This is a genomic window from Bacillus sp. HMA207 (assembly GCF_003402455.1).
Taxonomy (GTDB): domain Bacteria; phylum Bacillota; class Bacilli; order Bacillales; family Bacillaceae_G; genus Bacillus_A; species Bacillus_A cereus.
The window spans coordinates 1,111,967-1,227,309 of record NZ_BEZT01000001.1; the positions used below are offsets into that span (position 1 = coordinate 1,111,967).

Below are 115,343 nucleotides of genomic sequence, written 5' to 3' on the forward strand. Positions count from 1 at the left end.
ACCAGTAGCGCCCGTGTTACCTCGAGGCCCAGTGGCGCCGGTAGCACCAGTAGCACCCGTGTTACCTTGAGGTCCAGTAGCGCCGGTAGCGCCCGTGTTACCTCGAGGCCCAGTGGCGCCGGTAGCACCAGTAGCACCTGTGTTACCTTGAGGTCCAGTAGCGCCGGTAGCGCCCGTGTTACCTCGAGGTCCAGTGGCACCGGTAGCACCAGTAGCACCCGTGTTACCTTGAGGTCCAGTAGCGCCGGTAGCGCCCGTGTTACCTCGAGGTCCAGTGGCACCGGTAGCACCAGTAGCGCCTGCTGGTCCAGTAGGTCCGGTAGGTCCTTGAATAAACGAAGCGGAATTAACTAGAGCAGTTTGTAATGCTGCTATTAATTTAAGGAGCTCTTGAAGTGTGCAAGGGTCAATTCGGAATAATTTTGTAATGTATAGTAAATAGTTAATGAGATTTTGAAGCTCAATAAATACAGCGCTTGCTACAAAGGTTGGATTTCTTAATATAGTTATTAAGTTTTTAATGATAGCTAACCCTTGTGCTTTCAGGGAGGAAGTAGCGTCTAGTGAACAAATAAATTTACTCAGTAGGTTCAATGTATCGATTAGATCTTCAATATTTTGGGGAGATGGATTTGCGAAAAGTGTTGGGATTATTTTTGTTAAATCAATAATAATCGCACGAAATGTTCTAAGTTGAGCTTTAGTAATTGGGATTGATGGAGTATTTGGGATTCGTCCGGCGCTACTTGGAAAGCATGGTTTGGAGAATTTGTTTTGATTGTCGTTATAACGAGACATTAAATCTCTCCTTTCTCACGAAAATGTGAACGAAACTCATCATAGTAGATGCAGAAATTAGTTAAATGGTCATAGTAAAATCGTTTGTTTAAAGAAAAAATAGAAAAAACGCCTTACAATAAGGCGTTTTTTCTATTTTCTGCGTATTGATAATATCGCTTTAATGAAATTTTTGATTTGAATCCAGCGAGTTTTATAATTTCTGATTCAGGAGTTTCTTTTTTTATTAAGTTTAAAATATAGGTGTTACGAAAATGTTGTCCTGAAATTCCTTTACGTAAATTGGCTCTAGCCACTTCGAGGCGAATCATTTTTTGTATAGCAATTTCCGTTAATGCCTTTGGTGCATCATTTTCATATACCCACCTGTATGTTCCACGGTTAAAATCGAATGCGACAAATAATGGATCATCACTATGGTATTTAGGACGAACTGGTTCCGGGATGCTTTTGTAATAATTATATAGTTGTTTTTTGTCTTCTTTTGCTAATGTAATTGTTCTTTCTACACCTGCGGTTGCTGGGATTGATAATGTGTTAGTTTCAAAGTGAACGTGATGCATTGTTAATGCTGTAAGTTCCTGTAAGGATAAACCGTAGTCAATCAATAGATTTAAAATAGCAATATTGCGATCCATTAATAAGGGGCGCACAGGAAGTTGTTTTTCTGAAAGTCCTTCTAATGAAGTGACTATATACTTTAACCTTTTTTCTTCATCAGGTGAAATGAAATCTTCGTTACGAAGTGTACGGTCTGGTTGAATAGATATCTCCATATTTTTCAATGGATTAGGAATGTTTAGAAAATGATGCATTCTATTTAGTACAATAAATACACGATGCATCGTTTTTTCTGAGTAATGTCGATTCGTTTTTAAATCGGAAAAGTAATCTTCGTAGTCTTTTGTACAAAGTGTAGCCCATATATTACTGGAAGGGAGCTTTTTGTTTTTTTCTAACCAATGTCCGAAGTCTTCAACGTCATAAACATAACGTTTAATAGTTGAGGGTTTTCGGCCTTTATTCAATAAAAAAATAGAAAAGGCTTGTATTGTATCATGGAATTCCGTTGTCTCCATAGTCCCACCACCTTAATTATTTCTTATATTATAGCAAACTTTTCTGAAAATAGGCATTTACAAGGGGGACAGGAATAATAATATTTGGTGAGTGGATAAAATGAGGTGATTGTATGGAACAATCGATGCGAAAGAAAAACAACAATCAAATTAATATTGTGTTAAACCATCGAAAGAAAATTTCTTTGCCAGCCGCAGAAAATAAAACGGTAATTTCAAATGAAACTGCAATTAAACATGAAATGCTGCAGAGAATTGAAGAAGAGATGGGGAAGCTTGTTGGGATGGATGATATAAAAAAGATAATAAAAGAAATATATGCTTGGATTTATGTGAATAAAAAAAGACAAGAGAAGGGATTGAAGTCAGAGAAGCAAGTACTTCATATGCTGTTTAAAGGGAATCCAGGTACAGGGAAGACAACTGTTGCTAGAATGATAGGGAAATTGCTGTTTGAGATGAATATTCTATCGAAAGGCCACTTGGTTGAAGCTGAACGTGCTGATCTTGTAGGAGAGTACATCGGCCATACAGCTCAAAAAACAAGAGACTTAATAAAAAAAGCAATGGGAGGTATTTTGTTTATTGATGAGGCGTATTCTTTAGCTCGAGGAGGAGAGAAGGACTTTGGAAAAGAAGCAATTGATACGCTTGTAAAACATATGGAAGATAAACAACATGGTTTTGTATTGATTTTAGCTGGATATTCAAGAGAGATGAATCACTTTCTTTCATTAAATCCAGGGCTGCAATCTCGTTTTCCATTTATTATTGAATTTGCGGATTACTCGGTAAATCAGTTGTTGGAAATTGGGAAAAGAATGTATGAAGATCGTGAATATCAGTTATCGAAAGAGGCTGAATGGAAATTTAGGGATCATTTACATGCTGTAAAGTATTCGTCGCAAATTACATCGTTTAGTAATGGGCGGTATGTACGGAATATTGTTGAAAAATCAATTCGTACACAGGCGATGCGGTTGTTGCAAGAAGATGCCTATGATAAAAATGATTTAATTGGAATATCGAGTATGGATTTGATGCTCGAAGAGGAGACGCACAGTACATAAACTGTGCGTCGATTTTTGTGTATAAGTTCGTTTACTCTTTTTTTTCTTTTTCTTGGTGTACTTTATGGAAGTGTTCCATTTTAGCGCTCTTTTCGTGTGCTGAATTAGGATCGTGTCCAAATTGATTTACTGAGCTTTTTTGAGCTCCTTTATTAACGTGGTTTGTCATTTGTATTCACCTCACTTTAAAAATTAGTATAAACATTATATAAAGAAAAAATCGTTAGAAAAGAAAAACCTCTTTACGATATGTAAAGAGGTTAGATTGCTATTTATGGATTGAACGTTCTTTCGTTTCGATACGTCTGTGTGGTAAATGCCATTTGTAATGAATAGAAACCATGCGGAAGCAAACAATTAAAATGAATAAAATGTAAAGAGCCCAATCGCTAACAATAATTTGAGCGCCAATTAAAAAACCTGCTAAAATTGTCCAAAAGGCATATACTTCAGCTCGAAGAACGAGAGGTTTCCTGCGGGCTAAAAGATCGCGAATGATACCGCCGCCAATACCAGTTAAAACAGCTGCTACAATTGTGGCGCTAATTGGTAAATTTAATTTTTGGGCATATAATGCTCCTTGTACAGCAAATGCTGATAAGCCGATAGCGTCAGTGATATTTTCCCACTTTTTCCAATGTCTAATTAACTTATTTGGAAAAAGAAAAATAATAGTCATTGATAAAAGTGCGATTTGGAATAACATGTCTTGTTGCCAAAACGCGACAATCGGATAACCGATTAATAAATTACGAATGGCACCTCCCCCAAATGCGGTTGCCATTCCTAAAATATACACCCCGAAAATATCATAATCCTCTTCCATTGCAACAATGGCTCCGCTTAGTGCGAAAGCGATTGTGCCTATGATGCTAAAAATCTCCCATGCCATGAATTTTCTCCCCCGCTAACTAGATGAAATGTGCTTCCTCTGCTATTATATTAGAAGGTTTAAATTTCGAAAAGGATGAGTGAACATATTTGATGGAAGAAAAAGAAAAAGTCATATTAGTAGGCTGTCAATTGCCACAAGATGATGATGAAAAATTTATGCATTCCATGAAAGAGCTTGCATCACTAGCGAAGACTGCACGAGCAGAATTGTTAGTGTCAACAACGCAAAAACGACCAAAGTTTCATCCGGCAACTTACATAGGTAAAGGGAAATTAGAAGAGCTTACAATGTTAACTGAAGAATTAGAGCCGGATGTTATTGTATTTAATAATGAATTAACGCCGAGTCAAATTCGGAATTTATCCTCAGTATTAAATGCGAGAGTAATTGATCGAACGCAACTAATACTGGATATTTTTGCGCAACGTGCGAAGTCGAGGGAAGGTAAGCTTCAAGTAGAATTAGCTCAGTTGCAATATACAATGCCGCGTCTTATGGGGCAAGGATTGTCCTTATCGCGTCTTGGTGGTGGTATTGGAACGAGAGGACCAGGTGAGACGAAATTAGAGACGGATCGTCGTCATATTCGATCCCGTATTGATGAAATAAAGAAACAACTTGCAGTTGTTGTGGAACATCGAAAAAGATATCGTGAGAGAAGAAAAGATAATAAAGTATTTCAAGTTTCGTTAATAGGGTATACAAATGCAGGGAAATCGACACTGTTTAATAGATTAACGGAAGCTGATACGTTTGAAGAAAACCTTCTGTTTGCAACATTAGACCCCACGACGAGGAAGATGCCGTTACCTTCTGGTTATACAGTATTACTAACTGATACTGTTGGTTTTATACAAGATTTACCCACTTCATTAATCGCTGCTTTTCGTTCGACACTGGAAGAAGCGGGGGAAGCAGATGTCATTTTACATGTAGTTGATTCCGCGGATCCTAACTACATAGGGCATGAAAAAACAGTAAAACGATTATTATCAGAACTTGAAATTAACCATATTCCTATTATTACGTTATATAATAAAAAAGATGAATTACACCAAAACTTTATTCCGTTTCCGAAAAGTGATTTCTTAATGACTAGTGCTTTTGAAGAAAGTGATTTATTGCGTATAAAAGAAGCGATAGAAACGAAGATGAAGAAAGAAATGGATTGTTATCGAGTGGAAATCCCTCCGAGTGAAGGTAAGTTGTTAACGCTTTTAAAGACGGAAACTCTATTAGCAAAGATGGAGTTTCTAGAAGATAAATTTGTATATGATTGTGCAGGGTATATTTTTACTCATTCATCGCTTAATGTGCAATTAAAGAGATTTTTAGTGGAAGAAGGAGAAAATAAAAATGTTTGATCGTTTGAAAAATGGAGAAAAAATTGCTCCAATTGTAAAAGAAGTAGAGAGTCAGATTACAGAAGTACATAAACGTGCGGATGAAGTGATTGAAAGCAATCAGTTTCGTGTATTAGAAAGTTTTCGGAAACATAAAATTAGTGACTCGCATTTTATCCCGACAACAGGTTATGGTTATGATGATATTGGCCGTGATACGTTAGAAAAAGTGTATGCTGATGTATTTGGGGCGGAAGCTGGACTTGTTCGTCCGCAAATTATTTCAGGTACTCACGCTATCTCTACAGCGTTATTTGGTATTTTACGCCCGGGAGATGAGTTATTGTATATCACTGGGAAACCGTATGATACGTTAGAGGAAATTGTTGGTGTACGTGGGAAAGGTGTAGGTTCATTTAAAGAATATAATATCGGTTACAATGCAGTTCCGCTAACTAGTGCTGGGCTTGTTGATTTTGAGGCTGTTGCAGCGGCGATTCATAATAATACGAAAATGATCGGTATTCAGCGTTCGAAAGGTTATGCTACTCGTCCATCGTTTACTATTTCTCAAATTAAAGAGATGATCGCGTTTGTTAAAGAAATTAAACCTGATGTTGTTGTGTTTGTAGATAACTGTTATGGCGAGTTTATTGAAGAGCAAGAGCCATGTCATGTTGGTGCAGATTTAATGGCGGGTTCGCTTATTAAAAACCCGGGCGGCGGAATTGTTAAAACTGGTGGTTATATTGTCGGGAAAGAACAGTATGTTGAAGCGTGTGCATATCGTTTAACGTCTCCGGGAATTGGTGCGGAAGCTGGAGCGTCTTTATACAGTCTGCAAGAAATGTATCAAGGGTTCTTCTTAGCGCCACATGTTGCAGGACAAGCGCTGAAAGGTGCAATTTTTACAGCTGCGTTTTTAGAAAAGTTAGGAATGAACACGTCACCAGCGTGGAATGCGCCAAGAACAGACTTAATTCAATCGGTTCAATTTGATGATAAAGACCGTATGATTGCCTTCTGCCAAGCGATTCAATATGCATCTCCAATTAATTCGCATTTTACTCCGTATGCAAACTATATGCCAGGTTATGAAGATGATGTAATCATGGCGGCGGGAACGTTTATTCAAGGTGCAAGTATTGAATTGTCTGCTGATGGTCCAATTAGACCACCGTATGTTGCGTATGTGCAAGGTGGCTTAACGTATTCGCATGTTAAAATTGCGATTTGTTCTGCGATTGACGAATTGATTGAAAAGAATTTATTAATAATTTCTTAATGGAAAGCTGTCGATTTTGGCAGCTTTTTTCGTATAAAAGTAATGATTTATGCGATTAGAAAAAAGAATGAAAAAATTCATAAAAAAATTATAAAAAATCATGTAAGAAAAGCTAACATCTATTGACACTAAACATAACATGGTATAAAATGAGAAGCAGTTAAGGCGAAGGAGGAACTGAAAAATGAAAGAAGATAGACGTTCTGCCCCGCTGTTTCCTATTGGTATTGTTATGGATTTAACACAATTGTCTGCACGTCAAATTCGCTACTATGAAGAGCATAATCTTGTTTCTCCAACCCGTACAAAGGGGAATCGTAGATTATTTTCATTTAACGATGTAGATAAGTTGTTAGAAATTAAAGATTTGTTAGATCAAGGCCTGAATATGGCTGGTATTAAACAAGTGTTACTAATGAAAGAAAATCAAACAGAAGCAGTGAAAGTAAAAGAAGAAACGAAAGAAATTTCAAAAACTGAGCTTCGCAAAATACTTCGAGATGAACTACAACATACAGGTAGATTCAATCGAACTTCATTGCGACAAGGTGACATTTCAAGATTTTTTCACTAAAGATAACTGATTCTGAAGGCGATTAGAGGGACTAAGGAGGAATTTATAATGTCTAGATACACAAAAGAAGATATTTTCCGTTTGGCGAAAGAAGAGAATGTAAAGTATATCCGTTTACAATTTACGGACCTTTTAGGGGTAATTAAAAACGTAGAGATTCCAGTGAGACAATTAACGAAAGCTCTTGATAACAAAATGATGTTTGATGGATCTTCGATTGAAGGTTTCGTACGTATTGAAGAGTCTGATATGTATTTATATCCTGATTTAGACACTTGGGTAATTTTCCCTTGGACAGCTGAAAAAGGTAAAGTAGCTCGACTAATCTGTGATATTTACAATGCAGATGGCACTCCATTTGATGGAGACCCACGTAACAACTTAAAACGTGTGTTAAAAGAAATGGAAGCTTTAGGATTTTCAGACTTCAATCTTGGACCAGAGCCAGAATTCTTCCTATTTAAGGTTGATGAAAAAGGAAATCCAACATTAGAACTAAACGATAACGGTGGATACTTCGACCTTGCGCCGATGGATCTAGGGGAAAACTGTCGTCGTGATATCGTTCTTGAACTTGAAGAAATGGGATTTGAAATTGAAGCATCTCACCATGAGGTTGCTCCAGGACAGCACGAAATTGACTTTAAATATGCAAATGCAATTCGCTCATGTGATGACATTCAAACATTCAAACTTGTTGTAAAAACAATTGCTCGTAAACATGGTTTACACGCAACGTTTATGCCAAAACCACTATACGGTGTGAACGGTTCAGGTATGCACTGTAACTTATCATTATTTAAAAATGGTGAGAACGTATTCTTTGATGCAAACGGTGACTTACAATTAAGTGATGATGCTCGTCACTTCATCGCAGGTATTTTAAAACATGCACCAGCATTTACAGCGATAGCAAACCCAACTGTAAACTCATATAAACGTCTAGTACCTGGATATGAAGCGCCTTGTTACGTAGCATGGTCTGCACAAAACCGTAGTCCGTTAGTACGTATCCCTGCATCTCGTGGTATTAGTACACGCGTAGAAGTGCGTAGTGTTGACCCAGCTGCAAACCCATATTTAGTAATGGCTACATTATTAGCTGCAGGTCTTGATGGAATTAAAAACAAATTAACTCCACCGGCAGCAGTAGATCGTAACATCTATGTAATGACAAAAGAAGAGCGCGAAGAAGCAGGTATCGTTGACTTACCAGCAACATTAGCGCAAGCATTAGTTACATTACAATCTAATGAAGTAGTATGCGGTGCACTAGGAGAACACTTACTTGAGCACTTCATCGAAGCGAAAGAGATTGAGTGGGATATCTTTAGAACACAAGTTCACCAATGGGAACGCGATCAATATATGTCTCTATACTAAGAGGCTTGAACCCTTGATACAACTCGTATCAAGGGTTTTTTAATTCCCTATTATTACAATTTTATGTGGTTGCAAAATGAAAAATAGCCACATAAAAGCCAATAATTAATAACAAGTAGTGATATCATAGAAAAACATTATCAGATAAACGTAAGTTTTATATAATTTATGAACTAAAAAAGCCTTGATACTACGGTATCAGGGCTTTTTTAGTGAAGTTATTGGATATATTAACTACTAGATAATGGATTGTTTTTGGTTATTTTAAATCATGTTACTAAGAAAATCTTTTCAAAAGAATTGATTTTATCTTTTTTAAATCACTTGTGCTATAACTTAATAATTCTTTACTGCCTGTACAACGCGACCAATTATTTTTACATCTTCAGCTGAAAGGTCGTAAGTTTTTGGTTCGTGGATAGGGTCATTACTCAATGGTATTAAAGTAATGATGCTTCCGGATTTTGAAATCTTTTTCACGGTAGCATCATAACCATTGACTTTTACAACAGCAATTTGTCCGTTTTCAACATAAGGAGTTTCCTCTACTAAAACATAAGAACCATCAGGGAATTCGAGATTCATGCTAGTGCCTTTTACAGTAAGATAAAAATACTTTTTACGTTTGTTTAAAAATGTACTCAGCATGGGTAAATAGCCTTCGATATTTTCTTCAGCGAATATTGGTGTACCAGCTGCTACAGAACCAATGATAGGAATATGAAGAATGTTTGATTGATCGTTTTGGATGGTTTCATAAATAGAAACTTCTTCTTTAACAGTATTGTCCTCTTGAGTTGCGAGTCTTTCTAAATCATCAGTAGTAATTCCTAATCCCTTACAAACTTTTATGACATTATCAACAGACGCTTTACCAATCCCTCTTGATAACATGGATTGCAGTGTTGTGGGGGGGAGACCTATTTTTTCGGCGAAGGCTCTTTTGCTATAGCCAGCTTCTTTTATTAAGCGTGTTACAACCTCTGCTTTTTTCATTACTTTCACCATCTTTCTTATTAAAATGTATACGATATTGCGTATTTCTGTATATATCATAACCTAACTAAAATTGTTAGTAAATAGAAAAATATACGAAATTGAGTATTTAAATGCGTTTTTTTGTTGACTAAATACGAAACTGAGTTTATATTTAAATGGAAATGAACGCAATATCGTACAAAAAACAGGTGGTGAGTCAATGTATCCGAATTTGCGTGCAGAGATGGCGAGAAAAAGAATTATGATTACACAAATTTCTTCGCATCTGAAACTTCGCCACGCAACAGTGAGCGACAAAATAAATGGTAAATTTCGTTTTTATTATGATGAAGCTTTTGAAATTAAGAAAACTTTTTTTCCAGAAGATAGTTTGGAATATCTTTTTGAATTTGAAGAAAATGAAGCGAATTGAAATCGGAGGAAATTTACTTAAAATGTAACCCTATAATCGAATTATTGAATGATGATTTAATAAGAGGGTTCATATCAAAGTATTTAATTTAAATTCCGATAACTAGTTAATTTGTAAAAAGAAAGTAAAGAATTATGCGTAGTGCGAAATTATCTCAATGCAATAAAGATAGTCCAAAATTAGTAGTGAGGAGGAGATGAGGATGGGGCAATTAATTGACTCATCAGTACATAGTTCATTAGTATTTGAAGTTAATGGCAAAGTAGTAACGGATAGTTTGATAATTGCGAAGATATTCAAAAAAAATCACTTCGACGTTTTGAAGGAAGTTCGAAAACAAATTGTATATGTAGGTGAAGAGTTTGGAGGAGAAAATTTTCACGAGTCCACTTATTTTAATTCAAAGAATAGGCGAATCCCTAAATATGATTTAACAGAAGAAGCATTCACGTTACTTGTTATGGGATATACCAGTAGAGAAACGGTTGGAATGAAAATCAAATTTATGAAAGAGTTCAAACGAATGAAGCAATATATACAAAATCAACAAAATGTGCCAAAGGATCCAATGGGGGTTTTAAAGTTAACATTTGCTGCGTTAGAAGGACATACTCAGGAGATACAAGAGATAAAGTCTGAGGTGAAGGGTTTGCGAGAAAATACGCCGCTTTATGCTATCGAGTGTGAAGAGATAACAAGGGCTGTAAAAAGGTTAGGTGTTATGTTATTGGGAGGTAAAAATTCAAATTCTTATCAGGATATCGGTCTTAGAAGGAAGTTATATAGAGATATTTATAGTCAGTTACATCGGGAATTTGGTGTGAATAGTTATAAAGCTATTAAACGTTATCATTTGGATAGAGCAATACAAATGATTAATGAAGAATATTCAATTCCAACTGTTTTAAATGAAGAAATTACAGTTAAAAACTCACAAATAAATATGGCAGACATTCAGTAGGAGGAAAGAACATGCAAAGAAAGATTTTAGTAATTACTAGCAGTTTAGCAGGGTTACCAACTGTCAGTGAATTTAAAACAAAAGAAGATGCAAAAGAGCAGGTTAGAAAGCTTATTCAAAAAGGAATGAGTCAAAATGTGATTCGTATAACACAAGAAATTCCAATGAATATCGAAATCCAGGTGGATGTTGAACTTGAGGAATAAGAGAGGTTTAGAAGAAAATAGATATGGATAGCATGATTGTTTTGAATGAATGCATAAGAAAAGAATCCGTTGCAGCGGATTCTATAAGAAAAAATATCTCTAGATAAGTATAACATTGAATACCGTTTTTGAGAATTGATGAGGTGGCTAGTATGGGGATTATTCGAGTGAAAAAAGATAGTAATTATTCCGTTATAAATAATACTGGTTTAAAAGATGAAAGGTTGTCATGGAAAGCGAAAGGAATCTTAGCCTATGCGCTTACATTACCAGACGATTGGACTTTTCATATTAGCGAATTAGCTCGACATGCTAAGGATGGAGAAGATTCGCTCCGTACAGGTTTTAAGGAATTAAAAGAATTAGGTTATGTAAAACGTTATCCTGTTCGTGATGGGAATACGAAAAAAATTACAAGGTGGGATACGGAAATTTACGAAACGCCACAAAGGAACATGCCACAAATGGAAAACCAAGATGTGGTAAAGCCATATGAGGAAAATCAGAAACTACTAAATACTAATAGACTAAATACTAATAAACGAAATAATAATGATGATATGGATAAATTAGAATCTCGTGTATTCATCAATGAGAGGGTTAAAGTAAGTTGTAACTTTATTAAGGGGATGGGCATTCCGTTAAGTGAAATTGCAATTGCAGAGTTGGGGAGTTTTTGTAATTTGTTTAGTGGGGAGTTAATTCAGCATGCAATTAATAAAGCCGTTGATGAGAATGCGCCAAGATGGAACTACATTAAGGCTATATTGAGGAATTGGAAGGAGCAAGAAGTTAAAACATTAGTTGATGTGGCCATACTAGATAGACGTTTCGAAATGAGCAAGAAAAAGAAATATAACGGGACAGGTAGGAAGTATTCAAATAGAAAAGAGATTGTACCCGATTGGTTATATAAAGATGATGAATCAACAAATCTAGAAGAGGAAAGAAAAACCGTGCAGTCTACTGATGAAGAGCGTGAGAGATTACAAGAGGTGTTAAATAAATATAGGTCATAAGAAAAAATGCTAGATGATTTACAAGTAATAAAGATTGAAAAGGCTAATAAGCATATTCATGCTATTAAATTAGTATTAAGAGACTTTGTAAAAAGAACGGAAGTGGGTGAATCAGTAAGTGTTCGAATGGCTCAAAGATTATAAGAAGTTAGAAGAAGAAATTGCTTATTTAGAATACAACTTAGATAAATCAAAAGCCGAATTGAAGCGTTGGATTAGCGGTGATTTGCAAAATGTAAGATTAACCGCTGAATCGGAAGGGGCTAAGGTAGAAGGGCGGATTGAAGCAATTGAATATGAATTAGCTCATAAAATGAATGAAGAGTATGATTTAAAGCTTTTGATTAATAAGTTTACAGGACTGGATCATCAAATACTTAAAATGAAATATGTTGATGGAATGACTTTAGAGCAAATTGCGTTTGAATTACATTATAGTACAGGCTATATACGCCGAAAACATGCTGAAATAAGGAAGATTGTCAAGTTTTTAGATGGATTTTAGTGTTACCTTTTTGTAGGATACATGTAGTGTACAGAAAGTATTGAAAAAGTGATTTATAGTAGTAATATAAGATTTCGACGAAAGAGCAACTATTTTTATGGTTGCTCTTTTTGTTGTGAAAGAAGGTGAGTAATATGAAGTGATTTGATGGATTAATAAGTCTTTAGCTTCTAGTTATATTTAGTAAAGTAGTAGTTTTACAGGCGAAAATAATAGAAAAATAAGGAGATGTTTAATGATGAGTTTATTAGCTGCTTCAGTCAAAACAAAGAATTTGCCACAACAGGTATTACGTTGGCAATCAATGGTAGAAAGCGAATGTTCTGCACAAGGTGTACCTGAGTTAGTTCCTTACGTGCTTGGAATTATTATGGTGGAAAGTGGAGGGAATTCTGAAACGACACCTGATATTATGCAGTCTAGTGAATCACAAGGATGGGCAATGAATACAATTAAAAACCCGAAAGATTCAATTTATTACGGAGTGAAGCATTTAAAGGGTGCTTTTGATGATGCGAAGAAAAATGGCATTACAGATTTAAGTGCCATTGTTCAATCGTATAATTTTGGACGAGCTTACCTTCGCTGGTTAGCTTCTAACAATAAACAGCATTCATTACCGGTGGCAGATCTGTATTCTAAAACGGTTGTTGCGCCATCACTTGGAAATACGACCGGTGCTATGGTGAAATATAGTAACCCTATCGCTGTTGCCTACAATGGTGGTTATCGATATAAAAACGGGGGGAATTTCTTCTACTCTGAAATTGTTAAACAATATGTAGATTTTGATGGAGGAACTGGTGGCGGTGACAATAAGCCGTTACAACCAAAAGGACTGGGAATTGCAACGTCTAAATACCCAGAAGGATGGGGCATCAATTTATATAGTGGTCCTGGAAAAGATGCTTGGTTTACAGGTCATGTCATTAATACAAAAATGCCATATTTAATTATAGATGCTGCTTGGTATGGCGGGAATGAAAATATGCTTTGCTTAGGTTGGGAAGCCTGGGCAAAAGAAGAACACTTTGAAGTGCAGTGGTTCCACGCTTACTCAAAATATCCAGCAGGTTATGGTATTAACACATATGATGGTCCAAATGGAAATTATAAAGGAAATGTGGATGGATCTTATCCATATGGTGTTTTTGCGAGAAAAGATGGTTACATTGATATTGGACAAAACACATGGGTAAAAGAAGAACATTTTAATGTAAGGTAATAACAAAGTTTTTTATTATTTGATTTTAAATTATAAATTTTAATATATAGAAAAAATATAAAAGGGTGCTTTTTTAAGTGCCTTTTTATATTACGTATGAATAGAAAGGAAGATTATTATGGCAAAATTTATTTATCCAACAGATACAACGAGAGTAACAAGTGGATTTCGGGGGAGCAGACCAGATCATCATGGGATAGATCTTGCTGAATCGGGCTATCATCCAATTTATGCAGCAGCTAGCGGACGAGTTAGTCGTTCTTATATTTCATCCAGTTATGGTGAATGTATTATGATTGTGCACACTATTGATGGGGTTACATGGGAAACAGTATATGCCCATATGCTTAGCGGTTCTCGAACAGTAAAAGAAGGTGATTATGTTACACAAGGACAAACTATTGGGGTTATGGGGAACACAGGGGATTCTAGTGGTCAACACTTGCATTTTGAATTGCATAAAGGGTCTTGGAACATCAATAAGAGTAATGCTGTGAATCCATTAGACTACTTAGGAAAAGGAGACGGTGGTGGTACAACTGAACCTTCTGATAAACCGCTACAACCAAAAGGGCTGGGAATTGCAACGTCTAAATACCCAGAAGGATGGGGCATCAATTTATATAGTGGTCCTGGAAAAGATGCTTGGTTTACAGGTCATGTCATTAATACAAAAATGCCATATTTAATTATAGATGCTGCTTGGTATGGCGGGAATGAAAATATGTTATGTCTAGGTTGGGAAGCCTGGGCAAAAGAAGAACACTTTGAAGTGCAGTGGTTCCATGCTTACTCAAAATATCCAGCAGGTTATGGTATTAACACATATGATGGTCCAAATGGAAATTATAAAGGAAATGTGGATGGATCTTATCCATATGGTGTTTTTGCGAGAAAAGATGGTTACATTGATATTGGACAAAACACATGGGTAAAAGAAGAGCATTTTAATGTAAGATAATATCTTTAAATCAGCATGTATTAAGTAGGATGAAAAAACTTGTTATCATACCTCTTGAGATGAGAGTAATATCTGTAAAATGCTGGGCGGAATATAGAGTGCGATTTTTGAAAGAGCAACTGATGTAAAAAGTTGCTCTTTTTCTTTTTTTGAATGTGAGGACCATAACCCATTATATAGAATATGGCCTGTCTGAGGATTTAGTTTCTAGATGTACTTAATAATTCAGTGGAATTTTAAATGATAAAAAATAAAAAAGGAGATAATCAGTAATGGAAATTAGAAAAAAATTAGTGGATCCAAGTAAATATGGTATAAAGTGTCCCAATACAATGACACCAGAATTCATCACAGTACATAATACGTACAATGATGCATCAGCAGAAAATGAGATATCGTATATGATTGGGAATAATAATTCAGTGTCGTTTCATGTTGCAGTAGATGACAAAGAAGCAGTACAAGGTATTCTGTTTGATCGTAATGCTTGGCATGCAGGTGATGGTAACGGAAATGGTAATCGTAAATCTATCGGAGTGGAAATTTGCTATTCTCTAAGCGGTGGGGATAGATATTACAAGGCGGAGGATAATGCAGCAATTGTTATTGCTCAGTTAATGAAACAATTCAATATACCGATTAGTAATGTACGTACACATAAATCGTGGAGTGGAAAGCATTGCCCACATCGAATGCTCGATGAAGGAAGAGTGGATCAATTCATTGAGAAGATAAACAAAGCATTTAATGAAGATAACAATAAACCACTACAACCAAAAGGGCTGGGAATTGCAACGTCTAAATACCCAGAAGGATGGGGCATCAATTTATATAGTGGTCCTGGAAAAGATGCTTGGTTCACAGGTCATGTCATTAATACAAAAATGCCATATTTAATTATAGATGCTGCTTGGTATGGTGGGAATGAAAATATGTTATGTCTAGGTTGGGAAGCGTGGGCGAAAGAAGAACACTTTGAAGTAGAGTGGTTCCATGCTTACTCAAAATATCCAGCAGGTTATGGCATTAACACATATGATGGTCCAAATGGAAATTATAAAGGAAATGTGGATGGATCTTATCCATATGGGATTTTTGCAAGAAAAGATGGTTATATCGATATTGGACAAAACACATGGGTAAAAGAAGAACATTTTAATGTGAGATAAGGATATGAGAGTAGGATCACTCGTATGATTCTCTTTAATTTTTGAAAAGGAGATGAGAACGATGGAAGAACAAATCTTCAATTCAATGATTCAACAAGGAGCATTCGCAGCTTTATTTGTATGGATGCTGTTTACTACGCAAAAAAAGAATGAACAGCGCGAAGAACAATATCAAAAAGTTATTGAAAAAAATCAACAGGTCATTGAAGAACAAGCAAAAGCATTTAGTTCGTTGTCGAAGGATTTATCAGATGTTAAGCGAAAAATCTTGGGGAACGATGATGAGAAATAAAATATGGTATTAAAGTATTTGTCGCATATGCAGGTTCTCAAATAGGAATTCGATTCATATATAGCTAATGAGAAAAAGCCCTAATATCGATAAGTATTGGGGCTTTTTCTCATTAGCTATAGTGAATAAGGTTGTGGTGGATTTTTCAAGAGGAAAGAGTGAATGAAGTCTAATATTAATGTAAATGAAATGAAACTTTGAATGCTGCTTAGTTATAACATAGTTTTATTCAGAATTTTGTTAGTTCATTTTCTAAATTTAGGGAATAAATATAGTTTAGTACCTTGCAATAAACAATACTAAGTGGTATATTATGGATAAAACAGGTACCGTGTATTGAACAGTACTAAGATAGGAAAGGAGGATGGCACTTGAACGTTCAATTTAAAAAAGGTGTGCTTGAACTTTGTGTATTAGCACTTGTAAAACGTAAAGATAGTTACGGTTATGAACTTGTTCAGCAAATTTCTAATAAATTTTTAATATCGGAAGGATCAGTATACCCTTTATTACGTCGTTTGACGAAAGAAGGGTATTTTCAAACGTATTTAAAGGAATCTACGGAAGGGCCACCTCGTAAATATTATCAATTAACAGAGCAAGGGGAGACGCAATTTCATTTGTTAGTAACAGAATGGCGTGATTTTGCGAAAGGGGTACAAGAAATTATTGAAGGGGTGGAATGGGATGAGTAAAGAAGGGTTTCTTAAAGAATTATCAAGTTATCTTAGAAAGTTACCAGAGGAAGAGAGGCAAGATATTTTATTGGATTATGAAGAGCACTTTCAGTTTGGACTAGAAGAGGGGAAAACTGAATCGGAAATAATACAGGGCCTTGGTTCTCCGAAAGTAATCGCGAAAGAATTACTTGCGATGTATCGCTTCGATGAAATGAAAAAAAATCCATCGACTTCAAATGTGACAAGAGCTGTTATGGCAGCGATTGGACTTAGTTTGTTTAATTTTATTATTGTGTTAGGCCCGTTAGTCGCAATTATTGCTTTTATATTTTCTTTTTGGATCGGTGGTATTGCTAGTGTAGTAACACCACTTTTCGTTATTGGAAAAGTATTTATGGGTACTTTTATATGGTTGGATCTTTTCGTTAGTATAACGTTTGTTGGAGTAGGTTTATTGTTATGTATTATCGCTTTTTATAGTACAAAGTGGTTTAAGAGATTGTGTGTACGATATGTAATATGGAACTTCAAAATGATAAAAGGAGAGTAAATGATGAAAAAACTATTTTTAATCGCTATCGCTTGTATCGTTATTGGAGTAATAGGAATTTCCCAAACATATGAAAAAGCAGTACAAACTGCTGAAAAAGGCGATAAAGAAAATGTAATTAAAAACAAAACATTAAAAAATATAGAAGTTAAGTTAGATGCCGGGGATATTATTGTTCAAAAATCTCCTGACTCTTCTTTTTATGTAAAGCAATCGGGAGATGTACGTAAACAAGAGATTCGTATCGCAGAAGATGGTGACACATTAAAAATTATTGGGGAAAGAGAAAAAGGTGCTTCATTTGATTTTTCTTTTTACGATTTTAGGTTTCAAACGTCTAAATTGACTCTACTTGTGCCCGAACGCTCTTACCAAGATGTAAAAGTAAATTCATCTGCTGGACAAATCGAAATGAGTGATGTGAAAAGTGATAGCGTAAGTGTTAGAACACTTGCTGGAGAAGTAGAGTTGAAACAAGTAACGGCTAAGAATGTGGAGGGATCGACAAAAGCTGGTGAGGTGAACTTTAAGAAGGTATTAGGGAAAGTGACCGCAAAAACAACAAGTGGGGAAATAAATATTCAAGATCATGATTCTAAATATAATCTAGAAGCAAGTTCAACTGCGGGAGATATAGATATTACTTTATCGGAAAAACCACAAGATGCGGTAATTACTGGGCAAAGTGCTGCGGGAGATGTAACGATTTTTAATGAAGAAAATAAAAATGTAACAATTGGAAATGGTAGTAAAAAGATTAGCGGTAAAACGGCTGCGGGAGATGTGACGATTGAAACTCGTTAATAAGAAATAGAATGCATGGAAATCTATCAAAATACAAAAAGAAGATAATTACCGTATATAAATAAGGTAATTATCTTCTTTTTGTTATTTTTAATGTAAATCACGATATACGCCAATTACTTTCCCGATAACTGACACTTGTTTTAAAATGATAGGTTCTAATGAAGAGTTTTCTGGTTGTAGACGGAAATGGTCTTTTTCTTTATAGAAACGTTTAACTGTTGCTTCGTTATCCTCTGTTAAAGCGACTACAATTTCACCATTATATGCAGACTGCTGTTGGCGAACAACAACTAAATCTCCATCGAAAATACCAGCTTCAATCATACTATCTCCAGAAATACGTAACATGAACACTTGGTCTGCTCCAGCAACAATACTAGCTGGAAGTGGGAAATGTTCTTCTACGCTTTCGACCGCTGTAATTGGTAAACCAGCAGTGACTTTTCCGACAATTGGAACTTGAATAACAGATTGTGTTTCCGTATCCATTCGGTCTTCACCTAAAATTTCAATGGCACGTGGTTTTGTTGGATCGCGTCGAATGTATCCTTTTTCTTCTAATCGTGATAAATGTCCGTGCACTGTAGAACTAGAAGCGAGGCCGACTGCTTGACCAATTTCACGTACGGAAGGTGGATATCCTTTTTCTTGTACTTTTAGCTTAATAAAGTCGAGAATGTCTTGCTGGCGTTTCGTTAACTTTTCCATGTTTTCTAACACCTCGTTTTCTTTCATTTTTCTTATTAATAAGTATAACATGTGAAAAAACATTCTACAAACATAAGTTCGAACAAATGGCGGATTTATGTTACACTATAGGGAAATAATAGGGAGAAAGAGGGGTTCAAAATGAATGCAATTATTTATGCACGTGTGAGTACAACGAAAGAAGCGCAAGAAACATCATTATTACGTCAAAAAGATGAATTATTGCATTTAGCTGAGCGCTATCAAATGAATGTTACTAAGGTGATTGAAGAGCAGGCTAGTGGATATACAATTGAACGTGACGGTATATTAGAGGTGTTGGATACAATTCGAGACGAACAAATTGATGTGTTACTTATACAAGATGAAACGCGTCTTGGTAGAGGAAATGCGAAGATCGCGTTAATGCATTGTTTACATAAAGAAGGCATAAAAGTATATACGCATACACATAATGGTGAATTACAATTGTCGGATTCTGATTCAATGGTATTAGATATTATTGGTATTGTTGAAGAATATCAAAGAAAGATTCATAATTTGAAAATTAAACGAGGTATGCAACGTGCAGTAGAAAAAGGTTATCGTCCAGAAAAAAATTTAAAAAATCGTCATTTAAGTGTAGGAAGAGAGAAAAAAGAAGTGCCAATTGAGGAAATTGTACGTTTGCGAAAAAGTGAACTCACGTTTGAAGAAATTGCAGCAACATTACGTGGATTTGGTCATAATGTTTCAAAGGCGACTGTACATCGTAGATATGTAGAGTATACGAAGCAATTGCTTGATAAAGAAGAGTAACTATTGTATGATAATAATCAGTTTTGATTAGAAGGGGGATTCGAGATGATTAATCACGAACTCGTTGAACGCATTAACTTCTTAGCGAAAAAAGCAAAAGCTGAAGGTTTAACTGAAGAAGAGCAACGTGAGCGTCAATCGCTACGTGAACAATATTTAAAAGGATTTCGTCAAAATATGTTAAACGAACTTAAAGGTATTAAAGTTGTTAACGAAGAAGGTACAGATGTTACACCGACGAAATTAAAAGCTTTAAAAAAGCAAGATAATGCAAGATTAAATTAAAAGATGGGCGAAGCCCATCTTTTTTATATGTAAAAATCGTTATTTAATAACTTTCCAGTTGTTATTAACTGTTGCTTCTATCGTTTTATGTTCCAATATATAATTAGCGATAAGTTCAGACATATCTGTGGGGATATCTTTTACTACCGGTTTGTTTTGAAACATAAAGAAATTTCCCCCGCCACTTGCACGATAATTATTCATTACAACGTCATATTCTTCATTCATATTAAGAGGAGCACTGTTATGCTGTAAAGATTCTACTCTTTCACCAATTGGTTTTGAAATGTTTAATACGTATGAAATCCCTTCCCACATATCATAATTATAATGTTGTGGCTTTGGTTCTATGTAGGTAGGACTTACGGTGATGGATCCATCTGTTTTTAATGTGAAATAAGAAGCAGAGAGTTCAAGAGCATTTTTTATGTCCGCTCCAGTTAGTCTAATTACTTTTAATGTGTTCGGATAAATATAATTAGAAACGATGTCACGCATTGTTACATGTTCCGGGAAACCTGGAGATGTATTATGGAACAAACTTGTACAAGAAATTGATACATTAGCTATATCCATCTGTATTTTATTTATGAATTCGATAAAAGGATGATCATGCAAACGAGTTTGCATAGCATCTGAAATTTGCATATCCCCCTGAATGATTCCAATAGGTTGATCAAGCCACTTTTGTGTTTTCTCTTCGTAATCGGCTACCAATGAAAGTACATCTTGGTCAGCCTCAACTCCTTGTACAGATAATAATTCAGAAGAACTCTCTTTTTTAACCCATTTATGTTTTGTTTTTTCGAATGTTATTTTTACTTTTCCAACTGAGTTTCCATTACATCCGGTCTGTAAAATTGTTACACCGTTAGCCATTGTGTGAGCAATTTCCCGGTGCTGGTGGCCTGTTAATAAAATATCTATGTCTTCAATTTCATGGCACATTGCATATCCTTGGTTTTCTCCTGTTAAAACTTCAGTCGGTACCCCGGTTTGTAAATCTCGTTCAACTCCCCCGTGATACGCTACGACTAGTAAATCTGGTTTCTCATGTTTGCGAATGTAAGAAACCCACTTTTTCGTTGTTTCTAATGCATCTTCAAATTGTAAGTCTTTAATGTGATGGGGTTGTTCCCAATTGGTAATGTAGTGCGTTGTCACCCCTAAAATAGCGATTTTTATATTGGATTCAATCTGTTTGATTATATAAGGTTTTCCGAAATAAGGCTTCTTTATGTTTTTATCTAAAATGTTTGCTGATAGGTACGGGAAGTTCGCAGTAGTCACAGCGTTATTTAATATATCCATCCCGTAATTAAACTCATGATTGCCGATAATTGCAGCGTCATACTGTAAGTAATTCGCTAATAAGGACATTGGGTTTTTTTTGTTTTTTTCGTATGTAACATAATGATAAGTAAATGGTGTTCCTTGAATAAAGTCGCCATTATCAATTAAAAGAACGTTTGTATTTTGGGAACGTTCTTTTTTTATAAGAGTAGAAATTTTAGCTAAACCAAGTTCTGCTGGGGAGTTATCTTGGTAGTGAATAGGATAAACAGTGCCATGTATATCGCTTGTTAATAAGATGTTTAAAGTTACAGTTTGATTTTGTTCCAATATGACTCACCTTTTCTATTGTTATCTTCCAATTCATCATATCAAATATGTGAAGAGAATTTTAATGTGAGTGTATAGAATGTGTAAAGATTCTGTAAATAATCAATTATTTGTAAAAATATGTGATATATTTCTTCATGTTTATGAAAGGTTATTTTATAACAATGAAAAATGGAGGCATTAATATGTTGAAAAAAGTTTTTGCAATGAGCACAACAGTTGTACTAGCAGCGGGATTATTAAGTGGCTGTGGAACGAAGGAATCAAGTGCAAGTAAAAATGAAGATACGAAAAAAGGGTATGTACCGAAGACTTTAAATGTTCAATTTGTTCCTTCTCAAAATGCAGATACGTTAGAGGCGAAGGCAAAACCGCTTGAGAAGCTATTAAGTGATAAGTTAAATATTCCAGTAAAAGTTAGTATTTCAACGAACTACAATACAATTGTAGAAGCGATGGCATCTAAACAAGTAGATGTAGGATTTTTACCGCCAACAGCGTACGTATTAGCACATGAAAAGAAGGCTGCAAATGTAATTTTACAAGCACAACGTTTTGGAGTAGAGGATGAAACAGGAGCTCCTACAAAAGATTTAGTAGATTATTATAAATCTGAGTTTGTTGTTAAAAAAGACTCTAATATAAATAGTGTAAAAGATTTAAAAGGTAAAAAGATTGGTTATCAAGATGTAACATCATCAGCAGGGTATGTATGGCCTGCAGCTGTTCTATTAAAAGAGGGAATTGATCCGTTAAAAGATGTGAAACCTGTTACATTAAAAGGTCACGATCAGTCGCTTATTGCTCTTTTAAATGGTGACGTAGATGCAGCTGTTGTATTCCAAGATGCTCGTAATATTGTAAAAAAAGATTATCCGAATATATTCGAGCAAACGAAAATAGTGAAATTTACGGAGAAAATTCCAAACGATACGATTTCGGTACGTTCTGATTTAGATGAAGAGTGGAGCAAGAAATTACAGGATGCTTTCATTGAAATTGGAAAAAATGAGGAAGGTCACAAAATCATTAAAGAAGTATATTCACATGAAGGATATGTTAAATCTGATGATAGTAAATTTGACATCGTTCGTGAATATGGGAAGAAAGTAAAAACGCAATAATACATATGGAAATGGCAGCTAGCTGAAAGGGAATGTTTTCAGTTAGTTTGCCGTTTTGAATACATAGAAGGTAGGTAAGATGTGTGATAGAATTTCGAAATGTCTCCAAAGTGTATCCAAATGGTACAAAAGGATTGAATAATATAAACTTGAAAATTCAAAAAGGTGAGTTTGTTGTAATGGTAGGGCTGTCCGGAGCTGGAAAGTCTACACTTCTAAAATCGGTAAATCGTCTTCATGAGATTACAGAAGGCGAAATCATGATTGAATGTGAGTCTATTACTGCTGCAAAAGGAAAAGATTTACGACGTATGCGCCGGGATATTGGTATGATTTTTCAAAGTTTTAACCTTGTAAAGCGATCAACAGTATTGAAGAATGTATTAGCTGGCCGTGTTGGATATCATTCGACATTGCGTACAACGTTAGGTTTGTTTCCGAAAGAGGATGTGGAGCTCGCATTTCAAGCGTTAAAAAGAGTGAATATTTTAGAAAAAGCATATGCACGTGCTGATGAATTATCAGGAGGACAACAACAACGTGTATCGATAGCTAGAGCATTGGCGCAAGAAGCAAAAATCATATTGGCAGATGAACCTGTTGCGTCGTTAGATCCGCTAACAACAAAGCAAGTATTAGATGATTTAAAGAAAATTAATGAAGATTTTGGAATTACAACAATTGTAAACTTACATTCTATTGCTTTAGCTAGGCAATATGCGACGCGTATTATTGGATTACATGCAGGCGAAATTGTTTTTGATGGTTTAGTAGAAGCAGCAACGGATGAAAAGTTTGCTGAAATTTATGGTGACGTAGCACAGAAAAGTGAATTGTTAGAGGTGGCAGTTAAATGAATGATGTGACGATATATTCGAAGTCGATACCGAAGCCGCCGAGTAAGTTAAAACATATGTTAACGTTTATTCTATTCATTTTACTGTTGTGGGGAAGTAGTATACAGGTCGACGCATCATTTTCAAAGCTAGTAGTTGGTTTTCCTAATATAATGGATTTGTTAAAAGAAATGGTGCCGCCAGATTGGAGTTATTTTCAAGTTATTACAACAGCAATGTTAGATACAATACGTATGGCGATTATTGGGACGACTTTAGGAGCGATTTTAGCTATTCCACTTGCACTGTTTGCGGCAAGTAATGTGTTTACTAGTACATTTTTATACAGTCCAGCTCGATTGATTTTAAATTTTATTCGAACGATACCAGATTTATTATTAGCGGCAATTTTCGTAGCTATTTTTGGAATAGGACCACTTCCGGGTATTTTAGCTCTTACTTTTTTCTCAATTGGGCTCGTGGCGAAATTGTTGTATGAATCAATTGAATCAATTGACCCTGGCCCACTAGAAGCGATGACAGCTGTAGGGGCTAATAAGGTGCAATGGATTGTTTATGGAGTCATTCCACAAGTAAAAGCACACTTTGTTTCCTATGTACTATATACATTTGAGGTGAATGTACGGGCAGCGGCTGTCCTAGGTTTAGTAGGAGCAGGTGGTATTGGACTATATTATGATCGTACACTTGGATTTTTACAATATCAACAAACTGCATCTATTATCATCTATACTCTTGTTGTTGTATTGGTAATTGATTATGTAAGTACATTGTTGCGGGAGAAATTATAATGAGTAAAACGACGATAATCGTACCAAAACCGAAGAAACCGAGTGTGTATCGCTCGTTTATTTTTATAGCACTTACATTTGTTTATATATGGGCTTTTTCAGGAGTACCGCTAGAGGGAATAAAGGAAACGGCGGGAGAAATTACAAAAGCAATTATGACAGGGATATTGAGTCCAGACTGGTCGTATGTATCTTTGCCAGATGGTGAAGATTTATTACATGGATTAATTGATACGTTGGCAATTGCGATATTAGGTACATTTATTTCTGCATTTTTATCTGTTCCGTTTGCCTTTTGGGCGGCAACGAATATGAGTAGTGGAAAATTAACTTCAGGATCTGGGAAAATTGTACTTAGTTTTGTTCGTACGTTTCCTGAATTAGTTATGGCTCTTTTATTTATAAAAGCTGTTGGTCCAGGCTCTTTTGCAGGAGTATTAGCCTTAGGATTGCATTCTATTGGAATGTTAGGAAAACTATATTCAGAAGGAATTGAAAACATAGATAAAGGACCGACGGAAGCGTTACTAGCAACAGGAGCAAATCGTTTTCAAATACTTTGGTATGCGGTGTTACCGCAAGTGTTACCAGATTTTCTATCGTATACGTTATACAGATTTGAAATTAATGTACGATCCGCTGCAATTTTAGGGGTTATTGGAGCAGGAGGGATTGGTACACCTTTAATTTTTGCGCTGAGTTCACGGAATTGGTCTCGTGTTGGTATTATTTTATTAGGTATTATTTTAATGGTAATTATAATTGATTTGATTTCAAGCTCGATTCGGAAACGGATTGTTTAACTTATTTGAAAAGCATCGAAGTTAGATGCTTTTTTATGTTTTTAAAAACTTATTTAAAAAAGTAAGTATAGAAGGAATTTGTATAAATATACAGATAATTCCCTTTCTTTTTAAAATAAAAATAATGAAAAAGTATGTCATATTGAATGCCCATACATTCCCGGAAACATTGATTTTTTTATAAAAAATCAAAAAAATATCAACATATTTGTCGATACATGTTGTATAATCTTGCGTGGGAAGCTATCATATAAATGTATAAAACGTTTACTAATATAAGCGAAGGGAAGAATAGCATGTCACATTCAATCGAACAACTTTCTATCAACACGATTCGCACATTATCCATCGATGCGATTGAAAAAGCAAACTCTGGTCACCCAGGAATGCCAATGGGTGCAGCACCAATGGCTTATACATTATGGACTCAATTTATGAAACACAATCCAAATAACCCAACGTGGTTTAACCGTGATCGTTTCGTATTATCTGCAGGTCATGGTTCAATGTTATTATACAGTCTACTTCACCTATCTGGTTATGATGTAACAATGGATGACTTAAAGAACTTCCGTCAATGGGGAAGCAAAACTCCAGGACATCCTGAGTACGGTCATACAGCTGGTGTAGATGCAACGACTGGTCCACTTGGACAAGGTATTGCAACTGCTGTAGGTATGGCAATGGCTGAAAGACATTTAGCTGCTAAATATAACCGTGATGCGTATAATGTAGTAGATCATTATACATACGCTATTTGTGGTGATGGAGATTTAATGGAGGGCGTTTCTGCTGAAGCATCTTCATTAGCTGCTCATTTACAATTAGGTCGTCTTGTTGTGCTTTACGATTCAAACGATATTTCATTAGATGGCGATTTAAATCGTTCATTCTCTGAAAGTGTAGAAGATCGTTACAAAGCATACGGATGGCAAGTAATCCGTGTTGAGGATGGAAACGATATTGAAGCAATCGCGAAAGCAATTGAAGAAGCGAAAGCTGACGAAAAACGCCCAACGCTAATTGAAGTAAGAACGACAATTGGTTTCGGTTCTCCAAACAAATCAGGAAAATCAGCTTCACATGGTTCTCCACTTGGTGTAGAAGAAACAAAATTAACGAAAGAAGCATATGCTTGGACTGCTGAGCAAGACTTCCACGTAGCAGAAGAAGTATATGACAACTTCCGTAAAACAGTACAAGATGTTGGTGAAACTGCGCAAGCTGAGTGGAACACGATGCTAGGTGAATATGCACAAGCATACCCAGAATTAGCAAACGAATTCCAAGCAGCAATGAACGGTCAACTTCCAGAAGGTTGGGAGCAAAACTTACCGACTTATGAATTAGGATCAAAAGCAGCAACTCGTAATTCTTCTGGTGCTGTAATTAATGCAATTGCAGAGTCTGTACCATCATTCTTCGGTGGATCTGCTGACCTTGCTGGTTCTAACAAAACATACATGAATAACGAAAAAGACTTTACAAGAGATGATTACAGCGGTAAAAACATTTGGTACGGTGTACGTGAGTTCGCAATGGGTGCAGCAATGAACGGTATTGCACTACATGGTGGTTTAAAAACTTACGGTGGTACGTTCTTCGTATTCTCTGATTACTTACGTCCAGCAATTCGCCTTGCAGCATTAATGCAATTGCCAGTAACGTATGTATTCACACATGACAGTATCGCTGTTGGTGAAGATGGTCCAACACATGAACCAATCGAGCAATTAGCAGCGCTTCGTGCAATGCCAAACGTTTCTGTTATTCGTCCTGCTGATGGTAACGAATCTGTTGCAGCTTGGAGACTAGCTTTAGAATCTACAAACAAACCAACTGCTTTAGTATTAACTCGTCAAGACCTTCCAACATTAGAAGGTGCAAAAGATGATACGTATGAAAAAGTAGCAAAAGGTGCATATGTAGTTTCTGCAAGCAAGAAAGAAACGGCTGATGTAATCTTACTTGCAACTGGATCTGAAGTAAGCCTAGCTGTTGAAGCTCAAAAAGCATTAGCAGTAGACGGCGTTGACGCAGCTGTTGTCAGCATGCCATCTATGGATCGCTTCGAAGCTCAAACTGCAGAGTACAAAGAATCTGTATTACCAAAAGCAGTAACAAAACGTTTCGCAATCGAAATGGGTGCTACATTCGGATGGCACCGTTACGTAGGTCTTGAAGGAGATGTGTTAGGTATCGATACATTCGGTGCTTCTGCTCCTGGTGAGAAGATTATGGAAGAGTATGGATTTACTGTAGAGAACGTTGTTCGTAAAGTAAAAGAAATGCTTTAATGATTTCAGAAAAATCTCTCCGGCATGGAGAGGTTTTTCTATGTAAATGAGTTTTTTCGACAGAAAAAGTTTTTTATCTCTCCGCAGTCAGACAATCATTGCAAATTTTCTTATATATAATGAAGAGAAAAGGTTGTCCAGATTGGGAGTGGAAAAATGAAAACGTATGAATTGTATTTAATTCAAGAGGATATTGCGAAAGCTTATTTTGGTCGTGAATATTTGTTTTTTGATTTATTTGCTCGATTTTCAGAATCTGGGTCCCTTTCGGAGAAAAAAGTGTTATATAAGCAAATGATGTATATAACGATGCCATTGCAAGTAATGAAAATTCATCATAAATTAGAACAAGCTTTGCGCGTTCTTGGTAAATATGATAGAACACATCATACACATACACTTTATACGGGAGCGGAGTACGGCGAAATAATGGTGAAACCGCACTATATTCGTATGAATACCTCTGGAAATGTCTCTATGGAAACGACGTTCTTTGAGGTGTTAAGAAAGTGTGAATTAACATTTTTAGCTATGGATTATGAAAATACAAAGTACGGATGGCTGAATCCTCTAAAACAAGTACGAACATATGTGTAAAAAATGTCGAATTGTATCTTGTCTTATTGAAAAGGTTTTAGTACACTGTAAGGTAGACAACATGAAGGAGGAAAATATATGCCAATTTGGTTAGGTATTCTAGTGGGCGTAGTAGCACTAGTAGCAGGCGTGGCGTTAGGATTTTTCATTGCCCGCAAATACATGATGAATTACTTACAAAAAAATCCACCAATTAATGAACAAATGTTAAAAATGATGATGATGCAAATGGGACAAAAACCTTCCCAAAAGAAAATCAATCAAATGATGAGCGCAATGAACAAGCAACAAATGAAATAAGCGCTAAAAGACACTCGCTAAGAGTGTCTTTCTTTTTGTTAGTTATAGTTTTTAAAACTTTTAAAAATTCTGTATTTTTGGTAAACTGAAAACATCGCTCATTTTAAGGGAGGAGGAAAAAAATGAAAGTGTTTATGAATTTAGCATGGTTTTTTAAACAAGAAAAACGAGCGTACATAACTGGAATTATTTTATTGTTTGGCGTTGCACTTTTAGAACTTGTAGCACCAAAAGTAATTGGAATCGTTGTAGATGAAATTAATGATGGAACATTGACGACCGATAAGTTACTAAAATGGGTTGTACTATTAGTAATTGTAGGTATTACGATGTACATATTACGTTACATATGGCGTATTATGATTTTCGGGTCTTCATTAAAATTAGCTCGCCAATTACGAAAAAATTTGTATGAACATTTTACAAAGATGAGTCCATCTTTCTATCAGTCAAATCGAACAGGTGATTTAATGGCACATGCGACCAATGATATTCAAGCGATCCAGCAAACTGCTGGAGCAGGTGTTTTGACGCTTGTTGACTCATTAGCTGTCGGAGGATGTGTACTCGTAGCGATGGGTTTTACAATTAGTTGGAAGTTAACATTATTAAGTTTAATTCCAATGCCGATTGTAGCTATTTCGACAAATTATTATGGAACTTTATTACATAAAAGGTTTCATAAAGCACAGCAATCGTTTTCGGAAATCAATGATAAAGTGCAAGAGAGTATGAGTGGAATGAAAGTGATTCGCTCGCTTGGACAAGAGAAAGAAGATTTACAGGCGTTTCGAAGAAAATCAGAAGATGTTGTACATAAAAATGTGTTAGTTGCACGTATTGATTCGTTATTTGATCCGACAATCTCTCTTATCGTTGGATTTTCTTTTTTAATCGCAGTATGTTACGGATCAGTATTAGTTGTAAGAGGTGAATTAACAGTAGGTGATCTCGTTACATTTACGACATATTTAGGTACCCTCGTTTGGCCAATGTTAGCGTTTGGATGGTTATTCAATATTATGGAGCGTGGGCGTGCTTCATATGACCGTGTAGAAAAAATTCTTTCACAAAAATCAGATGTAGTAAATAGCGAAAATGCTGTACATACAATAGCGAGCGGTAATGTTTCGTTTGCCGTTGATTCATTTTCGTATAAGAAAAATGAATTGTTACATTTAAACGATATTCACTTTGATTTGAAGAAGGGCGAAACGCTAGGAGTTGTAGGACGTACAGGCGCAGGGAAAACGACTTTATTAAAATGTTTAATCCGTGAGTATGATCATTTTAATGGTGAATTAAAAATTGGGGAGCGAGATATTCGAGATATAACACTTCATGGTGTCCGTTCTGCCATTTCATACGTGCCGCAAGATCATTTTTTATTTTCAGCAAGTATTGGTGAGAATATTGCCTTTGGAAAGGCGGATGCTACATATAATGAAATTACCAAAGCTGCAGAGATTGCTTGTATTCATAATGACATCCTCCAATTTTCAGAAGGATATGAAACAGTAGTAGGGGAAAGAGGTGTTTCGTTATCTGGTGGTCAAAAACAGCGAATCTCTATTGCTCGTGCTTTATTAACAAATGCTGAAATTTTAATTTTGGATGATTGTTTATCAGCGGTAGATGCAAAAACAGAAGAGACGATTTTAAGTGCCTTAAAGAGGGAGAGAGCAGGGAAAACGACGATTATTACTGCACACCGATTAAGTGCAATTCAGCATGCCAATCTTATTCTTGTTGTTGATGAAGGTAGAATTGTACAAAGAGGTACACATGAGGAATTAATGAAGGAAAACGGCTGGTATAAGGAAATGTATGAAAGCCAGCAATTAGAAGCTTTAGTCGAGAAAGGAGGCGTATGATGGTAGAGAAGAAGCGAAGTGATTTAAGTAGATTGCTTTCCTATATGAAGCCATATAAAGGGTTACTATCTTTAGCATTTATCTTTTTAGTTGGTACGACAGTAACGGAAATGATGGGTCCTTTTTTAATTAAACAATTCCTCGATGAACACCTAGTACCGCGGGATTTTGAACGATCAGCGCTCGTTACTTTATTTGTAATTTACATAGTTGCTCATTTATTAAAAGTACTATTTACGTATTTAAATCTATTGTACTTTCAGAACATTGCTTTTAAGATTGTTCAAGATATGCGAGTTGAAGTATATGAACATGTTCAAAAGCTGTCATTAAGTTTCTTTGATCGTACGCCGATTGGTACACTTGTATCGCGTATAACAAATGATACGGAAGCGATTAAAGATTTTTATGTCAGTGTATTATCAACATTTGTAAAAAATGTAGTCTTTTTAGTAGGTATTTTAGTAGCGATGTTTTTATTAGATGTAAAATTAGCGCTATTTTCTCTCGTATTAATTCCGATAATGTTTGCGATTATGGTATTATATCGCCGGAAAAGTGCAGCTTTTTATTTAGAAGTACGTAATCAACTAAGCGTGTTAAATGCAAAGTTGAACGAGTCCATACAAGGAATGAATATTGTTCAAGTGTTCAGACAAGAAAAACGTATGAGAAAAGAGTTTGAAGAAGTGAATAATAAACATTATAGTGCAGGGCGACGTACTTTGAAGTTAGACGCATTACTTTTACGACCAGCTACGGATTTAGTACATATTGTAGCTATTGCGTTAGTACTAGGTTTATTTGGGATTGATGCTTTAAAGAGTCCTGTTGAAGTAGGAGTTTTATATGCTTTTGTTAACTATATACATCGTTTCTTCCAACCTGTAAATGAGATGATGATGAAATTGTCCTTCTTCCAACAGGCACTTGTTTCGTCATCACGTGTATTTCATTTAATGGACGAGAAAGATTTAGCACCGGTTCAAAAAGGCAATGAGAATCCTCAAATCGTGGATGGAGATATTGAATTTAAAAATGTTACTTTTTCATATGATGGAAAGCGTGACGTTTTAAAAAATGTATCATTTCACGTGAAACAAGGGCAAACGGTTGCTTTTGTTGGGCATACTGGTAGCGGAAAAAGTACGATTATGAATTTGTTAATGCGATTTTATAATATTAAGTCAGGAAATATTGTAATAGACGGTGTAGATTTAGAAAAATTTGAAGAACGAGAAATTAGAAAGAAAATAGGACTCGTATTGCAAGATGCATTTTTATTTGCTGGAAATGTAAAGCAAAATATTCGTATGTATAATGAAGAAATTACGGATGAAGAAGTAAAAGAAGCTGCTCGATTTGTGCAAGCGAATACGTTTATTGAAAAGTTACCAAAACAGTATGAAACAGAAGTAGTAGAAAGAGGTGCAGCATTTTCAAGCGGTCAACGACAATTAATTGCTTTTGCTAGAACGATAGCAACGAATCCGAAAGTATTAGTATTAGATGAAGCAACAGCTAATATCGATACAGAAACAGAAGAGGCTATTCAAACAGCGTTGCAACAAATGCGAAAAGGTAGAACGACGATAGCCATTGCGCATAGGTTATCTACAATTCAAGATGCGGATCAAATTTTTGTGATGCATGATGGAGAGATAATAGAGAGAGGGACACATCAAGAATTATTAAGTGAGCAAGGTTTGTATTATAATATGTATTTGCTACAAAATAAAGTGAGTTTGCAAAAGGCCTTGTAATACAAGGTCTTTTTTATTTTGTATACAAAATATGTTTACTCTTTGTTTCTATAGCATAAATGTCGTGTCCTCTTATGAAACTTGTACATATTGTATGTATACGAAGTAAAAAAATGATAGGAGATTTTATATGCAAAACAGATCAAGTTCAAATGTTACGTTTATTGATGTGTCTCATTGGGAAGGGAATATTGATTGGAATGCAGTGAAGGCATCTGGAATTCCAGCAGCGTATGCAAAAGCGACAGAAGGTGTAAACTACATTGATCCTACTTTTACTAAGAATGTACAAGCAGCACGAAATGCGAATGTATTAATTGGTGCATACCATTTTGCACGCCCAGAACAAAATGATGCAATTTCAGAGGCAAAATATTTTGTGAGTATATTACAAAATAACCAGACAGACTTAATGCCAGTTCTGGATTTAGAATCACCAACAGATCCGAGTAACAGTAATTTAACTGGTAACGCTATATCGAATTGGGCAAGAAGCTTCATAAATTATGTGAAACAGGCTACTGGAAAAGATGTAATGTTATATACAGGAGTTTGGTATATTAATGAGTTCGGAATTAGCGGATTAAGTGATATACCGCTTTGGATTGCTAAATACTCGAGTACACCGCCTGCTGATGCTGGTGGATGGACAGCGTGGACAGCGTGGCAGTACACAGATTCTGGACAAATTTCAGGCGTAGGAAATTGTGATGTATCAGCTGCAGTTTCATTAGAAGCTTTAAAAGGGAATGGAGCAAGTGGTGGAGGTAATGTTTCCCCGCCTAATAATGCAACTCCAGTGTACGGGGTTGCTATAATTAATGGAGATCATGTGAATTTGAGAAGTGGACCATCTTTGCAGTCTAGTGTAATTCGCCAATTGAATCGTGGCGAAACATATGAAGTTTGGGGAGAACAAGATGGATGGCTTTGTTTAGGGACAAATCAGTGGGTATATAATGATCCGAGTTATATTCAGTATAAACATTATGTGGCGACTATTACTGGTGATAATGTAAATTTGCGTGATGCTCCATCATTAAATGGAAATGTTATAAGACAGTTACATCATGGTGAATCGTATCGAGTATGGAGCAAGCAAGATGGATGGCTTTGCTTAGGGACAAATCAATGGATATACTACGATCCAAGTTATATTCAGTATGGTGTACAATAGAGTGAAAATAAAAGGTGCCCCGTCAGAGGTGCCTTTTATTAAAAATATACAACTTTTACAAAGTCTATATCGAAACCATAGTATACTATAATAGATATATTTATAAAAAAATAATCGAAAATGAAATAAAGGGGTAAAAATATGAATTATGTGCTAATAGGTGCGGTTTTAATATTATTAGCTGTAGTATTTGTGCTGTTTTATAAAAATAAACAGTTAGAATCAGAGAGTCAGCAAGTAGAATTTGAAAAGAAACAAGCGATTGAAACGTATAAAAATGAAATTGCAGCTACGGTGATAGAGCATAAAGAACAACAAAATAATTTAAAAAATATGGAACAGAAAAAATACAATGATTTACAAGTAAGTGCAAATAGAGAAATTGAAAATATGCGTATGATGAAAAATCAATTAGCTGTGCAGCATAGTAAAGAACGTAGTGAAATGCAAAATAAACATAATAACGAAATACATATGTTTCAAAAACTAATTGCAAATCTACGAGAATATACTAAAAACGGCGCTGAAATGAATACGTACGAAACATTACATTATATGAAACGAGGATTCATAGAGCAAGGCACCATATTAGATGCTGAAATTCAAATCATGCCGAATGTTTTTATTAAAAATAATAGTGAAATAAACGATAATCGAATCCATCATCTCATCTTGTGCAAAACTGGTATTTATCTACTTGAGACGAAAGAATGGGAAGAGAAATTAATTCATGGTTTAACGAAAGAAAATGCGGGTATATATTCATTTATGATTGATGAAATGGGTAAGTATCAACAAGAAGTTGAAAAAGAAGAGACATTTGAATATATAGTAGGTAAAGATTCGTCAACTATACAAGTGAAAAATGAAGGGAATCCAGTATATAGGGCGAAGAAACTATCTCAAATTTTATACAGTGGTTTGAAAGAAATGCAGGCTAATAGTATAAAAGAAAAAGTAAAACCAGTTGTATATTTTTATAATAAAAATGGAAAAGAAATAGTAGACCTTTCTAGTGAGGAAACACCTAGATTAAAAGATCGGGAGCAAATTGTAACGTTCTTTAGAAATGAAATATTAGCAGGGGAAGTAGTATATACAGTGCAAGAATTAGAACAGATTCAAGAAATGATTAGCCGGATGAATTATATAGTGAGTTAAAAGGGGAGATCTTTCTGAACGCTATGCTACGTGGCATTTTGTATGTCTCTTTTTGTTTATATATAGTAATGTACATTGTATTTATATTCGTCATTGATATGGTCCATATACCCTTAAGTGTAAGGAGCATTTTTGTAGTATTCATACCATTTGTTTTATTAGTCATGATTCAAAGGGCTATTTTATATGTTTCTAAAAATCGTAATGAAGAAAAGAAGCAAATGTTGGGGGGGGTAATAGTAGCACTCATACCATTAATAGTGTGCACTGTACAACTAAGTGTAAATGAATATACATCAAAGTTTAATCAAAATAGATGGTTAAATCATGCAGATAAGCGGGTACATATGGTAGATGATCTATTACAAAAATATAAATTAATAGGGAAATCAAATGAAGAAATTACACAATTGTTAGGAGCCCCAACGGAAACGAGAAGTGGGGAAGAAGGAGTTATCACTTTGTATTATCTTGGGACTGAACGTGGCTTTATTCCAATAGATAGCGAACAGCTTATTTTACAATTTGATAGAGATGGTAAAGTCATGGAATATACGGTGCATAAAGATTAAAGAAACGTGGAGGGAAGCTATATGTTATAGCTTCTTTTTTATTTTTCAATATGTCAAGGAAGGGGGAGAAGGTTTTTGAGTGGAATAAGGAATGAAAGCGGAGGTGATGCATATATATAGATGCATTGGGCGATTATTCGCCCGATTGGTGAGGGTTAATAATCAATAAGTACGGACAAAAACCCCACTGATGAAAGTTTCACTTTATCATATTGTATAAATGAAAAGGAGGTAAGACGGTGAAAGCAATCCCGACTGATGTCCTGAGTAAAGAATTGATGGAAAGAGAAGGAGTTATATCTATTACAGTAAAGGAATTTGAAAAAATAGAAGTAGCTGGAGTAGTAGTAGCTGGTCCAGCGGTTATTTTGATTAATCAAGATTAAGTACATATCATTGAAATAAAAAGCATCCATCTAGGATGCTTTTTATTTGTATGTAAGGATAAATATGATGGATAATTGTGTTACTGGAGGGAAAGTCTGTGGCAATTATTATAACAATGTTAGTAATGGGTATTTTATTAGGATTTGTTGGAGCTGGAGGAGCTGGGTTTATTATCGCGATACTCACTTTAGTATTTCATATTCCTATTCATGTTGCTCTTGCAACATCTTTAACTGCAATGGCGTTTACGACATTATCAGGTGTTGTCAGTCATTACCGTGAAGGTAATGTAGCACTTATTATAGGCGGGATTGTTGGGGGATTTGGCGCAATTGGCTCTTATATTGGTTCTAAATTTGGTTCACTTATACCAGCACATCTTCTTCATTGGTTTACAGCTGGGATGTTATTTTTATCGGCGATTTTTATGTTTATTAAATTAATTATGTTCCAAAACAAAGAACAGTCATCTTTATATAAGCATAAAGAGTTTTCCATGAACTACTTGTTGAAATGTATATGCCTTGGATTAGTTACTGGAATGATGGCTGGTTCATTTGGGATTGGTTCTGCACCGTTTATTCAGCTTGGATTAATGGTTCTATTGGGATTAACGATTCAGCAATCTGTAGGGACAACAATGCTTGTTATATTACCGATTGCAATTGGAGGCGGTCTAGGATATAGTTCGGAAGGATATTTAGATTATGTATTGTTATTGCAAGTATTAATTGGGACCATGTTAGGGGCATATATTGGCGCGAAGTTTACAAATTATGCACCGCGAATGCTTTTGAGGTTTTCGATGATTATGACACCGGTTTTAGCTGGATGTATGCTATTGATGGAATAAGGTGAAATTATAATAAGTAGGGGGTTACTGCTTACAAATAGCGGGATAAAATTAATATAGCAAACTATTAATATATTTTACGAATGAATTATGTAGGTAATTCATATTTCCCATATAAAAGGATTTGTTTTAATATTATGAGTGTAAAGTTCGAGTATTTGAAGTACTACTTGAATTATATCCCTATCCCTTTTCTAAAAATGCGAACAAGTTTTGCCCTATTCTATTCAATAGTTAATTGCATAGAAATATATTGTTCGATGACCATTATGGAACGTACATAATGGGAAAATCCCGATCCTTAAAGAGGATGCCCCTAATCTTCATGTGAAAATATGATCGGATAAGAAAGCTGACCAATTTAGGGTCGGCTTTCTTTTTGTTCAAAAACAATTTTTTCTTTAATTTCTGTTTGTAATAATACAGTTTTTCCGAAGCGACGTTTGCATTCCGCACGCACTTTTTCAATGGCTAGTAGCTGAGTAGTCGCGGGAACTGTGACAATAGTTTGGCAAGCCTTTCGATTTTCTTCACAAAAGACACATTCCACAACATAATTAGAAATCATATTTTCATCCTTCCAGTTTTAATTTCTAAAAAAGGATTGTCTATGAAGTTGATGTAATTTTTCGTCATTGTTTTATTATTTTCCTCTTTTTTTCAAGGGGAAAATAAAAAAGAGGGCGAATTTTAGTAGGGGAGGGATGTTTATGGAGAGATGGATAGGTAGTGCAGCGGTATGTGTAAATGAAAGAAATGAAGTTTTAATGGTACTGCAGGGCAAAGAGGGAGAAGAAAAAAGATGGTCTGTCCCAAGTGGAGGACTTGAAAAGGGAGAGACACTAGAAGAATGTTGTATCAGGGAAGTTTGGGAAGAAACAGGTTATAATGTGGAAGTGGTAAATAAAATATATGAAAAAGAGGGTATTACATACGGTGTTCCAGTGTATGTCCATTATTATTTTGTTAAACAAATAGGCGGTAATATGAAAATCCAAGATCCTGATGAGTTAATACATGAAATTGCTTGGAAAGGGATACATGAAGTTGAACAATTGTGTTTAGCTTTTCCAGAGGATTATGAATTGCTGTGCCAATATATAGATAAAGAAGCAAGTATGTAAATACTTGCTTCTTTAATGTATCCAAGACAAGAAAAGCGGAACGATAACTAAACTAGCGCCTGCTGTTAAAAGCATGGATAAACTTGCAATTGTTCCTTCCACAGGACCGATTTCGAATGCTTTTGATGTACCGGTTCCATTTGCGCTCGTTCCTAACATAATACCTTTTGCGATTGCTGTTTTAATACGGCAAATACGTATGAGAGAAGGACCGAGCAATGCTCCTGTTAAGGCAGTTAAAACGACAAATACAGCAGTTAATTGTGACATACCACCAATCATTTCTGAAATAGCCATTGCGATTGGTGTTGTTACGATATGTGGCGCTAAACTATGTTCTAGTGATGAATCAATTTGAAAATAATTTGCTAGTAGTGCTGAAGTAATGACTGATAAAAACGAACCGACAATGACATTAAGTAAGATAGCCATTCCATGTTTCTTTAATAAATCAAAATATTTATAGATTGGCCATGCAAAAGCAACTGTTGCGGGCTTTAATAATTCAGTTAACCAGTGACCACCAGATTCATATGTTTCATAAGGTGTATCTAATCCGAGCAATAAAGCAATTAAAATAATGGGACAGACGAGAAGAGGAGAAAGTAGACTCCAATTCCAACGTTGATACATTTTTTTTGATATCCAATATGTGAATAGTGTTAATAGTAAACAAAGAAATCCGATCATTGCGTTGATCCTTTCCGCTTTAGTAGCAATTCTGTTAAAAGTCCTGTAACTAAGGTAACGCAAAGAGTGCTAATCATAATAATTAAAATGAGATCGATTCCATATTGTGTTAGTGTATCTCTGTAACGTATGACAGCGACTGCAGAAGGGATGAAAAATAAAATAAGTTCTTTTAATAAAAAATCTGCTCCGTCCTGTATCCATTCTTTTTTAACTAGGTTAAATTTTAATGAAATTAATAATAAAAAAATACCGATTATACTTCCTGGAACTGGGAGGTGTGCCTGTTTTGCAATCCATTCACCTGTCCAAGCGAAACAAAATAGTAATAAAATTTGTCCGCTTAACTTCCACCATTTCATACAGTAACCACCTCTTTCTTTTTTTACATAAAAATTGTAAAAAAGAATTAACAATTTCTACTATACGTTCATTCAAAATATTTGTCTAATATATAAATTATATGTTATTAATATATTAGACATATTAATCGAAAGTGAAAAGGGTGTCCAAAAATGGAATTACGGCATTTGCAATATTTTGTTGTTGTGGCAGAAGAGTTACACTTTGGACGGGCAGCTGCTCGTTTACAAATGACACAACCACCACTTAGTCAACAAATACAGCAATTAGAAAAAGAAATGGGAGTTACATTATTTTCAAGAACGAAAAGAAAGGTTGAACTAACAGAAGCAGGAGAAATGTTTTTAAAAGAAGTAAAAAAAGCGTTTGAACAAATTGAAAAAGCAGTAGAAGTTGCACAAAGTGCGCAAAGGGGAGAAGTAGGATCACTTTCAATTGGTTTTGTAGGTGCGGCGATATATGATATTTTACCATCAATTGTTAGGGAATATAGAAAGAAATTTCCGAGAGTGTCTGTTGCATTACATGAATTGTCAACACCAGATCAAGTTCATGCACTTCATGATAACCGTATTGATATTGGCTTTTTACGTCCACCAATTCCAACACAATTATTAGAATTAGAGCCAATTCAAAGGTTATCTTGCACCTTATGTTTACCAAAGGCACATCCACTTGCAGAGAAAGATGAAATACATATAGAAGATTTACGAGATGAGCCGTTTGTATTTATTACGAGACCAGTATGGCCAGCTTTGTATGATACAATTTTATCTCTTTGCAGAGAAGTTGGATTTAGTCCACGTATTGTACAAGAAGCAACAGAGTATCAAACAGTTATGGGGCTTGTAGCAGCAGGGATTGGAATTACAGTAATACCCGTATCGGCAAATAAGTTATATAAAACAGAAGTTGTATATAAAGAATTATATGATTCTAATTTTGTGGCAGAAATGTCAGTAGCTTACAAAAAAATGAATAGTAATCCAGAGCTACTAGAGTTTTTAAAAATTGCAAGAGAGAAGAAAAGAATAGAAGTGGAAGATGAGTAATAGAGTAACAGAAAATGAAGTTAATTCAGATTTATAAAAGTACACCTTGTTAAACAATAAAGCGGAAATGCAACTTAAGTTGCATTTCCGCTTTATTGTTCTTTTTTTAGCTCGATACTAAATAGATAAACGTGTTCATTTTCTTTTAAGAGTAAATCAATACCTTTGTCTTCGTCAATTGTAGGGACGCTTACAGTTTCTTTACTTGTTTGGATTACAGCAGCTAAAATTGTTTTTTGATTGTATTTTAAATTTTTTATAGATTGGATTGTAGTAGTTGCGGAGCTATTTACGCTTGGTGGTGCTTCTTCATGAACAAGCGTTGAATCCCCTTCAATATTCATATACCACTGCCTTTTTTCTTGTATATCTTTATCGAATTGGAAATGTGGTGGTAAAAAAGAAAGCTTTACTTTCTTTTTTGAAAAATGTGAGGTAGCTATATTAGCAATTTCTTTTGTTTTTTTACCATTGTTATAATAATCAATTGTAGCATTTATTTCATCTTTATCATGTTTAAGCGTAACGTTATAAAACATGCTATTTCCTTCTTGAAAAGGAGTCATTTGTAAAATAGAAGCTTGCTCTTTTGTTAATTTGTATGGCTCAACAATGGCAACTTCATTGTTTTTTATTTGGCTACAACTTGGGAGTAATAATAAACACAAGATTGATAGTAATTTTATACGCATACAATCTCCTCCTTTTTACAATTATATTCTAAATGTGATTTTTTATCATTTCGTTTTCTAGGACTAAAGACTTAGAAGAAATTCCGATTGTAGTGCGATGTTTAAAATGTCATATTTTTATACACTAGTAGTATAGAATGCGTATGTAATAAGGTAGGGGAAGAATTTTATGTCTTTATGTCGGTTAGCGAGAAAAAATATTAGAACATTTGCTACCAAAAGGATAAAACAATTTATGTGGATTGCTATGAGTACTATGATTTTGTTTTTTATGATATCGCTACAATTTAATGAAGTAGTTGCTGGGGAATTAGGGACTACGCTTTTATTTCAAATGTGTTTTTACACGTTGTTTATCGTAGTCATTTTCATATGTACGTTTATTACATATAAAATGACTTATTCTCTTCTGCAAGTGAGGAAAGAAGAAGTTAAATCTTATGTAGCAGAGAATAGGAAGAGAAATGATGTACTATGTTTATTATGTCAGGAGCAATTATTCCTTTATGGAGCAGCGTTTGTTTTTGGATTAGTTAATGGGATGTTATTTTTAAAATTATTTACGATTATCTTTATAAGAATAGCAGGAATACAAGGGATAAATAGTGCACCGATTACAATATATGCAATAGTAGTAGTGAGTATAATTATGATTGTTATCCTTCTATTATCGATGGTGCAATGTTTTCGATTTGTTCAAAGTTTACAAGATAAAAATTCGTTGCATTTCAAGAAAAAGGCATGAGAAATCATGCCTTTTTCCATTTTACACATAAAAATAATCATGTTACAGTGAAAAGACCTGACAAAGAATGGGAAGGAAAGGTTGTATAGAATGACAAATGAACAATCAATTGTAAAAGTCGATCGGTTAACGAAGCGAATCGGATCAAAGACACTTGTACAAAATATTAGTTTTGAAGTGAAAAAAGGCGAGGTTGTCGGTTTACTCGGACCAAACGGTGCTGGAAAAACGACTTTAATGAGAATGATGGTTGGTATGATTCGTATGACAGAAGGTGAAGTATGGATTGATGGTCAATCTGTGAAACAGCAATTCGAAAAAACAGCTGCGAAAATTGGAGCGGTAATTGAGACACCTGAATTTTATCCTTTTTTGAGCGGCTATGAAAATTTAACATATTTCGGACGAATGAATGGTAATGTGACCGAAGAACGTATCGATGAAGTAGTGAAATTGTTAGGGATGGGACAAGTAATTGATCGCAAAGTAAAAGCGTATTCCCTCGGCATGAGACAACGTTTAGGAATCGCTCAGGCACTTATTCACGATCCAGACGTGTTGATACTAGATGAACCGACAAATGGATTAGACCCTAGTGGAATACATGAAATGAGAATGTACATAAAAAAAATTGCACATGAACAAGGAAAAGCTGTACTTGTATCAAGTCACTTACTTTCAGAAGTTGAATTAATGTGTGACAGAGTTATCATTATTCAGCACGGGGAATATGTGGCTACGCAAAATATTCAGCATAGCCAAAGCGAAGAGATGGAGACGATCCGTATACGTGTAGATGATGCGAATAAAGCAGCAGAAATATTAGGGCATGATGTTTTAGTAAAAGATAATGAATTACTTATTAATGTAAAAGATGAAGAAATCCCAAATGTTATTCGTACATTGCTTGAGAAAAATATTCAAGTGTATCGTGTATATGAAGAAAGAAAAACGTTAGAAGAGCAATTTTTAGAATTAACAGGGGGAAAAGATATTGTTTAATTTAGTATATAACGAACTGTATAAAATATTTAAGCGGAAGCGAACGATTATTCCATTTGCAGTTATTGCAGTATTAATAATCGGATTAGGATGGGTTACGGTAAAGTATTTTGAACCGGAAACAAAAGGATGGAAAGTAGATTATACAGAACGAACTGTAGAAATTGAGAAAAAGCTTGGCATGAAAAAAGAAGCTATTTTAGCAGAAAAATCAGGGGATGAGCTTGTAAAAGAATACCAGCTTAAGATGAAGCATTTAGATACGGATACAGCACCGGCAAGCAGTTCTCCACTTTCTTTCATGAGAGATACAGGTTTTATCGTATTTCCAATTTTGCTCCCATTTATCCTCGTGTATGCAAGTACAATTTTTGCGAATGAATATAGCTGGGGAACATATAAATTTTTAACGATACGACCAGCGAGTCGCTTTAAAATTTTAACAGCAAAATTTTTAGCAATCGTTATATTTGCAGCTTTATTATTTATATTTAATATGATCTTCTCCGCTTTATGTGGACTTGTTATTTATAAATTCCAACAGCCTGCATGGAGTGAGTTTATTTTCCAAGATGGAAATATAATAAAACAAAACATTTTTGTAGAAGCAAGTAAATATTATGTTTTATCGTGGTTACCAACGGTTGTGTACGCATCGTTTGCATTTATGATTTCTGTGTTAACGAGATCTAGTGGAGGTGCAATTGGTATTTCACTATTCCTTGCTTTATCAGGCAATATTGCGTTATTAGCAGCCACTAGATATAACTGGGCGAAATATTTATTGCCAGCAAACACAGATTTATATAGTATTTCAAAGAACGGAAGTTTTATTGATGGAGTAACATTCCCGTTTGCATCATGTATGTTGCTACTTTATTTGTTCGTATTTTTATGTATTTCATATACTGTGTTTTTAAAACGTGATTTAACTTAATAAGAAAAGCCGTTCAGGGTGCTGAGATGCACTTTGAACGGCTTTTTTTATGAGAATTGTTTAAGTGCTCTTTCGGCTAGTAAAGCAAAGTATTCTGCACTTATAGGCAGTGCCTCTTCATTAATTGTAAAAGCAGGATGATGCCATTCATGTGTACCGCTCGTTCCCATAAAGACGAATGAACCTGGTATTTCCTGTTGGTAAAATGAGAAATCTTCTCCAGCCATTGATAGACTAGGCGAGATGATATTAAGATTCATCTTTGTGGCAACTTGAGTAGATAAGTCTGTAAGAGCTTTATCGTTGTGAACAGCAGGAGGACCTGAATAAAAACGGAATTTCGTTTTTACACCTAATGCATCAGATACACCTTTAATAATACGCTCCATGAGTGCTGGAATCTTTTCACGTGTTTCAGCTTGGAACGTGCGAATCGTTCCTTCTAACGTAGCTTTTTCAGGAATCACGTTCCACGTATTTCCTGCGTGAATATTTGTAACACTAACAACCGCATTATGAGATGAACTTATATTTCGGCTTACAATTGTTTGCAGTGCCATCACAATTTGAGAGGATGCGACAATAGGATCTACGCCAGCATCTGGTACAGCCGCGTGTGTACCAACTCCGTGAATTTCAATTTCAAATCGATCAACTCCAGCCATCAGTGGACCATCTTTAATGCCAATTGTACCTACTGGTAAATCAGGTTTATTATGCATGCCGAAAATCGCTTGCACATTACGTAAATGTCCAGCATCAATAACTTTGCAAGCGCCATTACTACTTTCTTCAGCTGGTTGGAATATGAAGCGAACCGTTCCATTTAGGGAAGATTCTCTTTCTTTTAATAAGAAAGCAGTACCTAAAATGGCAGCTGTATGAAAATCGTGTCCACAAGCATGCATTTTCCCTCGTACTTTAGATGCATAGGACAAATGTGTTTCTTCTTGAATAGGAAGGGCATCAATATCAGCACGAACTGCTACAATTGGTCCGTTTTTATTACCAGACACTTCAGCGATAATTCCTGTTTCTAAATTGGAGTCAATGATAGTAATGTTTTTTTCTTCTAACCAATTTTTTATTGCTTTTGTTGTTTCGAACTCTTCATATGATAGTTCTGGATACTCATGTAAATGTCGACGGATGGAAATAAGTTTTTCTTTTAGTTGATTTGAAATAGATACCATGTAGTATGCCTTCTTTCTTCAGCAAAATATTTATCATAAGTATACAACAATAAAAGAGAGGATTCTCAAATGAAAATCCTCTCTCGTTTATCCCGTATTAATGGGCAGTCCGATTGGTTCAACTAATTAAAGTTTCACTTTATGCTGCGACTTTTTTATGCGTATGATGTTTACGATAACGTCCACGCATTGCGTATGCAATTTGCGGGATTGCAATCCCGATTAAAATAAGTGATACACCGAACCATTGTGAAGATAGTACAGCCTCTTTTAAAACGAATACTGACATAATTGTTGTAACTGGTAGTTCCGCTGCACCAAGAATAGTTGCTAAGCCAGAACCGATTTTTGGAATACCGATTGTAAAGGCAATAGATGGAATTACGATACTAAATGTTCCTAATCCTAAACCGTATTTCCAAAGACCTTGAGAAATGGCACCATTAAAAATAAATGTTGGTGGGAATACAATCATGACTAAAGTTAAAGCACCGGTCATTAAGAGAACACCGCGCGGTAATGAAGGTACTTCAACAGCAACTTTTCCGCTCACGAAAATGTATGTTGCGAATGTAACTGCAGATAATAAACCTAAAATGATCCCAGTCGTATCGAAAGCACCTGCTGATTGTTCAAGTAAACCACTTGATAAAAATGTCCCTACAAGTAAGAAAATAACAGAAATAACTTTTTCTCTTGAAGGTAATGTTTTTGTTGCGACTGCTTCAATGATAATTCCGACCCAAACGAATTGGAATAAAAGAATAATTGCAATAGAAGCTGGTACAGTTTTTAATGAAGCATAATAAAAAATCCCGGTAAAACTTGCAGATGTTCCTGCAACGAATAAAAGTAATGCTTGCTTTAAAGGAACGCGATGTCTAGAAAATAGAAGTGTAATAGCAAGCAAAATAATCCAACCGAACAAATATTGGCTGCCAATTACCTCTCCAAGTGAAAATCCTTCTGCATATGCAAGCTTAACAAAAATAGCTAAAATTCCATAACTACACGCTCCTAATAAAACTAAAAGAGAATAACGAAGCATGAAAAATTCCTCCCATCTATATGAAGTTGTTCCGTATCGAAAATATATAACTAGAGGGAAGTATACAAAATTAGAAATAAAGGGTCAAATGAAAGAAAAGTATGACATTTTATAGAATAATAATAAAAGTATGATATTTATGCATAATCTTGAAATTATTAATAGTAGAAGTATTATAAAATCAACTTTGCATTGTATAGAGCTAGCATTTGAAAAAAATATTTTTTAAACCAATATGTATATGGACGTACTAGTAACGTGCTAATTATTTGAGAAACTATGTTACCTTTGTTATGGTAGTGACAATTAAAGGAGTTTCATAATCCATTTGAGTTTTTTCTATATAATAGAAGGAAATGAAAACGTTTTATTAGAAACTGTGAGGAAGTACGGTTTTTCTTATTGCCACGTTGTAAAAGTGATTTCACGAATTGTTCATAGTATTTTTATGTGTTTTTGTTACAATATTTAGGGAGAGGAGTGGAATGATGCAAGATATTAGTATTTTTTTAGCGTTTGGCGCCGGGTTCTTATCATTTATTTCCCCATGTTGCTTACCGCTTTATCCGGCATTTTTATCGTACATAACAGGTATGTCGGTTTCTGAATTGAAAGAAGAAAATGCAATGCTTCGCAAAAGAAGTATGATACATACAGCGTTTTTCTTACTTGGATTTTCAATTATATTTATTGCAATTGGATTTGGTACAAGTTTTATTGGAGGAATCTTTACTGACTATAAAGATTTAATCAGACAGTTAGGTGGTATATTTATCATCGTGTTCGGCTTAATTATTGTTGGGGTGTTTAAGCCGAAATTTTTAATGCAAGACCGTAAATTTACATTTAAAAATCGTCCAAGTGGCTATTTTGGATCAGTACTAATTGGATTAGCCTTTGCAGCAGGGTGGACGCCATGTACCGGACCAATTCTAGTGTCTGTAATTGGATTAGCAGCAACAAACCCAGAATCAGCAATGATTTACATGATTGCTTACATACTTGGATTTGCTATCCCGTTTTTCGTACTGTCATTCTTTATTACGAAAATGTCTTGGATTAAAAGAAATAGTATGGCCTTCATGAAAGTCGGAGGATATATTATGATTGTTATGGGGGTCTTCCTATACTTTAACTGGATGACGAAAATTATCGTATATTTCTCAAGTTTATTTGGTGGTTTTACCGGTTTTTAGTATTATTCTGCGAAAATGTTGGAAATACTAACGGAAAAGCATATAATGAAAGTATATTTTGCATATAGCCACAAAAAAGGATGAGAAAATATGAACATAGTTCTTTTATCAAGTATCGTTGCTGTTTGTATGGCTGTCGGTGCGATGTTTATTCGTTTAAAAGCAGCTAAGAAACCTGCAACATTGAAAAAAATTATACTTCCGCCATTTTTTATGAGCACGGGAGCATTGATGTATGTTTTTCCTGAATTTCGATTAACTCCAGCGGAAATGTTAGAAGCAATTGGCGTCGGTTTGTTTTTCTCTATTTTTCTTATTAAAACATCTAAATTTGAAATTAGAGGACAAGAGATTTATTTGAAGCGTTCAAAAGCCTTTGTTTTTATATTAATTGGATTACTTGTAGTGCGGATTGTATTTAAAACATACTTAAGCCAATCTCTTGATTTAGGACAACTTAGTGGCATGTTCTTTTTACTTGCGTTCGCGATGATTGTGTCATGGAGAATTGCAATGTATCGTTCCTTTACGAAATTACAGAAGGAAATGGAAAAAGAAGATGGTTTTTATAATGAAAAAGATATGAAGCTAACTTAAAAACTGTATATGTACCAAATAAAAAGACAGCGTCAAAGGCGCTGTCTTTTTTATCGAAAATAATATGAAGTTACTTTGCGAGTAAAGATCGATAGTTAGAATAATCAATCTTTTTTTCTTGTAGTTTTTTAATTAAAAATTTATGATCACGCTTTGGTGTGGCAATGATATATCCTTTAATAAGTAAGTCTTGTGTAATTTGAGAGGCATTTTCTTGTAATGCAAGTTCCCCGATTTTTCCAGCAATCTTTGATTTTGCAACATCGCGAAATAGTTCTGGAACAGGACTTACAAGCTCTTCTAACAATTGTTTTTGTTCGTCAGCCCATAAATGTCTCGTTTTATTTATGTAGTGTTCTTCCCAATCCAAAATGGACATGCCGTCTTCTTTTGGTAAACGTTTTAAAAATTTTCTGAACATAAAGTATCCACCGATAGACATAAGCCCTAATAAAATAACCGTCCATAATACAATGAACCAACTGAACCATCCTTCGAGCAAGCATATCCCCCCTTAATGATAGCGGTTTTCTTTTATTCATATTATATACAGTGAGATTCATAGAAAGCAAGAACGCTTGGTCATTTTGACCAAGCGTTATCATCTAAACAAAGTATAGTTGTTCCACATGTAAATTATTATTATCATCTTCTACATATTCAATGATTAATGTGCCAACTTTACGATCTTTATCTTCAGTTGTGAAAATAGAGTAAGAAGTAAAACGTGTTTTTGATAGGCCGCTTATGTGTGTAGGTAAAGAAATGTAGTCGTTATCGCGGAAGAATTCCATCAGTTCAATATCCTCAAATTCTTTTCGGTCAACTTGTTTGTTTGTATAGCGGCGTTGAAGTTGTTTTAAAGATTCATTCCAAGAAATTGCTTTTGTGTCGTATACCATTGTTCTATCTCCTTACTGTATGTAATTATTAAGAACATACGTTCTAATCTAGTATACTCTTTTTATTAGAAAAGGGAAAGCAAAAAATAATGTAAGCTTGGATTTCCAAGCTTACATTATTGATGCGTCCGTCATAATCTCTATTTTTCATTATAAGTTAGATAAGAATAAGAAACAAGATGATATATATAATGTTGAGAGTTTTCAAGATTCTGTATATTATAGGTGTACTAAAGTGTAAGGGAATGAGAGGTGTGACATACGTAATTTCACTGCAAGGGCCGATGGCTAGCGGAAAAACAACATTAGCAAAAAGGTTAGAAAAGAGAGGGTTTCGAGTTATATATGAAAATCCATATCCAATTGTAGAGAAGCGAAAAAAATTGAATTTAGATATGAATTCAAAAGTAGGGTTTATTATGAATCAAAAAATGTTTATGGAAGCAAAAATAAAGGAGTTTCAAAATGTGAAAGATTCAGTCGTAATTTTTGATCGCGGACCAGAAGACATTGAGTTTTTTACACTCTTTTATCCAACGATTATAGGAGAAGAGTGGGATATAGAAACTGAATTGAAAGATGAATTATATAAATTAAGAGAATGCCGTTCGGATGTGATTTTTTACTTAGATGTTACGAAAAAGAATGTATATGATAGAAAAAATAATGATAGAACAAGAAACAGAAGTACGTTTGAGGAGCAATTTAAATTAGTAGAAACTGAAAAAGACTGGTATAAACAATTTCCTGTAACTTATGTGGACACGAATAGATTAACAGTGGACGATTTAGAGGTATATTTTATGGACTGGTTAAAGGAGAGAGGGCTATGAAAAAAATACTTTTATTTGTATACTCAACATTTGCAGAGTTTGAAATAACAGTAGCGACGGCATTGCTGAAAAATAAATATGAAATCATTACAGCGGGCTTAACGAATGAATTGGTTATAAGTGAAACTGGGTTGCAAGTGCAGCCACATATAGAAGTAAGTGAAGTACGTGTAGATGAGTATGAGGGGATACTTATTCCAGGTGGAGAAGAAGTACAGTTGGAAGATGCAAAACCTCTTTTTTCAATCATTCGTCAATTTCATGAACAAGAAAAATTAGTGGCGGCAATTTGTGCTGGACCGTATGCGCTAGCAAAAGCAGGGTTATTTAAAGAGATTTCTTATACTGCGACTATAGATTATCAAAAATTCGATTGTTTTCCAGTAGAAAATTTCGTGTATGAAGAAGTTGTGCAACACTCAAATATTATTACAGCACAAGGGCATGCATTTGTACCATTTGGAATAGCAATTGCCTCTTATTTTGGAGTGGCAGACAAACATAATACAGATTTTTATTGTGGTAAAGGTAATGTAGTAATGGAGAAACTTTTACGAGAAAACGTGTAAAAGCTAGCAAATGCTAGCTTTTTTCTTTTTTACACCGATAAATTACTAACGTTTTTGGATCGCGCCATATACCGTTATGGAGAGATAATTCCTTGTTGATTTCTTCTGTTAGCCATTCTTTCATCTCGGCTTGAAGATACATATTATCGGGTATATTTAACGATGGAAACATGCTGGAAATATAGTTTACTATTGGGGTAGCATGATCAAAAACGAGCGCATTATGAATAACTGTTTCTTCAACCGTTTGAAAAGCAGATGCTACTATCTCTTTACCATTTTCTAAACAAAATGGAGAGACTGCTGGTGATGTTTTCGGTAGATCAAATGCGTCAAGCATGTTGTTACACATTTCAACTATACGAGGTAATGAAACTTTAGAATTTGTTGTAGCTAAAAGTGTTCCGCCAGAACGAATGACTTTATAAAAGCCTTGAATTGTTTTTTCAACATCTTTCACATGGTATAACATATGTCTTGCAATTATTAGGTCATAACAATTTGTTTCGAAAGGAAGTTTACTAGCGTCCCCTCGTTTCCATTCTATTAAGTTATTTATTTTAGCAGCTTCAGCAAGCATAGCTTCGGATTGATCAAACCCGGTTAATGGGCCTTTATGACCATTTGTTTGTAAAAGGGAAAGGAATTTTCCACTAGCGCACCCAACCTCTAATATGTTTTCATCCCCTTGAAGGTGTAAATGTTCAATGACGATCTTATCTAAATCTACGTGTTTTTCTTCGTAATGTGTATGTGTGTCGATGCGTGTTTGTAAATGGTTGCTAACGTTATATTGACGTTTTACATCATTCATTTTGTCACATTCCGCCTTTGTGCAAAATTGTTGGATTGCATGTGTTAATACATCTGTTTTCTTTAAACCTTCGTAATGGAGTGCTGATTCAAACCTTTCAAGTAATTTCTCTTCAATTCGAAAATGAATATCTTTTCGTTTTGTCACTGAAATTTCGCCCCTTTGCATCTGTTAGTGAGACTATAGCACGTCTGGAAATTTTGTGTAAATCATTTGTGTACACAAAATTAGGGGGATGAAAAAAATGTTTGAATATGATTTTAAACTATTGACGATTTAACCGTTTTCATATATTCTTAAATTAAGTAATATTCAAATAATTCAAAAGAAATGAGAGAGTCACATGCTTCTTCAAGGAACACATCGAATTGGTCGTATGGCCATGCTGTTGGCACTTGCGGATGAGAATGAAAGTCCTGTATTATCCATTCCAAAAGGTTGGAAGTATTGTACGGGGAAAGTGGGTTCGATGAATTCGCAAAAGGTTGTCGCAGCAATGGAAACAGCGGCTAAAAGCAACCAAGTTATTGAAACAGACGTTTACAGAGAAACACATGCACTTTATCATGCAATTATGGAAGCTTTGTACGGAGTGACGAGAGGTCAAATTCAGTTAGCAGACGTTCTTCGTACAGTAGGACTTCGTTTTGCGATTGTGCGCGGTACACCATACGACGGGAAAAAAGAAGGCGAATGGGTTGCTGTTGCATTATATGGAACGATTGGTGCACCTGTAAAAGGATCTGAGCATGAGGCGATTGGTTTAGGAATTAATCACATATGATTTGCCCATAGTCTATTAGTTAGAAGGGGGCCTTACTTTTTTAGGACAGAAGTCTGTCTTAAAAAGATAAGGTCCCCTTTTGCCTTTTTAAGGAGGAAAAATGATGATTACGTTAACAGGACATACATTGACAGTTGAAGAAATGAAGAGGTTATTACTGGAAGGAGAAGGTGTAACAGCTTGTCCAACTAGTATGCAAAAGGTAGCGGAGTGCCGCGAAGTAGTTGAGAAAATTGTAGAGGACGGAAAAGTCGTTTACGGTATTACAACTGGATTTGGAAAGTTTAGTGATGTGCTTATCCAAAAAGATGATGTAAAGGCACTTCAACATAATTTAATTCAGTCACATGCATGTGGGATAGGTGATCCATTCCCGGAAGAAGTATCGCGCGGAATGTTAATTTTACGAGCGAACACGATGCTTAAAGGAGTATCAGGCGTAAGGCCGCTTGTTGTAAATATGCTTCTTGAGTTTGTAAATCGTAAAATTCATCCAGTCGTTCCGCAACAAGGTTCACTTGGTGCAAGTGGAGATTTAGCGCCTTTATCTCATCTTGCGCTCGTATTATTAGGCGAAGGTGAAGTGTTCTATAAAGGGAAACGCGTTCATGCAATGGTTGCTCTTACAGAAGAAGGGCTTGAGCCAATTGAACTTGAAGCGAAAGAAGGTCTTGCGTTAATTAATGGTACGCAGGCGATGACAGCACAAGGAGTTCTTTCTTATATAGAAGCAGAAGCAACGGCGTATCAAGCTGAACTAATTGCTTCGATGACAATTGAAGGGTTACAAGGCATTATTGATGCATTTGATGAAAATGTTCATAAAGCACGTGGTTATAAAGAGCAAGTGGATGTAGCAAGCAGAATTCGTGACATTCTTCATGATAGTAAGTTAACAACAAAACAAGGAGAACTACGTGTACAGGATGCCTATTCACTTCGTTGTATCCCGCAAGTACACGGTGCTTCTTGGCAAGTATTAAATTATGTGAAAGAAAAATTAGAAATTGAAATGAATGCGGCGACAGATAATCCGCTAATCTTTGATGGCGGGGAAAAAGTAATTTCAGGTGGTAATTTCCACGGTCAACCAATTGCATTTGCGATGGACTTCTTAAAAGTAGGAATGGCAGAACTTGCAAACATTTCAGAGCGTCGTATTGAGCGTTTAGTAAATCCGCAGTTAAACGATTTACCGCCATTTTTAAGTCCAGAACCAGGACTTCAGTCTGGTGCAATGATTATGCAATATGCTGCAGCGTCACTAGTTTCTGAAAATAAAACGTTAGCACATCCGGCGAGTGTTGATTCAATCCCGTCATCAGCTAACCAAGAAGATCACGTAAGTATGGGAACAATCGCTTCACGTCATGCACATCAAATTATTCAAAATGTAAGACGTGTTCTTTCAATTGAAATGATTTGTGCGATGCAAGCGGCAGAATATCGCGGGATTGAAAACATGAGTACAGTGACGAAGAGCTTCTACCATCAAGGGCGTCAGCAAGTACCATCTATTACAAATGATCGCATCTTCTCAACGGATATTGAAAATATTGCACATTGGTTAAAAACGAATTATTCGATAAAAGAAAGATTGGATGTAAACGCAGCACTATAAAACGAGAAAAGGGAGAGATTGAAATGGAAAAAGTAAAACAAACAATTCGCGCGCCAAGAGGTACAGAGTTACAAACGAAAGGGTGGGTGCAAGAAGCTGCACTTCGTATGTTAATGAACAATTTAGATCCGGAAGTTGCTGAAAAACCAGAAGAATTAGTTGTGTATGGCGGAATTGGCCGTGCAGCTCGTAACTGGGAAAGCTATCAGGCGATTGTAGATTCATTAAAAACGTTAGAAAGCGATGAAACGTTACTTGTTCAATCAGGAAAACCAGTTGCCATTTTTAAATCACATGAAGATGCACCTCGCGTTCTGTTAGCGAACTCAAACTTAGTACCAAAATGGGCAAACTGGGATCACTTCCGAGAACTAGAGAAAAAAGGTCTTATGATGTACGGACAAATGACAGCTGGTAGCTGGATTTACATTGGAACACAAGGGATTCTACAAGGAACATATGAAACATTTGGTGAAGCAGCTCGTCAACATTTCGACGGTTCATTAAAAGGTACATTAACACTTACTGCTGGTTTAGGTGGTATGGGTGGTGCACAACCTCTTGCTGTAACGATGAACGGCGGTGTTGTCATTGCTATTGATGTTGATAAGCGCAGCATCGATCGTCGTATTGAAAAGAGATATTGTGACATGTATACAGAATCATTAGAAGAAGCATTAACTGTTGCGAACGAGTATAAAGAGAAGAAAGAACCAATTTCAATTGGCTTGCTAGGAAATGCGGCAGAGATTTTACCAGAACTAGTGAAGCGTGATATTACGCCAGATTTAGTTACAGATCAAACATCTGCTCATGATCCATTAAACGGTTATATTCCAGTAGGTTACACATTAGAAGAAGCAGCGAAACTTCGTGAAAAAGATCCAGAACGTTACGTACAATTATCAAAAGAAAGTATGACAAAACATGTGGAAGCGATGCTTGCGATGCAAGAAAAAGGTGCAATTACATTTGATTATGGAAATAACATTCGCCAAGTTGCTTTCGATGAAGGTTTGAAAAATGCTTTCGATTTCCCAGGATTCGTTCCAGCATTTATTCGTCCATTATTCTGTGAAGGAAAAGGGCCATTCCGCTGGGTAGCACTTTCTGGTGATCCAGAAGATATTTATAAAACAGACGAAGTAATTTTACGTGAGTTCGCTGATAATGAACATTTATGTAACTGGATTCGTATGGCACGTCAACAAGTTGAGTTCCAAGGACTTCCATCACGTATTTGTTGGTTAGGTTACGGTGAGCGTGCGAAATTTGGTCGCATCATTAATGAAATGGTTGCAAATGGTGAATTATCAGCACCGATTGTTATTGGTCGTGACCATTTAGATTGCGGATCAGTAGCATCTCCAAACCGTGAAACAGAAGCGATGAAAGACGGTAGTGATGCAGTAGCTGACTGGCCAATTTTAAATGCATTAATTAATAGTGTAAACGGTGCGAGCTGGGTATCTGTTCACCACGGTGGTGGCGTTGGTATGGGTTATTCACTTCATGCGGGAATGGTTATCGTTGCAGATGGAACAGAAGCAGCAGCAAAACGAATTGAGCGCGTATTAACTTCTGATCCTGGTATGGGTGTTGTTCGTCACGTGGATGCAGGGTATGACTTAGCTGTGGAAACTGCGAAAGAAAAAGGCGTTAACATTCCGATGATGAAATAAGGAGGAGAAAACATGCTGGACACTTTACTAATAAATATCGGTCAATTACTAACAATGGATCAAGAAGATGGCTTGTTAAGACGGGAAGCGATGAACACGCTTCCTGTTATCGAAAACGGTGCGGTTGGAATTGAAAATGGTGTAATTACTTTCGTTGGAACAGCGGAAGAAGCGAAAGGATTACAAGCGAGAGAAGTTATTGATTGCGGCGGGAAAATGGTTTCTCCTGGTCTTGTTGACCCGCATACTCACCTTGTATTTGGTGGATCTCGTGAAAATGAAATCGCACTAAAACTACAAGGAGTTCCGTACTTAGAAATTTTAGAACAAGGCGGAGGCATACTTGCAACTGTAAATGCAACGAAACAGGCGTCGAAAGAAGAACTTGTTCAAAAAGCGAAATTCCATTTAGACCGTATGCTATCTTTCGGAGTTACTACTGTAGAAGCGAAGAGTGGTTATGGATTAGATGATGAGACGGAATGGAAACAATTAGAGGCAACAGCACAATTACAAAAAGAGCATCCAGTCGATTTAGTTTCCACATTTTTAGGTGCTCATGCAGTTCCGAAAGAATATAAAGGTAGATCGAAAGAGTTTTTACAATGGATGTTAGATTTATTACCAGAAATGAAAGAGAAACAATTAGCGGAGTTCGTTGATATTTTCTGTGAAACAGGTGTGTTCTCTGTGGAAGAATCAAAAGAATTTTTATTAAAAGCGAAAGAGCTTGGCTTTGATGTGAAAATTCATGCAGATGAAATCGACCCTCTTGGTGGTGCGGAAGCAGCGGCAGAAATCGGTGCAGCATCAGCGGACCATTTAGTTGGAGCTTCTGATAAAGGGATTGAAATGCTTGCAAACTCGAATACAGTAGCAACATTATTACCAGGAACAACTTTCTATTTAAATAAAGAAAGCTTTGCTCGTGGTCGTAAAATGATTGATGAAGGTGTTGCAGTTGCGTTAGCTACAGACTTTAACCCAGGTAGCTGTCCAACTGAAAATATTCAGCTTATTATGAGCATTGCGATGCTAAAACTGAAAATGACACCAGAAGAAGTTTGGAATGCCGTAACGGTTAACTCATCATATGCTATTAACCGTGGTGATGTAGCTGGGAAAATTAGAGTTGGTCGTAAGGCAGATTTAGTTTTATGGGATGCTTACAATTATGCTTACGTACCGTATCATTACGGCGTAAGTCATGTGAATACAGTATGGAAGAATGGTAATATTGCATATACAAGAGGTGAACAATCGTGGAGCACGGCCACTATTTAAAGAAAAATGCAAAGTTTATTGATCGTGAAGTGACAAAATGGAGTGAGATGATTAAAGATTGGGAGGAAGGCGTAGAAATATTCGGTGCTGCCTTAATTGGAGCACCCCTTTCTAAACCATCTATTAGTCATTCAGGAGCAAGTTTTGCTCCAAAGACAATTCGTGCGATGTTAGATGCATATAGCACATATGCAATTACAGAAAAACACGATATGAAAGAAAGTGTCTTATATGATTGCGGCGATATTACGATGCATGTGACGGATATAAAAGAAAGTCATAAACGAATTGCGGAAACAGTTGGTCATGTAACGAAAGTAAACCCGAACATGATACCAATCGTTCTTGGGGGTGACCACTCGATTAGTTTTCCGAGTATAACAGGTTTTGCAAACAGTAAAGGAAAGGTCGGAATTATTCAATTTGATGCTCATCATGATTTACGTAATTTAGATGATGGAGGCCCGTCAAATGGTACACCATTCCGTAGTTTACTAGAAAATGATGTCATTACAGGGAAACAACTTGTTCAAATTGGAATTCGTAATTTTTCTAATGCACGTGCGTACCATGAATATGCAATAGAGCATGGTGTAACAGTGTATACAATGAAAGACGTACGAGAGCGAGAAATAAAAGATATTATCACGGAAAGTATTGAATTATTAAGAAATCAAGGTGTGACTTCTATTTATATTTCTCTTGATATGGATGTGCTAGACCAAGCGTTTGCGCCAGGTTGTCCAGCAATTGGGCCTGGTGGAATGGATAGTACGACTTTACTAGATGCGATTGAATTCCTTGGTAAAGAACCGCTCGTTCAAGGGATGGATATAGTAGAGATTGATCCAACTCTTGATTTCAGAGATATGACGAGTAGAGTAGCAGCGCAAGTGATTATGAGTTTTCTTTTAGCGAGGGAAACGGTTAGTAAGCAAGTTAGTATATAGACGGAAAAGTAGATCTTTATTTATGCCTTAACAAAAACACATCACTACTTAAATGTAGTGATGTGTTTTTGTATTAAAAGAGAATGAATGTGTGTGGAACCGTTAATGGAATTGCGATTTTTATAGTGTATTGTGTAAATTTAATTTCTTGCTTCTGAAGTATTGACGTGTAAAATAATTTTATGATAAAATAAAAATTTTGCTAAAAAACTAAAAGTATGTTAAGCTTGAGAAGGTTACCATATATGGAGGTGGATTATTTGTTTCAAATTGGCGATAACATTGTTTATCCAATGCAGGGAGCAGGTATAATTAAAGCCATAGAAGAGAAGGAAATCTCAGGAGAAAAACAACAGTATTATGTTATAAAAATGTCGGCTAGTAATATGGAACTAATGATTCCAGCAGGGAGAATATTGAATTCGAATATACGTCCAGTTACGGATATAACCGCATTAGCACACATAATGGATATTTTTCAACATGGGGAATCAGATAGATTACTTACATGGAAACAAAGGTATAAATTGAACACTGATAAAATAAAGACGGGTAAAATGCAAGAAGGTGCTGAAGTTGTGCGTGATTTAATGCGTATACAGAAAGAAAAAGCACTTAATGCAAGCGAAAAGAAGATGTTAGATAACGCATATGAATTTTTGATTAGTGAACTGGGATTAATTGAAGGTATCACAGAAAATCAGATAAAAAGCTTTTGTTAAGGTTCATTACAAATAATGTATTATATCCCAAAAAAGATCTTGAATTTTTTGGGAACATAATTATAGAAAATTTATCATTTCAAAGACATTCAACTCTTTCAAACCACTTTTAGAGCATTACCTCTATTGTTATTACTACAATCAAATCCATTTTTATTTTTTAATTTCATTTATGAATGTTCGAAGTTTAATTGAATACTTCGATAAAATAGTTACTTGATTTTTGCAATCCTGATTCACACTGGCACGGACGAGGAGCCGTAAGGATGAAAGAGAGGTAGGGCTTTCATTGTTTTAGGTATATAAGTTATTATTTTTAGAAGAATACTGAACCATTTTTACTTCTATTGATAAGGTGTTTTTTTTATTAAAGAGATAAACGAATTGACAGCCATATATGGTCAACAAAAAAGGTTTCCTCCTAAGGAAACCTTTTTAATATTATTTATAGCATTTTATTTTTTGGATATTCGAATTTTTTATTGTAAAGTCGTAAAAATTGACGTTACTATCTAAAAGTAAGTATGATGCGGTTATAGTAAGATTTTTTAGGGGGAAGAAAAATGACAAGTTCAAGTAATAAAGCAGCGAGTATTTATGAAGGAACAAATGTAAATGCTGGGGGATTTTTTGAAAACGTTGAAGAAACAAAGTTGTTTGATCCAATTCAAGTTGGAGCTTGGTCTCTTCGTAATCGTATAGCGATGGCACCGATGACAAGATGCTTTGCAGATAATGAGACTGGAGTAGTTGGTGCGGATGTAGTGGAGTACTACAGAAAACGTGCTGCGGATGGAATTGGACTAATTATTACAGAAGGAATTGTCATTAGTCCGAGAGCAAAAGGAAACCCAGGAGTACCAGGTATTTATACACAAGAGCAAATCGATTCTTGGAAACCTGTTACAGAGGCGGTACATAAAGAAGGCGGGACGATTATTGCTCAAATATGGCATGTTGGGCGTATGAGTCATCATGAAATAATTGGTGGTCAAATGCCACAAGCACCGTCGGCTATCGCTGCAGAGGGAAATGTTCCACGCTTTCGTAAACCGTTTGATACGCCAGAAGCAATGACGTTAGAAGAAATACAAGAAGTGATCGGGCAATACGCACAAGCTGCGAAAAATGCGATCGAAGCTGGATTTGATGGAGTAGAAATTCACGGTGCACACGGATATTTAATCGATCAATTTACGTATGAGTTTGCGAATAAGCGAACAGATAAATATGGCGGTGATTTAAAACAAAGGTTAACGTTTATGAAAGAAGTAACGGCGGCTGTAATAGAAGCTGTTGGAGCTAATAAAACACTTCTTCGTTTCTCTGCTTTCAAAGGTGATAATCCTACTTATATGTGGGAAAACCCTGAGTTTGCAATTGAAACGTTCATAAATATGTTTAAAGAGGTTGGGTTAACGATGATCCATCCTTCAACGATGAATTATACCCAAGAGATTGCTGACGGAAAGAATTTTCATCAACTAGTAAGAAAATATTGGGATGGTACGATTGTTGGGGTTGGTAATTTAAATCCAAAAGAGGCCGAAGAAGCGTTGCAAGAAGGAACGATTGATGTAGCGGCATTCGGAAGACCGTTAATTGCTAATCCAGACTTTGTTCATCGAATTAAACACGCTGAAAGTTTAGTTGAATATGACGCGAAAGAGCATCTTGCTACGTTAGTATGAATAAAGATAAAAGGAGAGCACATCTAGTGTTCTCCTTTTATTATGGAATTTCATAGGGGGAAGCGGGATGAGTGAAACGCTACTCGTTATTATTAGTATATTACTATTTTTAATGTTGCTTTTAATCGTCTTTTTTATCATTACATTTTTTATAAAAAAACGAACACACCATTCTATTTTAAAATTACATCCGTACTTAGGAAGAATGCGCTACTTACTGGAAAAGATAGGGCCTGAATTTCGACAATATTGGTTTGATCATGATACGGATGGAAAGCCTTTCTCACGTTATGATTTTCAAAGTGTTATGTTTTTAGCGAAATATCGCTCTGAAATACTTGGTTTTGGATCAAAACGAGATTTTGAAGCTTCTGGATATTATATTGCTAATACATTATTTCCGATATTAACTGAGGAATTAAGTGTGAATCTCACGCAAGAGCGGGAAGGTAAAAAGTACGTGATTCATAAAGAAGGGTTATTTTCAAGAAGAGAAAAATTGACAGCGGATACAACGAATCTTTGGCTGTACGAAGAAGAAGATGCAATTATAGTCGGTGAGAACCGTAAATATCCGTGGAAGCTACATGGCATGTTTGGTGCATCTGCGACTTCTTACGGTGCGATTGGAGAAAATTATATTTTAGCGAGTGGTTTTGGAGCAAAAATGGCAGGCGGATCGTGGATTAATACGGGTGAAGGTGGCGTTATTCCAGAACATTTACATACAGGAGCGAATATCGTTGCGCAAATTGGTCCAGGGTTATTTGGATACCGTGATGAAGACGGTAATTTTTCAATGGGAAAATTCATGGAGAAAGCGAAAGAAAGTAATATTAGAGCATTCGAATTGAAATTTGGGCAAGGTGCTAAAATACGTGGTGGTCATTTAGAGGGGCAAAAAGTAAATGAGAAAATTGCTTCTGTTCGCAACGTCCGAAAGGGAGAGACGATTAATTCACCGAATCGATTTTCATTTTTAAAGAATGCAGCGGATACACTTTGTTTTATTCAACAGTTGCAAGAAAACAGCGGTAAACCAGTTGGAATGAAAATTGTAATTGGTCAGCAGGAGCCTTTGGAAGATTTAATAAAAACAATGAAAGAACTAAACATTTACCCAGATTTTATTACAATCGACGGTTCAGAAGGCGGGTCAGGAGCAACGTATAAATCGATGGCAGATTATATGGGACTGCCGCTTATTCCAGCATTACTTACATTTATTGATACAGCAAACCATTATGGTGTCCGTAACAAGTTTAAAGTATTTGCATCGGGTAAATTAATCACACCAGATAAAGTGGCGATTGCTTTAGCGATTGGGGCGGATGCTGTAAGTTCAGCCCGTGGGTTTATGATGGCAAGTGGCTGTATTATGGCCCTTCAATGTAATTCTGGTCAATGTCCATCTGGTGTAGCCACGACGAATCCGCATTATCAAAAAGCGTTAGATCCGTATGAGAAGAAGTGGCGAGTCATGAATTATATTATTAGTATGAGATATAGTTTATTTTCATTAGCGGCAGCGGCGGGAGTGAAGAGCCCGCGCCATTTAACTAGAGAGCATATTGTGTTTAAAGACGAGGTGGGGAGAGTAGTTCCTCTTTCGGAATTGTTTCCTATAGTAAATCAAACCTAAAAGTATATTTGATGTGTAAGATTTTTTAGAGGAATAATTATATTTTTGGAAAAATTAGGAGTATAATAGGGGAGTATTTTTGAAAATGACTATTTTTAGGGAGAGATTCACTTGCAGCAAGGTTCGTACAGTATTACAATTTTTTTACTCGTCATAGGGCTCGTTATATTTAGACGCATGCGCTCTATGAATCGACCAATTAATAATAAAGGAAGACGACTACTATTGCCATTATTCTTCTTATTACCAGGTTTTTCTTTATACGCAGCACCGATACAACTTGCTGGTTGGCAAATTGGTATAGCTGCTGGGATCGGACTGTTATTGTCAATTCCACTTATTATTTTAAGTGGGTATGAAGTCAGAGAAGATGGTCAAATTTATGCAAAAAAAAGTATCGCTTTTATTGCTACATTTTTAGTTATCGTTCTTTTACGTGCTTATTTTAGAAGACATTTACAAGGTCTAGATCCAAAGTCAATCGGCATTCTTTTCTACACTCTTGCGGTTTGTTATATAGTACCTTGGCGTATTGGATGCTATATGAAATTTCGTAAAGTATATGTAGAGAAAGCGAAAATTGAGACGTCAATAAGCTAAAAGTCATACATTTGTATGGCTTTTTCTTTTAAAATTTATCGGGTAAACGAATGTAAATAAGGTGTGAAAAAACACTATATAATTTTCTGAATATTTTTACTTTGAATTCTTGAAAAATCATTGTAATCCACTGGAATAAAGGCGTTTATAAAGGTTTTCACATGTAATGAACAGTGCTCGTTCACTTGAAAGAACAAAAAATGTTTGTTAAGGTAGGGAACCATAAGCGAAAACAAGAAAATAGAAAAAGTCATTTTTCGAAATTTTGAATGGCTTATGGACTAAGGGAGAGATTTGGTGAAGATTGAAATTATGGTTTCGCTTGCTATTTATATGGCAGGTATGTTGTATATCGGATATTGGTCTTATAAGAAGACATCCGATTTATCAGATTATATGTTAGGCGGGAGGGGACTCGGCCCAGCAGTTACAGCTTTATCAGCTGGTGCTTCTGACATGAGTGGTTGGATGCTAATGGGATTACCTGGTGCGATGTATGCAACAGGATTATCAAGTGTATGGATTGCGATAGGTTTATTAATAGGTGCGTATGCAAACTATTTAATCATTGCCCCGCGTTTACGAACGTATACAGAAGTGGCAAATGATTCAATTACGATTCCAGACTTTTTAGAGAATCGGTTTAAAGATCGTACGAAAATACTTCGTTTTGTCTCCGCTATCGTCATTTTAGTATTTTTCACATTTTATGCATCGGCTGGTTTAGTTTCAGGTGGACGTTTGTTTGAAAATTCTTTTAACCTTGATTATAAAATTGGTTTATTTGTAACAGTAGGTGTCGTTGTTGCGTATACACTATTTGGTGGCTTTCTAGCCGTAAGTTGGACGGACTTTGTGCAAGGTTGTATTATGTTTATTGCGCTTGTACTAGTGCCAATTGTTGCTTTTACGGATGTCGGTGGTGTAACAGAAACATTTAATACGATTAAGCAAGTCGATGCATCGCATTTAGATATGTTTAAAGGGACCACAATACTTGGTATTATTTCATTTTTAGCATGGGGCCTTGGATATTTTGGTCAACCACATATTATTGTCCGCTTTATGGCAATTACCTCTATTAAAGATTTAAAAACTTCTCGTAGAATCGGTATCGGTTGGATGACGATTTCAATTATAGGTGCAATGCTTACTGGTCTAATTGGTATCGCCTATTATGCTAAAAATAATGCGACATTACAAGACCCAGAAATGGTCTTTGTAACATTCTCAAATATTTTATTCCATCCGTATATTACAGGATTTTTATTATCAGCTATTTTGGCTTCGATTATGAGTAGTATTTCCTCACAATTACTTGTTATTTCAAGTGCAGTAACGGAAGATTTCTATAAAACATTTTTCCGTCGTAACGCAAGTGATAAAGAACTTGTATTTATCGGTAGGCTGTCAGTATTAGTTGTAGCGATGATTGCAGTTGTTTTAGCGTATCATCCGAGTGATACAATTTTAACGCTTGTTGGATATGCTTGGGCAGGATTTGGATCAGCATTTGGACCAGCAATTTTATTAAGTTTATATTGGAAGAGAACGAACAAATGGGGCGTTCTTGCTGGGATGATTGTCGGTGCATTAGTTGTTATCACTTGGGTACAAATTCCAAGTTTAAAAGCGACTATGTATGAAATGGTACCGGGATTCTTCTGTAGTTTATTAACTGTTATCGTTGTAAGTTTATTAACGAAAGAACCCGTTAAGGCAGTTCATCGTGAATTTAATGAGATGGAAGCAGTACTGGAAGAAGAAAAGAAATGATTTGCAAAAAGAGTAAACGGTGAATAGCGTTTACTCTTTTTACATGTAAAATGAAAGTAAGGACTTATTGACAATAAAAAATAAGTAACTTATAATAAATCTTAAGTTCGAGATAAATAATGTTCATAATGAAAATTTATTATGGTTATAAATCGAACAAATATTTTTTGTGAATTATCTTGAATTCGAGATAATTCGATAGGTTAGACGCCGATACGTAATTTTGTGATTAATATCTCGAATTCGAGATAAAATTATAATGACGGATTTTACTTTGTAGCATGGACAAAATGAATAATGAATTTAAATGTAAAAGAATTTTTATAATGAAATAAAAAAGGAGTGGAAGAAATGGAAAAGAAAACAACGGGAATCCATCATATTACAGCGATTGTAGGGCATCCACAAGAAAATGTAGACTTTTATGCTGGTGTATTGGGGTTACGTTTAGTGAAACAAACAGTGAATTTTGATGATCCAGGTACGTACCATCTTTATTTTGGAAATGAAGGAGGAAAGCCTGGAACAATTATTACGTTTTTCCCATGGGCAGGTGCTCGTCAAGGTATTATTGGAGATGGTCAAGTAGGAATTACATCTTACGTTGTACCAAAAGGTGCAATGGAGTTTTGGGAAAATAGATTAGAAAAATTCGATGTTTCGTATACAAAAATGACTCGTTTTGGAGAGCAGTATTTAGAATTTGATGATCCGCATGGTTTGCATATAGAATTAGTTGAAAGAGAAAAAGGCGAATTAAATAATTGGAGTTTTGGAGAAGTTACACCAGAAGTAGCAATTAAAGGGTTTGGAGGTGCTGTTCTTTTATCTACACAGCCTCAAAAAACTGCTGAATTGTTAGAACATATTATGGGTCTTGAGAAAATTGGAGAAGAGGGTGAATTTGTTCGATTCCGTTCTTCTGCTGACATTGGAAATATTATTGATTTGAAATTATCAACAATCGGTCGTGGCCAAATGGGCGTTGGCACAGTTCATCATATTGCCTGGAGAGCGAGTGACGATGCTGATCAGCTAGACTGGAAAGAGCATGTGTCGCGTTTTGGATATCACGTAACTCCTGTACAAGATCGAAATTATTTTAATGCGATTTATTTTAGAGAACATGGTGAAATCTTATTTGAAATTGCAACAGATCCTCCTGGTTTCGCTCATGATGAATCGTTAGAGACGATGGGTGAGGAATTAAAGTTACCGGAACAATATGAACAACATAGAAAACAGATTGAACAAACGCTTTTACCATTTGAAGTGAGAAATTTAGATTAAAGTGATTGAAGGGGGAAAAGGATTATGATGAAACATGTTTTTCAAAAAGGAAAAGATACGTCAAAACCAGTGTTGTTATTACTTCATGGCACAGGTGGTAATGAATTAGATTTACTACCACTTGCAGAAATAGTTGATCCGGAAGCGTCGGTATTAAGCGTTAGGGGAAATGTGTTAGAGAATGGGATGCCGCGTTTCTTCCGCCGATTAGCAGAGGGCATTTTTGATGAAGAGGATTTAATTTTCCGTACGAAGGAATTAAATGAATTTTTAGATGAAGCGGCTAAAGAATATAAATTCGATAGAAATAACATTGTAGCTATCGGTTATTCGAATGGGGCAAATATCGCAGCAAGCTTATTATTCCATTACGAAAATGCATTGAAAGGTGCTGTGCTTCATCACCCAATGGTACCAAGAAGAGGAATGCAATTAGCAAATTTAGCAGGGAAATCTGTATTTATTGCTGCTGGGACAAATGACCCAATTTGTTCATCAGCAGAGTCAGAGGAATTGAAGGTACTATTAGAAAATGCAAATGCGAATGTAACAATGCATTGGGAAAATCGAGGGCATCAATTAACGATGGGTGAAGTAGAAAAAGCAAAAGAGTGGTATGACAAAGCATTTTAAAAAAGAAGCATCTGCTAACGATTAGCAGATGCTTCTTTTTTATTTAAGACTGGATTGCAAGATGAGATGAAGAAAGTGGTAGCTCAATATCAACAATTGTACCTTTATTTAATTCGCTTGAAATGTGTAATTTACCATGATGTTCTTCAATTATTTTGTAACACATCATTAATCCTAGTCCTGTGCCTTTTTCTTTTAAACTATAAAAAGGTTCGCCTAGACGGGAGATACGATCTTCTGGAATGCCACAACCTTCATCGATAATTCGTATTAAGATGAAATTATCCTCTAATGGTTTTGTTTGGATGAAAATATTTCCGCCATTTGGCATCGCTTCTATCGCATTTTTTAATATGTTTATAAAAACTTGTTTTAATTGGTTACCGTCACATTGAATATCATATACGTAATCAAAATGATCCATGATGATATGAACGCTATGCATAATTGCAGTCGGTAAAATAAATGTAACTACCTCTTCAATTAAAGTTTGTATGTTACAAGTTTGGATAGATAATACTTGTGGCTTAGACATCGCCATAAATTGACTCGTAATGGATTCCATTTGTGAAATCTCACTTAACATAACATCGATATACCATTTTTGCTCCTCATTTATTTCAGGGAGGAGCAACGTTAGAAAACCCTTTAGGGAAGTGAGTGGATTTCGAATTTCATGGGCAATTCCAGCTGTCAGTTGTCCGACTACTGCGAGCTTCTCAGATTTTCGTAGTAACTTTTCAGTTTCTTTTAGCTCAGTAACATCTCTCCCCATCACGATAAGACCTTTGCGAGAACCATCAGGATGATAAAGCGGAACTTTTGATATACTTAAGATTAGATCGAAATCATCTCTATGTATAATAAATTCCTCGCCATGAAGAATTTGTCTTTGTTGCCATGCTAGTTCATCGATTTCTTCACAATGTAAAAAAGCTTCTCGGTATGCTTCATTATATTGAATGAGTTCGCTATCTTTTTTCCCGTGGTAAGGTACATGATGGAAATTGAAGCAAGAAAGTGCGTAGTCATTTGCCTCAAGCCAGCGCCCTTCATGATCTTTAAATATAACAAAGGCAGGCATGGAGTTTACTAATGTACGTAATCTCTTCTCACTTTCTTTTAGCATATTCTCAATTCTTTCTGATTTTTCAAGCGGCTTCATAATAGCATATACGCCAGTAAGACGATTTTGAACAAAAATAGGAACTAGTTTTGTCACAACATCTAATAAGAATCCATTTTTATGATAAATAGATAAGATATACTCTTGTTGATTATCCGCTTCAGTATTCTTTATATTTTGTAATACTTGCTCAGAAATATGGGCTTCTAAAATAGAGGTAATATTTTTCTGTTCTAATTCTAAAGAAGTGTAACCTAATATTCTTTCGGCAGAAGGATTTATATGTAGAATAACTCCTTCTAAATTTAATGAAATAATACTATCAGGATTGTGTTCGAACAGAGATGCGTACATTTCTGTTAATGAACGATCTTGTATATGGTTTCGCAAACGTCTAGAAATGTTCGGATGACGTTTTTTTTGAGTTGGTGAATATTTTTTACGACTCATAATAGTTCCTCCGTACAAATAGCATCTAAAAAGATTTGTCTATTCATAACTATAATATAGATGTAATGTGTATTTCTATAAAAAATGGAAGTTATAGAATAAATTTTGTTTTTTTTATTTTTTGCAAGGTGAATGCAGGATGGTAATAAGGGGAGCTTATATTGTTTTATAAACCTTTTGTAAGTTACAGACGGCTGTTTTCCGTATAACATTAGGGTAGAGGAGGGGGAGAGAAAATGAAAAATTATATTCAAGGGATTGATCACGTGCAAGTAGCTGCACCTGTAGGGTGTGAAGAAGAGGCGCGTGATTTTTATGGGAATACGATTGGTATGGAAGAAATTCCAAAGCCAGAAGAGTTGAAAAAACGAGGTGGATGTTGGTTTAAATGCGGAAATCAAGAAATCCATATTGGTGTCGAGCGGAACTTTACACCAGCTAAAAAGGCTCATCCAGCTTTTTATGTGAATGAAATTAATGAATTTAAGCAAACACTTATAGAGCAAGGTGTTAAAGTGATTGATGATTATGCACGGCCAGATGTAATTCGATTTTACGTGTCAGATCCATTTGGAAACCGAATTGAATTTATGCAAAATAAAGACTAGGTGGATTCCCACCTAGTCTTTAACTTCTTCTGAAAAGTCCTAACACTTCTACAGTTTCTGTAATATTAACGAAAGCATTCGGGTCGATTTCAGAAATTGTTAGTTTCATACTTGCTAATTCTTCACGAGAAACGACGGTCATAAGTACACGCTTTTTCTCGCTTGAATAAGCACCTTCGCCATCAAGTAACGTTATTCCACGTACAACAGTTGAAAGAAGTTGTTTTTTCATTTTTTCTGCTTCATTTGTTACAATCATAAGTGTAACTTTACGATGTTTTGTATGAACAGCATCAATTACTTTACCAGTTACATAAATTGAAAGTAAGCTTGTAAGTGCAACATCCCAGGTGAAGAAGAATCCTGCGATTATTACAACGACTGCATTTAAAATAATAAGGAATCCGCCAAGTTTAATGTCTCGCTTACGGGATAAAAGCATACCGATAATATCAAATCCACCAGTGGATCCATTACAGTTAAAAACAAGACCAATACCAGCTCCGGCGATTACACCTCCGAAGATAGAAGATAACAATGGATCTGTTGCTACGACTTTTACTGGAACGTAGTATAATGCAACAGATAATACAACTACAGAGACAACTGTGTTAAAAATTACTTTTTTTCCAAGACCTATGTACCCTAAAATAAGGATAGGTAAGTTTAATACAAAGTTAATAATGCCTGTGTTTACAGGGGTTACAATCCCTAAAATAATAGCAATTCCGCCAATTCCACTACTTAAAATTTTGTGGGGGATAAGGAAAAGATTAAAGGCAACCGCAATAATAATAGAACCGATAATAACACCAAGGAATCTGACCATTTCTTTCCCGTCCTTCACTGAAAAATTCATATTATTTCAAGATTATATATGATATTGAAAGTTTTGGGTAAAAACAGTTTATTTAGGTAAATTAGATTAATCAAAAGAATTTGAGTATTTTATCATTTGAAAGGGGATACAGTTGTGAAGATAAAAACATATCAACAGAAAAGCCCGTTGAAGCAAGAATGTGAGGATTCTTATTTTTGTAATAAAGAAAAAAAGATTTATGGTGTATGTGACGGTGCAACACCACTTGTCCCGTTTCGTGATGAAAAGGGACATAATGGAGCATACATCGCTTCGCATTTATTTGCAAGTTATTTTACTGCATTACGAGAGAATCATAGTTTACAATTTGCAGTTGCCAAAGCAAATGAAGCATTGCAAAGCAAAATGTTAGAATATGAAGTAGACACGAGAAAAAAAGAGCATTTGTGGTGCACATGTATCGCGGCAGTCCAAATAGTTGGTGAGAAAATTGAATATGCGCAGCTTGGGGACTGTATGATTGTCGCAACTTTTCAAAATGGAACGATGCAAGTATTAACGAAAGACACAGTTGAAGGAATTAGTAAAAGAGCAAAAAAGAAGAGGGAAGAAGATCGTAAAAAAGGGTTATCTGTACCAGAAGAATATGTTTTTCAAGATGTTCGAGAACAGTTAAAATACAATCGTTATCTTGCAAATATGCCAAATGGTTATTCAGTTGCAAATGGAATGAAAGAAGCGATACATTATTTACAAAATGGTGAATTACATACAGATGAAGTGAGTGGGATTTTTATTTGTTCAGACGGGTTATTTCACCCAGATTGGTCATTAGAACAAACTGTTGCATATATAAGAAAGAATAGTATAAACGAATATATAGCAATTATTGAAGAGCTAGAAGCGGAAAAGAGAATAAGGCCAGATGATAAAACGATTATTATGATTGATTTTTAAGAGGAGGCAGTTCAAATGGAAATTAAACGTGTCAATCTAACATTTCAAGATGAATTAGTTCCTTTAGAAAAAGTAAACAAACTGATTATTCACCATACAGCTGAAGATGGATGGGACGTGTATAAAACGCATGAATTTCATCAAACTGTAAGGGGGTGGAGCGGAATTGGTTACAACTATTTTATCGAAAAGGATGGAACTGTAGTGGAAGGACGAGGTTTACATATTGGAGCGCACGCGAAAGACCATAACCGCCATACAATTGGAATATGTATGACGGGAAATTTCGATAAATACGATCCCACTCCCCCGCAAGTGAATGCATTATATTCTTTATGTAAACTGTTTATGAAGCAATTTGCTATAAAGAAAGAAAATATACTCGGTCATAGAGAGTTAGAAGGAGTTACAAAAAGCTGTCCTGGTAATCGTTTTTCTATGGTAGAGTTAAGGAAGATACTATCTTAAATATAGAGGAGTAACAACGATGATGAATATAAAAATACCAAATGATAAAAAAGAAGAACTTGTAGCACAAATTCAGCAATTTTTTATGGAAGAAGATTTAGATGAAATTGGACGTTTCCAAGCAGAGCGTTTAATAGAAGAAATGATTAAATTAGTTGGACCGTTTGCATATAATCAAGCAATTGGAGATGCAAGAAAGCTTGTAAGTGAGAAATTAACGAATATGGAAGAAGATTTATACGTGCTAGAGAAGAATGAAGGAAAATAAAAAAAGAGCCGATGGGCTCTTTTTTTATTTTTCTTTCTTGTGTTCTTTATATTCATGTACTTTTTCTTTTACATTACCAACTGTATCTTTAGCAGTGCCTTTCACCTTATCCCATTTTCCTTCAGCTTGTAATTTCTTATTGTCAGTTACTTTCCCAACAACTTCTTTTACTTCACCTTTTACCTTATCAATGGCACCTTCTACTTTTTCTTTTAAACCATGATCATGTTTAGTCATACATTTCTCCTCCTTGTAGTTTGATTAGAATTCTCTTTTCATATTGCAAGTTGAATGATGTATCTAGTAATATCGTAACAAATCTAGTTTGAATATTCAAATGATTAATAGGATAGAAAAGGATTTGTCATAAAATGTTTAAAAATGTAACGGAAGGAGAAATAAAGTAAATTATATGTCTTTTGCGGTCCATATTGATTTTGTATAAGCAATTTTCATGTGGGCACGTTCCATGTTATTTTGACTGCCGCTACCGAACCTTGCTTGTCCAACTATTAAAGTACAATTGGATTCAATAGCTGTCTTAATTCGTTTTTGAATTAATGCAGTGTGACAGCCTTTACGCTGAAATTCTGGTAAAGTAGCAGAAGCAGCTAATGATGCGACACCTTTATTTATATACAGGACACCAATACCAGCAGGGATATTTTGAACTTCAGCTATGAAAAAATGCCATCCTGGTTCATTGTAAAGAATTTCATTATTTTGGCGTACGCTATCTTTTGTAAAGGATGGCATATTAAATCCACGTACATATATGTCTGCAAAAATATCAAATTCATTTTCTTTCAGTTTTCGTAATGTAATATTAGAAGGAAGAAGTGATGAACTCTCTCTGGGTATACTATACAAAGCAGTATGGAAGCTAGATTGGTAAAAACCTTTTTGAGATAAGTATTGAAATAGTTCAGTTGTGCCTTGCGCTGGTGTAATTTCAAAACGGCAAGGAATTTGTAGTGATTCATAATAAGAAATAATTGCATCAATCGCATCTGCATTTGTAATACCTTTTACCGTATTAAAAGCAGGACCGGCAATTATTTTTGATGAAAAGGCAGTGGCACTACCGAAATTTTTCATTTGCACTTGCATTGGGTTTCCGCTCATTGTTTGTAGTCTCTCTAATCTAGAAGAGAGCATATCAATTTCTGCATTTTCAATTTCTGTTGCTATATCGAGTGTCATAACAGTAGTCATAAAATTCCTCCGTTAATAAATATATTTCATAGTACATATACGATTTTTGTTTTGAGATTCCTGTTGAAATGTGAGAGAATAAGAGGTTTTTTGGAAGGGAAATGGAAGTGAGCTGTCGAAGGGAGTGGAAACAGATTAAAGGTGGTGCTCTCATGAAACAAAAAACCGTGCAGACATGCTCTAATTGTGGTTCTCAAAACATAGGAGAAGGTGAGTTTGTCGGATATGCACAAATACGGAAAAAGGAAACGATGTTCACATCTTCACCGGTGGATGCTTATATTTGTACAGATTGCGGGAATATCCTTCTATTAAAAGTACGACATTATGAAAAGTTTAAGCAGAAGCCGTTATGATCATTGAGAAATGGTCATATCCAACGTTGTATACGAAACGACTTATGTTAAGGAAAATGAATATGAGTGATAGTTTACATATATATGAGTATGCTACAGATAAAGAGATGATAACTTTTACTGTATGGGATGCTCATCAATCGTTATGTGACACATATAACTATGTAGAAGAAATTGTGGGGCAATATAATGAAGGGCAAGTAGCACCTCTTGGAATTGTATTAAAAGAGGAGAAAAAACTTATAGGCACGTGTGGATTTATAAAATATGATTTGGTCACACATACAGCAGAAATTGCATACGCCTTATCTCGAAAATATTGGGGAAGAGGATTAGCCACGGAGGCTGCATTAGCTTTTTTCTACTATGGTTTTCATGAGTTGCATCTTAATAGTATTGAAGCGGGATGTGATTCAGAAAATGAAGCATCTGAAAAATTAATGAAACGTTTGAATATGGAGTACAAATATACAATTCAGAAGGATATGTTTATTAAAGGTAAGAATCGCGATACAAAAAGATATTGTATATCTAGAGAAGGATATATGAATCAATGAAATATCTTACATTGAAAACTCCTTTAAATGAATCAAGGAGTTTTTTTATTTTGATAACAACAAATCGGAGTTTATCTTTTTGTTCGTGTGTTCGGAGTATGGGAGATATATCGAATTTTAGTAGAAAATAAGGAATACAGTAATCGTTTTATTTTTAAACTGAAAAAGAAAGTAAGAAAAAAGATAGATAGTTTATCGTTCTGAATTATTTCCAAAGAAATAATTCAGAAAATACAGAAAAATGTCGTAATCATTTGCGGAAGTCTGTTATAATAAACGAAAAAATGAAAACGCTTTAAAGGGGATATAACCAATATGATGATGAATGTACCGCTAACAATTAGTTCTATGATGGAAAGAGCAGAGAAACTGTTTTCGAAGAAAGAAATTGTTTCACGGACGCATGATACAGTTACAACGTTAACGTATAAGCAGTTAGGGGAAAGGACGAGAAGACTCTCCAGTGCGTTGGAAAAGCTTGGAATTAAAGAAGGTGAACGTGTAGGAACATTAGCGTGGAACCATCATCGGCATGTGGAAGCGTATTTTGCTATTCCAGGTATTGCTTCTGTTTTGCACACAATTAACATTCGTTTATCTCCTCAACATATTTCATATATTATTCAGCACGCAGAAGACCGAATTCTACTTATAGATGAAGATCTCGTACCGCTTGTTGAAAATATTCAATCACAATTATCAACTGTACAAGCTTACATTATTATGACTGATAAAGATGAACTCCCAAACACTACGCTGAAGCCTGTATATCATTATGAAAAGCTATTAGAAGAAGGCGATCCAAATTTCCAATTTGTAAAAGATATTGATGAAAATACACCAGCTGGTATGTGTTATACGTCAGCGACTACAGGAAATCCGAAAGGTGTTGTATATACGCATCGTAGTACTGTATTACACTGTATGGCACTCGGTTTAGCGGATACAGCTGCTTTATCGGAAAGTGATGCTGCAATGGCGATTGTACCGATGTTCCATGTGAACGCTTGGGGACTTCCTTTCGCTGCTACTTGGTTTGGGTCAAAACAAGTTCTTCCAGGACCGATGTTTACTCCGAAAATTTTATTAGAGATGATTCAATCAGAAAAAGTGACGTTAGCTGCGGGTGTGCCGACAATTTGGCTCGGCGTATTACAAGAGTTAGAAAATAATAGTTACGATTTATCTAGTATGACGAGAATACTATGCGGAGGTGCAGCTGCGCCGAAAAGTGTTATTAAAGCATTTGAACAGAAACATAATGTTCCGTTCATACATGCATATGGTATGACTGAAACGAGTCCACTCGTAACACTTGCGCGTTTAAAAAGTTATGAAACGGAAGTATCGTATGAAGAGCAACTAGAAATTCGCTCTAAACAAGGATATCTTGTACCTGGTGTCGAGATGAAAGTAGTCGGTACAAATGGTGACGTGAAGTGGGATGGTACTGAGATGGGAGAATTATGTTTACGAGCACCTTGGATCGCTGAAAGCTATTATAACGATGATCGTACTGTCGAAGGTTTTCGCGATGGATGGTTATATACTGGTGATGTTGTCACAGTGGATGAGGAAGGTTGCGTGAAAATTGTTGACCGTACGAAGGATGTTATTAAAAGCGGGGGAGAATGGATTTCTTCGGTCGATCTTGAAAATGCTTTAATGGCACATGATGCTATATTTGAAGCGGCTGTCGTTGCAGTTCCTCACCCTCAGTGGCAAGAGCGACCAATTGCCTGCGTTGTTCAAAAGAAAAATAGTACGGTTACAAAAGAAGAAATATATGAGTTTTTAAAACCACAGTTTGCGAAGTGGTGGTTGCCAGACGATATTGTCTTTATGGAAGAAATACCGAAAACATCTGTTGGGAAGTTTTTAAAACAGGCGCTTCGGAAAGAACTGGAGCATTTGCATAGAGAGAAATAAGTGAACTTCTATTTGTAAACTCTAATACATTAACGGTTGACAAAAGAGGGGTGGAAAGATAATATAATTTTTGTGATATGTTATCTAAAAACAATTTTAAGTTTACAAATAGGAGAAGCAAATATGAATACAAAAAATTTAGTTTTCGTCGCTTTATTTAGTTCTATTATGGGAGTGTTAGGGTTAATACCTCCGATTGCTCTTTCTATTACACCAGTTCCAATTACATTGCAATCACTCGGTGTTATGCTTGCGGGTGGGTTGTTAGGATCACGTCTAGGTGCGTTAAGTCAGCTTATTTTCTTACTTATTGTAGGAGTTGGAGCACCATTGCTTGCTGGTGGACGTGGTGGCCTTGGTGTATTTGTTGGACCAAGTGCAGGATATTTACTTGGTTACATCATTGGGGCGTTTGTTATTGGTTATTTAATTGAGCGTTTACGTGAAGTTTCTATTATAAAAGTATTATGTATTAATATAATTGGTGGTATTTTCGTAGTTTATGTATTTGGTATTACTGTACAAGCGTTCTTAATGGATGTTTCTGTATGGGAGATAATGAAAGTGAGTGCTGTGTTTTTACCAGGGGATTGTATAAAAGCAATTATTGCGGCAGTTCTCGTAACAAAATTACATCGTTCATTGAAACATATTATTACGCCCGCTTTAAAGAATGGAAAATATACAAATGCGGGATGATAAAGGGAAGAAACACGTTAATTGCGTGTTTCTTTTTATTATTATTGTAAAGAAAGGACGTCTCATATGGGGATTACAAAAGAATATAAAAAGCATGCCTCTTTACAACCAAATAAAATAGCGATAAAGGAAAATGATAGAGTTTTAACATATAAAGAGTGGTTTGAATCAGTTTGTAAAGTAGCAAGCTGGTTAAATGAAAAAAAATCGAAGAATAAAACGATAGCAATCCTATTAGAAAATCGTATAGAGTTTTTACAACTATTTTCTGGTGCCGCTATGGCCGGGTGGGTTTGTGTTCCGTTAGATATAAAGTGGAAACAAGATGAGCTCAGAGAAAGAATTGAAATTAGTAATCCGGATATGATTGTGACAGAACGATATAAGGTGAATGATCTATTGGATGAAGAAGGAAGAGTAATTGAAATTGATGAGTGGAAAAGAATGATAGAGAAATATCTTCCTACATATTCCACTGTAGAAAGTGTACAACATGCTCCTTTTTATATGGGATTTACATCAGGATCAACAGGAACAGCAAAAGCATTTTTACGTGCACAGCAATCGTGGGTTCATAGTTTTGATTGTAATGTACATGACTTTCATATGAAAAGGGAGGATTCAATTTTAATAGCTGGGACGCTCGTTCATTCTCTTTTCTTATACGGGGCAATAAGTGCATTATATGTAGGACAAACAGTGCACATTATGAGAAAGTTCATTCCGAATCAAGTATTAGATAAGTTAGAAACTGAAAATATATCGGTTATGTATACAGTTCCGACAATGCTTGAATCTTTATATAAAGAAAATAGATTAATAGAAAATAAAATGAAAATTATTTCATCAGGAGCGAAATGGGAAGCTGAAGCGAAAGAAAAAATAAAGAATATATTTCCTTATGCGAAAAGATATGAATTTTATGGTGCATCAGAGTTAAGTTTTGTAACAGCACTAGTCGATGCAGAAAGCGAAAGAAGGCCAAATTCAGTAGGAAAACCTTGTCATAATGTGCAAGTTCGAATATGTAATGAAGTAGGCGAAGAAGTACAAAAAGGTGAAATAGGAACTGTTTATGTGAAAAGTGATCAGTTTTTTATGGGATACATAATAGATGGGGTTTTAACACGGGAGTTGAATGCAGAAGGCTGGATGACAGTGCGAGATATAGGCTATGAAGATGAAGAAGGCTTCATATATATTGTTGGTAGAGAGAAGAATATGATTTTATTTGGAGGAATCAATATTTATCCAGAAGAAATAGAAAGTGTATTACATGAACACCCAGCTGTTGATGAAATAGTTGTAATTGGTGTGAAAGATAGTTACTGGGGTGAAAAGCCGGTCGCGATCGTAAAAGGAAGTGCTACAAAACAACAATTAAAGAGTTTTTGCTTACAACGATTATCCTCGTTTAAAATACCGAAAGAATGGCATTTTGTAGATGGAATACCTTATACAAATAGTGAGAAAATCGCTCGTATGGAAGCAAAAAGTATGATTGAAAACCGGGAGAAAATATATGAATAGAGCAGTTATTGTAGAGGCGAAAAGAACACCTATTGGTAAGAAGAATGGGATGTTAAAAGAGTATGAAGTTCAGCAATTAACAACGCCGCTTCTTACGTTTTTAAGTAAAGGGATTGAGAGGGAAATAGATGATGTCATATTAGGTAATGTTGTTGGGCCAGGAGGGAATGTTGCGAGACTATCTGCTTTAGAGGCGGGACTTGGCTATCATATTCCTGGTGTAACGATTGATCGGCAATGTGGTGCTGGTTTAGAAGCAATTCGAACTGCGTGTCATCTCATTCAAGGCGGGGCAGGTAAGTGTTATATCGCCGGGGGAGTAGAGAGTACAAGTACGTCACCTTTTCAAAAAAGAGCACGATTTTCACCTGAAACAATTGGTGATCCTGACATGGGAGTAGCGGCTGAATATGTTGCGGAGCGTTATAATATAACGAGAGAAATGCAAGACGAGTATGCTTGTCTTAGTTATAAGCGGACACTGCAAGCGTTAGAAAAAGGATATATACATGATGAAATATTTTCTTTTAATGGATTATTAGATGAATCTATAAAGCCAGAAATGAATTATGAACAAATCATTAAAAGAACAAAGCCCGCATTTTTACAAAATGGAACAGTGACGGCAGGTAATTCATGTGGTGTAAATGATGGGGCATGTGCTGTTCTTGTAATGGAAGAGGGACAAGCCCGAAAGTTAGGGTATAAACCTGTCCTTCGTTTCGTTCGTAGTGCTGTAGTGGGAGTGGATCCTAATCTTCCAGGGACTGGTCCGATATTTGCGGTGAACAAATTATTAAACGAAATGAATGTAAAAGTAGAGGACATCGATTATTTTGAAATAAATGAAGCATTCGCCTCAAAAGTTGTTGCTTGCGCAAAAGAGTTACAAATTCCGTACGAAAAAGTAAATGTAAATGGTGGAGCAATTGCGCTCGGTCATCCGTACGGCGCATCTGGTGCTATGCTTGTAACACGTTTGTTTTATCAGGCACAAAGAGAGTCTATGAAATATGGAATTGCTACATTAGGAATTGGAGGCGGGATAGGGATTGCGCTATTATTTGAGAAAGTAGAAGACTAGCGAGGTAACTAGTTTTCTACTTTTTGAGGAACATAAACATTACTACCAGGTTTCGCTTTCATTTCGTTCCAAGCAGCAATCGCATCAGCTTTTGCTTTCCCTTTATTATTTGGATCTTCGAAAAAGTCACGAGTAAAGCGATTGTATTCAAATTGTGCACCGATAGTTGTTTTGTATGCAGGGTCTTTTTTTCGTTTGTTTTCTTCATGCCAAAAAGCTACCGCGTCTTCATATGTTTTTCCAACATTGTCTTTAAAAAACTTTTGAAGAGCTACTGTAAAGCGGAAGTTTGCTCCGATTTTTTCTTTGAAAAAAGCACGAACCTCTTCGCTACAGCGGTGATTGTTAGTAATAATCGTTTGAAGAGAAAGGTCTTTATAGGATAGGGAAGCTTTACTCACCTTTTGAACAGAGCTGTTTTTTAATATTTTACCAGTAGTTAAATAATGTGAGATACGCTCGGTTATTTCGATCTTAGAGCCACTAGCTGGCAACCCATTCTCACGACAAAATGTTTGGAGTTCTGCTTTTAACCAATAATAGTTTTGGAAATCTTCAATTGATATAGACTTTGTTAAAGGTGGACGCATGAATGTAACAACTACTTTCTTCCATAATTTTCTTTAATTATAAAACGTATGTTCTTTTTATGGAAGGGTTAATTTGTAAATATAATGGGAAGAGGAGATTACATATGGAAAATGTAATGCAAGTTCGTGTTACGGGAATTTTAATTGAAGGTGAAAAATTATTGCTAGTAAAGCAAAAAGTTGCTAATAGGAATTGGTCTTTACCTGGAGGAAGAGTGGAGAATGGCGAAACGTTAGAGGAAGCAATGATTCGAGAAATGAGAGAAGAGACAGGGTTAGAAGTTAACATTCAGAAGCTACTCTATGTTTGTGATAAACCAGATGCTCGCCCGTCTTTATTACATATAACGTTTTTGCTTAAAAGGATTGAAGGTGAAATTATGCTACCTTCTAACGAGTTTGATCATAATCCAATTCATGATGTGCAAATGGTGCCGATTAAAGATTTAAGTCATTATGGTTTTTCGGAAACTTTTATCAATCTTATAAGTGAAGGTTTTGTAAATGCAGGGAGTTATCAAGGTTTGAAACAAAATATAGGTCTGTAAATATAGGGGAAGGATAGCCTTTCGCTATCCTTCATAACATGTTTTAAACTGCTGACTGTAAAGAAGAAACAAGCTGATTTAAAAATTCATCTCCACTCATAATTGCTTTCCCGCCACCGCGGGCACTCTTTTTATTTCCGCCACCTTTTCCTTCGATTGTAGGAAGAGCATCTTTTAAAAGAGCATTCATATCGAGCGATACTGATTTTCCGCAAGCGAGAATACATTGTAGTTTGTCATCATTTTCGATGACGAAATACGTAATTGCATGCTCTTGTTGTTCTGTAATAATAGCGGAAAGCTTTGCGATTTCTTGCATAGAACGATTTGTAAATACTTTAGAAATAAGTATGCCGGCATGTATTTCCGTAGGGTGTTGAAGTAGTTCATTTGCCTCTGCAAATAATAATTTTTCATTCATTGTTTGTATTGCTTTTTCGTTTTCTTTTTGAGAAGTAAGCAGTTGCGCCACTTTTGCTGGAATATCAGTTTCGCTACTGTTTAATTGTTTAGAAACATTTTTCATAATTTGTTGCTGTTGTCCCATTAATTTAAGTGTACGCCAACCAGCGATAAACGTTAAGCGTATACCACCTTTATTGCGCTCCCATCCTAGTACTTGAATAGGACCAACTTCACCAGTTCGTTTCGGATGCGTTCCACCACAGCCGTTGTAGTCAAAGTTTTCGATCATAACAACGCGTATATTTTCTGTCATAGTCGGTTCTTTACGAAGGGGCAACCTTTTCGCTTCTTCTAAGTTCATCCACTGGATGCGGATTGGATGGTTTTCAAAAACAATTTTGTTTGCAATTTGTATTGCTTTTTCAACCGTTTCTGCATGAAGATTTTCTGTTTCTAAATCAATTGTTACTGTTTCTTTACCAAGATGGAATCCAATTGTAGGCATGTTAAAATGGTCCCAAAAAGCAGCAGATAAAATGTGCTGAGCTGCATGTTGTTGCATATGATCAAAACGGCGATCCCAATTGATTTTACCTTCTACGTCTTCTGTATGTAATTGTTCTGCAATGTAGTGACGAATTTCGCCGTTTATCTCTTCTACATTGATTACATTGATATCATTTAATGTACCAGTATCATATGGTTGTCCGCCACCTGTCGGATAAAATGCTGTTTCATTCAAAACAACGTATAAGTTACCGTCTTTATCATAATCTTGCTTTATAATTTTAGTAGTAAAGTCTTGCTTATAAGCGTCAGTGTAATATAATTTGTGCTCCAATTTTCTTTCTCCTCCCGCATTAACTAGTTTCATTGTAAAGCAATTGAAATTAGTTTCCTAATATTTCAGAAGAAAGAAACTATTTTTAGAATTTTCTTGCTATAATAAGAAAAAGAAAATGCGGGGGTGGAATGAATATGTTATATGAAAACGGCGTAGATAAACTGCTTAGTTTAAGCAGAAATATTTCTGAATTATATCGAGAATTAAATGAAATGACCCGGATTTTAACGGATTGTAATCGAGAAAGTGTGAAGTTTGATCGGTTATATGTAAAAGAGTTACTTTGGAAGAAAGAAGATGTAATAGAGAAATATGACCAGCTACTTGTACAACTTTGTATTAACGAATGCTTTGATCTAAAAAGTGTCATTACAGGGGAATATAAGTATACATATGAAGAAGTAGAAAACATAGTTTTACAATTTAATGAAAAGTATAATGTCGCAATCTTAATTAAAGATGTGTGTAAAGAATTACAGTTCACATATGGAATTGATATGGACATAACGAGAACAACTCGGGTATCAACAGCTCAAGTATAGAAAAAGGAAAAGAAAGCAGATCCTTTGCTTTCTTTTTTTTGTGAAAATAGAGAGAGTAGGTTTAACGATGAAGGGGAAGCTACAGCATATTCATCCGCTTGGAATGAGTATTATTTTAGGGACATTGTTTGCTAGGTTTGCAACTTCAATGAGTATCCCTTTTTTAGCGATTTATTTAACGACTGTTAAAGGTGTATCAGCTGGAATGACTGGTGCTATTATCGGAACGAGTGCACTTGTTGGTGTTTTTGCTAGTTTTATCGGAGGGAATTTATCAGATCGATTTGGCCGGAAAACAATTATGCTCTGGTCCATGATCGTTTGGATTTTTGTGTTTATAGGTTTTTCACTTGCGGATCATGTTTTAAGTTTCTTTTTATTAAACGCTTTAAATGGATTATGTAGGTCGTTTTTTGAGCCAACATCAAGAGCATTATTATCAGATTTAACAAAGCCTGAGTATCGGTTACTCGTCTATAACTTACGATACGGTGCAATAAATGTTGGAGTTGCTATTGGACCAATTGTTGGATTACAGATTGGAAGTGCAAAATCAACAATTCCTTTTTTAGTAGCAGCTGGGGTATATATTCTATATACAGCTATATTAGCGTTCCAATTTAAGAAGTATCCAATGGAAAAAAAGAAAGTGAGTACAGAAAAACCTGTTACAATGTTAAATGCAATGCGTATATTGCGAAAAGATATAGTATTTTTAGTTGCTTTAGTCGGTATTATTTTGAGTAATTGCGGTTTTTCACATTTAACGACGACAGTATCTCAATATTTTGCAAATGCACATATATTTGAGGATGGGGTGAAGCTATTCTCATATATGCTCGCTTTAAATGCAATTGTTGTAGTGATTATCCAATACCCTGTTATTCAAATGTGCAAAAAGTATACACCGTTAACATCAATTATGGTTGGGACTTTATTTGTGAGCGGGGGATTATTTGGCTTTGGAATAGTAGAATCTATGCTAGGTGCTGCCGTTTGTACAATTATTTTTACAATTGGAGAAGTCTTAATGTTTTCGATGACGGATGTATTTATTGATGATATTGCTGTTGCGCATCTAAAAGGAACATACTTCGGTGCGATGGGTTTTTCGGGAATTGGAGCAGTAATAGGTCCGTGGTTTGGAGGAGTACTTCTCGATTACTACGGGTACCAAAATGGGTTTGCAGTATTTTCAGCACTAGCTATATTTTCAACTGTGGCATTTCCTGTGCTTTTAGTTACAAAAGGTTTATCGAAAAAAAGATATGATAGAAATTCTAATATAGAAATGCATGCGAAATAACATAAGCCCCAGTAACCAACTGGGGCTTAGTGTGTATTATATTAACTCTTAATTTGAAAAAAGAACTTTCATTTCATGCTTATCAGCAACTTCATTTTTGGAAATATGAATGGCTAAATATCCATTTTCTAAGCAGGCTAGCATCTTCTTATAAATAATATTATCGGGTAAAGGAATGATCCGCTGTAAAGAAATATTATTATGAAGTATGCAAATGGTTAGGCCTGTCTTCATCTTTTTAATGACTACATTTTGTTCAGTTACATTTGGTACATCTGTTTCCAAAATGTATTCTTGTTCCGTTTCGCAAAGGTCAATATGAATTTGATTTGGGAAACTAAAGTTACTACAAGAGTCAGAACAAAATTGATCCATCCATTCTTCGAAACCATCAACATGAAAAAGACAATCCTTCTTTTTCTTGCCCATGTAAGACACCCTCCGTAAAATCTCAATTCATACTATGTTATGCATGAATGAATTAGGGGTGAAGAATAAATGGAAAAATATAAACATTGTATGTGGAAAAGATAGCTAGTGTGCACTTTTTGTTTTACATATCATGATGCGCATGATGTTTTTGGCGTGAATGGTTACGGTTTTTTACTTTATGAGATCCGCTTAATGGTTCAGGTTGTCCTTTTTTTTCTTTTGCTTCACGATTGTTTTTTCCCATGGTATGTGACACCTCCTCTTCCTCTTTAGAATGAGAAAAGTTTGCAAATTTATACGAGAATGTTTTTAGAAAAAAAGGTAAAGATAATTGGGACTAACTATTACAGAAAGGGGATTATATAATGCCATATCATAAAGATAAACAACAAGCGTTTCAAGCAGCGCAGCAAGGCGTTACACAAGCAGAAAATGCATTTAACAACATTGTGAAAAATGATCCAAACTACGGTCATGATTTAAAAGAATTACGCCAAGAGGTTCAGGAAGCATATGAACAAATTCAAAATGCACTAGAGGTAGCTTCAGAAACACAACGTCCACAACTTGAGCAATATGAAAATAATCTCCAAAATATAATGCGAAATGTAGATCAATTAGAAAAGTAAATGAGGTTGTTGTTTATTCGACAACCTTGCTGCTTTAGTAAACGTTATGCTAAAACAGAAAATTTTTCTATTAGTTTTTTCTTTGCTATGTGCAGTACATATATTTCAAGTGGAAAAAGTGGAAGCGAAAATGTTGCTCAGAAAAGAGTTAGAACCAACTGGTTATGTAACATGGGAAGTACCTAATAATGAAAAAATTATTGCAATTACATTTGATGATGGACCAGATCCAACGTATACACCACAAGTTTTAGATTTATTACGTCAATATAAGGCTGAAGCGACATTTTTTATGATTGGATTTCGAGTTCAGCGCAATCCATATTTAGTGAAACAAGTGTTAAAAGAGGGACATGAAATTGGAAATCATACGATGAATCATTTGTATGCGAGTAATTCATCAGATGAAAAATTAGAAAATGATATTTTAGATGGAAAGAAATTTTTTGAAAAATGGGTGAAAGAACCTTTGTTATTCCGTCCTCCTGGCGGATATATTAACGACGCTGTATTTAAAACAGCGAAAGAAGCTGGTTATCAAACTGTTCTATGGTCGTGGCATCAAGATCCACGTGATTGGGCAAATCCAGGGGTTGAATCCATTGTAAATCATGTAGTGAAAAATGCTAAAAGTGGCGATATTGTATTGTTACATGATGGAGGAAATGATCGTAGTCAAACGGTAGCGGCACTAGCAAAAATTTTACCTGAACTGAAAAAGCAGGGCTATCGATTTGTAACGGTTTCGGAATTACTACGTTATAAACATTAGAAAAAATCCCAAAAGGAAAATAGACCTTTTGGGATTTTTCTTTACTGGTTCTTTTTACGTTTCTTATTATTTTGTCGCTCTGCTGGAGTTAAAGGCTCGTTTGCAAATTCTTCATTGTAACCAGTTCCTTGTCCTTGTGCAGATGTAGCATTCATTCCTGAAATAGTATGATTTGCTTTTCTTTTACCCATTTTATTTCACCTCTATAACATTTTTTGTATGTTGAATGATGAGCAGTTCATAGTATGTACGAACTGTAAGTAAACCGCGGATAGAGCACTTTACTTTATGATAATAGTATTCATAAGGAGCATGAAAGCTATTCAAATTTAGAAACATAAAGAAAACTTATGATAATCTATAAGTTTCTTATTATTTACTTATTTAGAAAGTTGTAATAAGATATTATCGTAAGGTATTGAAAAGTTTGTCTACATTTTATATTCAGACAACTTAGTCACGTTTAACAGGGGGGAAACATAATGGTCAAACATAATCCATTTCAATCACGTGCAACTTTTGAAGTAGATGGAAAAACGTATCATTATTATGATTTGAAAGCGCTTGAAAATGCAGGGGTTGGCAACGTATCTCAATTACCATATTCCGTGAAAGTTTTACTTGAATCAGTACTTCGTCAAGTAGACGGACGTGTAATCACAGAAGAGCATGTTACAAATTTAGCGAAATGGGGAACGAAAGATGTTCAAGATATCGATGTTCCATTTAAACCATCTCGTGTAATTTTACAAGATTTCACTGGTGTTCCAGCTGTTGTTGATTTGGCTTCGCTTCGTAAAGCAATGGCAGACATGGGCGGAGATCCTGACAAAATTAATCCTGAAATTACTGTAGACCTTGTAATTGACCACTCTGTACAGGTTGATAGAGCGGGTACGGCAGACGCGCTTGCATTCAACATGGACTTAGAGTTTAAACGTAATGAAGAACGTTATAAATTTTTAAGCTGGGCACAGAAATCATTTGATAACTACCGTGCGGTTCCACCAGCTACAGGTATTGTACACCAAGTAAACCTTGAATATTTAGCACCAGTTGTTCATGCTGTGAAAAATGCTGAAGGTGACTTAGTTGCATACCCAGATTCATTAGTTGGAACAGACTCACATACAACAATGATTAACGGTATCGGCGTTCTTGGATGGGGCGTTGGTGGTATTGAAGCAGAAGCAGGAATGCTTGGACAGCCTTCATACTTCCCAGTACCTGAAGTAATCGGTGTGAAATTAACTGGTACACTTCCAAGTGGTACTACAGCGACAGACGTTGCATTAAAAGTAACACAAGTATTACGTCAAAAAGGTGTAGTTGGTAAATTTGTTGAGTTCTTCGGTAATGGACTAAAGAGCATGCCTTTAGCTGACCGTGCAACAATTTCAAATATGGCACCAGAATACGGCGCAACTTGTGGATTCTTCCCAATCGATGATATTTCATTAGAATACTTACGTTTAACAGGTAGAGATGAAGAACAAATTCGCGTTGTTGAAGAATACTGTAAAGCGAACGGTTTATTCTATACAGCAGACAGTAAAGATCCAATCTATACTGATCTTGTTGAAATTGATTTAAATACAATTGAATCTAACCTTTCTGGACCGAAACGCCCACAAGATTTAATTCCACTTTCAGATATGAAAGATGCGTTCCATAAAGCTGTTGTAGCACCAGTTGGAACACAAGGACTTGGATTTAATGAGCAAGAGTTCGATAAAGAAGTGAAGGTTACATTAGAAGATAAAGAAGTAACGATGAAAACAGGTGCAATTGCAATCGCAGCAATTACAAGCTGTACAAATACATCAAACCCATACGTATTAATTGGAGCAGGTCTAGTTGCGAAGAAAGCAATTGAAAAAGGACTTGTAGTACCTGAGTATGTAAAAACATCATTAGCACCAGGATCTAAAGTTGTTACAGAGTACTTAGATAAGTCTGGTTTAACAACATATTTAGATCAATTAGGTTTCCAAACAGTTGGTTACGGCTGTACGACTTGTATCGGTAACTCTGGTCCATTAGCGCCAGAATTAGAAGAAGCAATCGCAGCAAACGACTTACTAGTAACATCTGTTTTATCTGGTAACCGTAACTTTGAAGGTCGTATTCATCCACTTGTAAAAGCAAACTACTTAGCATCACCACCACTTGTTGTGGCATATGCACTTGCAGGTACTGTTGATATTGACCTGAAAAATGATGAAATCGGTAAAGATGCAAATGGCAATGCTGTTTACTTCAACGATATTTGGCCATCAGCTAAAGAAATTGAAGATGTAGTTCAAAGCGTTGTTACATCTGAACTGTTCAAGAAAGAATATGCACAAGTATTTAACAGCAATGAGCGTTGGAATGAAATCCAAACTTCAAACGAAGCTTTATATACTTGGGATAATGATTCAACATACATTCAAAACCCACCATTCTTTGAAGGTTTATCTAAAGAACCAGGTGAAGTTGAAACGTTATCAGGCTTACGTGTAGTTGGTAAATTTGGTGACTCTGTAACGACAGACCACATTTCACCAGCAGGTTCAATCGGTAAGCACACACCAGCTGGACGCTACTTATTAGAAAACGGCGTACAACCAGTTGACTTTAACTCTTACGGTTCTCGTCGTGGTAACCATGAAGTTATGATGCGTGGTACATTCGCGAACATCCGTATTAAAAACCAAATTGCACCAGGAACAGAAGGCGGATATACAACATACTGGCCGACTGGTGAAGTAACATCAATCTATGATGCTGCTATGAAATATAAAGAAGATGGCACAGGTCTTCTAGTTGTTGCTGGTAAAGATTATGGTATGGGAAGTTCTCGTGACTGGGCTGCGAAAGGTACTAACTTATTAGGTATTAAAGCAGTAATCGCAGAAAGCTTCGAACGTATTCACCGCAGTAACTTAGTGTTAATGGGTGTATTACCACTTCAATTTAAAGATGGCGAAAGTGCTGAAACGTTAGGTCTTGTTGGTAACGAGTCATTTGAAATTCAAATCGACAAATCAGTTAGACCACGTGATCTTGTAAAAGTAGTTGCAACTGATTTAGATGGCAACGAAAAACAATTTGAAGTAGTAGCTCGTTTCGATAGTGAAGTTGAAATTGATTACTACCGTCACGGTGGTATTCTGCAAATGGTTCTTCGTGAGAAAATTGAAGAATCAAAAGTGTCGAACTAAATAATTGAAATGAACAATAAGGAAGCTAACAATAGTTAGCTTCCTTATTTTATGGAAAGGGATGAAACCATTTGGTTTCATCCCTTTCTTTTTACTATAAAAATGGAGGAAACGTCATGACAGAGTATAAAAGAATATTGTTGCCGTTACGACAAGAGAAAATATTAGTAATAGCAGCTGTATGTAGTGGGATAATTGCTGCCATTTTAAATTTATCACGCCCAATTTTCATGGGATTAATTGTAGACAATCTTATTCAAAGAGAGCTAAAAGGTGCGTATTTATATATAGCTTTGTTTGCGGGTAGTCGCTTTTTAATGTGGGCGAACAATCTTTTATTTGATTATATAAGTTCAAAAGCGAGTCAACGTATATTACAAACGAAACGTATAGAATTATTGCGAGCGATTGTATCAAATCCAACTCTTATTATTTTAGATGAACCGACGGCTGGGTTAGATCCAGGCAATCAAGAACTGGTTTGGAATATGATTGAAGGGATAGGAAGAGATGTAACGAGAATTGTGGCAACACATGATGTAGAGAGAGCGATGATAGCAGATTGTGTTGTTGTCATAAAGAATGGGACTATTGTGGAATGTGGGAATCCTAGAGAATTATTAAATTGCAACTCATTGTACAAAGAGTTGCAAACAAAAAGATAAGAAATATGTAATGCCCTTATCTTTATTCAGCTATTTGCCGGGCAGCCCGATTGGTGAGGGCTGATTAAAGTTTCACTTTATTCGTTCTCATTAAGTTGATAAGTATAAGAATTCGGATCACTAGAATTAACTTCTTTGACGAGAGTAAGTTGATTTGTATCTGGATTATATTTGACAATCTTAATTGTATGTTCGCTACTTAGTAATGGATTATATTCTTGAATAGCGAATGTATTTTCCGCAATTTGTGTCATATTACTGGTGGGAACATTTTCTATGGAATCATGATTTGTAGAAATTTCAACGACTTTTTCACTGTTGAAAAATAAAAGAACGATTACTAAAATAACTAAGCATATTCGTATATAGCGTAGCTCTTTGGTGATAGGGTGTTCTCCCAAAATAATCATCCTTTCTATAACTATTCTATAGTAGTAATGGTAGTCATCGTGAAAAAAGTAATAATGCCGAGGCCTGCCCAAAGGATAAATGAGATTAATGCGATATAGAGACAAATACGTCCAACTTGTTTTTTTTCAGGGTCTTTACTAAATAGTGAGATAATCCATGTGATAATTCCGATTGGGGAAAATATAAAACTAAGAATATATAGAAGTATTTTTTCAAATAAATTCATGAGAGCTCCTTTCATTATAAAATATTCTATTTATTTCTAATTATATGATGGAAAGGTAAATATTTCATCACAGTTATAAAAATTCTGATTATTTAGAATGTGAATATTTCCAAGCTTGTCCGTATAAGCTAAAATAAGATATATAGTATTTTGATGAATGTGTTAAAAGAAGATAATACGTTAGGGTGATATAAAATGTGGCGGAAGCTTACGATTATTGTAGTGTTACTTTGTTTAGCGGGATATGCAGCTTATGAACAGTTTGGTAATAAAGAGCAGGCGGTAAAAGTGAAGCAAGAAAAAAGTGAAGCTGTGATGAAAGAGATTATCGCAAGGAATGGTATTGAGATAGGGAAGAGCGCACCAGACTTTGAATTAACTAAGTTAGATGGGACAAATGTAAAGTTATCGGATTTAAAAGGAAAGAAAGTAATTTTAAACTTTTGGGCTACGTGGTGTGGACCATGTCAGCAAGAAATGCCTGATATGGAGGCTTTCTATAAAGAACATAAAGAAAACGTAGAAATTTTAGCAATCAATTATACGCCTTCAGAAAAAGGTGGGGGGGAAGAAAAGGTAAGCAATTTTATTAAAGAAAAAGGAATTACTTTTCCTGTTTTATTGGACAAGAACATTGATGTGACAACAGCGTATAAAGTAATTACGATTCCAACTTCGTATTTTATAGATACAAAAGGTGTCATTCAAGATAAGTTTATTGGGCCGATGACGCAAAAAGAGATGGAGAAAAGGGTTGCTAAATTAAAATAATGGTAAAAAGGTAGAGGTGGAGAGTTCCCATTTCTGCCTTTTCTTTTTCAAGTAGTAATAACTTCATGATATGATGTAAGAAATATAAACGTTTAGAGATAAAGGAGTGTATGGAGTGGGGAATGTATCCTTACCGTTAGATTATGTTGTAATTGATTTTGAAACAACAGGATTTAACCCTTATAATGATAAAATTATTCAAGTTGCAGCGGTGAAATATTGTAATCATGAACTGGTAGATCAATTTGTTTCATACGTGAATCCAGAGCGGCCAATTCCGGACCGAATAACGAGTTTAACAGGTATTACCAATTATCGCGTTTCAGATGCACCGACGATTGAAGAAGTGTTACCTTTATTTTTAGCATTTTTACATACAAATGTTATTGTGGCTCATAATGCTTCTTTTGATATGCGCTTTTTGAAAAGTAATGTAAATATGCTTGGGTTGCCTGAACCTAAAAATAAAGTAATTGATACTGTATTTTTAGCGAAGAAATACATGAAGCATGCGCCTAATCATAAACTTGAAACGTTAAAACGAATGCTTGGAATTCGTTTAAGCTCTCATAATGCATTTGACGATTGCATTACGTGTGCTGCTGTTTATCAAAAGTGTGCAGCTATTGAAGAAGAAGGGAAACGAAAAGTAAATAAGGCTATGCTTGATGAAACTGCGGTATATGAAGCGGTGAAAGAAATACTTGCATGTAATAAACGTAATGTAGAATGGCTACGTTGTATGAACGTAGGAAGTTATTTAGATATAAAAGCTTTTTATCCAGTTATGAGATTAAAGGTAAAAGGGCGAAAGAAATATGTATTAACAGAGATATTAGAAGAAGATGTGAAAGAAATATGTACAAGTTTAAAATGTGAACCGGCGTTAAAAAGTGAAGTTGGTAATACGAGAATTATGCTTAATAGCTTAGAGGATGTTATGAAATTAGAAAGTTATATTTTAGAGCAGTATGATTTTGTATTACAGGCGCTTCATGATTATAAAGCAAATGAAATGAATGCAGATGAAAAGTTGAAAGAGTATTTAAATATTATGGTATAAAAAACTCCGTGTGCAATATATTGTACACGGAGTTTTTTTAGGAGTACTAAAACATAAAATTTTCTTGCAAATCTGATTAAAGAGTTTTTTGTTTGCTCATACTATGTAATAAGAAAGCGAAGGAGAGAGGGTGAACAACATGAGAAGAAGTCGCCGTAAATCGTTTGAAGAACTTGTAAATGAAAATAAACAACAATTATTAAGCGATCGTGATGCAATTGATCGCATTGAAGAGCGCATTGAAAAACGTTATGAAATGAAACTTTTTAAGCAAGCTGAATAATTCTTAACACTAGTACGATACTAGTGTTAAGGAGGCGATAGTAATGGGTAATCCGAAAAAAAATTCAAAAGACTTTGCACCAAATCATATTGGAACACAATCGAAAAAAGCTGGTGGAAATAAAGGAAAGCAAATGCAAGATCAAACAGGTAAACAACCGATTGTTGATAATGGTTAAAGAAAAGGAGAATATTACATTCTCCTTTTTTATGTATAAATTTGAGGAAAGATAGGTAATTTAAGATGGTGTGTATATACAATATTAGGAGGGAAGTACATGCCAAATCCAGATAATCGAAGTGACAACGCTGAAAAGTTACAAGAAATGGTGCAAAATACAGTTGATAACTTTAATGAAGCAAAAGAAACAGCGGAACTTTCTAATGAAAAAGATCGTGCTGCTATTGAAGCAAAAAATCAAAGACGTTTAGAAAGTATTGACTCATTAAAAAGTGAAATCAAAGATGAATCTTAACAAAATGTACAAAAAGGGCTGACTTTTGTCAGCCCTTTTTCGTAATCGTAAAATTTTCAACGAGTAAACGCCAATTTTGTGGGAATGGTAAACCGATTTTCCAGTAACTAATACCACCTATACCTTGTTCTTTCATTAAATTGAATTTACTTTGAACAGACCGTGAATCTTCAAACCAAACTTCGTGTTGCACGCCGTTTTCATCAAAATAATTAAAATGAGGAGCTTGGGCTGTGAAATCATAACGAATAGGGACATTATATTTACGAGCTAGTGCAACAGCTGCGACAGAGCTAATTGCTTTTGCGGGTGGATTTCCTTGTTTAAATGGAAGCTTCCAATCAAACCCGTATAAATTTTGCCCCATCATAATTTTTTGGGGAGGCATTTGAGATTTTGCATATTGAAGTACTTCTTTCACCGGACCGATAGGAGAAATCGCCATCGGTGGCCCGCCCTGCCATCCCCAGTCATATGTCATAATGACGACGAAATCAACAATTTGCCCTTGCGCTTTATAATCGTGAGCTTCGAAAAATTTTCCCTTTTGATTTGAACTTGTTTTCGGTACGAGAGTTGTGCTCAATGTGTACCCGCTAGGTAAGCGTGTTTTTACATTTCGTAAAAAACGATTATACGCTTCGCGGTCTTCAGGTGCTACACTCTCGAAATCGAAATGAATGTCTTGCATGCCATATTTCTCAGCTGTTTGCAAAATGTTTGTAATAAATTTGTTTTGAATCGTTGCGTCGCGTAAAATAACCGATGTTAGATCGGCACTGAAATTACCATTTTCAATATTTGTAATAACGAGCATAGGGATTGTTTTACCTTGCGTTGCAATATTAGCGATTTTCGCTGTTTCAGTAGGTTCTTTTAATGTGCCATCTCTTTTTGCCTCAAAACTAAAATAAGCTAAGTATGTTAAAAATGGATTGATGGCACGTGTAGCATTAACTAAACTCTCTTTAATCGGTATAGTGGAAGGCTGTAAATAAGCGATGGATTCTACAGCTCGTTTTGTACCTTTTGGTACGTATAATTGTTGTCCGACATGGAGAATAGATTTTAAAGATAAATTATTAACTTTAGCTAAACTAGCGAGGGGGACATTATATGTTTGAGAAATTCGATATAGGCTGTCACCAGGCTGTACATAATAATTATTCCCTTTCGTATTAACGATAAGTGCCTGACCAACAACGAGCGTTTCAGCTGGATTTAATCCATTGTCTTTTACTATTTCGTCAGGTGTTGATCCATATTTTGATGCCAAGCTATATACGCTATCACCACTACGAACCGTTACAATTTGAATCATATGCTTGCTCCTTTCGGGAAAAGATTCACTATTTTTATTTTATTTTTGATGTCACTGTATTATGATTAAATGTATGCAAGGTAGCAGAAGTGAAAGAAGGCGAATATACATATGTTTGTAGCAGAACATGAAGTTGAAATCCGTTATGCGGAAACAGATCAAATGGGTGTTGTTTACCATTCAAACTACTTAGTGTGGCTTGAGTTAGGTCGCACGAAACTTATACAAGATTTAGGTTTTTCATATGTTGAAATGGAGAAAGAAGGAATTATTTCTCCTGTGTTAGATTTACAAATTTCATACCGTAAAGCGATGCGTTACGGAGAAAAAGCAATCGTAAAAACATGGGTAGATACTGTGAGCCCACTTCGCGTTGTATATGGATATGAAATATATAATGGTGATGGTGAACTTTGTATTACTGCAAGTACGACGAATATTTGTGCGAAAAAAGAAGGGTTCCGCCCTGTATCATTTAAAAAGTTATATCCTGAGTGGTATGCGAAATATGAGGAAATTAAGAAAAAATAAAAAAGCGTGGCAGAAGCCACGTTTTTTTATTTTTCATAATTAAATTGTGGGAAGTCGTCACCTTCGTTAAGTGTAACAGATAAATTATGTCCATCGAAGAACCATTCATCATCGCCTTCAATAAAGAAGTTAATACCTTCTTCTTGAATTTGAACAGCAGGATGTGCAGGGTCATCTTTACGAATACCTAAAGAAAGTCCTTTTTGCACAGTACTGCAACCACCGTATTGTACGAAAAAGCGTAGTGTTTCATTTGATTGTAAGTTTAATTCATTTTTATACCATTGTGCTGCTTCTTTTGTTACGGAAAGATTCATGTATAGTTCCTCCAAATTATGTTGCTTTTTCTTTAGTATAAAAAATAACGCAAAAAGACGCTATTAATATGCTTCACGTTTTCTTTTTGCGTTATGTGGGTTACGATCTTATTTTTGCTTTTTTGAAAAGTTTGCTTTTGGTTCAGTTTTATTTATAATTCGTCCGATATTTGCACGGTGTTTATAAATAACCATACCTGCTAATAAACACATCGCAATAATGAAGATTTTATCCCCGCTAACAATGGATGCAATAACAGCAACAACTGCTGTTACCATAGAAGAAAGTGATACGTATCTTGTTGTAAATAAAAGGGTGAAAAATACAACAGCCAATATTGCAAAAACAACTGGTGAATAGCATAATAGCACCCCAGCAGAAGTTGCAACTGCTTTACCACCGCGGAATTTCGCGAAGATTGGATAGACATGTCCAAGAACAGCCGCTAACCCGAACCATAGTGGATGAATATCTAACCCGAAAATCATTGGTAGACTTGTTGCTAATGTCCCTTTTAAAATGTCAGCAATTGTAACGGTAAAACCTGCTTTTTTCCCTAGTGTGCGGAATGTGTTTGTTCCGCCTAGATTACCGCTCCCGTGCTCACGAATATCGATTCCGTAGCCGATTTTTCCAACAACTAGTGCAAATGGAATCGAGCCAAGTAAGTAGGCAACGATAAATAAAAGATATGTAGTAACCATAAGTTCAGTCTCCTTTATTCAAATGTGTTGATAAAGGGTAAAAAGAGTTTTTCCCGTATATTGTACCATACATTTGTAAAGAGCACATTTCTTTTTTGTAAATGAAAAATTCATTATTTCGTGAAAAAAATTTCACAGTAATGTTACATTTCTCACAGAAACAGTAAGACTATATGTAGTAACATTTTAATCAAAAGATAACAACATATTGGTGGAGGGTTATAAATGTTACAAAATAATACACGTGGAGAAGAAGAATTAATGAAAGTGTTTGAGACAATAGTCCACGGCAATGAACAAGATTTGATGCAAGAAAATGCAAATGTAGACGGCCGCTCTCCAATGGGCGTAATGGGAACGTTCGCATCTGAGAGTGCAAAATATTATGCTGTTGAGAATTTATTGTCAGATCAAGTGAAAAAAGCGATAAATGAAAATATATTATATCCACATGATTTAGATTTTTATGCAACAGGAACGACGACTTGTTCACAAATTCCGTTAGCGCAAATGCTTGCTAATGGTTTTCATACTGGACATGGACATATGAGACAACCGCAAGACATTAAAAGTGCATTGGCTCTTTCGTCTATTATTTTTCAAGCGAATCAAAATATGCAGCATGGTGGTCAATCGTTTGCACTCTTTGATATTGATTTAGCACCTTATGTACGAAAAACAATTGAGAGACATAAAAAACGATTACAATCATATCCGCTTACGAAAGAACAAATAGAAGAATTTTCATGGAAAGAAACGGAAAATGATACGTATCAAGCGTGTGAGGCTTTCGTTCATAATTCGAATAGTATGCATAGTAGGGGCGGAGGACAAGTACCGTTTATTTCTATTAATTATGGAACAGATACATCGAAAGAAGGAAGAATGTTAATTAAACAACTTTTAAAAGCGACACAAGCTGGACTTGGTAAAGGAGAGACACCGATTTTTCCGATTCAAATTTTCAAGATGAAAAAAGGTGTGAATTTTGAAGAAAGTGATCCGAACTACGATTTATTTGAATTAGCATTAGAGACAACCGCAGAGCGATTATTCCCTAACTTTTCATTTTTAGATGCTCCGTTTAATGCAGTGCATTATGATGGAAGACCAGAAAGTGAAGTATGTTACATGGGATGTCGTACTCGTGTTATGTCTAATATACATGGAGAAGAAACAGCGATTGGTAGAGGGAATTTATCATTTACGTCTATTAATTTAGTGAAATTAGCGTTAATTAGTGGTTCAAAAGAAGCGTTTTTTGAAGCGCTAAACTATTATTTAGATTTAGGAATTAAGCAGTTATTAGAAAGATTTGCGTATCAATGTACGAAGCGAGCAAGAGATTTTCAGTTTTTATATTCACAAGGTGTATGGCGTGGTGGAGAAACGTTGCAGCCTGAAGACTCCGTAGCCTCGATTTTAAAACAAGGGACGTTAAGTATTGGTTTTATCGGTCTTGCGGAATGTTTAGTAGCTTTAACAGGAAAGCATCATGGGGAAGATGAAGAATCATGGAAACTTGGGTATGAAATTATTTCCTTTATGAGAGATAGAATGGATAAAGCGACAGAAGAACATCAACTGAATTTCTCAGTAATTGCAACTCCAGCAGAAGGATTATCAGGGAAGTTTGTGAAAAAAGATAGAAAAGAATTTGGCGTGATTAGCGGTATAACGAACCATAATTACTATACGAATTCATTCCATATTCCAGTTTATTATAACATTCAAGCGATAAATAAAATCCGTTTAGAAGGCCCGTTTCATGCTCTATGTAACGGGGGACATATTACTTATATTGAACTAGACGGAGCAGCAATGCATAACAAAAAGGCATTAAAACAAATTGTAAAAGCCATGGCAGAACATGGCGTTGGATACGGTTCAATTAATCATCCTGTTGACCGTTGTAAGTGCTGTAGTTATCACGGGGTTATTGGGAATGAATGTCCAAGTTGCGGGAATGAAGATGAGGCTAATATAGAAAGAATTCGCCGTATAACAGGCTATCTTGTAGGAGATATGTCAAAGTGGAATAGTGCGAAACGTAGTGAAGAGATAGATCGGGTGAAACATAAATGAAAGTGATGAATATTATTCATGATAGTGTAGTAGATGGAGAAGGATTGCGGACAGTCGTGTTTTTTGCGGGCTGTCCGCATCGTTGCGTTGGTTGCCACAATCCGAAATCGTGGAATATTTGCAACGGAACGGAAATGACAGTAGAAGAAATTGTGAAAGAGATTGCAAGTAATCCATTAACTGATGTAACATTTTCAGGTGGAGATCCATTTTTTCAAGCTGCTGAAGTGAAAATGGTAGCAAAAATCGTGAAAGATTTGAAAAAAAACCTATGGATGTATACAGGTTATACGTTAGAAGAGATACAGAGTTCTCAAAATAATGATATGATAGAGTTGTTACATTATGGGGATGTTTTAGTCGATGGAAGGTTTGAAATTGAGGAAAAAGATTTAACACTTCCATTTCGCGGAAGCTCCAATCAACGTATTATTCGATTGAAAGAGTAAAAAGGCGGGATAGATTATATGAATAAAACAGTATTGCTTGTTGAAGATGAAAGAAGATTACGTGAAATTGTTAGTGATTATTTTCGTAATGAAGGCTTTGAAGTAATCGAAGCAGAAGATGGAAAAAAAGCGTTAGAGTTATTTGCAGAGCATGAAATTGATTTAATTATGTTAGATATTATGTTACCGGAAATAGATGGATGGTCTGTTTGTAGAAGAATTAGAAAAGAATCAGCAGTACCAATTATTATGTTGACAGCACGTTCGGATGAGGATGATACATTGCTAGGTTTCGAATTAGGTGCAGACGAGTATGTAACGAAACCATTTAGCCCGAAAGTATTAGTAGCTCGCGCAAAGACGTTATTGAAACGTGCGGATGGTGCGGTAGGAGTAGCGGAAGAAAATGCTATGTCTTTAGCTGGAATAGAAGTGAATCGTCTATCTAGAACTGTTTTAGTAGATGGAGAAGAAATTATATTGACACATAAAGAATTTGAACTTCTTGTGTATTTAATGGAGAACAAAGGAATTGTGTTATCACGTCAACATTTATTAGACCAGTTATGGGGATATGACTATTACGGTGATGACCGAACGGTTGATACCCATATTAAAAAACTTCGAAATAAGCTAGGAGATAAAGCGAAGCATATCGGTACTGTTATTCGAGTTGGTTATAAATTTGAAGAATAATCTAGAACGATTTGTGTAATTTAGCCTAGGGAAATGGTAATTTTATACTCTCTTTTGAAGGTAAAATGTACAAAAAATACTTTTTTTGTCTACAATGTTAGATAAGTGTATTTTTTTAATTGGATTTCACGATGAGTTCACAAGAAGGACACAAAACGTGACTATACTGAAAATACGAATTCACCAGAGAGGGGAAATAAAACATGGGATATTACGACGGACCAAATTTAAATGAAGAGCATAGTGAAACGAGAGAAGTGAGAAAATCAGGTAGTAAAAAAGGCTATTTCTTCACAGGTTTAGTGGGAGCTGTAGTCGGAGCGGTTTCGATTAGTTTTGCAGCACCATATATGCCATGGGCTCAAAATAATGGAGCGCCAGTATCATCATTTAGTTCGGATTCAAAAGTAGAAGGTACTGTAGTTCCTGTTGTAAATAAAGCGAAAAATGAAACTGATTTACCTGGTATGATTGAAGGGGCGAAAGATGTTGTTGTAGGTGTTATTAATATGCAACAAAGTGTTGATCCATTTGCAATGCAACCGACAGGTCAAGAACAACAAGCCGGTTCAGGATCAGGTGTTATTTATAAAAAAGCAGGAAATAAAGCATATATTGTAACAAACAACCACGTAGTAGATGGAGCAAATAAACTTGCTGTGAAGCTGAGCGACGGAAAGCAAGTTGATGCGAAATTAGTTGGTAAGGACCCTTGGTTAGACTTAGCGGTTGTTGAAATTGATGGATCTAATGTAAATAAAGTTGCCACTTTAGGTGATTCAAGTAAACTTCGTGCGGGTGAAAAAGCCATTGCAATCGGTAATCCACTTGGATTTGATGGAAGTGTAACGGAAGGTATAATCAGTAGTAAAGAACGCGAAATTCCGGTTGATATTGATGGGGATAAACGACCAGATTGGCAAGCACAAGTTATTCAAACGGATGCAGCGATTAATCCAGGTAATAGTGGTGGTGCATTATTTAACCAAAATGGTGAAATAATTGGGATTAATTCAAGTAAAATTGCACAACAAGAAGTTGAAGGAATTGGATTTGCTATTCCAATTAACATCGCAAAACCAGTTATTGAATCTCTTGAAAAAGATGGAGTAGTAAAACGTCCAGCTCTTGGAGTAGGTGTTGTTTCACTAGAAGATGTGCAAGCTTATGCAGTCAATCAATTGAAAGTACCGAAAGAAGTAACAAACGGCGTTGTATTAGGTAAAATTTACCCAATATCACCAGCTGAAAAAGCTGGTTTAGAGCAATATGATATTGTAGTAGCATTAGATAATCAAAAAGTAGAGAATGCTCTTCAATTCCGTAAATATTTATATGAAAAGAAAAAAGTAGGCGAGAAAGTAGAAGTTACATTCTACCGTAACGGTCAAAAAATGACGAAATCGGCTACTTTAGCAGATAATTCAGCTACAAAGAATCAATAATCGAAATAAAAGAAAGTCTCTTTCATATTGAAAGAGACTTTCTTTATCGGCTATACTAAAGGAATAGGAGGGATTAATTATGACAATTGAAAACCCAACTCGTACGGAAATTGGTGAAGTGTTAAAGAAAAGCAAAACAATTGCGGTTGTTGGATTATCAGATAAGCCAGAACGTACATCGTATATGGTTTCAAAAGCAATGCAAGATGCTGGATACCGCATTATTCCAGTTAATCCAACAGTAGATGAGGTGCTCGGAGAAAAGGCAGTTTCTTCACTAAAGGATATTAAGGAACACGTTGACATTGTAAATGTATTTCGTCGCTCAGAGTTTTTAATGGATGTTGCAAAAGAATTTGTAGAGATTGATGCAGATGTTTTTTGGGCACAATTAGGAGTACAAGATGAGGAGACATATAAACTTTTAAAAGAAAAAGACTATACTGTAATAATGGATCGTTGTATTAAAGTAGAACATGCGATGACAAAATAGTATAGATTTAAAGGTAGAAAGATTGATTCAGCCCTCATTATAGATAAGTAGGGCCGGTGAACGAGGTGTTCATCATGAGATTTTTTAAAGGCTGTTTTTGGGGATTGTTATTTGTAATCCCATTTTGGATCTTGATCATTTGGATCATAATAAAGGTTTGGAATGTGTAATCTTGGAATACATATCCATTTCTCGTTGACAAACGATTATTTTTCTGAAATAGTAGCCTAGAGGAATCCTTGTGAGAAAACAAGGATTTTTCTATTGAAGATGGTATATAAAAGAGATAAGATAACTTGCCAAAACTATAGTCGAGGCGTTATTCTATAATAGAAACATATGTTCTGATTTTGGATTAGGAAAGGGGCAAGGAGTTTGGCGAAGCATCAGTTCCAATATAATGAAGATGCGATTCAAGTGTTAGAAGGACTTGAAGCCGTTCGAAAACGCCCGGGTATGTATATCGGGAGTACGGATAGCCGTGGATTGCATCATTTAGTATATGAAATAGTAGATAACTCCGTTGACGAAGCGTTAGCGGGATTTGGCGACGAAATTTCAGTCGTAATACATAAAGATAATAGTATTAGCGTTATAGATAAAGGGCGAGGAATGCCTACGGGAATGCATAAACTTGGGAAACCTACACCTGAAGTTATTTTAACTGTACTTCATGCAGGTGGTAAGTTTGGTCAAGGTGGCTATAAAACGAGTGGTGGTTTACACGGTGTTGGGGCATCAGTTGTAAACGCTTTGTCAGAATGGTTAGTAGTAACAATTAAGCGTGATGGTAACATTTATGAACAACGTTTTGAAAATGGTGGCGTTCCTGCAACAACGTTAGAGAAAATCGGGAAAACAAAAGAGTCTGGTACGACAATGCATTTCAAACCAGATACAACGATTTTCAGCACGACAAATTACAATTATGAAACATTATGTGAGAGATTACGTGAATCTGCATTCTTATTAAAAGGAATGAAAATCTCGATAAAAGACGAACGTAATGATTTAGAAGATATATTTCATTATGAAACAGGAATCGAAGCTTTCGTTTCATATTTAAACGAAGAAAAAGATTCAATTCACCCGGTTGTATATTTCACTGGTGAACAAAACGGGATTGAAGCAGAACTAGCATTCCAGTTTAATGATGGTTACTCAGAAAATATTCTTTCGTTTGTAAATAACGTACGTACAAAAGATGGTGGAACACACGAAGCTGGATTTAAAACAGCGATGACGCGTGTGTTTAACGAGTATGCTCGTAAAGTAGCACTATTAAAAGAAAAAGATAAAAACTTAGAAGGTACAGATATTCGTGAAGGTGTAGCGGCTATCGTTTCGGTACGTGTACCAGAAGAAGTGCTTCAGTTTGAAGGGCAAACGAAGGGGAAACTAGGTACAAGTGAAGCGCGTTCTTCAATTGATGCCATTGTATCTGAGCATTTAGCATACTTTTTAGAAGAAAACCCTGATGTAGCTACACTTCTTGTGAGAAAAGCAATTAAAGCAGCACAAGCCCGTGAAGCAGCCCGTAAAGCAAGAGAAGAAGCGCGTAGTGGTAAGAAAAAGAAAAAATCAGAAGGTACGTTAAGCGGGAAATTAACACCTGCACAATCACGTAACCCGCAAAAAAATGAACTGTACCTAGTAGAGGGTGACTCTGCCGGTGGTTCTGCGAAACAAGGACGAGACCGACGTTTCCAGGCCGTATTACCGTTACGTGGTAAAGTAATTAATACAGAAAAAGCAAAGCTTGCTGATATCTTTAAAAATGAAGAGATTAATACAATCATTTATGCGATTGGCGGCGGTGTAGGAAATGAATTTGATGTTGAAGATATTAACTACGATAAAGTTGTAATTATGACCGATGCCGATACGGATGGGGCTCATATTCAAGTATTGTTATTAACGTTCTTCTACAGATATATGAAGCCACTTATCGAAGCTGGTAAAGTATTTATCGCACTTCCTCCTTTATACAAAGTAAGTAAAGGAAAAGGTAAGAGTGAGGTAATTGAATACGCTTGGTCAGATGAGGAATTAGACGGTGTAACGAAAAAAGTTGGAAAAGGCTATATGTTACAACGTTATAAAGGACTTGGTGAAATGAATGCGGATCAATTATGGGAAACAACAATGAATCCTGAAACGCGTACATTAATTCGCGTGAAAATTGATGATGCAGCAAGAGCAGAGCGTCGCGTTACAACATTAATGGGCGATAAAGTAGAACCGCGCCGTAAATGGATTGAACGTAATGTACAGTTTGGTATGCAAGAAGAAGGAAATATTTTAGAAAATGAAATGATTATGGAGACGGAGGTGGAATAACATGCAAGCAGAGAAGTTTCATGACCTCCCGCTTGAAGACGTGTTAGGTGATCGCTTTGCACGTTATAGTAAATATATTATTCAAGATCGTGCACTTCCAGATGCACGTGATGGCTTAAAGCCAGTACAAAGACGTATTTTATATTCTATGTATGTAGAAGGTAATGTACATGATAAAGCGTTTCGTAAATCAGCTAAAACAGTAGGTAATGTTATCGGTAATTATCATCCACATGGAGATTCCTCTGTATATGAAGCAATGGTACGCTTAAGCCAAACTTGGAAAGTACGTAATGTTTTAGTTGAAATGCATGGTAATAACGGTAGTGTTGATGGGGACCCAGCGGCAGCGATGCGTTATACGGAAGCTCGTTTATCACCAATCGCATCTGAATTATTACGTGATCTTGATAAAGAAACAGTTGAATTCGTGTCAAACTTTGATGATACGAGTGAAGAACCAGTTGTATTACCAGCAGCGTTCCCGAATTTATTAGTGAACGGATCTACAGGGATTTCCGCTGGTTATGCAACAGAAATTCCTCCGCATCATCTTGGAGAAGTTATTGATGCTACAATGATGCGTATCGATAAGCCAAATAGTACTGTTGACGATTTATTAACAGTTATGAAAGGACCAGATTTCCCAACAGGCGGTATTATTCAGGGGATTGATGGTATTAAAAAGGCGTATGAAACAGGTAAAGGTAAAATTATTATTCGCGGAAAAGCAGAAGTTGAAACAGTGCGCGGTGGGAAACAACAAATTGTAATCACTGAAATTCCTTACGAAGTGAATAAGGCAAACCTTGTAAAGAAAATGGATGAATTACGTCTAGATAAAAAGTTAGATGGTATTGCTGAAGTGCGTGATGAGACAGATCGTACTGGTTTACGAATTGTTGTTGAATTAAAGAAAGAAGCAAACTCCGAAGGTATTTTAAATTATTTATATAAAAATACAGATTTGCAAATTCCATATAACTTTAATATGGTAGCGATCAATAATCGTCGTCCAACACTTATGACATTACCGAAAATTTTAGATGCTTATATTGGACATCAAAAAGAGGTTATTACGAGACGTTCGCAATATGAATTAAGAAAAGCAGAAAATCGTCAACATATTGTAGAAGGTTTAAAGAAAGCATTATCGATTTTAGACCAAGTAATTGAGACAATTCGAGCTTCAAAAGATAAACGTAACGCGAAAGATAATTTAAGTGCAAAATTTGGCTTTACAGAAGCACAAGCAGAAGCAATTGTTTCCTTGCAATTATATCGCTTAACGAATACAGACATTACGGCGTTACAAGAAGAAGCAGATGAGCTTAATAAGAAAATTATTGAGCTACAGGCAATTTTACAAAGTGAAAAAAGATTACTTCAAGTAATTAAAACAGATTTAAAGAGAGTTAAGAAAACATATAGTGATGATCGACGCGCGATTATTGAAGATCAAATCGAGGAAATTAAAATCGATGTAGAAGTGATGATCCCACAAGAAGATGTCATCGTTACTGTAACGAAAGAAGGATATGTGAAACGTACTGGATGGCGCTCACATAATGCCTCAAACGGCAAAGACTTCGGTATGAAAGAGGGTGACATCTTACTTGAACGATTCGATACGAATACGACAGAGACAGTCCTCTTATTTACGAATAAAGGAAACTATATATATCTGCCAGTATACGAAATGCCAGATATTCGTTGGAAAGATTTAGGTCAGCACGTTGCTAATATCGTTTCACTCGACCGGGATGAAACAATCATTTGGGCAACGGTTGTACCGAACTTTGAGGAAGAAAAACGATTTATCGTATTTGTAACACGAAATGGTATGATAAAGAAAACAGAATTAAATCAATATAAAGTTCAGCGTTATTCAAGGGCATTCGTTGCTGTAAACTTGAAAAAAGATGATGAAGTTGTCGATATATTTGCGACAGATGGAACGAGTGATATTGTTCTTGCTACACACGGTGCATATGCACTTATTTTCCATGAAGATGAAGTAAGTCCAGTCGGTGTAAGAGCTGCTGGTGTTAAAGCAATTAATTTAAAAGAAGATGACTATGTCGCTTCTGGTAAACCGTTAAATGGTGACAAAGATCAACTTATTCTCGTAACACAGCGCGGTGCTGTAAAACGTCTAAAAGCATCAGAAATTGAAAAGTCAACGAGGGCGAAACGCGGTCTTGTTATTTTCAAAGAATTAAAACGTAATCCGTACCGCATTGTCGGTATTGAAATTGTTCGGGACGATGAATTAGTTTACATGAAGACAGAGAAAAACATTGTAGAAGAGATTGATCCGAAAGCGTATCGAAATAAAGACCGGTATAGTAATGGTAGCCTTGTGCTAGATGTTAATGATACTGGTGAAGTAGTAGAAACGTGGACGAAGAAAAGACCAGAATAAAGAGGGCATCTTGCTATGAATAGTAGCAAGATGCTTTTTTCTAGGCAATTTATTATGTAAATAATAATAATCTTGTTATAATAACTGAATGAAATCGTTCTCATAAAGTGAAACTTTAATCAATGGGGAGTTTCTTCATCCTCACTGATTATTAGTTGAACCAATCGGGCTTTAACAAGCAGTTGATTCCTCACCTAATGCCTTAGCTTTCACTGAATTTTGAGTTAGGAATCTTACTGCCCGTTAAAGCGGGACAAATGGAGGGGCAACATGAAAAAAATAGGTGTAGGGATTGTAGGATATGGTTTTTCTAGTACGACATTTCATATCCCACTATTACAAACAATAGAAGAATATGATATTCGTGCTGTATTATCCTCAAAAGAAGAGGTAGTAAAAGAAACATTACCAAACGCTAATGTTGTTAGTACAATTGATGAATTGGTGAAGCGAGCTGATGTTGACTTAGTTGTTATTACATCACCTAATACAACTCATTTTCCATATGTAAAAGAAGCAATTTTAAAAGGTAAGCATGTTGTTGTAGAAAAACCATTTGTTGTCTCAATTGAAGAAGGAGAAGAGCTTATTTCATTAGCAGAGCAGCATAATGTAATGTTAAGCGTATATCATAATCGTCGTTTTGATAATGATTTCTTAACAATTAAGAAATTGTTAGGAGAAAACAGAGTAGGGAATGTATACGCATATGAATCGAATTTTGATCGTTTCCGTCCACATGTACGTGATCGATGGAGAGAAAAAAATCTACCAGGATCCGGTATATTATACGATTTAGGATCGCATTTAATTGACCAAGCGTTATCAATATTCGGGAAACCAGATGCGATAAGTGCAGATGTAATAAAACAACGACCAGGTGCAGAGGTGGATGATTATTTCCACATAGTACTTCATTACGGAGTTAAACGTGTCATTTTACGTAGTAGCAGTTATGTGAAAAAAGCTGGACCGCATTTTATAGTGCATGGAGAGAAAGGTTCTATCGTGAAGTACGGTATGGATTCGCAGGAAGAGCAATTAAAAAATGGAATGAAGCCAGGTGATAACGGTTATGGAGTAGACGATGAAGAGGATTTTGCTACTTTAGAAACAGAAGAAAGCTTAGAGCGTATTCCAACAGAAGTCGGTTGTTATGACAATTATTATAAAGGTGTACGAGATAGTATATTAAATGGTGAGGAACTACCTGTAACAGCAAAAGAAGGTTTAGATGTTATTAAACTGATTCAATTAGCGATTGAAAGTAGTGAAAAGGGTAGAGTCATTTCTATAAAATAAAAAAGACACGAAATTCGTGTCTTTTTTATTTTTGTGGAACAGAAAGACCATAGAAGAACATCGTAACGATATCTTTTATATGTTTTTCCCGATCTCCTTCAAGAAGTTGTGCTCCAAATTCATCACCTAATTTTGTAAACATTTGAATGTAAAGTAACATCATTTCTTTAGTAAGGTGTGGATTAATTTCGTTTTTGCGCTGAGCTCGTTCTAATATTTCTAAATACCAGGGTAGGATTTTTTCATTTTGATAACTATAAATAAACTTACGGAGTTCTTCGTCCCTTTGCATCATTTGTAGTAACATATCAGGTTGAAATAATCCGCCAGTATTCATTTTTCTTACAATCATTTTTTGCATCATATCATGAAAAGGTAATTTTTCTTCTGCAAGCTCTTTATAATATTGAAATTCAGATATGATAAATTCTTGTATAAGCTCCCTAAATAACGCATCTTTACTTCCGAAATGATTATAAATTGTAACTTGAGAAACGTTTGCTTCTTTTGCGATATGTTCTATTTTCACTTCATTAAATCCACGTTCTGAAAATAATACGAATGCTGCTTCTTTAATGGCACGCTTTTTCTTTTCTTTTACTCTTTCAAAGCCGTTCAATGCAATCACCTCACTTAAAATATACAAGAAAAAATAATGGAAAACAATAATTTTGAAATATGGACTAATAAATATTTCAAAAAGTTGTTGCGAATATGGAAGATGAGGAGTACAATAATTTTGAAATATCATACATTAAATATTTCAAAAAATGAGGTGGAATTATGATTTCAGTTCAAGATGTCACAAAACAGTTTTCGAACGGAAAAGGTTTGTTTCATATTACATTTGATGTAAAAGAGGGAGAAGTATTTGGTTATTTAGGACCGAATGGTGCCGGGAAATCAACGACGATTCGTAATTTAATGGGATTTATAAAACCGACAACTGGTAAAGCGACAATTTTTGGATTAGATTGTTGGAATGAAGCGGCGAAAATTCAAAGGGAAGTTGGTTACTTACCGGGTGAAATTTCTTTTATTGAAGGAATGAACGGATTAGAGTTTTTAAAATTAATGCAAGGAATGCGAGGATTAAAGGATACGAAAAGACGAGATGAACTGATAGAGCGTCTGCAATTTGATGTGAAAACACCGATTCGCAAAATGTCTAAAGGAATGAAGCAAAAAGTAGGGATAGTCGCTGCATTTATGCACGATCCAGAGGTGTTAATTTTAGATGAACCAACATCTGGACTTGATCCACTTATGCAGCAAGTATTTATAGATTTAATATTAGAGGAAAAGCAAAGAGGAAAAACAATCCTAATGTCATCACATATTTTTACTGAAATTGAGAGAACTTGTGATAGAGTAGCTATTATTAAAGATGGTCGACTCGTAACGGTTGAAAATATTCACGATTTACAAAGTATGAGAAGACAGGTGATAGATGTAACAGTATCATCACAAGAAGAGATTGAGTCCCTTACAAAGTGTAATTTGCAATTTGAAGCGGTAAAAGGCAGAGAGGCATCTATCATTGTACAAGGAAACTATCAAACTGTTTTACAAACACTTTCAAACTATAATGTAACGGCACTTCAAACGAGAGCGATGGATTTAGAACATTTATTTATGCATTATTACGATAAGAAAGAAGGGGTAACGCATGAATAAGCAATTATTTTTAGCTAGTTTGAAAGAAACACAAAAAAATATTTTGAGTTATGCGTCTGGTGCAGCTTTATATCTGTGGTTATTAATTTGGATATTCCCGTCAATGGTATCAGCGAAAGGGCTAAATGAATTAATAGCTGCCATGCCTGATAGCGTGAAAAAAATCGTTGGTATGGAAAGTCCGATTCAAAACGTAATGGATTTTCTAGCGGGCGAATACTATAGTCTATTATTTATTATCATTTTAACAATTTTTTGCGTAACAGTTGCGACACATTTAATTGCTCGTCATGTAGATAAAGGCGCAATGGCATACTTGCTAGCAACACCTGTATCTAGAGTGCAAATTGCGATTACACAAGCTGCTGTTCTCATATTGGGACTTCTAATTATTGTATCTGTTACGTATGTAGCTGGGTTAGTAGGTGCAGAATGGTTTTTACAAGATAATAACTTAAATAAAGAATTATTTTTGAAGATAAATGTAGTCGGAGGGCTCATATTTTTAGTCATTAGTGCGTATTCATTTTTCTTTTCTTGTATATGTAATGACGAAAGAAAAGCACTAAGTTATTCAGCGAGTTTAACTATCTTATTTTTCGTATTGGATATGGTAGGGAAGTTAAGTGATAAGTTAGAATGGATGAAAAACCTATCATTATTCACGCTGTTTCGTCCGAAAGAAATTGCTGAAGGATCATATAATATATGGCCGGTAAGTATAGGTTTAACTACTGTAGCGCTTTGTATTTTTATCGTAGCGATTGTAGTATTTAGGAAGAGGGATTTACCGTTATAGAGTAGAAAGTCCACTGAGAAAGTGGGCTTTTTTTATTTGTAAATTTAAACTATTATGTTTATTGCATCCTTATAAAGGATATTTATCTTTTTAGTTACAAAAATATTCAAAAAAGTGAACCTTTTTCTAGGTTCATACGTCTAATATATGTAAAGTTAAATTGGAAGTGATGAAGTGAGGATGAAACAGGAGGAGCAATTGTGAAAGTAATCCCTTTATATAAAATGATTGTAAAAGAAGAAACGGATGTTTCTTTAGCGAAAAAAGGTGATCATGAAGCCTTTATAGCGCTTATACATACAGAAAAAGCGAAGATGTATCGAATAGCAAAGGCGATGTTACGTGATGAGACAAATATAGAGGATGCGATACAGACAACAATTTTAAAAGCCTATGAAAATATAAAAAAATTAAAAAAAGAAGAATTTTTTCAAACTTGGTTAATTCGAATACTAATAAATGAGTGTAACAATATTATTAGAGCGTATAAAAATGTAATTGTGACAGAAGAGAATGATTATATTATGAGTGCGTGTGATCAGTATGAAGATATAGATTTGTGTAATGCGATTCAATCGTTACATGAAGAATTAAGAGCTGTTACGGTGCTTTATTACTATGAAGACATGAATCAAGAGAGTATAGCAAAGCTGTTAGAAATACCGAAAGGAACAGTGAAATCAAGATTATCACGTGCGAGGGAACAACTACAAAAACGATTAAAGATGGAATAGGGGGTGTAAAGGATGGATAATGAAAAATTATTTGATGAGAAATTAAAAAAGAGAATAAAAGATGAAACTGTTATAGTACCTCCAGAGTTAAATGAAAAGATTAATGGCACGCTACATAATCTTAAGGTAAAAAAGAAGAGTTACAAAATTCATATGATGATAATTAGTGCAGCGGTTTGTATACTTTCAGTGGTATCTATGTCTGAGTTTTCTATACAAAGTTTTGCGCAAAATGGTGGAGTATTTGAATATGTAAAGAAAAAAGCGTTTTCTGATTATGAAAATGAAGAAGAAATAAAATCGAATGTACATTATCCAGATAAAGAAAAGATTCATCAAAAAATGCTAGATTCTATTGATTATTTTAAAAATATTTCAGGACAATTTGAGGAATATTCTAGCTCATCAAGAATTGCTACAACATATAAGTATGCGATTGATACGGAGAAACAAAGAGGTATCTCTTCGAAAGAAGATAAACTAGCCAAAAAACGAACAATTATATATAACGAGGGCAAGAAAAAAGAGTTTGATGATGAGAAGTATACCTATAAAGAGACAAAATGGAACCCGAAAGAAAGAAACAATGAACTATTAAAATTAAATCCTACGGAAAGGTTAGTGAGAAAATCAGATGAGAAAAAGAGATATGATGATGAATATGTAGGGCTAGCTAAATATAGTATTCAATCAGAATTCGCAGATTTATTAATTCGATATAAAGATTGGAATTATAAAGAAACGAAATATCTTGGATTAGATTGCTACAAAATTGAAGGAGTTATAAACATAGAGATGCCTGTTAGCACCTCTGAAGATTTAAGAGGGAAATTCGAAATGGTTGTGGAGAAAAATACAGGGATTATGTTGAAATTTCTTAGTTTTCAAGAAGGCTTGATTCAATATTCAGTTACGACTGAATGGATACAAATAGATAAGGGATTGAAAGAAAGTATGTTTCAAAAGGATAGCGCTAAATATGAAAAAATGAAAAACATATTGGATGAATAGAAACAGGAGGAGAGTAAATGGGGAATCATTCATTTTTAAGAGAAGAGAAAAATAAGCAAAAATATAAAAAGAAAAAGATAATAAGTTTACTACTGGCGGTATTACTATTTGGTGGAATTGGCTATGGAGCCTATGTATATATGAAAACTTCTAGTCTTGTACAAAAATCTAATTTGAATTTAGCACGAGGTGAAAAATCTAATTTACGTGAGAAATCTGTAAAGCCAATTGCAAATCATGTTTCACTTTTAATTATGGGAATTGATGAAAATCAAGAACGACAAAAGGAATATAATGGTGCATTTCATACAGATGCATTATTGTTAGCGACTTTTAATAAAGACGATAAAACAGTGAAATTAACGAGCATACCGCGTGATACATATACATATGTTCCAGTTGAAAAGAAAAAAGATAAAATAACCCATGCATATGGAAGTGGTTTCGTTAAAAATGGTAAAGATGGAGGACCGCAAGCTTCTGTGGAAGCGGTAGAGAAATTGTTACAGGTGCCTGTTGATTACTTTGTGAAATTTAATTTTGGTTCCTTTACTAAAATTGTTGATGGGTTAGATGGTATTGAAGTGGATGTCCCAGTTGAATTTACGGAGCAAAATAGTAAAGATGAACCTGATGCGATTCATTTGAAAAAAGGATTACAAAAATTAAATGGGGAAGAAGCACTTGCACTAGCAAGAACGCGCCATATTGATAGTGATGCAATGAGAGGACAGCGCCAACAACTGGTTATTGAAGCGATTTTAAGTAAATTAAAAAGTGTAGGATCGGTTACGAAGCTAGAAAAAATAGTTGAGGCGGTTGATGGTGATTTTAAAACAAATTTAGTAATGGATGATATTTTATCTTTTTATAAATACGGTTTAAACGGTTCAGTTGAAAAAATACAATTAGCTGGTGATGATTTATACTTACCTAATGGCCCAAACGGGCAACGTGTATATTATTATAATCCTAATAAAAAAGATCTACAGAGTTTGAGTAATACTCTTAGAACACATCTAGGATTAAGTGAAAAACAGATTGAGGAGAATTAAAGCAGATGTAATGTCTGCTTTTTTATTATGTTAAATAGTATGTCTTTTATCCTTAAATGTTATATACTATTTTTAAATTTAAGATAATAGTGTAACATAAATTATAGTTTAAGTTAAATAACAGGGGGGCTATTACATAGAATATATCATTAGCAATTATTGAAATAGTATGGGAGAAATGAAAATACAGGGGAGTATCAAAAATGAGAATCGTAAAGAATTTAACATTCCAAGTTATTGTGGCTATTATTTGTGGTATTGCAGTAGGGGCAATTTGGCCGAGTGTTGGACAACAAATGAAGCCAATTGGTGAAACATTCATCAATATGATTAAAATGGTTATTGCACCGATTATCTTTTTAACAATTGTGCTAGGTATTGCAAGTATGGGAAGTATGAAAAAGGTAGGCCGTGTTGGTGGGAAGGCACTATTATATTTTGAAATTGTTACAACAGCGGCTTTAATTATTGGTATCATCGTAGCGAATGTTGTACGTCCAGGAGATGGATTAGATCCCTCAAAACTAAAGGGCGGAGATGTTTCACAATATGTTCAAAGCGGACAAGAAATGAAATGGATGGATTTCTTTTTACATATCGTGCCGTCTAACATGTTTGAAGCATTTGCCAAAGGTGATATTTTACAAGTTCTGTTCTTCTCCATTTTATTCGGCGCAGGGTTAACGATGTTAGGGAAAAATGGACAACCGGTTATTGACTTTTTTGAAAGATTATCGAAAGTATTTTTTAACATTTTATCAATTGTAATGAAATTAGCACCGGTTGGAGCATTCGGTGGGATGGCATTTACAATTGGGAAGTATGGTTTAAGCACGCTCATACCACTTGGTAAATTAATGATTTGTGTATATGCGACAATGGCATTATTTGTTTTTATTGTTTTAAATTTTATTTGTAAACTGTACAAATTTAGTTTGTGGAAATATTTAGCGCATATTAAAGAAGAATTACTTATTGTTCTCGGGACATCATCGTCAGAATCAGTACTGCCGCGGATGATGACAAAGATGGAAGACTTCGGGTGTTCGAAGCCGGTAGTAGGTTTAGTCATTCCAACAGGTTACTCTTTTAACTTAGATGGAACAACGATTTATTTATCAATGGCAACTATATTTTTAGCGCAAGTTTTTCACGTCGATCTTTCACTAGGTCAACAATTAACTATAATAGCTATTTTGTTAGTTACATCTAAAGGAGCAGCAGCAGTAACCGGCGGGGGATTCATTGTACTAGCATCTACTCTATCTGCAATGAATGTTATCCCATTAGAAGGTTTAGCGTTATTACTTGGTGTAGATCGTTTCATGTCAGAAGCACGTGCTATCGTTAATTTAATTGGTAACGGTATTGCAACTGTAGTTGTTGCGAAAAGTGAAAATGAATTTGATGATGAGAAGTATACGAGAGTAGTAGAGGAAATGAAAAGAGAGAAAATGGTCGGGTAAAAAGTCAGCTTTGCTGACTTTTTTATTTTTGTAGAAAAGATGTTTTTAGATATATGCATTATTTATTAGCAATAATTAACAAGTATTCAAGTGGTAAATGAGATGAAAGTGATTAAAACAACGAATGTGTATGAATGCGAAATAAGGTTTGAACAAAATATGGAATTTTTATGAATATTACTGTAAAAAAATAATTTTTTAAAAATTTTCAATAATAATACTTTACAAAAATTAAAAAATTAGTAGAATAAGAATTAGTAAGAATCGTCTGATAAATATATAGAGAAAAACAGAATTATCAGAAAATTCTTTAATAGCTATCGTTAAGAATTAGGGAGGGTACAAAATGAAAAAGAAACAAATGAAAAAACTAACAGCAGTTGTAGCACCGGTTTTAGCAATGAGCATGGCGTTAACAGCATGTTCTACATCAGGTGGAGATAAGAAGACAAGCACAAATTCTAGCTCTAGTGGAGATAGTAAATCAGGGGAAAAATTAGCAGCAAAACAAGTGTTAAATCGTACAGAAACAAATGAGATCCCAACAATGGATACTTCAAAAAATACAGATACATTAGGTTCTCAAATTTTAGGGAACACAATGGAAGGGTTATATCGATTAGATAAAGATAATAAACCAATCCCAGCTGCAGCAGAATCTAGTACGAAAAGTGAAGATGGTAAAAAATATACATTTAAACTACGTAAAGATGCAAAATGGTCAAATGGTGATCCTGTAACAGCAAAAGACTTTGCTTATGCATGGCAACGATTATTAGATCCAAAAACAACTGCAGAATATGCGTTTATCGCATTCCCAATTAAAAATGCAGAGGCGATTAATAAAGGTGAAAAACCAGTAACTGAACTAGGAGTTAAGGCGGTAGATGACTATACATTAGAAGTTGAATTAGAACAAGCGGTACCATACTTCTTAAACTTAGTAGCGTTCCCATCGTACTATCCATTAAATGAGAAGTTCGTAAAAGAAAAAGGTGATAAATACGGTTTAGAGTCTGATACAACAGTATATAACGGACCATTCGTTCTTACTGATTGGAAGCATGAGCAAGGCTGGAAACTAAAGAAAAATGATCAATATTGGGATAAAAAGACTGTAAAATTAGATGAAATCAACTATAGTGTAGTAAAAGAAATAAATACAAGGGTCAACTTATTTGATACAGGTGCAATTGATTTCGCACTTCTATCAGGTGAATTCGTTGACAAATATAGAAATAACAAAGAGGAGTTTGGCACATACTCACAAGTAAGTACATTCTTCTTACGTATGAATCAAAAACGTGGTGGACAAGATACACCATTAAAGAGTCAGAAATTACGTGAAGCAATCGCGCTTTCTATCGATAAGAAAAACCTAGCAAACGTTATTTTAAATGACGGATCTAAACCAGCAGACTTCTTAGTACCGAAAGGGTTAGCGACTGGACCAGACGGAAAAGACTTCCAAGAAACATTTAAAAATGGTATCAAACCAGATGCGAAAAAAGCTGCTGCAGCCTGGGAAGAAGCGAAAAAAGAACTTGGCAAAGACCAAGTTACAATTGAGTTATTAAACTATGATACTGGTAATGCGAAAAAAGTAGGGGAATATGTAAAAGACCAAATTGAGAAAAATTTAAAAGGTGTAACAGTTAATATTAAACTTCAGCCATTCAAACAAAAACTAAAACTAGAAACAGAGCAAGATTATGATTTATCATATGCTGGTTGGGGACCTGACTATGCTGACCCAATGACATTCTTAGATATGTTCCAGTCTAAACATTCTCATAACCAAATGAGCTTCGCTGATCCAAAGTATGATGATATGATCAAAAAAGCTGGCACTGAATTAATGGGTGACGCGAAGAAACGTTGGGAAGAGCTAGGAAAAGCTGAGAAATTACTTCTTGAGAAAGATGTAGCACTTGTACCTTTATACCAACGTGGTGATGCATATGTTCTAAAACAAAATATTAAAGGTATTGTAAAACATAATATCAGTCCGGAATATAGCTTTAAATGGGCATATGTAACTGAAAAATAATAAAGTTAAAAAAGCATTTCAAAGTAGCTTAGCTACTTTGAAATGCTTTTTTTGTGAGCTTAAAATACTAATTTTTAGTATGGTTAAATAGAGGAGAATAAGGTGTATAGTATGTACATATAGTAGATGGGGGATAAATCCTACTAGAATAAAAAGTCAGAATATTTAAAATTAAACTATTTACAAATGCGAAAAAAAGAGTAGAATAACATTAGTTGTAATTTTCTGAAAAACGAATCTTTAGTAAGGGGTCTCTCAAGGGTTGGTAATGTACATATAATTAGGGAGGGTACAAAAATGAAGAGAAAAAAGATGAAAAAGTTAACGGCAGTTGTAGTACCAGTTTTAGCGATGAGTGTTGCATTGACAGCATGTTCTGGGTCAGGTGGGGAAAAGAAAACGACTACTACATCAAATAGTGGGGAAGAAAAAAAATCTGATATTAAATATGCAGCGAAACAAGTATTAAATCGTACGGAAAACCAAGAAATTCCGACGATGGATACTTCTAAATCTACTGATACATTAGGTGCGCAAATTTTAGGGAACACGATGGAAGGCCTATATCGCCTTGATAAAGATAATAAGCCAATTCCTGCTGCGGCAGAGTCTAGTACGAAAAGTGAAGATGGTAAAAAGTATACGTTTAAGCTGCGAAAAGATGCAAAATGGTCAAATGGTGATCCTGTAACAGCGAAAGATTTCGTTTTCGCATGGCAGCGCTTACTTGATAAGAATACTGCGGCAGAATATGCATTTATTGCTTACTATATTAAAAATGCGGAAGCGATTAATAAAGGAGAAAAACCTGCAACTGAATTAGGAGCGAAGGCGGTAGATGATTACACGCTGGAAGTAGAATTAGAAAAACCGGTACCGTATTTCTTAAATTTATTAGCATTCCCATCATACTATCCATTAAATGAAAAATTCGTAAAAGAAAAAGGTGATAAGTACGGTTTAGAAGCAGATACAACTGTGTATAACGGTCCATTCGTTATGTCTTCATGGAAACATGAACAAGGTTGGCAGCTGAAGAAAAATGATAAGTACTGGGATAAAAAGACTGTGAAATTAGAAGAAATTAACTATAGTGTAGTAAAAGAGGTTGCAACGAAAGTAAACTTATATGATACAGGATCAATTGATTTTACATTACTATCAGGAGAGTTTGTAGATAAATATAAATCGAACAAAGAAGAATATGGTGAGTATGCGGAATCAAGTACATTCTTCTTACGTTTAAATCAAAAACGTAACGGACAAGACACGCCTTTAAAGAGCAAAAAACTTCGTGAAGCAATTGCATTATCAGTTGATAAAAAAGGATTGGCAAATGTAATTTTAAATAATGGATCAAAAGCAACAGATCAATTGGTTCCAAAAGGACTTGCGACAGGGCCAGATGGTAAAGATTATCAAGATACATTTAAAAATGGTCTGAAATATAATCCGAAAAAAGGAGCAGCAGCGTGGGAAGAAGCGAAAAAAGAACTTGGAAAAGATCAAGTTACAATTGAATTGCTAAGTTATGATGATGGAACTGCGAAAAAGATTGCTGACTATGTAAAAGATCAAATTGAGAAAAATTTAAAAGGTGTAACGATTAATACAAAAATTCAGCCGTTCAAACAAAAATTAAAATTAGAAACTGCGCAAGATTATGAAATTTCTTATGCAGGTTGGAGTCCAGACTATGCGGATCCAATGACATTTATTGATATGTTTGAATCGAAGAGCCCGTACAACCAAATGAGTTATTCAAATCCAAAATACGATGAAATGGTGGGAAAAGCAGGTAATGAATTAATGAGTGATGCGAAAAAACGCTGGGAAACGTTAGGGAAAGCTGAAAAGTTATTCCTTGAAGAAGATGCAGGGTTAGTTCCTTTATATCAAACAGGAAGATCGTACGTAATGAAACCGAATGTAAAAGGAATTGTGAAACATAACATCAGTCCAGAATATAGCTTTAAGTGGGCGTATGTAACTGAGGATGGCGGAAAAAAATAAAGTGAAAGCATTTCAAAAGTGGCTGAGCTGCTTTTGAAATGCTTTTTAGTATGCATAAGGGAATAAATCTCGTTAGCCTATTGAGAATCGGGTAGGTAATTAGGAAGGTTCTATCGGAGGAAAATAGAGAGGTCAGTAAGTAGTAAGACAGATGAATGATAGTAAGAGACCTCATGCTAATAAGAAAAATATAGAACGTAGTAATAGATTGGAATAAGGGAAGGGATGTTTACATATAGTAGACGGGGGATAATTCATATAGTAGTTAAAACAGCAAGTTACTATAATAAAAAAATAAATATTTAGAAATTTGCAAAAATACTTTACAAAATCTAAAAAAACAGTAGAATATTAATTAATAAGAATTTTCTGATAACGAAAGTTAGTAGAGAATTTCTAAATGTTAATATCGTACATATAATTGGGGAGGGTACAAAAAAATGAAGAGAAAAAAGATGAAAAAATTGACAGCGGTCGTAGCACCAGTTTTAGTAATGAGTATGGCATTAACAGCTTGCTCTGGATCAGGAGATAAAGAGAAGGCAAGCACAACACCGAAAAGTGGTGAAAAAGAAGGCG

Annotated in this window: 127 protein-coding genes and 1 pseudogene (1 of these 128 cut by a window edge); 97 read left to right on the forward strand and 31 right to left on the reverse strand. The window is 35.3% G+C overall.

Going from position 1 to position 115,343, the window contains the following annotated elements:
- A partial coding sequence (locus HMAS_RS28025; RefSeq protein WP_240325942.1) for a collagen-like repeat preface domain-containing protein occupies positions 1–798 on the reverse strand: 798 nt, incomplete at its 3' end.
- Positions 799–911: 113 nt separating this feature from the next.
- Positions 912–1,877: a tyrosine-type recombinase/integrase gene (locus HMAS_RS05995; protein ID WP_000450326.1), complete on the reverse strand. Its 966-nt coding sequence runs from the start codon at positions 1,875–1,877 to the stop codon at positions 912–914.
- Between the two features lie 113 nt (positions 1,878–1,990).
- Between HMAS_RS05995 and spoVK the strand changes: the two genes are divergently transcribed.
- Positions 1,991–2,947: a stage V sporulation protein K gene (gene spoVK / locus HMAS_RS06000; protein ID WP_000438174.1), complete on the forward strand. Its 957-nt coding sequence runs from the start codon at positions 1,991–1,993 to the stop codon at positions 2,945–2,947.
- A gap of 31 nt (positions 2,948–2,978) precedes the next feature.
- On the opposite strand, the gene HMAS_RS27615 is transcribed toward spoVK, so the two are convergent.
- Positions 2,979–3,116, reverse strand: a complete 138-nt coding sequence (locus HMAS_RS27615; RefSeq protein ID WP_000181503.1) for a hypothetical protein — start codon at positions 3,114–3,116, stop codon at positions 2,979–2,981.
- Positions 3,117–3,215: 99 nt separating this feature from the next.
- Positions 3,216–3,839, reverse strand: a complete 624-nt coding sequence (locus tag HMAS_RS06005; RefSeq protein WP_116344717.1) for a trimeric intracellular cation channel family protein — start codon at positions 3,837–3,839, stop codon at positions 3,216–3,218.
- 92 nt (positions 3,840–3,931) lie between these two features.
- Between HMAS_RS06005 and hflX the strand changes: the two genes are divergently transcribed.
- The 4 genes from hflX (at position 3,932) to glnA (ending at position 8,427) form a co-directional block, all read left to right on the forward strand.
- A complete protein-coding gene (gene hflX, locus HMAS_RS06010; RefSeq protein ID WP_000391407.1) occupies positions 3,932–5,206 on the forward strand; it encodes a GTPase HflX in 1,275 nt (424 codons plus the stop codon).
- Positions 5,199–6,470: an aminotransferase class I/II-fold pyridoxal phosphate-dependent enzyme gene (locus HMAS_RS06015; RefSeq protein ID WP_000460304.1), complete on the forward strand. Its 1,272-nt coding sequence runs from the start codon at positions 5,199–5,201 to the stop codon at positions 6,468–6,470. Before hflX ends, HMAS_RS06015 begins: the two co-directional genes overlap by 8 nt.
- A gap of 184 nt (positions 6,471–6,654) precedes the next feature.
- Positions 6,655–7,044, forward strand: coding sequence for a transcriptional repressor GlnR (gene glnR, locus HMAS_RS06020; RefSeq protein WP_000656783.1), 390 nt, complete (start codon positions 6,655–6,657; stop codon positions 7,042–7,044).
- 48 nt (positions 7,045–7,092) lie between these two features.
- On the forward strand, positions 7,093–8,427 hold the full coding sequence (gene glnA, locus HMAS_RS06025; protein WP_000092763.1) for a type I glutamate--ammonia ligase: 1,335 nt from the start codon (positions 7,093–7,095) through the stop codon (positions 8,425–8,427).
- Positions 8,428–8,763: 336 nt separating this feature from the next.
- Here the strand turns inward: glnA and HMAS_RS06030 are convergent, their stop codons facing one another.
- Complete coding sequence (locus HMAS_RS06030) at positions 8,764–9,423, reverse strand: LexA family protein (protein WP_033692152.1); 660 nt, start codon at positions 9,421–9,423, stop codon at positions 8,764–8,766.
- Between the two features lie 202 nt (positions 9,424–9,625).
- Between HMAS_RS06030 and HMAS_RS06035 the strand changes: the two genes are divergently transcribed.
- The 13 genes from HMAS_RS06035 (at position 9,626) to HMAS_RS06090 (ending at position 18,210) form a co-directional block, all read left to right on the forward strand.
- Positions 9,626–9,838, forward strand: coding sequence for a hypothetical protein (locus tag HMAS_RS06035; RefSeq protein WP_116344718.1), 213 nt, complete (start codon positions 9,626–9,628; stop codon positions 9,836–9,838).
- Between the two features lie 202 nt (positions 9,839–10,040).
- Positions 10,041–10,799 (forward strand): ORF6C domain-containing protein, encoded by a 759-nt coding sequence (locus HMAS_RS06040; RefSeq protein ID WP_046392955.1) that lies wholly within the window; start codon positions 10,041–10,043, stop codon positions 10,797–10,799.
- Positions 10,800–10,810: 11 nt separating this feature from the next.
- Positions 10,811–11,005, forward strand: coding sequence for a hypothetical protein (locus HMAS_RS06045; RefSeq protein ID WP_001189065.1), 195 nt, complete (start codon positions 10,811–10,813; stop codon positions 11,003–11,005).
- 152 nt (positions 11,006–11,157) lie between these two features.
- Positions 11,158–12,024 (forward strand): DnaD domain protein, encoded by an 867-nt coding sequence (locus tag HMAS_RS06050; RefSeq protein WP_033696536.1) that lies wholly within the window; start codon positions 11,158–11,160, stop codon positions 12,022–12,024.
- Between the two features lie 6 nt (positions 12,025–12,030).
- Positions 12,031–12,168, forward strand: coding sequence for a hypothetical protein (locus HMAS_RS27900; protein ID WP_000883317.1), 138 nt, complete (start codon positions 12,031–12,033; stop codon positions 12,166–12,168).
- The gene (locus HMAS_RS06055) at positions 12,143–12,529 is read left to right on the forward strand and encodes a DUF1492 domain-containing protein (RefSeq protein ID WP_000464425.1); all 387 of its coding nucleotides are present in this window, start codon (positions 12,143–12,145) and stop codon (positions 12,527–12,529) included. The genes HMAS_RS27900 and HMAS_RS06055 overlap by 26 nt, the downstream gene beginning before the upstream one ends.
- 238 nt (positions 12,530–12,767) lie before the next feature.
- A complete protein-coding gene (locus HMAS_RS06060) occupies positions 12,768–13,754 on the forward strand; it encodes a lysozyme family protein (protein WP_033692154.1) in 987 nt (328 codons plus the stop codon).
- A gap of 118 nt (positions 13,755–13,872) precedes the next feature.
- Positions 13,873–14,715 carry a M23 family metallopeptidase gene (locus tag HMAS_RS06065; RefSeq protein ID WP_116344719.1) on the forward strand — a complete coding sequence of 281 codons (843 nt, stop codon included), beginning with the start codon at positions 13,873–13,875 and terminating at the stop codon, positions 14,713–14,715.
- A gap of 272 nt (positions 14,716–14,987) precedes the next feature.
- The gene (locus HMAS_RS06070; protein WP_016123244.1) at positions 14,988–15,884 is read left to right on the forward strand and encodes a peptidoglycan recognition protein family protein; all 897 of its coding nucleotides are present in this window, start codon (positions 14,988–14,990) and stop codon (positions 15,882–15,884) included.
- Positions 15,885–15,945: 61 nt separating this feature from the next.
- Positions 15,946–16,176: a BhlA/UviB family holin-like peptide gene (locus HMAS_RS06075; protein ID WP_000392444.1), complete on the forward strand. Its 231-nt coding sequence runs from the start codon at positions 15,946–15,948 to the stop codon at positions 16,174–16,176.
- Between the two features lie 371 nt (positions 16,177–16,547).
- Positions 16,548–16,871, forward strand: coding sequence for a PadR family transcriptional regulator (locus HMAS_RS06080; RefSeq protein WP_001102628.1), 324 nt, complete (start codon positions 16,548–16,550; stop codon positions 16,869–16,871).
- Positions 16,864–17,406: a DUF1700 domain-containing protein gene (locus HMAS_RS06085; RefSeq protein WP_000031384.1), complete on the forward strand. Its 543-nt coding sequence runs from the start codon at positions 16,864–16,866 to the stop codon at positions 17,404–17,406. The genes HMAS_RS06080 and HMAS_RS06085 overlap by 8 nt, the downstream gene beginning before the upstream one ends.
- A complete protein-coding gene (locus HMAS_RS06090; protein ID WP_006920048.1) occupies positions 17,407–18,210 on the forward strand; it encodes a DUF4097 family beta strand repeat-containing protein in 804 nt (267 codons plus the stop codon). It begins immediately after the preceding gene.
- Positions 18,211–18,300: 90 nt separating this feature from the next.
- Here HMAS_RS06090 and lexA read toward each other — a convergent pair whose 3' ends face one another.
- Positions 18,301–18,921, reverse strand: a complete 621-nt coding sequence (gene lexA / locus HMAS_RS06095; protein WP_000413738.1) for a transcriptional repressor LexA — start codon at positions 18,919–18,921, stop codon at positions 18,301–18,303.
- Positions 18,922–19,062: 141 nt separating this feature from the next.
- Here lexA and HMAS_RS06100 point away from each other — a divergent pair, with 141 nt between their 5' ends.
- Positions 19,063–19,719 (forward strand): YneB family resolvase-like protein, encoded by a 657-nt coding sequence (locus HMAS_RS06100; RefSeq protein ID WP_000991469.1) that lies wholly within the window; start codon positions 19,063–19,065, stop codon positions 19,717–19,719.
- Positions 19,720–19,764: 45 nt separating this feature from the next.
- The gene (locus tag HMAS_RS06105) at positions 19,765–20,004 is read left to right on the forward strand and encodes a DUF896 domain-containing protein (RefSeq protein ID WP_000607016.1); all 240 of its coding nucleotides are present in this window, start codon (positions 19,765–19,767) and stop codon (positions 20,002–20,004) included.
- Positions 20,005–20,043: 39 nt separating this feature from the next.
- Here HMAS_RS06105 and HMAS_RS06110 read toward each other — a convergent pair whose 3' ends face one another.
- A complete protein-coding gene (locus HMAS_RS06110) occupies positions 20,044–21,627 on the reverse strand; it encodes a bifunctional metallophosphatase/5'-nucleotidase (RefSeq protein ID WP_006920043.1) in 1,584 nt (527 codons plus the stop codon).
- 185 nt (positions 21,628–21,812) lie between these two features.
- Between HMAS_RS06110 and HMAS_RS06115 the strand changes: the two genes are divergently transcribed.
- The 14 genes from HMAS_RS06115 to HMAS_RS06180 all read left to right on the forward strand — a co-directional run bounded on the left by HMAS_RS06115 (position 21,813) and on the right by HMAS_RS06180 (position 36,183).
- Positions 21,813–22,751 (forward strand): phosphate/phosphite/phosphonate ABC transporter substrate-binding protein, encoded by a 939-nt coding sequence (locus HMAS_RS06115; protein WP_000915065.1) that lies wholly within the window; start codon positions 21,813–21,815, stop codon positions 22,749–22,751.
- 83 nt (positions 22,752–22,834) lie between these two features.
- Positions 22,835–23,608, forward strand: coding sequence for a phosphonate ABC transporter ATP-binding protein (gene phnC / locus HMAS_RS06120; RefSeq protein WP_000569245.1), 774 nt, complete (start codon positions 22,835–22,837; stop codon positions 23,606–23,608).
- The gene (gene phnE / locus HMAS_RS06125; protein WP_001000763.1) at positions 23,605–24,399 is read left to right on the forward strand and encodes a phosphonate ABC transporter, permease protein PhnE; all 795 of its coding nucleotides are present in this window, start codon (positions 23,605–23,607) and stop codon (positions 24,397–24,399) included. Before phnC ends, phnE (HMAS_RS06125) begins: the two co-directional genes overlap by 4 nt.
- Positions 24,399–25,202: a phosphonate ABC transporter, permease protein PhnE gene (gene phnE / locus HMAS_RS06130; RefSeq protein ID WP_000047893.1), complete on the forward strand. Its 804-nt coding sequence runs from the start codon at positions 24,399–24,401 to the stop codon at positions 25,200–25,202. Before phnE (HMAS_RS06125) ends, phnE (HMAS_RS06130) begins: the two co-directional genes overlap by 1 nt.
- A gap of 296 nt (positions 25,203–25,498) precedes the next feature.
- Positions 25,499–27,499, forward strand: coding sequence for a transketolase (tkt, locus tag HMAS_RS06135; RefSeq protein ID WP_000019766.1), 2,001 nt, complete (start codon positions 25,499–25,501; stop codon positions 27,497–27,499).
- Positions 27,500–27,655: 156 nt separating this feature from the next.
- The gene (gene sirA, locus HMAS_RS06140; RefSeq protein WP_000860645.1) at positions 27,656–28,096 is read left to right on the forward strand and encodes a sporulation inhibitor of replication protein SirA; all 441 of its coding nucleotides are present in this window, start codon (positions 27,656–27,658) and stop codon (positions 28,094–28,096) included.
- A 78-nt stretch (positions 28,097–28,174) separates the two neighbouring features.
- Positions 28,175–28,396, forward strand: a complete 222-nt coding sequence (locus tag HMAS_RS06145; RefSeq protein ID WP_001123317.1) for a YneF family protein — start codon at positions 28,175–28,177, stop codon at positions 28,394–28,396.
- 122 nt (positions 28,397–28,518) lie between these two features.
- Complete coding sequence (locus HMAS_RS06150; protein ID WP_006920021.1) at positions 28,519–30,270, forward strand: ABC transporter ATP-binding protein; 1,752 nt, start codon at positions 28,519–28,521, stop codon at positions 30,268–30,270.
- Positions 30,270–32,033 (forward strand): ABC transporter ATP-binding protein, encoded by a 1,764-nt coding sequence (locus tag HMAS_RS06155; RefSeq protein WP_046392953.1) that lies wholly within the window; start codon positions 30,270–30,272, stop codon positions 32,031–32,033. The genes HMAS_RS06150 and HMAS_RS06155 overlap by 1 nt, the downstream gene beginning before the upstream one ends.
- A 130-nt stretch (positions 32,034–32,163) precedes the next feature.
- The gene (locus HMAS_RS06160) at positions 32,164–33,210 is read left to right on the forward strand and encodes a GH25 family lysozyme (RefSeq protein WP_044306944.1); all 1,047 of its coding nucleotides are present in this window, start codon (positions 32,164–32,166) and stop codon (positions 33,208–33,210) included.
- 141 nt (positions 33,211–33,351) lie between these two features.
- Positions 33,352–34,371 (forward strand): NERD domain-containing protein, encoded by a 1,020-nt coding sequence (locus HMAS_RS06165; protein ID WP_001110280.1) that lies wholly within the window; start codon positions 33,352–33,354, stop codon positions 34,369–34,371.
- Between the two features lie 23 nt (positions 34,372–34,394).
- Positions 34,395–34,943 (forward strand): hypothetical protein, encoded by a 549-nt coding sequence (locus HMAS_RS06170; RefSeq protein ID WP_074619205.1) that lies wholly within the window; start codon positions 34,395–34,397, stop codon positions 34,941–34,943.
- A gap of 239 nt (positions 34,944–35,182) precedes the next feature.
- Positions 35,183–35,329, forward strand: a complete 147-nt coding sequence (locus HMAS_RS06175) for a BC1881 family protein (protein ID WP_000644411.1) — start codon at positions 35,183–35,185, stop codon at positions 35,327–35,329.
- A gap of 98 nt (positions 35,330–35,427) precedes the next feature.
- Complete coding sequence (locus HMAS_RS06180; RefSeq protein WP_044306943.1) at positions 35,428–36,183, forward strand: sulfite exporter TauE/SafE family protein; 756 nt, start codon at positions 35,428–35,430, stop codon at positions 36,181–36,183.
- Positions 36,184–36,544: 361 nt separating this feature from the next.
- Here HMAS_RS06180 and HMAS_RS06185 read toward each other — a convergent pair whose 3' ends face one another.
- Positions 36,545–36,751: a DUF3903 domain-containing protein gene (locus HMAS_RS06185; RefSeq protein WP_116344720.1), complete on the reverse strand. Its 207-nt coding sequence runs from the start codon at positions 36,749–36,751 to the stop codon at positions 36,545–36,547.
- Positions 36,752–36,893: 142 nt separating this feature from the next.
- On the opposite strand from HMAS_RS06185, the gene HMAS_RS06190 reads away from it, so the two are divergent.
- The gene (locus HMAS_RS06190; protein WP_000442982.1) at positions 36,894–37,307 is read left to right on the forward strand and encodes an NUDIX hydrolase; all 414 of its coding nucleotides are present in this window, start codon (positions 36,894–36,896) and stop codon (positions 37,305–37,307) included.
- Positions 37,308–37,319: 12 nt separating this feature from the next.
- Here HMAS_RS06190 and HMAS_RS06195 read toward each other — a convergent pair whose 3' ends face one another.
- Both HMAS_RS06195 and HMAS_RS06200 read right to left on the reverse strand, forming a co-directional pair.
- A complete protein-coding gene (locus HMAS_RS06195; RefSeq protein ID WP_000578954.1) occupies positions 37,320–37,997 on the reverse strand; it encodes an LrgB family protein in 678 nt (225 codons plus the stop codon).
- Positions 37,994–38,359 carry a CidA/LrgA family holin-like protein gene (locus HMAS_RS06200; RefSeq protein ID WP_000872365.1) on the reverse strand — a complete coding sequence of 122 codons (366 nt, stop codon included), beginning with the start codon at positions 38,357–38,359 and terminating at the stop codon, positions 37,994–37,996. Before HMAS_RS06200 ends, HMAS_RS06195 begins: the two co-directional genes overlap by 4 nt.
- Positions 38,360–38,512: 153 nt before the next feature.
- Between HMAS_RS06200 and alsR the strand changes: the two genes are divergently transcribed.
- Positions 38,513–39,412, forward strand: a complete 900-nt coding sequence (gene alsR / locus HMAS_RS06205; RefSeq protein ID WP_000423234.1) for an acetoin biosynthesis transcriptional regulator AlsR — start codon at positions 38,513–38,515, stop codon at positions 39,410–39,412.
- Positions 39,413–39,504: 92 nt separating this feature from the next.
- On the opposite strand, the gene HMAS_RS06210 is transcribed toward alsR, so the two are convergent.
- Entirely contained in the window at positions 39,505–40,104 is a 600-nt protein-coding gene (locus tag HMAS_RS06210; RefSeq protein ID WP_016123238.1) for a hypothetical protein, read from the reverse strand.
- A 169-nt stretch (positions 40,105–40,273) separates the two neighbouring features.
- On the opposite strand from HMAS_RS06210, the gene HMAS_RS06215 reads away from it, so the two are divergent.
- From HMAS_RS06215 to HMAS_RS06225, 3 genes are all read left to right on the forward strand, one after another.
- Entirely contained in the window at positions 40,274–40,849 is a 576-nt protein-coding gene (locus tag HMAS_RS06215) for an FtsX-like permease family protein (RefSeq protein ID WP_000050608.1), read from the forward strand.
- Between the two features lie 90 nt (positions 40,850–40,939).
- The gene (locus tag HMAS_RS06220) at positions 40,940–41,851 is read left to right on the forward strand and encodes an ABC transporter ATP-binding protein (protein WP_000180622.1); all 912 of its coding nucleotides are present in this window, start codon (positions 40,940–40,942) and stop codon (positions 41,849–41,851) included.
- On the forward strand, positions 41,844–42,788 hold the full coding sequence (locus HMAS_RS06225; protein WP_000482759.1) for an ABC transporter permease: 945 nt from the start codon (positions 41,844–41,846) through the stop codon (positions 42,786–42,788). Before HMAS_RS06220 ends, HMAS_RS06225 begins: the two co-directional genes overlap by 8 nt.
- Positions 42,789–42,835: 47 nt before the next feature.
- Here HMAS_RS06225 and HMAS_RS06230 read toward each other — a convergent pair whose 3' ends face one another.
- Positions 42,836–43,981 (reverse strand): M20 peptidase aminoacylase family protein, encoded by a 1,146-nt coding sequence (locus HMAS_RS06230; protein ID WP_000253675.1) that lies wholly within the window; start codon positions 43,979–43,981, stop codon positions 42,836–42,838.
- Between the two features lie 139 nt (positions 43,982–44,120).
- The gene (locus HMAS_RS06235; protein ID WP_000947043.1) at positions 44,121–45,029 is read right to left on the reverse strand and encodes an EamA family transporter; all 909 of its coding nucleotides are present in this window, start codon (positions 45,027–45,029) and stop codon (positions 44,121–44,123) included.
- Between the two features lie 322 nt (positions 45,030–45,351).
- On the opposite strand from HMAS_RS06235, the gene HMAS_RS28305 reads away from it, so the two are divergent.
- The 3 genes from HMAS_RS28305 to HMAS_RS06250 all read left to right on the forward strand — a co-directional run bounded on the left by HMAS_RS28305 (position 45,352) and on the right by HMAS_RS06250 (position 46,822).
- Positions 45,352–45,501, forward strand: a complete 150-nt coding sequence (locus tag HMAS_RS28305) for a peptidase T (protein WP_071732505.1) — start codon at positions 45,352–45,354, stop codon at positions 45,499–45,501.
- Between the two features lie 16 nt (positions 45,502–45,517).
- Positions 45,518–46,225: a cytochrome c-type biogenesis protein CcdA gene (gene ccdA / locus HMAS_RS06245; RefSeq protein ID WP_001152676.1), complete on the forward strand. Its 708-nt coding sequence runs from the start codon at positions 45,518–45,520 to the stop codon at positions 46,223–46,225.
- 90 nt (positions 46,226–46,315) lie between these two features.
- On the forward strand, positions 46,316–46,822 hold the full coding sequence (locus tag HMAS_RS06250; RefSeq protein ID WP_001028439.1) for a CcdC family protein: 507 nt from the start codon (positions 46,316–46,318) through the stop codon (positions 46,820–46,822).
- 70 nt (positions 46,823–46,892) lie between these two features.
- Here the strand turns inward: HMAS_RS06250 and HMAS_RS06255 are convergent, their stop codons facing one another.
- Positions 46,893–47,324, reverse strand: coding sequence for a DUF2621 domain-containing protein (locus HMAS_RS06255; protein WP_000889377.1), 432 nt, complete (start codon positions 47,322–47,324; stop codon positions 46,893–46,895).
- Between the two features lie 103 nt (positions 47,325–47,427).
- Positions 47,428–47,724, reverse strand: coding sequence for a hypothetical protein (locus HMAS_RS06260; RefSeq protein WP_000262401.1), 297 nt, complete (start codon positions 47,722–47,724; stop codon positions 47,428–47,430).
- A gap of 245 nt (positions 47,725–47,969) precedes the next feature.
- On the opposite strand from HMAS_RS06260, the gene HMAS_RS06270 reads away from it, so the two are divergent.
- Both HMAS_RS06270 and HMAS_RS06275 read left to right on the forward strand, forming a co-directional pair.
- On the forward strand, positions 47,970–48,557 hold the full coding sequence (locus tag HMAS_RS06270) for an AAA family ATPase (protein ID WP_002024590.1): 588 nt from the start codon (positions 47,970–47,972) through the stop codon (positions 48,555–48,557).
- A complete protein-coding gene (locus HMAS_RS06275; protein WP_000722233.1) occupies positions 48,554–49,126 on the forward strand; it encodes a DJ-1/PfpI family protein in 573 nt (190 codons plus the stop codon). Before HMAS_RS06270 ends, HMAS_RS06275 begins: the two co-directional genes overlap by 4 nt.
- Before the next feature lie 13 nt (positions 49,127–49,139).
- Here the strand turns inward: HMAS_RS06275 and HMAS_RS06280 are convergent, their stop codons facing one another.
- Positions 49,140–50,087, reverse strand: a complete 948-nt coding sequence (locus HMAS_RS06280) for a class I SAM-dependent methyltransferase (RefSeq protein ID WP_044306940.1) — start codon at positions 50,085–50,087, stop codon at positions 49,140–49,142.
- A 196-nt stretch (positions 50,088–50,283) separates the two neighbouring features.
- On the opposite strand from HMAS_RS06280, the gene hutP reads away from it, so the two are divergent.
- The 12 genes from hutP to HMAS_RS06340 all read left to right on the forward strand — a co-directional run bounded on the left by hutP (position 50,284) and on the right by HMAS_RS06340 (position 64,615).
- Entirely contained in the window at positions 50,284–50,724 is a 441-nt protein-coding gene (gene hutP, locus HMAS_RS06285) for a hut operon transcriptional regulator HutP (RefSeq protein WP_000926516.1), read from the forward strand.
- 103 nt (positions 50,725–50,827) lie between these two features.
- Positions 50,828–52,345 carry a histidine ammonia-lyase gene (gene hutH / locus HMAS_RS06290; protein ID WP_000631874.1) on the forward strand — a complete coding sequence of 506 codons (1,518 nt, stop codon included), beginning with the start codon at positions 50,828–50,830 and terminating at the stop codon, positions 52,343–52,345.
- Positions 52,346–52,368: 23 nt separating this feature from the next.
- Positions 52,369–54,027 carry a urocanate hydratase gene (gene hutU / locus HMAS_RS06295; protein ID WP_000416711.1) on the forward strand — a complete coding sequence of 553 codons (1,659 nt, stop codon included), beginning with the start codon at positions 52,369–52,371 and terminating at the stop codon, positions 54,025–54,027.
- 12 nt (positions 54,028–54,039) lie between these two features.
- Positions 54,040–55,311, forward strand: coding sequence for an imidazolonepropionase (gene hutI, locus HMAS_RS06300; RefSeq protein ID WP_000887539.1), 1,272 nt, complete (start codon positions 54,040–54,042; stop codon positions 55,309–55,311).
- Entirely contained in the window at positions 55,290–56,261 is a 972-nt protein-coding gene (gene hutG, locus HMAS_RS06305; RefSeq protein ID WP_000399850.1) for a formimidoylglutamase, read from the forward strand. Before hutI ends, hutG begins: the two co-directional genes overlap by 22 nt.
- A 260-nt stretch (positions 56,262–56,521) precedes the next feature.
- A complete protein-coding gene (locus HMAS_RS06310; RefSeq protein WP_170317877.1) occupies positions 56,522–56,983 on the forward strand; it encodes a CarD family transcriptional regulator in 462 nt (153 codons plus the stop codon).
- Between the two features lie 563 nt (positions 56,984–57,546).
- Complete coding sequence (locus HMAS_RS06315; protein ID WP_000204582.1) at positions 57,547–58,674, forward strand: alkene reductase; 1,128 nt, start codon at positions 57,547–57,549, stop codon at positions 58,672–58,674.
- A gap of 67 nt (positions 58,675–58,741) precedes the next feature.
- The gene (locus HMAS_RS06320) at positions 58,742–60,316 is read left to right on the forward strand and encodes an FMN-binding glutamate synthase family protein (protein WP_000005171.1); all 1,575 of its coding nucleotides are present in this window, start codon (positions 58,742–58,744) and stop codon (positions 60,314–60,316) included.
- A 111-nt stretch (positions 60,317–60,427) separates the two neighbouring features.
- Positions 60,428–60,916 (forward strand): cytochrome c biogenesis protein CcdC, encoded by a 489-nt coding sequence (locus tag HMAS_RS06325; RefSeq protein ID WP_016111168.1) that lies wholly within the window; start codon positions 60,428–60,430, stop codon positions 60,914–60,916.
- A 297-nt stretch (positions 60,917–61,213) separates the two neighbouring features.
- Entirely contained in the window at positions 61,214–62,692 is a 1,479-nt protein-coding gene (gene putP / locus HMAS_RS06330; RefSeq protein WP_000687591.1) for a sodium/proline symporter PutP, read from the forward strand.
- Between the two features lie 351 nt (positions 62,693–63,043).
- On the forward strand, positions 63,044–63,982 hold the full coding sequence (locus HMAS_RS06335; RefSeq protein WP_000412754.1) for a ring-cleaving dioxygenase: 939 nt from the start codon (positions 63,044–63,046) through the stop codon (positions 63,980–63,982).
- 24 nt (positions 63,983–64,006) lie between these two features.
- Positions 64,007–64,615 (forward strand): alpha/beta hydrolase, encoded by a 609-nt coding sequence (locus HMAS_RS06340; protein WP_000975488.1) that lies wholly within the window; start codon positions 64,007–64,009, stop codon positions 64,613–64,615.
- A 43-nt stretch (positions 64,616–64,658) separates the two neighbouring features.
- On the opposite strand, the gene HMAS_RS06345 is transcribed toward HMAS_RS06340, so the two are convergent.
- Complete coding sequence (locus tag HMAS_RS06345) at positions 64,659–66,191, reverse strand: BA3702 family sensor histidine kinase (protein ID WP_000087650.1); 1,533 nt, start codon at positions 66,189–66,191, stop codon at positions 64,659–64,661.
- Positions 66,192–66,427: 236 nt separating this feature from the next.
- On the opposite strand from HMAS_RS06345, the gene HMAS_RS06355 reads away from it, so the two are divergent.
- A complete protein-coding gene (locus HMAS_RS06355; RefSeq protein ID WP_000800772.1) occupies positions 66,428–66,799 on the forward strand; it encodes a VOC family protein in 372 nt (123 codons plus the stop codon).
- 19 nt (positions 66,800–66,818) lie between these two features.
- On the opposite strand, the gene HMAS_RS06360 is transcribed toward HMAS_RS06355, so the two are convergent.
- Positions 66,819–67,628: a YitT family protein gene (locus tag HMAS_RS06360; RefSeq protein WP_000251344.1), complete on the reverse strand. Its 810-nt coding sequence runs from the start codon at positions 67,626–67,628 to the stop codon at positions 66,819–66,821.
- A gap of 126 nt (positions 67,629–67,754) precedes the next feature.
- On the opposite strand from HMAS_RS06360, the gene HMAS_RS06365 reads away from it, so the two are divergent.
- The 3 genes from HMAS_RS06365 to HMAS_RS06375 are packed head-to-tail and all read left to right on the forward strand — an operon-like array spanning position 67,755 to position 69,312.
- Positions 67,755–68,576, forward strand: a complete 822-nt coding sequence (locus HMAS_RS06365; protein ID WP_114555913.1) for a protein phosphatase 2C domain-containing protein — start codon at positions 67,755–67,757, stop codon at positions 68,574–68,576.
- A 15-nt stretch (positions 68,577–68,591) separates the two neighbouring features.
- On the forward strand, positions 68,592–69,044 hold the full coding sequence (locus HMAS_RS06370; protein ID WP_000404001.1) for a peptidoglycan recognition protein family protein: 453 nt from the start codon (positions 68,592–68,594) through the stop codon (positions 69,042–69,044).
- A 19-nt stretch (positions 69,045–69,063) separates the two neighbouring features.
- Positions 69,064–69,312: a DUF2164 domain-containing protein gene (locus HMAS_RS06375; RefSeq protein ID WP_000981066.1), complete on the forward strand. Its 249-nt coding sequence runs from the start codon at positions 69,064–69,066 to the stop codon at positions 69,310–69,312.
- A 24-nt stretch (positions 69,313–69,336) separates the two neighbouring features.
- On the opposite strand, the gene HMAS_RS06380 is transcribed toward HMAS_RS06375, so the two are convergent.
- Together HMAS_RS06380 and HMAS_RS06385 are read right to left on the reverse strand one after the other, a co-directional pair.
- Complete coding sequence (locus HMAS_RS06380) at positions 69,337–69,549, reverse strand: CsbD family protein (RefSeq protein WP_000160410.1); 213 nt, start codon at positions 69,547–69,549, stop codon at positions 69,337–69,339.
- 171 nt (positions 69,550–69,720) lie between these two features.
- Complete coding sequence (locus tag HMAS_RS06385) at positions 69,721–70,527, reverse strand: GNAT family N-acetyltransferase (protein WP_000214346.1); 807 nt, start codon at positions 70,525–70,527, stop codon at positions 69,721–69,723.
- 152 nt (positions 70,528–70,679) lie between these two features.
- On the opposite strand from HMAS_RS06385, the gene HMAS_RS06390 reads away from it, so the two are divergent.
- The 7 genes and pseudogenes from HMAS_RS06390 (at position 70,680) to HMAS_RS06420 (ending at position 76,682) form a co-directional block, all read left to right on the forward strand.
- Complete coding sequence (locus tag HMAS_RS06390; protein ID WP_000810948.1) at positions 70,680–70,883, forward strand: hypothetical protein; 204 nt, start codon at positions 70,680–70,682, stop codon at positions 70,881–70,883.
- A complete protein-coding gene (locus HMAS_RS06395) occupies positions 70,880–71,440 on the forward strand; it encodes a GNAT family N-acetyltransferase (protein WP_000582837.1) in 561 nt (186 codons plus the stop codon). The genes HMAS_RS06390 and HMAS_RS06395 overlap by 4 nt, the downstream gene beginning before the upstream one ends.
- A 63-nt stretch (positions 71,441–71,503) precedes the next feature.
- Positions 71,504–71,644, forward strand: a pseudogene (locus HMAS_RS06400) (transcriptional regulator); the annotation flags it as partial.
- 111 nt (positions 71,645–71,755) lie between these two features.
- Complete coding sequence (locus HMAS_RS06405; RefSeq protein WP_116344721.1) at positions 71,756–73,369, forward strand: long-chain fatty acid--CoA ligase; 1,614 nt, start codon at positions 71,756–71,758, stop codon at positions 73,367–73,369.
- A 123-nt stretch (positions 73,370–73,492) separates the two neighbouring features.
- Positions 73,493–74,068 (forward strand): biotin transporter BioY, encoded by a 576-nt coding sequence (locus HMAS_RS06410; RefSeq protein WP_001093333.1) that lies wholly within the window; start codon positions 73,493–73,495, stop codon positions 74,066–74,068.
- A 66-nt stretch (positions 74,069–74,134) separates the two neighbouring features.
- On the forward strand, positions 74,135–75,598 hold the full coding sequence (locus HMAS_RS06415) for an acyl-CoA synthetase (RefSeq protein WP_116344722.1): 1,464 nt from the start codon (positions 74,135–74,137) through the stop codon (positions 75,596–75,598).
- Positions 75,591–76,682: an acetyl-CoA C-acyltransferase gene (locus tag HMAS_RS06420; protein ID WP_116344723.1), complete on the forward strand. Its 1,092-nt coding sequence runs from the start codon at positions 75,591–75,593 to the stop codon at positions 76,680–76,682. The genes HMAS_RS06415 and HMAS_RS06420 overlap by 8 nt, the downstream gene beginning before the upstream one ends.
- 8 nt (positions 76,683–76,690) lie before the next feature.
- On the opposite strand, the gene HMAS_RS06425 is transcribed toward HMAS_RS06420, so the two are convergent.
- Positions 76,691–77,272 carry a DUF6434 domain-containing protein gene (locus tag HMAS_RS06425; RefSeq protein WP_001247730.1) on the reverse strand — a complete coding sequence of 194 codons (582 nt, stop codon included), beginning with the start codon at positions 77,270–77,272 and terminating at the stop codon, positions 76,691–76,693.
- 104 nt (positions 77,273–77,376) lie between these two features.
- Between HMAS_RS06425 and HMAS_RS06430 the strand changes: the two genes are divergently transcribed.
- Entirely contained in the window at positions 77,377–77,820 is a 444-nt protein-coding gene (locus HMAS_RS06430; RefSeq protein ID WP_006927347.1) for an NUDIX hydrolase, read from the forward strand.
- A 43-nt stretch (positions 77,821–77,863) separates the two neighbouring features.
- Here HMAS_RS06430 and HMAS_RS06435 read toward each other — a convergent pair whose 3' ends face one another.
- A complete protein-coding gene (locus tag HMAS_RS06435; RefSeq protein ID WP_006927344.1) occupies positions 77,864–79,066 on the reverse strand; it encodes an alanyl-tRNA editing protein in 1,203 nt (400 codons plus the stop codon).
- Between the two features lie 137 nt (positions 79,067–79,203).
- On the opposite strand from HMAS_RS06435, the gene HMAS_RS06440 reads away from it, so the two are divergent.
- Both HMAS_RS06440 and HMAS_RS06445 read left to right on the forward strand, forming a co-directional pair.
- Complete coding sequence (locus tag HMAS_RS06440) at positions 79,204–79,611, forward strand: hypothetical protein (RefSeq protein WP_000965149.1); 408 nt, start codon at positions 79,204–79,206, stop codon at positions 79,609–79,611.
- 67 nt (positions 79,612–79,678) lie between these two features.
- The gene (locus tag HMAS_RS06445; protein WP_000676812.1) at positions 79,679–80,917 is read left to right on the forward strand and encodes an MDR family MFS transporter; all 1,239 of its coding nucleotides are present in this window, start codon (positions 79,679–79,681) and stop codon (positions 80,915–80,917) included.
- Positions 80,918–80,965: 48 nt separating this feature from the next.
- Here the strand turns inward: HMAS_RS06445 and HMAS_RS06450 are convergent, their stop codons facing one another.
- Together HMAS_RS06450 and HMAS_RS06455 are read right to left on the reverse strand one after the other, a co-directional pair.
- On the reverse strand, positions 80,966–81,346 hold the full coding sequence (locus HMAS_RS06450) for an Hsp20/alpha crystallin family protein (protein WP_000516749.1): 381 nt from the start codon (positions 81,344–81,346) through the stop codon (positions 80,966–80,968).
- A 124-nt stretch (positions 81,347–81,470) separates the two neighbouring features.
- A complete protein-coding gene (locus tag HMAS_RS06455; RefSeq protein ID WP_000517649.1) occupies positions 81,471–81,593 on the reverse strand; it encodes a small acid-soluble spore protein P in 123 nt (40 codons plus the stop codon).
- A 121-nt stretch (positions 81,594–81,714) separates the two neighbouring features.
- Between HMAS_RS06455 and HMAS_RS06460 the strand changes: the two genes are divergently transcribed.
- Positions 81,715–81,978 carry a hypothetical protein gene (locus tag HMAS_RS06460; RefSeq protein ID WP_001146295.1) on the forward strand — a complete coding sequence of 88 codons (264 nt, stop codon included), beginning with the start codon at positions 81,715–81,717 and terminating at the stop codon, positions 81,976–81,978.
- A gap of 46 nt (positions 81,979–82,024) precedes the next feature.
- Complete coding sequence (gene pdaB, locus HMAS_RS06465; RefSeq protein WP_061665781.1) at positions 82,025–82,750, forward strand: polysaccharide deacetylase family sporulation protein PdaB; 726 nt, start codon at positions 82,025–82,027, stop codon at positions 82,748–82,750.
- Positions 82,751–82,791: 41 nt separating this feature from the next.
- Here the strand turns inward: pdaB and sspO are convergent, their stop codons facing one another.
- The gene (gene sspO / locus HMAS_RS06470) at positions 82,792–82,941 is read right to left on the reverse strand and encodes a small acid-soluble spore protein O (RefSeq protein WP_000518058.1); all 150 of its coding nucleotides are present in this window, start codon (positions 82,939–82,941) and stop codon (positions 82,792–82,794) included.
- A 291-nt stretch (positions 82,942–83,232) separates the two neighbouring features.
- Between sspO and acnA the strand changes: the two genes are divergently transcribed.
- Positions 83,233–85,956: an aconitate hydratase AcnA gene (acnA, locus tag HMAS_RS06475; RefSeq protein WP_000238564.1), complete on the forward strand. Its 2,724-nt coding sequence runs from the start codon at positions 83,233–83,235 to the stop codon at positions 85,954–85,956.
- 116 nt (positions 85,957–86,072) lie between these two features.
- Positions 86,073–86,621, forward strand: coding sequence for a hypothetical protein (locus tag HMAS_RS06480; RefSeq protein WP_046392949.1), 549 nt, complete (start codon positions 86,073–86,075; stop codon positions 86,619–86,621).
- A gap of 77 nt (positions 86,622–86,698) precedes the next feature.
- Here HMAS_RS06480 and HMAS_RS28310 read toward each other — a convergent pair whose 3' ends face one another.
- Both HMAS_RS28310 and HMAS_RS06490 read right to left on the reverse strand, forming a co-directional pair.
- Complete coding sequence (locus HMAS_RS28310) at positions 86,699–87,031, reverse strand: YmzC family protein (RefSeq protein WP_081631290.1); 333 nt, start codon at positions 87,029–87,031, stop codon at positions 86,699–86,701.
- 11 nt (positions 87,032–87,042) lie between these two features.
- Positions 87,043–87,258 (reverse strand): hypothetical protein, encoded by a 216-nt coding sequence (locus HMAS_RS06490; RefSeq protein WP_001047912.1) that lies wholly within the window; start codon positions 87,256–87,258, stop codon positions 87,043–87,045.
- 195 nt (positions 87,259–87,453) lie between these two features.
- On the opposite strand from HMAS_RS06490, the gene HMAS_RS06495 reads away from it, so the two are divergent.
- From HMAS_RS06495 to tlp, 5 genes are all read left to right on the forward strand, one after another.
- Positions 87,454–88,029 carry a redoxin domain-containing protein gene (locus tag HMAS_RS06495; protein WP_006917475.1) on the forward strand — a complete coding sequence of 192 codons (576 nt, stop codon included), beginning with the start codon at positions 87,454–87,456 and terminating at the stop codon, positions 88,027–88,029.
- Between the two features lie 115 nt (positions 88,030–88,144).
- Positions 88,145–89,092, forward strand: a complete 948-nt coding sequence (locus HMAS_RS06500) for a 3'-5' exonuclease (RefSeq protein WP_116344724.1) — start codon at positions 88,145–88,147, stop codon at positions 89,090–89,092.
- A 139-nt stretch (positions 89,093–89,231) separates the two neighbouring features.
- The gene (locus HMAS_RS06505; RefSeq protein WP_001254699.1) at positions 89,232–89,375 is read left to right on the forward strand and encodes an FbpB family small basic protein; all 144 of its coding nucleotides are present in this window, start codon (positions 89,232–89,234) and stop codon (positions 89,373–89,375) included.
- Positions 89,376–89,418: 43 nt separating this feature from the next.
- Positions 89,419–89,553, forward strand: coding sequence for an acid-soluble spore protein SspN (gene sspN / locus HMAS_RS06510; RefSeq protein WP_000527987.1), 135 nt, complete (start codon positions 89,419–89,421; stop codon positions 89,551–89,553).
- A 99-nt stretch (positions 89,554–89,652) separates the two neighbouring features.
- Positions 89,653–89,850, forward strand: coding sequence for a small acid-soluble spore protein Tlp (gene tlp, locus HMAS_RS06515; RefSeq protein ID WP_001133511.1), 198 nt, complete (start codon positions 89,653–89,655; stop codon positions 89,848–89,850).
- A gap of 28 nt (positions 89,851–89,878) precedes the next feature.
- Here the strand turns inward: tlp and HMAS_RS06520 are convergent, their stop codons facing one another.
- Positions 89,879–91,171 (reverse strand): glycosyl hydrolase family 18 protein, encoded by a 1,293-nt coding sequence (locus HMAS_RS06520; protein ID WP_000614853.1) that lies wholly within the window; start codon positions 91,169–91,171, stop codon positions 89,879–89,881.
- Positions 91,172–91,282: 111 nt separating this feature from the next.
- On the opposite strand from HMAS_RS06520, the gene HMAS_RS06525 reads away from it, so the two are divergent.
- Complete coding sequence (locus HMAS_RS06525) at positions 91,283–91,702, forward strand: acyl-CoA thioesterase (RefSeq protein WP_000495812.1); 420 nt, start codon at positions 91,283–91,285, stop codon at positions 91,700–91,702.
- Positions 91,703–91,728: 26 nt separating this feature from the next.
- Here HMAS_RS06525 and HMAS_RS06530 read toward each other — a convergent pair whose 3' ends face one another.
- Both HMAS_RS06530 and plsY read right to left on the reverse strand, forming a co-directional pair.
- Positions 91,729–92,019, reverse strand: coding sequence for a HesB/YadR/YfhF family protein (locus tag HMAS_RS06530; RefSeq protein ID WP_001054453.1), 291 nt, complete (start codon positions 92,017–92,019; stop codon positions 91,729–91,731).
- Between the two features lie 108 nt (positions 92,020–92,127).
- Positions 92,128–92,724, reverse strand: coding sequence for a glycerol-3-phosphate 1-O-acyltransferase PlsY (gene plsY / locus HMAS_RS06535; protein WP_000258974.1), 597 nt, complete (start codon positions 92,722–92,724; stop codon positions 92,128–92,130).
- Between the two features lie 225 nt (positions 92,725–92,949).
- Between plsY and HMAS_RS06540 the strand changes: the two genes are divergently transcribed.
- From HMAS_RS06540 to HMAS_RS06575, 8 genes are all read left to right on the forward strand, one after another.
- The gene (locus HMAS_RS06540; protein ID WP_116344725.1) at positions 92,950–94,809 is read left to right on the forward strand and encodes an anaerobic ribonucleoside triphosphate reductase; all 1,860 of its coding nucleotides are present in this window, start codon (positions 92,950–92,952) and stop codon (positions 94,807–94,809) included.
- On the forward strand, positions 94,806–95,258 hold the full coding sequence (gene nrdG, locus HMAS_RS06545; RefSeq protein WP_000867081.1) for an anaerobic ribonucleoside-triphosphate reductase activating protein: 453 nt from the start codon (positions 94,806–94,808) through the stop codon (positions 95,256–95,258). The genes HMAS_RS06540 and nrdG overlap by 4 nt, the downstream gene beginning before the upstream one ends.
- An 18-nt stretch (positions 95,259–95,276) precedes the next feature.
- Complete coding sequence (locus HMAS_RS06550; protein WP_001044679.1) at positions 95,277–95,954, forward strand: response regulator transcription factor; 678 nt, start codon at positions 95,277–95,279, stop codon at positions 95,952–95,954.
- A 203-nt stretch (positions 95,955–96,157) separates the two neighbouring features.
- Positions 96,158–97,399, forward strand: a complete 1,242-nt coding sequence (locus tag HMAS_RS06555) for a S1C family serine protease (RefSeq protein WP_000542646.1) — start codon at positions 96,158–96,160, stop codon at positions 97,397–97,399.
- Positions 97,400–97,478: 79 nt separating this feature from the next.
- Positions 97,479–97,892 (forward strand): CoA-binding protein, encoded by a 414-nt coding sequence (locus tag HMAS_RS06560; RefSeq protein WP_044306934.1) that lies wholly within the window; start codon positions 97,479–97,481, stop codon positions 97,890–97,892.
- A 375-nt stretch (positions 97,893–98,267) separates the two neighbouring features.
- Entirely contained in the window at positions 98,268–100,232 is a 1,965-nt protein-coding gene (parE, locus tag HMAS_RS06565; RefSeq protein ID WP_001062194.1) for a DNA topoisomerase IV subunit B, read from the forward strand.
- Position 100,233: 1 nt separating this feature from the next.
- Positions 100,234–102,657, forward strand: coding sequence for a DNA topoisomerase IV subunit A (parC, locus tag HMAS_RS06570; protein ID WP_001147470.1), 2,424 nt, complete (start codon positions 100,234–100,236; stop codon positions 102,655–102,657).
- A 270-nt stretch (positions 102,658–102,927) separates the two neighbouring features.
- Positions 102,928–103,959, forward strand: a complete 1,032-nt coding sequence (locus tag HMAS_RS06575) for an oxidoreductase (RefSeq protein ID WP_000719782.1) — start codon at positions 102,928–102,930, stop codon at positions 103,957–103,959.
- 25 nt (positions 103,960–103,984) lie between these two features.
- On the opposite strand, the gene HMAS_RS06580 is transcribed toward HMAS_RS06575, so the two are convergent.
- On the reverse strand, positions 103,985–104,587 hold the full coding sequence (locus HMAS_RS06580; protein WP_002024578.1) for a TetR/AcrR family transcriptional regulator: 603 nt from the start codon (positions 104,585–104,587) through the stop codon (positions 103,985–103,987).
- Positions 104,588–104,742: 155 nt separating this feature from the next.
- Here HMAS_RS06580 and HMAS_RS06585 point away from each other — a divergent pair, with 155 nt between their 5' ends.
- The 9 genes from HMAS_RS06585 to HMAS_RS06625 all read left to right on the forward strand — a co-directional run.
- Entirely contained in the window at positions 104,743–105,636 is an 894-nt protein-coding gene (locus HMAS_RS06585; protein WP_000626577.1) for an ABC transporter ATP-binding protein, read from the forward strand.
- Positions 105,629–106,435, forward strand: coding sequence for an ABC transporter permease subunit (locus tag HMAS_RS06590; protein ID WP_001041419.1), 807 nt, complete (start codon positions 105,629–105,631; stop codon positions 106,433–106,435). The genes HMAS_RS06585 and HMAS_RS06590 overlap by 8 nt, the downstream gene beginning before the upstream one ends.
- 200 nt (positions 106,436–106,635) lie before the next feature.
- Entirely contained in the window at positions 106,636–107,169 is a 534-nt protein-coding gene (locus HMAS_RS06595) for an RNA polymerase sigma factor (protein WP_000864730.1), read from the forward strand.
- 12 nt (positions 107,170–107,181) lie between these two features.
- Entirely contained in the window at positions 107,182–108,180 is a 999-nt protein-coding gene (locus HMAS_RS06600) for a hypothetical protein (RefSeq protein WP_000368255.1), read from the forward strand.
- Positions 108,181–108,197: 17 nt separating this feature from the next.
- The gene (locus HMAS_RS06605) at positions 108,198–109,235 is read left to right on the forward strand and encodes an LCP family protein (RefSeq protein ID WP_000526716.1); all 1,038 of its coding nucleotides are present in this window, start codon (positions 108,198–108,200) and stop codon (positions 109,233–109,235) included.
- Positions 109,236–109,438: 203 nt separating this feature from the next.
- The gene (locus HMAS_RS06610; RefSeq protein ID WP_001223628.1) at positions 109,439–110,701 is read left to right on the forward strand and encodes a dicarboxylate/amino acid:cation symporter; all 1,263 of its coding nucleotides are present in this window, start codon (positions 109,439–109,441) and stop codon (positions 110,699–110,701) included.
- A gap of 346 nt (positions 110,702–111,047) precedes the next feature.
- Positions 111,048–112,751, forward strand: a complete 1,704-nt coding sequence (locus tag HMAS_RS06615) for a peptide ABC transporter substrate-binding protein (protein ID WP_000730161.1) — start codon at positions 111,048–111,050, stop codon at positions 112,749–112,751.
- Positions 112,752–113,048: 297 nt separating this feature from the next.
- A complete protein-coding gene (locus HMAS_RS06620; RefSeq protein ID WP_000823466.1) occupies positions 113,049–114,764 on the forward strand; it encodes a peptide ABC transporter substrate-binding protein in 1,716 nt (571 codons plus the stop codon).
- A 440-nt stretch (positions 114,765–115,204) separates the two neighbouring features.
- Positions 115,205–115,343, forward strand: partial view of a peptide ABC transporter substrate-binding protein gene (locus HMAS_RS06625; RefSeq protein WP_000823441.1) — the beginning only. 1,556 nt of this gene lie beyond the right edge of the window; only the first 139 of its 1,695 coding nucleotides appear in the window; the start codon lies at positions 115,205–115,207; the stop codon falls past the right edge of the window.

Excerpts from the sequence above, each read along its gene's own strand:
- HMAS_RS06220 (WP_000180622.1), top strand. The coding sequence starts at position 40,940 with ATGACAAATGAACAATCAATTGTAAAAGTCGATCGGTTAACGAAGCGA.
- HMAS_RS06560 (WP_044306934.1), top strand. The coding sequence starts at position 97,479 with ATGACAATTGAAAACCCAACTCGTACGGAAATTGGTGAAGTGTTAAAG.
- glnA (WP_000092763.1), top strand. The coding sequence starts at position 7,093 with ATGTCTAGATACACAAAAGAAGATATTTTCCGTTTGGCGAAAGAAGAG.
- plsY (WP_000258974.1), bottom strand. The coding sequence starts at position 92,724 with ATGGTTACTACATATCTTTTATTTATCGTTGCCTACTTACTTGGCTCG.
- HMAS_RS06385 (WP_000214346.1), bottom strand. The coding sequence starts at position 70,527 with ATGACTACTGTTATGACACTCGATATAGCAACAGAAATTGAAAATGCA.
- HMAS_RS06275 (WP_000722233.1), top strand. The coding sequence starts at position 48,554 with ATGAAAAAAATACTTTTATTTGTATACTCAACATTTGCAGAGTTTGAA.
- HMAS_RS06185 (WP_116344720.1), bottom strand. The coding sequence starts at position 36,751 with ATGATTTCTAATTATGTTGTGGAATGTGTCTTTTGTGAAGAAAATCGA.
- HMAS_RS06425 (WP_001247730.1), bottom strand. The coding sequence starts at position 77,272 with ATGCGTCCACCTTTAACAAAGTCTATATCAATTGAAGATTTCCAAAAC.
- HMAS_RS06260 (WP_000262401.1), bottom strand. The coding sequence starts at position 47,724 with ATGGTATACGACACAAAAGCAATTTCTTGGAATGAATCTTTAAAACAA.
- HMAS_RS06340 (WP_000975488.1), top strand. The coding sequence starts at position 64,007 with ATGATGAAACATGTTTTTCAAAAAGGAAAAGATACGTCAAAACCAGTG.
- HMAS_RS06070 (WP_016123244.1), top strand. The coding sequence starts at position 14,988 with ATGGAAATTAGAAAAAAATTAGTGGATCCAAGTAAATATGGTATAAAG.
- HMAS_RS06115 (WP_000915065.1), top strand. The coding sequence starts at position 21,813 with ATGTTGAAAAAAGTTTTTGCAATGAGCACAACAGTTGTACTAGCAGCG.
- HMAS_RS06250 (WP_001028439.1), top strand. The coding sequence starts at position 46,316 with ATGAACATAGTTCTTTTATCAAGTATCGTTGCTGTTTGTATGGCTGTC.
- HMAS_RS06460 (WP_001146295.1), top strand. The coding sequence starts at position 81,715 with ATGCCATATCATAAAGATAAACAACAAGCGTTTCAAGCAGCGCAGCAA.
- HMAS_RS06415 (WP_116344722.1), top strand. The coding sequence starts at position 74,135 with ATGGGGATTACAAAAGAATATAAAAAGCATGCCTCTTTACAACCAAAT.
- glnR (WP_000656783.1), top strand. The coding sequence starts at position 6,655 with ATGAAAGAAGATAGACGTTCTGCCCCGCTGTTTCCTATTGGTATTGTT.
- HMAS_RS06320 (WP_000005171.1), top strand. The coding sequence starts at position 58,742 with ATGAGTGAAACGCTACTCGTTATTATTAGTATATTACTATTTTTAATG.
- HMAS_RS06370 (WP_000404001.1), top strand. The coding sequence starts at position 68,592 with ATGGAAATTAAACGTGTCAATCTAACATTTCAAGATGAATTAGTTCCT.
- HMAS_RS06230 (WP_000253675.1), bottom strand. The coding sequence starts at position 43,981 with ATGGTATCTATTTCAAATCAACTAAAAGAAAAACTTATTTCCATCCGT.
- HMAS_RS06200 (WP_000872365.1), bottom strand. The coding sequence starts at position 38,359 with ATGAAATGGTGGAAGTTAAGCGGACAAATTTTATTACTATTTTGTTTC.
- sspN (WP_000527987.1), top strand. The coding sequence starts at position 89,419 with ATGGGTAATCCGAAAAAAAATTCAAAAGACTTTGCACCAAATCATATT.
- ccdA (WP_001152676.1), top strand. The coding sequence starts at position 45,518 with ATGCAAGATATTAGTATTTTTTTAGCGTTTGGCGCCGGGTTCTTATCA.
- HMAS_RS06390 (WP_000810948.1), top strand. The coding sequence starts at position 70,680 with ATGAAACAAAAAACCGTGCAGACATGCTCTAATTGTGGTTCTCAAAAC.
- HMAS_RS06520 (WP_000614853.1), bottom strand. The coding sequence starts at position 91,171 with ATGATTCAAATTGTAACGGTTCGTAGTGGTGATAGCGTATATAGCTTG.
- HMAS_RS27900 (WP_000883317.1), top strand. The coding sequence starts at position 12,031 with ATGCTAGATGATTTACAAGTAATAAAGATTGAAAAGGCTAATAAGCAT.
- HMAS_RS06380 (WP_000160410.1), bottom strand. The coding sequence starts at position 69,549 with ATGACTAAACATGATCATGGTTTAAAAGAAAAAGTAGAAGGTGCCATT.
- HMAS_RS06440 (WP_000965149.1), top strand. The coding sequence starts at position 79,204 with ATGTTATATGAAAACGGCGTAGATAAACTGCTTAGTTTAAGCAGAAAT.
- HMAS_RS06610 (WP_001223628.1), top strand. The coding sequence starts at position 109,439 with ATGAGAATCGTAAAGAATTTAACATTCCAAGTTATTGTGGCTATTATT.
- HMAS_RS06615 (WP_000730161.1), top strand. The coding sequence starts at position 111,048 with ATGAAAAAGAAACAAATGAAAAAACTAACAGCAGTTGTAGCACCGGTT.
- HMAS_RS06360 (WP_000251344.1), bottom strand. The coding sequence starts at position 67,628 with ATGGTCAGATTCCTTGGTGTTATTATCGGTTCTATTATTATTGCGGTT.
- HMAS_RS06210 (WP_016123238.1), bottom strand. The coding sequence starts at position 40,104 with ATGCGTATAAAATTACTATCAATCTTGTGTTTATTATTACTCCCAAGT.
- HMAS_RS06455 (WP_000517649.1), bottom strand. The coding sequence starts at position 81,593 with ATGGGAAAAAACAATCGTGAAGCAAAAGAAAAAAAAGGACAACCTGAA.
- HMAS_RS06585 (WP_000626577.1), top strand. The coding sequence starts at position 104,743 with ATGATTTCAGTTCAAGATGTCACAAAACAGTTTTCGAACGGAAAAGGT.
- HMAS_RS06105 (WP_000607016.1), top strand. The coding sequence starts at position 19,765 with ATGATTAATCACGAACTCGTTGAACGCATTAACTTCTTAGCGAAAAAA.
- HMAS_RS06060 (WP_033692154.1), top strand. The coding sequence starts at position 12,768 with ATGAGTTTATTAGCTGCTTCAGTCAAAACAAAGAATTTGCCACAACAG.
- HMAS_RS06100 (WP_000991469.1), top strand. The coding sequence starts at position 19,063 with ATGAATGCAATTATTTATGCACGTGTGAGTACAACGAAAGAAGCGCAA.
- HMAS_RS06410 (WP_001093333.1), top strand. The coding sequence starts at position 73,493 with ATGAATACAAAAAATTTAGTTTTCGTCGCTTTATTTAGTTCTATTATG.
- sspO (WP_000518058.1), bottom strand. The coding sequence starts at position 82,941 with ATGGGTAAAAGAAAAGCAAATCATACTATTTCAGGAATGAATGCTACA.
- HMAS_RS06540 (WP_116344725.1), top strand. The coding sequence starts at position 92,950 with ATGTTACAAAATAATACACGTGGAGAAGAAGAATTAATGAAAGTGTTT.
- HMAS_RS06355 (WP_000800772.1), top strand. The coding sequence starts at position 66,428 with ATGAAAAATTATATTCAAGGGATTGATCACGTGCAAGTAGCTGCACCT.
- HMAS_RS06405 (WP_116344721.1), top strand. The coding sequence starts at position 71,756 with ATGATGATGAATGTACCGCTAACAATTAGTTCTATGATGGAAAGAGCA.
- HMAS_RS06195 (WP_000578954.1), bottom strand. The coding sequence starts at position 37,997 with ATGATCGGATTTCTTTGTTTACTATTAACACTATTCACATATTGGATA.
- phnE (WP_000047893.1), top strand. The coding sequence starts at position 24,399 with ATGAGTAAAACGACGATAATCGTACCAAAACCGAAGAAACCGAGTGTG.
- HMAS_RS06170 (WP_074619205.1), top strand. The coding sequence starts at position 34,395 with ATGCTACGTGGCATTTTGTATGTCTCTTTTTGTTTATATATAGTAATG.
- HMAS_RS06395 (WP_000582837.1), top strand. The coding sequence starts at position 70,880 with ATGATCATTGAGAAATGGTCATATCCAACGTTGTATACGAAACGACTT.
- HMAS_RS06315 (WP_000204582.1), top strand. The coding sequence starts at position 57,547 with ATGACAAGTTCAAGTAATAAAGCAGCGAGTATTTATGAAGGAACAAAT.
- HMAS_RS06155 (WP_046392953.1), top strand. The coding sequence starts at position 30,270 with ATGGTAGAGAAGAAGCGAAGTGATTTAAGTAGATTGCTTTCCTATATG.
- HMAS_RS06590 (WP_001041419.1), top strand. The coding sequence starts at position 105,629 with ATGAATAAGCAATTATTTTTAGCTAGTTTGAAAGAAACACAAAAAAAT.
- HMAS_RS06555 (WP_000542646.1), top strand. The coding sequence starts at position 96,158 with ATGGGATATTACGACGGACCAAATTTAAATGAAGAGCATAGTGAAACG.
- HMAS_RS28310 (WP_081631290.1), bottom strand. The coding sequence starts at position 87,031 with ATGATTATTTTGGGAGAACACCCTATCACCAAAGAGCTACGCTATATA.
- HMAS_RS06430 (WP_006927347.1), top strand. The coding sequence starts at position 77,377 with ATGGAAAATGTAATGCAAGTTCGTGTTACGGGAATTTTAATTGAAGGT.
- nrdG (WP_000867081.1), top strand. The coding sequence starts at position 94,806 with ATGAAAGTGATGAATATTATTCATGATAGTGTAGTAGATGGAGAAGGA.
- HMAS_RS06215 (WP_000050608.1), top strand. The coding sequence starts at position 40,274 with ATGTCTTTATGTCGGTTAGCGAGAAAAAATATTAGAACATTTGCTACC.
- HMAS_RS06005 (WP_116344717.1), bottom strand. The coding sequence starts at position 3,839 with ATGGCATGGGAGATTTTTAGCATCATAGGCACAATCGCTTTCGCACTA.
- HMAS_RS06165 (WP_001110280.1), top strand. The coding sequence starts at position 33,352 with ATGAATTATGTGCTAATAGGTGCGGTTTTAATATTATTAGCTGTAGTA.
- HMAS_RS05995 (WP_000450326.1), bottom strand. The coding sequence starts at position 1,877 with ATGGAGACAACGGAATTCCATGATACAATACAAGCCTTTTCTATTTTT.
- HMAS_RS06085 (WP_000031384.1), top strand. The coding sequence starts at position 16,864 with ATGAGTAAAGAAGGGTTTCTTAAAGAATTATCAAGTTATCTTAGAAAG.
- HMAS_RS06345 (WP_000087650.1), bottom strand. The coding sequence starts at position 66,191 with ATGAGTCGTAAAAAATATTCACCAACTCAAAAAAAACGTCATCCGAAC.
- hflX (WP_000391407.1), top strand. The coding sequence starts at position 3,932 with ATGGAAGAAAAAGAAAAAGTCATATTAGTAGGCTGTCAATTGCCACAA.
- HMAS_RS06525 (WP_000495812.1), top strand. The coding sequence starts at position 91,283 with ATGTTTGTAGCAGAACATGAAGTTGAAATCCGTTATGCGGAAACAGAT.
- hutH (WP_000631874.1), top strand. The coding sequence starts at position 50,828 with ATGATTACGTTAACAGGACATACATTGACAGTTGAAGAAATGAAGAGG.
- HMAS_RS06620 (WP_000823466.1), top strand. The coding sequence starts at position 113,049 with ATGAAGAGAAAAAAGATGAAAAAGTTAACGGCAGTTGTAGTACCAGTT.
- phnE (WP_001000763.1), top strand. The coding sequence starts at position 23,605 with ATGAATGATGTGACGATATATTCGAAGTCGATACCGAAGCCGCCGAGT.
- tkt (WP_000019766.1), top strand. The coding sequence starts at position 25,499 with ATGTCACATTCAATCGAACAACTTTCTATCAACACGATTCGCACATTA.
- HMAS_RS06065 (WP_116344719.1), top strand. The coding sequence starts at position 13,873 with ATGGCAAAATTTATTTATCCAACAGATACAACGAGAGTAACAAGTGGA.
- acnA (WP_000238564.1), top strand. The coding sequence starts at position 83,233 with ATGGTCAAACATAATCCATTTCAATCACGTGCAACTTTTGAAGTAGAT.
- HMAS_RS06495 (WP_006917475.1), top strand. The coding sequence starts at position 87,454 with ATGTGGCGGAAGCTTACGATTATTGTAGTGTTACTTTGTTTAGCGGGA.
- HMAS_RS06160 (WP_044306944.1), top strand. The coding sequence starts at position 32,164 with ATGCAAAACAGATCAAGTTCAAATGTTACGTTTATTGATGTGTCTCAT.
- HMAS_RS06490 (WP_001047912.1), bottom strand. The coding sequence starts at position 87,258 with ATGAATTTATTTGAAAAAATACTTCTATATATTCTTAGTTTTATATTT.
- hutP (WP_000926516.1), top strand. The coding sequence starts at position 50,284 with ATGCTTCTTCAAGGAACACATCGAATTGGTCGTATGGCCATGCTGTTG.
- alsR (WP_000423234.1), top strand. The coding sequence starts at position 38,513 with ATGGAATTACGGCATTTGCAATATTTTGTTGTTGTGGCAGAAGAGTTA.
- spoVK (WP_000438174.1), top strand. The coding sequence starts at position 1,991 with ATGGAACAATCGATGCGAAAGAAAAACAACAATCAAATTAATATTGTG.
- HMAS_RS06270 (WP_002024590.1), top strand. The coding sequence starts at position 47,970 with ATGAGAGGTGTGACATACGTAATTTCACTGCAAGGGCCGATGGCTAGC.
- HMAS_RS06145 (WP_001123317.1), top strand. The coding sequence starts at position 28,175 with ATGCCAATTTGGTTAGGTATTCTAGTGGGCGTAGTAGCACTAGTAGCA.
- HMAS_RS27615 (WP_000181503.1), bottom strand. The coding sequence starts at position 3,116 with ATGACAAACCACGTTAATAAAGGAGCTCAAAAAAGCTCAGTAAATCAA.
- HMAS_RS06530 (WP_001054453.1), bottom strand. The coding sequence starts at position 92,019 with ATGAATCTTTCCGTAACAAAAGAAGCAGCACAATGGTATAAAAATGAA.
- HMAS_RS06450 (WP_000516749.1), bottom strand. The coding sequence starts at position 81,346 with ATGGGCAAGAAAAAGAAGGATTGTCTTTTTCATGTTGATGGTTTCGAA.
- parC (WP_001147470.1), top strand. The coding sequence starts at position 100,234 with ATGCAAGCAGAGAAGTTTCATGACCTCCCGCTTGAAGACGTGTTAGGT.
- lexA (WP_000413738.1), bottom strand. The coding sequence starts at position 18,921 with ATGGAAAAGTTAACGAAACGCCAGCAAGACATTCTCGACTTTATTAAG.
- HMAS_RS06335 (WP_000412754.1), top strand. The coding sequence starts at position 63,044 with ATGGAAAAGAAAACAACGGGAATCCATCATATTACAGCGATTGTAGGG.
- HMAS_RS06015 (WP_000460304.1), top strand. The coding sequence starts at position 5,199 with ATGTTTGATCGTTTGAAAAATGGAGAAAAAATTGCTCCAATTGTAAAA.
- HMAS_RS06420 (WP_116344723.1), top strand. The coding sequence starts at position 75,591 with ATGAATAGAGCAGTTATTGTAGAGGCGAAAAGAACACCTATTGGTAAG.
- HMAS_RS06045 (WP_001189065.1), top strand. The coding sequence starts at position 10,811 with ATGCAAAGAAAGATTTTAGTAATTACTAGCAGTTTAGCAGGGTTACCA.
- HMAS_RS06030 (WP_033692152.1), bottom strand. The coding sequence starts at position 9,423 with ATGAAAAAAGCAGAGGTTGTAACACGCTTAATAAAAGAAGCTGGCTAT.
- HMAS_RS06190 (WP_000442982.1), top strand. The coding sequence starts at position 36,894 with ATGGAGAGATGGATAGGTAGTGCAGCGGTATGTGTAAATGAAAGAAAT.
- HMAS_RS06235 (WP_000947043.1), bottom strand. The coding sequence starts at position 45,029 with ATGCTTCGTTATTCTCTTTTAGTTTTATTAGGAGCGTGTAGTTATGGA.
- HMAS_RS06575 (WP_000719782.1), top strand. The coding sequence starts at position 102,928 with ATGAAAAAAATAGGTGTAGGGATTGTAGGATATGGTTTTTCTAGTACG.
- HMAS_RS06040 (WP_046392955.1), top strand. The coding sequence starts at position 10,041 with ATGGGGCAATTAATTGACTCATCAGTACATAGTTCATTAGTATTTGAA.
- HMAS_RS06075 (WP_000392444.1), top strand. The coding sequence starts at position 15,946 with ATGGAAGAACAAATCTTCAATTCAATGATTCAACAAGGAGCATTCGCA.
- tlp (WP_001133511.1), top strand. The coding sequence starts at position 89,653 with ATGCCAAATCCAGATAATCGAAGTGACAACGCTGAAAAGTTACAAGAA.
- HMAS_RS06375 (WP_000981066.1), top strand. The coding sequence starts at position 69,064 with ATGATGAATATAAAAATACCAAATGATAAAAAAGAAGAACTTGTAGCA.
- sirA (WP_000860645.1), top strand. The coding sequence starts at position 27,656 with ATGAAAACGTATGAATTGTATTTAATTCAAGAGGATATTGCGAAAGCT.
- HMAS_RS06605 (WP_000526716.1), top strand. The coding sequence starts at position 108,198 with ATGGGGAATCATTCATTTTTAAGAGAAGAGAAAAATAAGCAAAAATAT.
- HMAS_RS06035 (WP_116344718.1), top strand. The coding sequence starts at position 9,626 with ATGTATCCGAATTTGCGTGCAGAGATGGCGAGAAAAAGAATTATGATT.
- pdaB (WP_061665781.1), top strand. The coding sequence starts at position 82,025 with ATGCTAAAACAGAAAATTTTTCTATTAGTTTTTTCTTTGCTATGTGCA.
- HMAS_RS06090 (WP_006920048.1), top strand. The coding sequence starts at position 17,407 with ATGATGAAAAAACTATTTTTAATCGCTATCGCTTGTATCGTTATTGGA.
- HMAS_RS06445 (WP_000676812.1), top strand. The coding sequence starts at position 79,679 with ATGAAGGGGAAGCTACAGCATATTCATCCGCTTGGAATGAGTATTATT.
- HMAS_RS06550 (WP_001044679.1), top strand. The coding sequence starts at position 95,277 with ATGAATAAAACAGTATTGCTTGTTGAAGATGAAAGAAGATTACGTGAA.
- HMAS_RS06505 (WP_001254699.1), top strand. The coding sequence starts at position 89,232 with ATGAGAAGAAGTCGCCGTAAATCGTTTGAAGAACTTGTAAATGAAAAT.
- HMAS_RS06050 (WP_033696536.1), top strand. The coding sequence starts at position 11,158 with ATGGGGATTATTCGAGTGAAAAAAGATAGTAATTATTCCGTTATAAAT.
- hutI (WP_000887539.1), top strand. The coding sequence starts at position 54,040 with ATGCTGGACACTTTACTAATAAATATCGGTCAATTACTAACAATGGAT.
- HMAS_RS06480 (WP_046392949.1), top strand. The coding sequence starts at position 86,073 with ATGACAGAGTATAAAAGAATATTGTTGCCGTTACGACAAGAGAAAATA.
- HMAS_RS06600 (WP_000368255.1), top strand. The coding sequence starts at position 107,182 with ATGGATAATGAAAAATTATTTGATGAGAAATTAAAAAAGAGAATAAAA.
- HMAS_RS06150 (WP_006920021.1), top strand. The coding sequence starts at position 28,519 with ATGAAAGTGTTTATGAATTTAGCATGGTTTTTTAAACAAGAAAAACGA.
- hutU (WP_000416711.1), top strand. The coding sequence starts at position 52,369 with ATGGAAAAAGTAAAACAAACAATTCGCGCGCCAAGAGGTACAGAGTTA.